105 protein-coding genes and 2 pseudogenes are annotated in these 104,617 nt (G+C 69.0%); 58 read left to right on the top strand and 49 right to left on the bottom strand.

Going from position 1 to position 104,617, the window contains the following annotated elements:
- Positions 1–265 precede the first annotated feature (265 nt).
- Positions 266–763: an Lrp/AsnC family transcriptional regulator gene (locus tag AC3EGR_RS20885; RefSeq protein ID WP_488548450.1), complete on the bottom strand. Its 498-nt coding sequence runs from the start codon at positions 761–763 to the stop codon at positions 266–268.
- A gap of 129 nt (positions 764–892) precedes the next feature.
- Here AC3EGR_RS20885 and glmS point away from each other — a divergent pair, with 129 nt between their 5' ends.
- Positions 893–2,737: a glutamine--fructose-6-phosphate transaminase (isomerizing) gene (gene glmS, locus AC3EGR_RS20890; protein WP_488548551.1), complete on the top strand. Its 1,845-nt coding sequence runs from the start codon at positions 893–895 to the stop codon at positions 2,735–2,737.
- A gap of 351 nt (positions 2,738–3,088) precedes the next feature.
- Here the strand turns inward: glmS and AC3EGR_RS20895 are convergent, their stop codons facing one another.
- From AC3EGR_RS20895 to AC3EGR_RS20910, 4 genes are all read right to left on the bottom strand, one after another.
- Positions 3,089–4,213 (bottom strand): cation:proton antiporter, encoded by a 1,125-nt coding sequence (locus AC3EGR_RS20895; protein ID WP_488548451.1) that lies wholly within the window; start codon positions 4,211–4,213, stop codon positions 3,089–3,091.
- Entirely contained in the window at positions 4,210–5,091 is an 882-nt protein-coding gene (locus AC3EGR_RS20900) for a DUF3014 domain-containing protein (RefSeq protein WP_488548452.1), read from the bottom strand. The genes AC3EGR_RS20895 and AC3EGR_RS20900 overlap by 4 nt, the downstream gene beginning before the upstream one ends.
- 80 nt (positions 5,092–5,171) lie before the next feature.
- Positions 5,172–5,789, bottom strand: a complete 618-nt coding sequence (locus tag AC3EGR_RS20905) for a response regulator transcription factor (protein ID WP_488548453.1) — start codon at positions 5,787–5,789, stop codon at positions 5,172–5,174.
- Positions 5,779–7,410: an ATP-binding protein gene (locus AC3EGR_RS20910; protein WP_488548454.1), complete on the bottom strand. Its 1,632-nt coding sequence runs from the start codon at positions 7,408–7,410 to the stop codon at positions 5,779–5,781. The genes AC3EGR_RS20905 and AC3EGR_RS20910 overlap by 11 nt, the downstream gene beginning before the upstream one ends.
- A 317-nt stretch (positions 7,411–7,727) precedes the next feature.
- Between AC3EGR_RS20910 and AC3EGR_RS20915 the strand changes: the two genes are divergently transcribed.
- Positions 7,728–8,741 (top strand): hypothetical protein, encoded by a 1,014-nt coding sequence (locus AC3EGR_RS20915; RefSeq protein ID WP_488548455.1) that lies wholly within the window; start codon positions 7,728–7,730, stop codon positions 8,739–8,741.
- Positions 8,742–8,925: 184 nt separating this feature from the next.
- A pseudogene (locus tag AC3EGR_RS20920) lies at positions 8,926–10,193 on the top strand (putative Na+/H+ antiporter).
- Between the two features lie 482 nt (positions 10,194–10,675).
- Here the strand turns inward: AC3EGR_RS20920 and AC3EGR_RS20925 are convergent.
- On the bottom strand, positions 10,676–11,344 hold the full coding sequence (locus tag AC3EGR_RS20925; protein ID WP_488548456.1) for a Crp/Fnr family transcriptional regulator: 669 nt from the start codon (positions 11,342–11,344) through the stop codon (positions 10,676–10,678).
- Between the two features lie 22 nt (positions 11,345–11,366).
- Between AC3EGR_RS20925 and AC3EGR_RS20930 the strand changes: the two are divergent.
- Positions 11,367–12,051, top strand: a pseudogene (locus AC3EGR_RS20930) (SDR family NAD(P)-dependent oxidoreductase).
- Positions 12,052–12,098: 47 nt separating this feature from the next.
- Here the strand turns inward: AC3EGR_RS20930 and AC3EGR_RS20935 are convergent.
- Positions 12,099–12,398, bottom strand: coding sequence for a polyhydroxyalkanoic acid system family protein (locus AC3EGR_RS20935; RefSeq protein ID WP_488548457.1), 300 nt, complete (start codon positions 12,396–12,398; stop codon positions 12,099–12,101).
- Positions 12,399–12,704: 306 nt separating this feature from the next.
- Here AC3EGR_RS20935 and AC3EGR_RS20940 point away from each other — a divergent pair, with 306 nt between their 5' ends.
- A complete protein-coding gene (locus AC3EGR_RS20940; protein WP_488548458.1) occupies positions 12,705–13,871 on the top strand; it encodes a mandelate racemase/muconate lactonizing enzyme family protein in 1,167 nt (388 codons plus the stop codon).
- A 44-nt stretch (positions 13,872–13,915) separates the two neighbouring features.
- Here AC3EGR_RS20940 and AC3EGR_RS20945 read toward each other — a convergent pair whose 3' ends face one another.
- The 6 genes from AC3EGR_RS20945 to AC3EGR_RS20970 all read right to left on the bottom strand — a co-directional run bounded on the left by AC3EGR_RS20945 (position 13,916) and on the right by AC3EGR_RS20970 (position 19,641).
- Positions 13,916–14,851, bottom strand: coding sequence for a LysR substrate-binding domain-containing protein (locus tag AC3EGR_RS20945; protein WP_488548459.1), 936 nt, complete (start codon positions 14,849–14,851; stop codon positions 13,916–13,918).
- 177 nt (positions 14,852–15,028) lie between these two features.
- A complete protein-coding gene (locus AC3EGR_RS20950) occupies positions 15,029–15,490 on the bottom strand; it encodes a fused DSP-PTPase phosphatase/NAD kinase-like protein (RefSeq protein ID WP_488548460.1) in 462 nt (153 codons plus the stop codon).
- 31 nt (positions 15,491–15,521) lie between these two features.
- The gene (locus AC3EGR_RS20955) at positions 15,522–16,832 is read right to left on the bottom strand and encodes a ferritin-like domain-containing protein (RefSeq protein ID WP_488548461.1); all 1,311 of its coding nucleotides are present in this window, start codon (positions 16,830–16,832) and stop codon (positions 15,522–15,524) included.
- 388 nt (positions 16,833–17,220) lie between these two features.
- A complete protein-coding gene (locus tag AC3EGR_RS20960; protein ID WP_488548462.1) occupies positions 17,221–18,063 on the bottom strand; it encodes a citryl-CoA lyase in 843 nt (280 codons plus the stop codon).
- A 52-nt stretch (positions 18,064–18,115) separates the two neighbouring features.
- On the bottom strand, positions 18,116–18,808 hold the full coding sequence (locus AC3EGR_RS20965) for a hypothetical protein (RefSeq protein ID WP_488548463.1): 693 nt from the start codon (positions 18,806–18,808) through the stop codon (positions 18,116–18,118).
- 17 nt (positions 18,809–18,825) lie between these two features.
- A complete protein-coding gene (locus AC3EGR_RS20970; RefSeq protein WP_488548464.1) occupies positions 18,826–19,641 on the bottom strand; it encodes an IclR family transcriptional regulator in 816 nt (271 codons plus the stop codon).
- An 82-nt stretch (positions 19,642–19,723) separates the two neighbouring features.
- Here AC3EGR_RS20970 and AC3EGR_RS20975 point away from each other — a divergent pair, with 82 nt between their 5' ends.
- Together AC3EGR_RS20975 and AC3EGR_RS20980 are read left to right on the top strand one after the other, a co-directional pair.
- Complete coding sequence (locus AC3EGR_RS20975; RefSeq protein WP_488548465.1) at positions 19,724–20,734, top strand: TRAP transporter substrate-binding protein; 1,011 nt, start codon at positions 19,724–19,726, stop codon at positions 20,732–20,734.
- A gap of 17 nt (positions 20,735–20,751) precedes the next feature.
- Positions 20,752–21,192, top strand: coding sequence for a type II 3-dehydroquinate dehydratase (locus AC3EGR_RS20980; protein ID WP_488548466.1), 441 nt, complete (start codon positions 20,752–20,754; stop codon positions 21,190–21,192).
- A 1-nt stretch (position 21,193) separates the two neighbouring features.
- Here AC3EGR_RS20980 and AC3EGR_RS20985 read toward each other — a convergent pair whose 3' ends face one another.
- The 6 genes from AC3EGR_RS20985 to hppD are packed head-to-tail and all read right to left on the bottom strand — an operon-like array spanning position 21,194 to position 25,993.
- Positions 21,194–21,889 carry an SDR family oxidoreductase gene (locus AC3EGR_RS20985; protein WP_488548467.1) on the bottom strand — a complete coding sequence of 232 codons (696 nt, stop codon included), beginning with the start codon at positions 21,887–21,889 and terminating at the stop codon, positions 21,194–21,196.
- Positions 21,886–22,785 carry a phenylalanine 4-monooxygenase gene (gene phhA, locus AC3EGR_RS20990; RefSeq protein WP_488548468.1) on the bottom strand — a complete coding sequence of 300 codons (900 nt, stop codon included), beginning with the start codon at positions 22,783–22,785 and terminating at the stop codon, positions 21,886–21,888. Before phhA ends, AC3EGR_RS20985 begins: the two co-directional genes overlap by 4 nt.
- Before the next feature lie 16 nt (positions 22,786–22,801).
- Positions 22,802–23,110 (bottom strand): 4a-hydroxytetrahydrobiopterin dehydratase, encoded by a 309-nt coding sequence (locus tag AC3EGR_RS20995; RefSeq protein WP_488548469.1) that lies wholly within the window; start codon positions 23,108–23,110, stop codon positions 22,802–22,804.
- Complete coding sequence (gene fahA, locus AC3EGR_RS21000) at positions 23,107–24,363, bottom strand: fumarylacetoacetase (protein ID WP_488548470.1); 1,257 nt, start codon at positions 24,361–24,363, stop codon at positions 23,107–23,109. Before fahA ends, AC3EGR_RS20995 begins: the two co-directional genes overlap by 4 nt.
- Complete coding sequence (locus AC3EGR_RS21005) at positions 24,360–24,902, bottom strand: VOC family protein (protein ID WP_488548471.1); 543 nt, start codon at positions 24,900–24,902, stop codon at positions 24,360–24,362. The genes fahA and AC3EGR_RS21005 overlap by 4 nt, the downstream gene beginning before the upstream one ends.
- Positions 24,902–25,993, bottom strand: a complete 1,092-nt coding sequence (hppD, locus tag AC3EGR_RS21010; protein ID WP_488548472.1) for a 4-hydroxyphenylpyruvate dioxygenase — start codon at positions 25,991–25,993, stop codon at positions 24,902–24,904. Before hppD ends, AC3EGR_RS21005 begins: the two co-directional genes overlap by 1 nt.
- Before the next feature lie 118 nt (positions 25,994–26,111).
- On the opposite strand from hppD, the gene AC3EGR_RS21015 reads away from it, so the two are divergent.
- Entirely contained in the window at positions 26,112–26,591 is a 480-nt protein-coding gene (locus tag AC3EGR_RS21015) for an Lrp/AsnC family transcriptional regulator (protein ID WP_488548473.1), read from the top strand.
- A gap of 12 nt (positions 26,592–26,603) precedes the next feature.
- Here AC3EGR_RS21015 and AC3EGR_RS21020 read toward each other — a convergent pair whose 3' ends face one another.
- Positions 26,604–27,077, bottom strand: a complete 474-nt coding sequence (locus AC3EGR_RS21020; RefSeq protein WP_488548474.1) for an Lrp/AsnC family transcriptional regulator — start codon at positions 27,075–27,077, stop codon at positions 26,604–26,606.
- A gap of 262 nt (positions 27,078–27,339) precedes the next feature.
- On the opposite strand from AC3EGR_RS21020, the gene AC3EGR_RS21025 reads away from it, so the two are divergent.
- From AC3EGR_RS21025 to AC3EGR_RS21040, 4 genes are read left to right on the top strand one after another with little or no spacing between them, the layout of a single operon-like run.
- On the top strand, positions 27,340–28,257 hold the full coding sequence (locus AC3EGR_RS21025) for an ABC transporter substrate-binding protein (protein ID WP_488548552.1): 918 nt from the start codon (positions 27,340–27,342) through the stop codon (positions 28,255–28,257).
- Between the two features lie 14 nt (positions 28,258–28,271).
- Positions 28,272–29,201 carry an ABC transporter permease gene (locus AC3EGR_RS21030; RefSeq protein WP_488548475.1) on the top strand — a complete coding sequence of 310 codons (930 nt, stop codon included), beginning with the start codon at positions 28,272–28,274 and terminating at the stop codon, positions 29,199–29,201.
- On the top strand, positions 29,201–29,995 hold the full coding sequence (locus AC3EGR_RS21035; RefSeq protein WP_488548476.1) for an ABC transporter ATP-binding protein: 795 nt from the start codon (positions 29,201–29,203) through the stop codon (positions 29,993–29,995). Before AC3EGR_RS21030 ends, AC3EGR_RS21035 begins: the two co-directional genes overlap by 1 nt.
- A 37-nt stretch (positions 29,996–30,032) precedes the next feature.
- Positions 30,033–31,259, top strand: coding sequence for a Glu/Leu/Phe/Val dehydrogenase dimerization domain-containing protein (locus tag AC3EGR_RS21040; RefSeq protein WP_488548477.1), 1,227 nt, complete (start codon positions 30,033–30,035; stop codon positions 31,257–31,259).
- A 52-nt stretch (positions 31,260–31,311) separates the two neighbouring features.
- Here AC3EGR_RS21040 and AC3EGR_RS21045 read toward each other — a convergent pair whose 3' ends face one another.
- Positions 31,312–32,235, bottom strand: coding sequence for a LysR substrate-binding domain-containing protein (locus AC3EGR_RS21045; RefSeq protein WP_488548478.1), 924 nt, complete (start codon positions 32,233–32,235; stop codon positions 31,312–31,314).
- Positions 32,236–32,306: 71 nt separating this feature from the next.
- Between AC3EGR_RS21045 and argH the strand changes: the two genes are divergently transcribed.
- The 8 genes from argH to AC3EGR_RS21085 all read left to right on the top strand — a co-directional run bounded on the left by argH (position 32,307) and on the right by AC3EGR_RS21085 (position 40,211).
- A complete protein-coding gene (gene argH / locus AC3EGR_RS21050) occupies positions 32,307–33,812 on the top strand; it encodes an argininosuccinate lyase (protein WP_488548479.1) in 1,506 nt (501 codons plus the stop codon).
- 29 nt (positions 33,813–33,841) lie between these two features.
- Entirely contained in the window at positions 33,842–34,807 is a 966-nt protein-coding gene (locus AC3EGR_RS21055) for a Bug family tripartite tricarboxylate transporter substrate binding protein (protein WP_488548480.1), read from the top strand.
- Positions 34,808–34,952: 145 nt separating this feature from the next.
- The gene (locus AC3EGR_RS21060) at positions 34,953–35,501 is read left to right on the top strand and encodes a hemerythrin domain-containing protein (RefSeq protein ID WP_488548481.1); all 549 of its coding nucleotides are present in this window, start codon (positions 34,953–34,955) and stop codon (positions 35,499–35,501) included.
- A 130-nt stretch (positions 35,502–35,631) separates the two neighbouring features.
- Positions 35,632–35,772: a hypothetical protein gene (locus tag AC3EGR_RS21065; RefSeq protein WP_488548482.1), complete on the top strand. Its 141-nt coding sequence runs from the start codon at positions 35,632–35,634 to the stop codon at positions 35,770–35,772.
- 350 nt (positions 35,773–36,122) lie between these two features.
- Complete coding sequence (locus AC3EGR_RS21070; RefSeq protein WP_488548483.1) at positions 36,123–37,049, top strand: ice-binding family protein; 927 nt, start codon at positions 36,123–36,125, stop codon at positions 37,047–37,049.
- 32 nt (positions 37,050–37,081) lie between these two features.
- Complete coding sequence (locus tag AC3EGR_RS21075) at positions 37,082–38,245, top strand: outer membrane beta-barrel protein (protein WP_488548484.1); 1,164 nt, start codon at positions 37,082–37,084, stop codon at positions 38,243–38,245.
- 107 nt (positions 38,246–38,352) lie between these two features.
- Positions 38,353–39,168 carry a glucose 1-dehydrogenase gene (locus tag AC3EGR_RS21080; RefSeq protein WP_488548485.1) on the top strand — a complete coding sequence of 272 codons (816 nt, stop codon included), beginning with the start codon at positions 38,353–38,355 and terminating at the stop codon, positions 39,166–39,168.
- 8 nt (positions 39,169–39,176) lie between these two features.
- Complete coding sequence (locus AC3EGR_RS21085; protein WP_488548486.1) at positions 39,177–40,211, top strand: L-idonate 5-dehydrogenase; 1,035 nt, start codon at positions 39,177–39,179, stop codon at positions 40,209–40,211.
- Between the two features lie 36 nt (positions 40,212–40,247).
- On the opposite strand, the gene AC3EGR_RS21090 is transcribed toward AC3EGR_RS21085, so the two are convergent.
- Entirely contained in the window at positions 40,248–41,624 is a 1,377-nt protein-coding gene (locus tag AC3EGR_RS21090; RefSeq protein WP_488548487.1) for a tetratricopeptide repeat protein, read from the bottom strand.
- Between the two features lie 184 nt (positions 41,625–41,808).
- Here AC3EGR_RS21090 and AC3EGR_RS21095 point away from each other — a divergent pair, with 184 nt between their 5' ends.
- Positions 41,809–42,537, top strand: coding sequence for an alpha/beta fold hydrolase (locus AC3EGR_RS21095; protein ID WP_488548488.1), 729 nt, complete (start codon positions 41,809–41,811; stop codon positions 42,535–42,537).
- A 30-nt stretch (positions 42,538–42,567) separates the two neighbouring features.
- The gene (locus tag AC3EGR_RS21100) at positions 42,568–43,362 is read left to right on the top strand and encodes a class I SAM-dependent methyltransferase (protein ID WP_488548489.1); all 795 of its coding nucleotides are present in this window, start codon (positions 42,568–42,570) and stop codon (positions 43,360–43,362) included.
- 7 nt (positions 43,363–43,369) lie between these two features.
- Here the strand turns inward: AC3EGR_RS21100 and AC3EGR_RS21105 are convergent, their stop codons facing one another.
- Positions 43,370–43,645 carry a GIY-YIG nuclease family protein gene (locus tag AC3EGR_RS21105; RefSeq protein WP_488548490.1) on the bottom strand — a complete coding sequence of 92 codons (276 nt, stop codon included), beginning with the start codon at positions 43,643–43,645 and terminating at the stop codon, positions 43,370–43,372.
- 25 nt (positions 43,646–43,670) lie between these two features.
- Entirely contained in the window at positions 43,671–44,039 is a 369-nt protein-coding gene (locus tag AC3EGR_RS21110; RefSeq protein WP_488548491.1) for a hypothetical protein, read from the bottom strand.
- 124 nt (positions 44,040–44,163) lie between these two features.
- Here AC3EGR_RS21110 and AC3EGR_RS21115 point away from each other — a divergent pair, with 124 nt between their 5' ends.
- Positions 44,164–44,880, top strand: coding sequence for an AzlC family ABC transporter permease (locus tag AC3EGR_RS21115; protein ID WP_488548492.1), 717 nt, complete (start codon positions 44,164–44,166; stop codon positions 44,878–44,880).
- An 11-nt stretch (positions 44,881–44,891) separates the two neighbouring features.
- On the top strand, positions 44,892–45,221 hold the full coding sequence (locus tag AC3EGR_RS21120) for an AzlD domain-containing protein (RefSeq protein WP_488548493.1): 330 nt from the start codon (positions 44,892–44,894) through the stop codon (positions 45,219–45,221).
- A 61-nt stretch (positions 45,222–45,282) separates the two neighbouring features.
- On the opposite strand, the gene AC3EGR_RS21125 is transcribed toward AC3EGR_RS21120, so the two are convergent.
- The 4 genes from AC3EGR_RS21125 to AC3EGR_RS21140 form a co-directional block, all read right to left on the bottom strand.
- A complete protein-coding gene (locus AC3EGR_RS21125; RefSeq protein ID WP_488548494.1) occupies positions 45,283–45,735 on the bottom strand; it encodes an RcnB family protein in 453 nt (150 codons plus the stop codon).
- Between the two features lie 139 nt (positions 45,736–45,874).
- The gene (locus tag AC3EGR_RS21130) at positions 45,875–46,237 is read right to left on the bottom strand and encodes a hypothetical protein (protein WP_488548495.1); all 363 of its coding nucleotides are present in this window, start codon (positions 46,235–46,237) and stop codon (positions 45,875–45,877) included.
- Between the two features lie 62 nt (positions 46,238–46,299).
- Positions 46,300–47,106: an N-acyl homoserine lactonase family protein gene (locus AC3EGR_RS21135; RefSeq protein WP_488548496.1), complete on the bottom strand. Its 807-nt coding sequence runs from the start codon at positions 47,104–47,106 to the stop codon at positions 46,300–46,302.
- 82 nt (positions 47,107–47,188) lie between these two features.
- The gene (locus AC3EGR_RS21140) at positions 47,189–47,644 is read right to left on the bottom strand and encodes a hypothetical protein (RefSeq protein ID WP_488548497.1); all 456 of its coding nucleotides are present in this window, start codon (positions 47,642–47,644) and stop codon (positions 47,189–47,191) included.
- 21 nt (positions 47,645–47,665) lie between these two features.
- Here AC3EGR_RS21140 and AC3EGR_RS21145 point away from each other — a divergent pair, with 21 nt between their 5' ends.
- Positions 47,666–48,379, top strand: coding sequence for an SOS response-associated peptidase (locus tag AC3EGR_RS21145; RefSeq protein ID WP_488548498.1), 714 nt, complete (start codon positions 47,666–47,668; stop codon positions 48,377–48,379).
- Positions 48,380–48,383: 4 nt separating this feature from the next.
- On the opposite strand, the gene AC3EGR_RS21150 is transcribed toward AC3EGR_RS21145, so the two are convergent.
- Positions 48,384–49,280, bottom strand: coding sequence for a LysR substrate-binding domain-containing protein (locus AC3EGR_RS21150; RefSeq protein WP_488548499.1), 897 nt, complete (start codon positions 49,278–49,280; stop codon positions 48,384–48,386).
- 52 nt (positions 49,281–49,332) lie between these two features.
- On the opposite strand from AC3EGR_RS21150, the gene AC3EGR_RS21155 reads away from it, so the two are divergent.
- Positions 49,333–49,662: a hypothetical protein gene (locus AC3EGR_RS21155; RefSeq protein ID WP_488548500.1), complete on the top strand. Its 330-nt coding sequence runs from the start codon at positions 49,333–49,335 to the stop codon at positions 49,660–49,662.
- A 3-nt stretch (positions 49,663–49,665) separates the two neighbouring features.
- Here the strand turns inward: AC3EGR_RS21155 and AC3EGR_RS21160 are convergent, their stop codons facing one another.
- On the bottom strand, positions 49,666–50,616 hold the full coding sequence (locus AC3EGR_RS21160) for a LysR family transcriptional regulator (protein WP_488548501.1): 951 nt from the start codon (positions 50,614–50,616) through the stop codon (positions 49,666–49,668).
- Between the two features lie 93 nt (positions 50,617–50,709).
- Between AC3EGR_RS21160 and AC3EGR_RS21165 the strand changes: the two genes are divergently transcribed.
- From AC3EGR_RS21165 to AC3EGR_RS21180, 4 genes are all read left to right on the top strand, one after another.
- The gene (locus AC3EGR_RS21165; protein ID WP_488548502.1) at positions 50,710–51,678 is read left to right on the top strand and encodes a Bug family tripartite tricarboxylate transporter substrate binding protein; all 969 of its coding nucleotides are present in this window, start codon (positions 50,710–50,712) and stop codon (positions 51,676–51,678) included.
- A gap of 1 nt (position 51,679) precedes the next feature.
- Positions 51,680–52,714: a 4-hydroxythreonine-4-phosphate dehydrogenase PdxA gene (locus tag AC3EGR_RS21170; RefSeq protein ID WP_488548503.1), complete on the top strand. Its 1,035-nt coding sequence runs from the start codon at positions 51,680–51,682 to the stop codon at positions 52,712–52,714.
- Between the two features lie 64 nt (positions 52,715–52,778).
- Positions 52,779–53,975: an L-rhamnonate dehydratase gene (locus AC3EGR_RS21175; protein WP_488548504.1), complete on the top strand. Its 1,197-nt coding sequence runs from the start codon at positions 52,779–52,781 to the stop codon at positions 53,973–53,975.
- A 2-nt stretch (positions 53,976–53,977) separates the two neighbouring features.
- Positions 53,978–54,898 carry a dihydrodipicolinate synthase family protein gene (locus AC3EGR_RS21180; RefSeq protein WP_488548505.1) on the top strand — a complete coding sequence of 307 codons (921 nt, stop codon included), beginning with the start codon at positions 53,978–53,980 and terminating at the stop codon, positions 54,896–54,898.
- Positions 54,899–54,904: 6 nt separating this feature from the next.
- Here the strand turns inward: AC3EGR_RS21180 and AC3EGR_RS21185 are convergent, their stop codons facing one another.
- Positions 54,905–56,137 carry an MFS transporter gene (locus tag AC3EGR_RS21185; RefSeq protein WP_488548506.1) on the bottom strand — a complete coding sequence of 411 codons (1,233 nt, stop codon included), beginning with the start codon at positions 56,135–56,137 and terminating at the stop codon, positions 54,905–54,907.
- A 196-nt stretch (positions 56,138–56,333) separates the two neighbouring features.
- Between AC3EGR_RS21185 and AC3EGR_RS21190 the strand changes: the two genes are divergently transcribed.
- Entirely contained in the window at positions 56,334–56,894 is a 561-nt protein-coding gene (locus tag AC3EGR_RS21190) for an RBBP9/YdeN family alpha/beta hydrolase (RefSeq protein ID WP_488548507.1), read from the top strand.
- Between the two features lie 21 nt (positions 56,895–56,915).
- On the opposite strand, the gene AC3EGR_RS21195 is transcribed toward AC3EGR_RS21190, so the two are convergent.
- From AC3EGR_RS21195 to AC3EGR_RS21210, 4 genes are all read right to left on the bottom strand, one after another.
- A complete protein-coding gene (locus AC3EGR_RS21195; protein WP_488548508.1) occupies positions 56,916–57,569 on the bottom strand; it encodes a hypothetical protein in 654 nt (217 codons plus the stop codon).
- 13 nt (positions 57,570–57,582) lie between these two features.
- Positions 57,583–58,788 (bottom strand): MFS transporter, encoded by a 1,206-nt coding sequence (locus AC3EGR_RS21200; protein WP_488548509.1) that lies wholly within the window; start codon positions 58,786–58,788, stop codon positions 57,583–57,585.
- An 89-nt stretch (positions 58,789–58,877) separates the two neighbouring features.
- Positions 58,878–59,552 carry a phosphoribosyltransferase gene (locus AC3EGR_RS21205; RefSeq protein WP_488548510.1) on the bottom strand — a complete coding sequence of 225 codons (675 nt, stop codon included), beginning with the start codon at positions 59,550–59,552 and terminating at the stop codon, positions 58,878–58,880.
- 110 nt (positions 59,553–59,662) lie between these two features.
- Positions 59,663–60,571 (bottom strand): LysR family transcriptional regulator, encoded by a 909-nt coding sequence (locus tag AC3EGR_RS21210; RefSeq protein WP_488548511.1) that lies wholly within the window; start codon positions 60,569–60,571, stop codon positions 59,663–59,665.
- Positions 60,572–60,656: 85 nt separating this feature from the next.
- Here AC3EGR_RS21210 and AC3EGR_RS21215 point away from each other — a divergent pair, with 85 nt between their 5' ends.
- The 5 genes from AC3EGR_RS21215 to galK all read left to right on the top strand — a co-directional run bounded on the left by AC3EGR_RS21215 (position 60,657) and on the right by galK (position 67,418).
- On the top strand, positions 60,657–61,637 hold the full coding sequence (locus tag AC3EGR_RS21215; RefSeq protein ID WP_488548512.1) for a Bug family tripartite tricarboxylate transporter substrate binding protein: 981 nt from the start codon (positions 60,657–60,659) through the stop codon (positions 61,635–61,637).
- Positions 61,634–63,307: an FAD-dependent oxidoreductase gene (locus tag AC3EGR_RS21220; RefSeq protein ID WP_488548513.1), complete on the top strand. Its 1,674-nt coding sequence runs from the start codon at positions 61,634–61,636 to the stop codon at positions 63,305–63,307. The genes AC3EGR_RS21215 and AC3EGR_RS21220 overlap by 4 nt, the downstream gene beginning before the upstream one ends.
- A gap of 177 nt (positions 63,308–63,484) precedes the next feature.
- Positions 63,485–65,278 carry a glycoside hydrolase family 2 protein gene (locus tag AC3EGR_RS21225; RefSeq protein ID WP_488548514.1) on the top strand — a complete coding sequence of 598 codons (1,794 nt, stop codon included), beginning with the start codon at positions 63,485–63,487 and terminating at the stop codon, positions 65,276–65,278.
- On the top strand, positions 65,278–66,363 hold the full coding sequence (gene galT, locus AC3EGR_RS21230; protein ID WP_488548515.1) for a galactose-1-phosphate uridylyltransferase: 1,086 nt from the start codon (positions 65,278–65,280) through the stop codon (positions 66,361–66,363). Before AC3EGR_RS21225 ends, galT begins: the two co-directional genes overlap by 1 nt.
- The gene (gene galK, locus AC3EGR_RS21235; RefSeq protein WP_488548516.1) at positions 66,360–67,418 is read left to right on the top strand and encodes a galactokinase; all 1,059 of its coding nucleotides are present in this window, start codon (positions 66,360–66,362) and stop codon (positions 67,416–67,418) included. The genes galT and galK overlap by 4 nt, the downstream gene beginning before the upstream one ends.
- 13 nt (positions 67,419–67,431) lie before the next feature.
- On the opposite strand, the gene galE is transcribed toward galK, so the two are convergent.
- The 4 genes from galE to AC3EGR_RS21255 all read right to left on the bottom strand — a co-directional run bounded on the left by galE (position 67,432) and on the right by AC3EGR_RS21255 (position 73,094).
- Positions 67,432–68,433, bottom strand: a complete 1,002-nt coding sequence (galE, locus tag AC3EGR_RS21240; protein ID WP_488548517.1) for a UDP-glucose 4-epimerase GalE — start codon at positions 68,431–68,433, stop codon at positions 67,432–67,434.
- Complete coding sequence (locus AC3EGR_RS21245; RefSeq protein ID WP_488548518.1) at positions 68,430–70,604, bottom strand: family 1 glycosylhydrolase; 2,175 nt, start codon at positions 70,602–70,604, stop codon at positions 68,430–68,432. Before AC3EGR_RS21245 ends, galE begins: the two co-directional genes overlap by 4 nt.
- Entirely contained in the window at positions 70,604–71,785 is a 1,182-nt protein-coding gene (gene glf, locus AC3EGR_RS21250) for a UDP-galactopyranose mutase (protein ID WP_488548553.1), read from the bottom strand. Before glf ends, AC3EGR_RS21245 begins: the two co-directional genes overlap by 1 nt.
- 112 nt (positions 71,786–71,897) lie before the next feature.
- Positions 71,898–73,094, bottom strand: coding sequence for a glycosyltransferase (locus tag AC3EGR_RS21255; protein WP_488548519.1), 1,197 nt, complete (start codon positions 73,092–73,094; stop codon positions 71,898–71,900).
- Positions 73,095–73,335: 241 nt separating this feature from the next.
- Here AC3EGR_RS21255 and AC3EGR_RS21260 point away from each other — a divergent pair, with 241 nt between their 5' ends.
- The 6 genes from AC3EGR_RS21260 (at position 73,336) to AC3EGR_RS21285 (ending at position 78,143) form a co-directional block, all read left to right on the top strand.
- Positions 73,336–74,310, top strand: coding sequence for an aldose 1-epimerase (locus AC3EGR_RS21260; protein WP_488548520.1), 975 nt, complete (start codon positions 73,336–73,338; stop codon positions 74,308–74,310).
- 155 nt (positions 74,311–74,465) lie between these two features.
- On the top strand, positions 74,466–74,639 hold the full coding sequence (locus tag AC3EGR_RS21265; RefSeq protein WP_488548521.1) for a hypothetical protein: 174 nt from the start codon (positions 74,466–74,468) through the stop codon (positions 74,637–74,639).
- 128 nt (positions 74,640–74,767) lie between these two features.
- The gene (locus AC3EGR_RS21270; protein WP_488548522.1) at positions 74,768–75,490 is read left to right on the top strand and encodes a hypothetical protein; all 723 of its coding nucleotides are present in this window, start codon (positions 74,768–74,770) and stop codon (positions 75,488–75,490) included.
- Positions 75,491–75,589: 99 nt separating this feature from the next.
- Positions 75,590–76,696 (top strand): S-(hydroxymethyl)glutathione dehydrogenase/class III alcohol dehydrogenase, encoded by a 1,107-nt coding sequence (locus tag AC3EGR_RS21275; protein ID WP_488548523.1) that lies wholly within the window; start codon positions 75,590–75,592, stop codon positions 76,694–76,696.
- A gap of 1 nt (position 76,697) precedes the next feature.
- On the top strand, positions 76,698–77,543 hold the full coding sequence (gene fghA, locus AC3EGR_RS21280) for an S-formylglutathione hydrolase (protein WP_488548524.1): 846 nt from the start codon (positions 76,698–76,700) through the stop codon (positions 77,541–77,543).
- An 87-nt stretch (positions 77,544–77,630) separates the two neighbouring features.
- Entirely contained in the window at positions 77,631–78,143 is a 513-nt protein-coding gene (locus tag AC3EGR_RS21285) for a tetratricopeptide repeat protein (RefSeq protein ID WP_488548525.1), read from the top strand.
- 9 nt (positions 78,144–78,152) lie between these two features.
- Here AC3EGR_RS21285 and AC3EGR_RS21290 read toward each other — a convergent pair whose 3' ends face one another.
- Positions 78,153–78,737, bottom strand: a complete 585-nt coding sequence (locus AC3EGR_RS21290) for a lipid-binding SYLF domain-containing protein (RefSeq protein WP_488548526.1) — start codon at positions 78,735–78,737, stop codon at positions 78,153–78,155.
- 94 nt (positions 78,738–78,831) lie between these two features.
- On the opposite strand from AC3EGR_RS21290, the gene AC3EGR_RS21295 reads away from it, so the two are divergent.
- Positions 78,832–79,494, top strand: a complete 663-nt coding sequence (locus AC3EGR_RS21295; RefSeq protein WP_488548527.1) for a hypothetical protein — start codon at positions 78,832–78,834, stop codon at positions 79,492–79,494.
- Here AC3EGR_RS21295 and ligD read toward each other — a convergent pair.
- Entirely contained in the window at positions 79,491–82,070 is a 2,580-nt protein-coding gene (ligD, locus tag AC3EGR_RS21300) for a DNA ligase D (protein WP_488548528.1), read from the bottom strand. The two genes, AC3EGR_RS21295 and ligD, sit on opposite strands and share 4 nt — an antisense overlap.
- 85 nt (positions 82,071–82,155) lie before the next feature.
- Positions 82,156–83,217: a ferritin-like domain-containing protein gene (locus tag AC3EGR_RS21305; RefSeq protein ID WP_488548529.1), complete on the bottom strand. Its 1,062-nt coding sequence runs from the start codon at positions 83,215–83,217 to the stop codon at positions 82,156–82,158.
- A 213-nt stretch (positions 83,218–83,430) separates the two neighbouring features.
- On the opposite strand from AC3EGR_RS21305, the gene AC3EGR_RS21310 reads away from it, so the two are divergent.
- From AC3EGR_RS21310 to AC3EGR_RS21325, 4 genes are all read left to right on the top strand, one after another.
- Positions 83,431–83,919, top strand: coding sequence for a hypothetical protein (locus AC3EGR_RS21310; RefSeq protein WP_488548530.1), 489 nt, complete (start codon positions 83,431–83,433; stop codon positions 83,917–83,919).
- Positions 83,916–84,764 carry a hypothetical protein gene (locus AC3EGR_RS21315; protein ID WP_488548531.1) on the top strand — a complete coding sequence of 283 codons (849 nt, stop codon included), beginning with the start codon at positions 83,916–83,918 and terminating at the stop codon, positions 84,762–84,764. Before AC3EGR_RS21310 ends, AC3EGR_RS21315 begins: the two co-directional genes overlap by 4 nt.
- A 221-nt stretch (positions 84,765–84,985) precedes the next feature.
- On the top strand, positions 84,986–85,123 hold the full coding sequence (locus AC3EGR_RS21320) for a hypothetical protein (protein WP_488548532.1): 138 nt from the start codon (positions 84,986–84,988) through the stop codon (positions 85,121–85,123).
- Positions 85,124–85,125: 2 nt separating this feature from the next.
- Positions 85,126–86,313 carry an ATP-binding protein gene (locus AC3EGR_RS21325; protein WP_488548533.1) on the top strand — a complete coding sequence of 396 codons (1,188 nt, stop codon included), beginning with the start codon at positions 85,126–85,128 and terminating at the stop codon, positions 86,311–86,313.
- A 165-nt stretch (positions 86,314–86,478) separates the two neighbouring features.
- Here AC3EGR_RS21325 and metK read toward each other — a convergent pair whose 3' ends face one another.
- Positions 86,479–87,660, bottom strand: coding sequence for a methionine adenosyltransferase (gene metK / locus AC3EGR_RS21330; RefSeq protein WP_488548534.1), 1,182 nt, complete (start codon positions 87,658–87,660; stop codon positions 86,479–86,481).
- 133 nt (positions 87,661–87,793) lie between these two features.
- Here metK and AC3EGR_RS21335 point away from each other — a divergent pair, with 133 nt between their 5' ends.
- Positions 87,794–88,618 carry a lysophospholipid acyltransferase family protein gene (locus AC3EGR_RS21335; protein ID WP_488548535.1) on the top strand — a complete coding sequence of 275 codons (825 nt, stop codon included), beginning with the start codon at positions 87,794–87,796 and terminating at the stop codon, positions 88,616–88,618.
- Complete coding sequence (locus AC3EGR_RS21340) at positions 88,615–89,481, top strand: LpxL/LpxP family acyltransferase (RefSeq protein WP_488548536.1); 867 nt, start codon at positions 88,615–88,617, stop codon at positions 89,479–89,481. Before AC3EGR_RS21335 ends, AC3EGR_RS21340 begins: the two co-directional genes overlap by 4 nt.
- Positions 89,482–89,521: 40 nt before the next feature.
- Here the strand turns inward: AC3EGR_RS21340 and AC3EGR_RS21345 are convergent, their stop codons facing one another.
- Positions 89,522–90,418: an alpha/beta fold hydrolase gene (locus AC3EGR_RS21345; protein WP_488548537.1), complete on the bottom strand. Its 897-nt coding sequence runs from the start codon at positions 90,416–90,418 to the stop codon at positions 89,522–89,524.
- A 58-nt stretch (positions 90,419–90,476) separates the two neighbouring features.
- A complete protein-coding gene (yihA, locus tag AC3EGR_RS21350; protein ID WP_488548538.1) occupies positions 90,477–91,139 on the bottom strand; it encodes a ribosome biogenesis GTP-binding protein YihA/YsxC in 663 nt (220 codons plus the stop codon).
- Positions 91,140–91,346: 207 nt separating this feature from the next.
- On the opposite strand from yihA, the gene AC3EGR_RS21355 reads away from it, so the two are divergent.
- From AC3EGR_RS21355 to msrP, 4 genes are all read left to right on the top strand, one after another.
- Entirely contained in the window at positions 91,347–91,991 is a 645-nt protein-coding gene (locus AC3EGR_RS21355) for a c-type cytochrome (RefSeq protein WP_488548554.1), read from the top strand.
- A gap of 92 nt (positions 91,992–92,083) precedes the next feature.
- Positions 92,084–94,195, top strand: a complete 2,112-nt coding sequence (locus AC3EGR_RS21360; protein ID WP_488548539.1) for a cytochrome c biogenesis protein ResB — start codon at positions 92,084–92,086, stop codon at positions 94,193–94,195.
- On the top strand, positions 94,192–95,514 hold the full coding sequence (ccsB, locus tag AC3EGR_RS21365) for a c-type cytochrome biogenesis protein CcsB (protein ID WP_488548540.1): 1,323 nt from the start codon (positions 94,192–94,194) through the stop codon (positions 95,512–95,514). The genes AC3EGR_RS21360 and ccsB overlap by 4 nt, the downstream gene beginning before the upstream one ends.
- A 68-nt stretch (positions 95,515–95,582) precedes the next feature.
- Positions 95,583–96,581: a protein-methionine-sulfoxide reductase catalytic subunit MsrP gene (gene msrP, locus AC3EGR_RS21370; RefSeq protein WP_488548541.1), complete on the top strand. Its 999-nt coding sequence runs from the start codon at positions 95,583–95,585 to the stop codon at positions 96,579–96,581.
- On the opposite strand, the gene AC3EGR_RS21375 is transcribed toward msrP, so the two are convergent.
- Positions 96,575–96,994 carry a hypothetical protein gene (locus AC3EGR_RS21375; RefSeq protein WP_488548542.1) on the bottom strand — a complete coding sequence of 140 codons (420 nt, stop codon included), beginning with the start codon at positions 96,992–96,994 and terminating at the stop codon, positions 96,575–96,577. The two genes, msrP and AC3EGR_RS21375, sit on opposite strands and share 7 nt — an antisense overlap.
- A gap of 245 nt (positions 96,995–97,239) precedes the next feature.
- On the opposite strand from AC3EGR_RS21375, the gene AC3EGR_RS21380 reads away from it, so the two are divergent.
- On the top strand, positions 97,240–97,524 hold the full coding sequence (locus AC3EGR_RS21380) for a WGxxGxxG family protein (protein ID WP_488548543.1): 285 nt from the start codon (positions 97,240–97,242) through the stop codon (positions 97,522–97,524).
- 91 nt (positions 97,525–97,615) lie between these two features.
- The gene (msrQ, locus tag AC3EGR_RS21385; RefSeq protein ID WP_488548544.1) at positions 97,616–98,269 is read left to right on the top strand and encodes a protein-methionine-sulfoxide reductase heme-binding subunit MsrQ; all 654 of its coding nucleotides are present in this window, start codon (positions 97,616–97,618) and stop codon (positions 98,267–98,269) included.
- On the opposite strand, the gene lysA is transcribed toward msrQ, so the two are convergent.
- Both lysA and lptM read right to left on the bottom strand, forming a co-directional pair.
- Positions 98,266–99,543, bottom strand: coding sequence for a diaminopimelate decarboxylase (lysA, locus tag AC3EGR_RS21390; protein ID WP_488548545.1), 1,278 nt, complete (start codon positions 99,541–99,543; stop codon positions 98,266–98,268). The two genes, msrQ and lysA, sit on opposite strands and share 4 nt — an antisense overlap.
- Positions 99,543–99,797, bottom strand: a complete 255-nt coding sequence (gene lptM, locus AC3EGR_RS21395; RefSeq protein ID WP_488548546.1) for an LPS translocon maturation chaperone LptM — start codon at positions 99,795–99,797, stop codon at positions 99,543–99,545. The genes lysA and lptM overlap by 1 nt, the downstream gene beginning before the upstream one ends.
- A 12-nt stretch (positions 99,798–99,809) precedes the next feature.
- Between lptM and cyaY the strand changes: the two genes are divergently transcribed.
- Positions 99,810–100,142: an iron donor protein CyaY gene (gene cyaY / locus AC3EGR_RS21400; protein WP_488548547.1), complete on the top strand. Its 333-nt coding sequence runs from the start codon at positions 99,810–99,812 to the stop codon at positions 100,140–100,142.
- On the opposite strand, the gene AC3EGR_RS21405 is transcribed toward cyaY, so the two are convergent.
- Positions 100,139–102,592: a penicillin-binding protein 1A gene (locus AC3EGR_RS21405; RefSeq protein WP_488548548.1), complete on the bottom strand. Its 2,454-nt coding sequence runs from the start codon at positions 102,590–102,592 to the stop codon at positions 100,139–100,141. The genes cyaY and AC3EGR_RS21405 overlap by 4 nt on opposite strands.
- Positions 102,593–102,874: 282 nt before the next feature.
- On the opposite strand from AC3EGR_RS21405, the gene AC3EGR_RS21410 reads away from it, so the two are divergent.
- On the top strand, positions 102,875–103,954 hold the full coding sequence (locus tag AC3EGR_RS21410; RefSeq protein ID WP_488548549.1) for a pilus assembly protein PilM: 1,080 nt from the start codon (positions 102,875–102,877) through the stop codon (positions 103,952–103,954).
- Positions 103,951–104,617, top strand: a 667-nt coding sequence (locus AC3EGR_RS21415) for a PilN domain-containing protein (RefSeq protein ID WP_488548550.1), incomplete at its 3' end; no start/stop codon positions are given. The genes AC3EGR_RS21410 and AC3EGR_RS21415, both read left to right, overlap by 4 nt.

The following is a 104,617-nucleotide window of genomic DNA, read 5'->3' on the forward strand; positions in this document are numbered from 1 at the left end:
ATCCATGTCTGATCCACCTTGTGAATACGGGCTCCGGCAATGCCGGGCAGAAAGATACTGTCCGATCTTTGGGACAGGACAGGAGAAAGGAGCGAGTGCCGCTTGATCTACAGCTCAGGCTCAGGTCCAAAGGGTGGCGACGGCGTACACCCGCTCCGCTCGGCTCTCGCCGAACTCTGGAAATTCAATCATGAACAATACAAGGGTGGCGCGGCGCCAGCCGCGGAAGGTGAGCGCCTGCGAACCCCACCGAAACCACGCAGCCCTACACCCCCCGCCCCCGCACCGGCACCCTCGGCCGGAACTTCGCCCGCTTCACCGAAAAGAACGCCTTCACGTTGCGCACGTTCGCGTCACTGGTGAACAGGCGCTGCGCCAGCGCAAGGTACTCCTGCATGTCGCGCGCATGCACGATGAGGATGAAATCAGGCCCCGGCGAGACGCGGTAGCACTGCTGCACCGCGTCGTCGGCGACCACCCGCTGCTCGAACGCCTCCTGCGCTTCGTTGCCCTGGCGGTCCAGCGAGACTTCCACCACCGCCTCCATGCCATGGCCCAGCGTCGCGGCCATGCGTTCGGGGTTCAGGATCGCCATCTCGCGCTCGATCAGGCCCGCGTCCCACAGCCGCTTCACGCGCCGCAGGCAGGTCGCCGGGGAGGTGTGCACGCGGCCGGCCAGGTCCTGGTTGCTGAGGGCGCTGTCGTCCTGCAGCTGGGCCAGGAGGGCGAGGTCCGTGGAATCAAGTTCCGATATTTCTTCCATGTCGGAATTTTATTGCAGCGGTTCCTTCCGGTGAAATGAAAATCCGCATTCATTGATATTTAGCAAGCATATTCCATGTCGCCAAGCCTACAGTGGCTGCATCCCAGCCATCCATCAAGGCGCTCCACCATGTGCGGCATCGTCGGCGCGGTCTCCACCCGCAATATCGTCCCCATCCTCGTCCAGGGCCTGCAGCGCCTGGAATACCGCGGCTACGACTCCTGCGGCGTCGCCGTCTACGCCGATGGCCTGAAGCGCGCGCGCAGCACGGCCCGCGTCGCCGAGCTGATGGAGCAGGTGGACAGCGAGAAGATCCAGGGCGGCACGGGCATCGCCCACACCCGCTGGGCCACCCACGGCGCGCCGGCCGTGCACAACGCGCACCCCCACTTCAGCCATGGGCCCGGAGAGGCCGCGCCGTCCGCACCCGGCCGCATCGCCGTCGTGCACAACGGGATCATCGAGAACCACGAGGAGCTGCGCGCGGCGCTGCAGGCCAAGGGCTACCGCTTCACCAGCCAGACCGACACCGAGGTCATCGCGCACCTGGTGGACAGCCTGTATGAGGGCGACCTGTTCGAGGCGGTGAAGACCGCGACCAGGCAGCTGCACGGCGCGTATGCGATCGCCGTGTTCTGCAAGGACGAGCCGCACCGCGTGGTCGGCTCGCGCGAAGGCTCGCCGCTCGTGCTCGGCGTGGGCAAGGAGGAGAACTTCCTGGCCAGCGACGCGATGGCGCTCGCCGGTGTCACCGACCAGATCGTGTACCTGGAAGAAGGCGACATCGTCGACCTGCAACTGGGGCGCTACTGGATCGTCGACCGCAACCACAAGCCGGTGCAGCGACCGGTGAAGACCGTGCAGGCGCACAGCGGGGCGGCCGAACTGGGCCCGTACCGCCACTACATGCAGAAGGAGATCTTCGAGCAGCCGCGCGCGATCGGCGACACGCTGCAGGGCGTGGAGACCATCACCCCAGAGCTGTTCGGCGACGGCGCCTACCGCGTCTTCAAGGAAGTGGACTCGGTGCTGATCCTCGCCTGCGGCACCAGCTACTACAGCGGCTGCACGGCCAAGTACTGGCTGGAGTCGATCGCGAAGATCCCGACCCAGGTCGAGATCGCCAGCGAATACCGCTACCGCGAAAGCGTGCCCAACCCGAAGACGCTGGTGGTGACCATCAGCCAGTCCGGCGAAACCGCGGACACGCTGGCGGCGCTCAAGCACGCGCGCTCCCTCGGCATGGAGAACACGCTGACCGTGTGCAACGTGTCCACGTCCGCGATGGTGCGCGAATGCAAGCTGGCCTACATCACGCGCGCCGGCGTGGAAATCGGGGTGGCGTCGACCAAGGCGTTCACGACGCAGCTCGCGGGCCTGTTCCTGCTGACGCTGGCCCTGGCCCAGGTGCGCGGCCAGCTCACCGAGACGCAGGAGGCGCAGCACCTGAAGGACATGCGCCACCTGCCCACCGCGCTGCAGGCCGTCCTGGCGCTGGAGCCGCAAGTGATCTCCTGGGCCGAGGACTTCGCCAACAAGGAGAACGCGCTGTTCCTGGGCCGCGGCATGCACTACCCCATCGCGCTGGAAGGCGCGTTGAAGCTCAAGGAGATCAGCTACATCCACGCCGAGGCCTACCCGGCCGGCGAGCTGAAGCACGGTCCGCTCGCCCTGGTCACCAGCGAGATGCCCGTGGTCACCGTGGCGCCGAACGATGCGCTGCTGGAGAAGCTGAAGTCCAACATGCAGGAAGTGCGCGCGCGCGGCGGCGTTCTCTACGTGCTGGCCGACGCGGATTCCAGGATCGAGAGCAGCGAAGGCGTGCACGTGATCCGCATGCCGGAGCACTACGGCACGCTCAGCCCCCTGCTGCACGTCGTGCCGCTGCAGCTGCTGGCGTACCACACGGCGCTGGCGCGGGGCACCGATGTCGACAAGCCGCGGAACCTGGCCAAGAGCGTGACGGTGGAGTAGGGGACGTCAGGAGGTGAGGCGCGCTGACGGGCGGGAATAAGGTCCGTCGATTGGAATTAACTCTGTCTGGAATTGCTGCGCTGCAGCAGGGCTTGTTACAAGGCTGCAGGCATCCTTTCGCGGCCAGCACGGCAAAAAAAAACGCGCTCTCCGGGGGGAGAGCGCGTTTTGCATTTCGGGTGCGCTGCGGTCTGTGAGACCCCGTTCGAATCAGGTCAGCTATCGACGAACCGGATTCGCATTGGCGAGAAGGTGAGAACGGCGGCGGCGATGCCGCCACGGGTCGGCGTTTTCAGGCGATTCAACTGAAGCTCGTCGGAGGACCAGAAAAATCGGTCCCCAGACGTCCTCTCAGATCGATCCAGGATCGACGATCTCGTTGCAGCGAGGGGGTCGAGTACCCCTGAACTTCTGCTTCGACCGAGTTTTCACACAGCCTGGACCCACAGCGGACGTGCACCAGCGAACTGTCGGAGCGCGGCGCGGCGGTCGAACCCCGGCGCAGGCACCAATGCGACGGTCGGCTGAGCTGGCGGCTTTCCGGAGAAAAATTGGGCGTCGCATGTCGATTTGGAAGGCCTCTGGTCGTCGTTCGGATAGAGCCCGGCGATCCGTGGCCGCGACGTAGGTAAAGAGGAAGACCACCAGGAGGTCGCCCAACGCGCCGAAGTTCCTCTGCGTCTGGTTCAGCGTCACGCGGCGGTGGCGCGCGAGAAGTCCGAATGCGAGGGTCGCGACCAGCGGTGAAAACCGCAGCACGTGCGTGAGCCCCACCAGCAGTACCACGGCCAGCGCAAAGGCAAGGGTCGCGTCGGTGCTGGTCCGGCCGGTGATGCGCAGGATGACCGGCATGCCGGTCCCGAACGCGGCGCCGAGTCCGGCGGACACGAGGAGCACCACCACGCTGTTGGACAGCGCCTTGAGCACGTCTCCGGAGGTGTCGAACGTCCAGAAGCCCACGATGAACTTGAAGGCGAGCAGCGCACAGAGGCAATTGAAGGCCGTCAGGTGCAGTGCGCGCTCGGTCACCTGGCCGGCGCTGCGCAGCTCGTTCACCACCCGCGTGAGGGAGGCGGGCGACGTGGCTGCGGTCATGGACGCCATCAGCGCCGCGCTGATCGGCGCCGCGCCGAAGTCCCGGCACAGCGCGTACACGGCGAGGGACGTGAGCGCGACGTCCAGCACACCGGTCGCAGCCAGCCAGGGATTGATGCGGAACCAGCGCAGGTTGATACGGTAGCCGAACTCGAACAGCAGCAGGCCGAAGGCGATGCTGGCCACGAGGGAACTGCCGGGCGTGACCCCGATGCCCGATGGGCCGGGAATCGCCCGGCCGAAGGCGAACCCCACCACGGCGTAGATCGTCACGCGCGGAATCCGCCAGCGCTGGGCGAGTTCGCCGGCGAGCCAAGCCAGCGCGATCACGACCGGCCAGGCCAGCTCGCTCACTGGCGGCAAGGTGTCCCACATCGTCATTTCGCCCCAGTCACCGGGGTCGTGAGCTCCTTGCGCAACTCCGCGAGCTTGGACTTCAGCCGCCGCTGGTTGACGGGACCGACGCGAACAAGGATCTTCTGGCCGGCGCTGAGCGCTTCCAGCTCGGGATCCACGAACTGGTAGCGGACCCAGGGCTGCAGCGACGGGACCGGGCCCCTGATCTCCAGCAGCTGGACGCGCGGGCTCTCCGGCGTATCGGGCGTGGCGAGGAGGAGGTCGATCACCTCCACCACGCGATCATTGAGGTGGCGCTCGCCAAAACCGAGATCACGGTAGGTCTGCTGCAGCAGGGGGTACATGCGGCGGTACAGGCGCCCGGCCGCGGGGACGTCGATCGTGCCGGCCAGCAACACCAGGGGGGTGTAGCGCGCGGCGTTTTCGGGCGCAATGACGGTTCCTTCCACGCGCTCCTCCACGAGGAAGCGCCCCGGCGTGGGCAGCACCGGCCAGATGCCCGACGGTGAGTGTTCGCGCGCAAGGCTGTCCACCGTAGCCGTGAACCGGCGCGGGAAGTCCTCCGTCTGCAGGAAGGTCGCGGCGGCTTTGGTGCCGAGCAGCCCTGCGAGGGCGGCAGGGATTTCCTCGCGCTGCAGGGGATGGTCTTCGGCCGCGACGGGGTGTTGCACCGGCGCGCTGGCTGCGGTCCGTGCCGGCACGGGCAGCTCGCGCGGCGGCTCTTCCGGGCGCGTGGCGGCCACCGGCGGCGGCGGCTGCCCGACGGGGGTGGACCGCAGCCAAATGGCGGCGACCGTCACGAGGATCAAGATGGCGATCACCAACACGATGGTGATCGTGCGGTCGGGTCGGGCCTGGGGAGCGTCGTCGCGCTCGACCCTCATGTCGCCCTCGGGAATCATCCGGCTGACTGTATCAGCCACACGCTGACGGCCGACTGCGGCAGACCCCGGTTGCGCGGGTGACCCCGTACGGGCGTGCCCTACGCGGGCGGGCGGCCCTGGTCAGCCTGCGCGATGCGAACCAGCTCCGCCAGGTTGCGCGCGCCCACCTTGGTCATGACGCGCGACTTGTGGACTTCCACGGTGCGCGGGCTGATCCCCAACTTCTCCCCGATGCTGCGGTTGTCCATGCCGTCGATGACCAGCGCCATCACCTCGCGCTCACGCGACGACAACGTGGTCGACACGGGTCGCGTGCCGATCGCCTCCCGGTCTTCGGGCAGGCCGCGCATGGCACGTTCCACGGAATCCAGCAGCTGGTCATGGTCGAACGGCTTCTCCAGGAAATCCACGGCATGGAACTTGAAAGCCTGGCGCGCCGCGGCGACGTCAGCGTGCGCCGTGATCACAATCACGGGCAGGCGCGACGGATGCTGGGAGAGCACCTCCTGCATCTCCAGCCCGGACATGCCACCCATGCGGATGTCGGCGATCACCACCCCGCGCCATCCAGGCTCGATCGCCCGCAGGAAGTCTTCGGCGCAGGCGAAGATGGCTGTCGGACGGCCGTGCAGGCTGAACAGCAGCGCCAGCGCATCGCGCACGGAAGGATCGTCGTCGACGATGAAGACGGTTTGCCGATGTAACTCAGTCGTCATGGACGGCTCCTGTGCCGATCGGCAGGGTGAAGTGGAAGGTTCCTTGCGCTCCGGCTTCGGCCCACAGCCGGCCGCCATGGGCTTCGACGATTGCGCGGCTGATCGCCAAGCCGATGCCCATGCCGCCGGGCTTCGAGGAGGCCGGCGTTTCGAAGATATTCTGCGCCTGCTCGCGCGTGAGGCCCCCGCCGCTGTCCAGGAGCGTGACGAGCACTTCATCGCCCTGCTGCTGCACGTGCAGATCGACATGCCTTGGCGCCTCCTGTGGACGCCGCGGGTCCGACGCCGCTTCGATGGCGTTCGCCAGGAGGTTGCGCAGCACCACTGCGATCTGCACACGGTCGACCCAGATGGCGGGAATGGCTTCGTGATCCATCAGAGTCAGCCGCACGCGAAGTTCCTGGGCCCGTGGCGCCTGCGAAGCGACGGCCTCGGTCAGTAGATCGGGCAGCTGCGTGATCTGCAGCTCGGTCGAGCGTTCGCGGAAGAAGCGTCGCAGCCGATTGACGACCTCCCCGGCCCGCGCGGCTTCGGCTGCCAGCTTGTCCGCGACATCGAGCATGTCGCGGGCGTCGGGAACCTGCGCTTCCCACCGGCGCGCCAGGATCTGCGAGGCGCGAGCATAGGTTGCCATCGCCGTGAGCGGCTGGTTCAATTCGTGCGCCAGGGCCGCGGCCATGTCGCCGGCAGCTGCAAGCCGCAACGATGCTCGCAGTGCTTCTTCGGCAGCCTGCCTTTCGTCCACGATCGCTCCCAGCAGTACGCCCACGCTGGTCAGCGCCGCGACGAGCAGCTGGAATTCAAAGACCGTCAGAGGCAGGTATTGCCCGCTCTGCACGGCCAGGATCAGCAGTCCCTGGACGAGCGCCGCCGCCCACACGGCGCCGACCGCGCCGAAGCGGGTGGACGCCCAGACAACAGGTACGAACAGCAGGTAGAAGAACTTGAACTGTTCCTGTGGCGCCCGCTGGAACACGCCGAGGATCGCCACACCGATGACGATGGCGATCAACCATGATTCGTAGGACCTGAGCATCGACCTGGTGAGCGTCCGGTGCCTGGTGCTGGAGAGTACGAGCAGCAGGGGCAGCGTGACGATCAGGCCGACCCCGTCGCCGATCGACGCCCGATGAAGGACAGCGGGCATCCGTTCCAGCGAAATGATCCCCATCGCCCAGAGCGCACCTGCCCGCAGGATGGACGCGATCAGTGCGCCGGCGCCGGCAAGTGCAAGGAACAGGAGCGCAGTTCGTCGGCCGATCACCTGCAGGTCCGCGCGCAGCCAGCGTCGCATGCCCGCCGCGACCAAGCCGTAGCCCGCGGTCAAGACCCCGGTGGTGACCACCAATGCGGCGAAGGGCATGCGCCCGGAACCGACATACGCTTCCCCGCAGGCAACGGCCCCCCACACGACGGGCCACGCCCCCGGATGCACGATGAGCAAGGCGACGGCCAGCGCTGCGTGGGGATTCCATGGCGTGATGTTCAGGCCGCGCATCGGATACACGAAGCTGATCCACGCAAGGGCCACGTAGCCCACGAAGAAGAGTACGGTCCTTGGCAGGGCCGCGTTGTCCCAGTCCGATGCCGCCGTGACGGCAGGTGTTTGCACGCCCGACATGGCGCCATTGTGGCCTGCCTGGGAGTGCGGGCGAACCGTTCCGCACCAAGAAAACACCCCGCAGCCGCGGGGTGAAGGATGAGCAAGTCCCAACGGGGAAATCCCGCTTGGTGCTGTCACTATAGGGCGGGAGGGCGGCAGCCCGGAGTCTTTCGACGCGCAGCACGGGTTCCTCCGTACGGGCCGACCCCCGCGCGCGGAGCGGTGCCCGTCGTCCCGGAACTGCATTTTCACGAATGAATCCCAGGAGGGTGGGAGCATCGAGCGCTACGCGGACTGGCAAGGAGAACCTGAGAGACCTTCTCACGGGCGCCTGCGTGGCCGGGATCTGCGCGGCGCTGGTGTGGCAGTTCTACCCGGGTTTCTGGAAAACGCCGCCTCGTGCCGCCTACGAGGTCGCCCTGGAGCGCCGGCAAGCGCTCCAGGAGGCGCAGCAGCAGGCAGCCCGTGCGACGCAGGCAGCGGTGCAGCCCGTGGCCGCGCCGGCGCGCTGCGACCTCGAGCCATTGATTCCGCCTGGCAACCCGCAGGACGGGCATGCATTGCTGGAGCATCCGTTTCCCGGCGGCTCGCGCGCCAAGGCCAAGGCGTTCCTGCGGAAGGCGCAAGCCGCGGCTACGATAGGCCGGCTGCGCGATGCGGAGGTAGCCTTGCTGGCGGCCTGTCGCGAGTACGACGCCGCTTCGGCGAAGCCGACGGTTCCCCTCGCGCGTGTTCTGGGCATGCTGGGCGACCGCTACGCCGCCGCAGCCGGGGCGGAGAGCGCGACGATGCTGCGCGAGCAGCTCATGGCGCGGGCGCGACACGTCCTGAGCCTGAGTGCCCAGGCTTATGCGGGTGCGCTCGGGCCGGACGCTTCGAGAAGCCGGCAGGCGCGACGGCGCCTGGCAACGCTGGACGAGGACCTCATCGGTGCCGTCGACGTTCCGCAGCCAAAGTCGGATCGGCTGCACGATGACGCAGCCGCGGCCGAGCCGAGAGCGATGGGGAGGGCCCGGAATGCGCCGGCGGCCCGGGTGGCGTCCGCCAGCAGCGGCCGCATGGCCTTGCAGCCGGTCAAGCAGCAGTCCCTGCGCGACGACCCGGGCTTGCAGCGGCCGGCCCCGGAGCCGGAGCCCAAGCGCGCCGCCGTGGAGTCTCAGCCCGAACTGGGGCAACTCGCGTCCGATCTCGCGCGACTGCAGGCACAGGCGGGAGCCGTTAGTGACGACCCGGTGGGATTCAGGCGGCGTGCCGAGGTCGCGCAGGCAGAGCGCGAACGATGTCGGGATGCCGACTGCCTGCGCGACTGGTACGCAAAGCGGCGCCGGGAGTTGTTGACGGAGTTCTGAAGCCTCCGGACGTCGCCGTTGCCGTGCGGCGGCACGGCGGTCTTGCTCGCCCGCCACGTTCCAGGGCGTTTACACTGCGCCTTGGGTGCTTGGGTGCTTGGGTGCTTGGGTGCTTGGGTGCTTGGGAGCTTGGTCTTGAGCAGGTGACGCGAAGGTCGGGCCGCCTCGCGGCCTTGACTCGTCCATGGATCAAAACTTCCCGCCCTTCCTGTTGCACCTGGCCGCGGCGCTTTTCGGCATCGCCCTGCTGCATACCTTCAGCACCAAGCAGTTCGAGAGGCTCGCGAATCGCTTTCCACGTCACGCGGGCTTGTTCCACCTGCTCGGTGAGGTGGAGGTTGTTTTCGGCTTCTGGGCCATTGTCCTGGTGTTGTGCCTGGCGGCTCTTGGGAGCGGAAAGCTTGCCTTGGGGTATGCGGAGTCGCGCCAATACACGGAACCCTCTTCGTCTTTGTGGTGATGGTTGTCGCTGCTTCACGTCCCATCCTGTCCGGCGTCATGCGACTCACGACGCTGCTGGTGCGGTTCCTTCCCGTACCGCCGGGATTGGCAAGCGCCTGGCTCGGGTTGGCCGCGATTCCCCTGCTTGGCTCGTTGGTCACCGAGCCCGCTGCGATGACCATTGCGGCCCTGATGCTTGCTCCGCAGATCTTCCGCTCCAGCCTGCCCGAGCCGCCCAAATATTTCGCGCTGGGGGTGCTGTTCGTGAACATCTCGATCGGAGGAACGCTCACGTCGTTCGCGGCCCCGCCCGTGCTGATGGTCGCCGGAACCTGGGGTTGGACCTCCGGCTTCATGGCCCAGACCTTCGGCTGGAAAGCCGCGGTGGCCGTGCTGGTCAACGCCACCCTCGCGGTCCTCGTCTTGCGTCGCTGCCTGACTACGGACGATTCGGCGCCGACGCCTGAGGCGCGCGCGGATGTGCCGTGGCTGATGATCGTCATCCACCTGGCTTTCCTGGTGAGCGTAGTGCTCCTTGCTCACCACCCGGTCGCTTTCCTCGGCTTGTTCCTGATGTTCCTGGGGTTCACGATGGCGTACGAGCGCCACCAGGATCCACTCATCATCAAGGAGGCACTGCTGGTCGCGTTCTTCCTGGCGGGTCTCGTCGTACTCGGTGGCCTGCAGCGGTGGTGGCTGCAGCCGATCGTTTCGGGCATGTCACCCGAAGCCCTCTTTTTCGGAGCCGCTGCATTGACGGCGATCACGGATAACGCGGCGCTGACCTACCTCGGCTCCTTGATTGAGGGCATTCCGGACGAAGCGAAGTACACACTGGTGGCCGGAGCTGTCACGGGTGGAGGCCTCACGGTCATTGCCAATGCCCCCAACCCGGCGGGCGTGGCCCTGCTGAAGCGAGGATTCGCGGATGAATCCATTGGAGCCCTTGGCTTGTTTCTTGGTGCGTTGGTTCCCACGGCCATTGCGGGGGCGGCGTTCCTGCTTTTCTGAGCGCTTGGCCACTCGGCCGGTTGAGGACTGCAAGTCGCACCCAGGCACCGGGTCCATGCCAGCGCACCTGCGCAGTCCTTGATGCGTGCTCAGGCGAGTGATTCGCTTCTAAGGCTGGCCAGTTCGTGGAAGGTGGCGGCAGGGCTTCCTGCTTTTGCTCGTTCTTGGCCACGGCTGCTACGGTCGTCTTCTGCCGTCTCGTGCGCAGTGGCACCCTTGCGCTGCGCAAAGCACCCAGCTCCTGTGATCGGCGGATTGTTGATCCGTCCCTTTACCACGGAGCACGTGCGCAGAGGGGAAGGGCTGCTATGGGTCGGTCGATTCCTGCCGCCGCGTGCGCCGGCCGCTAGCGAGGCCCTTTCACCCGGGTGTCTGTAGGTGAGTCCGACAGGCGTTTTCGGAAAAAGCGTTCGAGCCCCCGCCCCTTCGAGTCACGCTGAATGCGTGGCGAGCAGTTCGGCGCACGGATGCCATCGAACGCGTCAATCGACAAGCTTTCGCAGTCCGACGGGATCCAGGACGCGCATGGTCCCGTAGTCGATTGCCAGCACCTTTTCGTCGCAGAGCTGCTTCAGCGCCATGTTGCAGCTCTGGCGTGACACGCCGGCGATGTTCGCCACTTCCTCTTGCGAGATGCGGAGTTCCGTGAACGTGGACCGCGAGGCTGCAGGCTGGAACAGTCCAACCACGGCGCGGATGACACGGGCGTGTGCGTCCGTCGCCCGGTTCGCATAGCTGTTGCCCATGAACCAGTGCAGGCGTTCGCTGAGGAGCCGCATGATGTAGCGGCTGAAAGCGAACTCGTCCTTCAAGAGTTCGAAGAAGACGTCTGCCGGCAGCATGAGCACGCGGCTAGGCCTCAAGGCCATGGCGTCGACCGAGAAGGGCGCTTCGCGAAGGAGTGTGGCCTCGCCGAACCACCCTCCCGCGGCCAGGCCTGCGGACGTGACGGCGCGTCCATCGGCGCTCACCGACGACAGCTTGATCAGGCCCTCCAGCACGCCGCACCAGGCATGCGGTCGGTCGCCCTGGTGCGAAAGCGCCTGCCCGCCTGCAATCGCCACCTCGCGCGAAGTCTGCTGCACCAGCACCTGGGCGCTTTCGGAAAGCAGCCTGAACCAGGAGGCCCTTGTGGCCGACACCGGCTTCACCTCCGCCTCCTACCACGGCGATGTGGCGGACGCCAGGACCGGCACCGGCGCGCGCTACCTGGCACTCGAGCGGTTTGGGCGAGCCACGGTCCTCGTGAATGTGGCCGGCCTGTCAGACGTGGCTCCCGGAGCCGGCATTGATTGCATCGACCTCGAGCGCTGGCAGCGTGTGCTCGCGGTCAATCTTACCGGCCCTTTCCTCATGGCCAAGGCGTTGCTGCCAGGCATGCAGGAAGCCGGGCAGGGTCGTCAATGTCTCGTCCATGGCTGGCAGGCTGTACAGCCTGAACGGGACCGCGGCGTACACCAGCAGCAAGACAGGGCTGCTCGGCCTGACCCGGCACCTCGCGACCTTCGTGGAGCCCCTGATCCGGGTCACTTTGGAGGTCCACCGCGGGAAGGGCGAGCGCATCCGTCCGCGCAGCCACGGCCTTCTCCGTGTCGCCATCCTGTCGACGGACACGTTCGATGCGGCGCTGCTGGATGTGGCCACGATCCGCTTCGGCAGGACGGGAACGGAGGCAGTGGCCGTCGACGCCAGGCTGCACGATGTCAACCACGACCGCCGCGCCGATCTCGTCCTGCAGTTCCGGATTCCAGACACCGGTATCCGGTGCGGGGACACGAGCGTCTCGATCAGCGGCAAGACAGTCAGCGGCGAGACGATTCTCGGCTCGGATCATGTTCAGACGGTGGGGTGCAGGTAGCCTGCTCGTTCCGAACGCTTCGGTGCGGTATCCGTCATGACGGCACTTCACCTCAGCAACAGTTGCCCCGCCTTGTGAAGTCGCCCCTTCAGGCCGGCGGCAATCAATCCGAGCATGCCGGGCAGGTTGATCTCCATGGTGACCGCGTCGTCGAGAACAGTGACAGCTCCGGTTGCCGTCTGTCCCATCGCACAAACACTGAAGTCCAGCCGATCGCCTTCCCAGCGTTGGCTGCAGGTGCCGGCGCTCCCGGGGATTCCCTCAATGATCTGCGAGAAACCCTTTTCGATGCGCTGACGCGCCTCCGCGCGTGGCAGCTGGTGCGGGATGCTGATGGTGATCGCCATGTGCCGGGCATGCGCGCAGAGACCGCGCGTGCAGTGCCGTGAATTAGTTCTGGTCCGGTCAGCTTGCGCGACGAGCAGGGGCGCGTGCAGTCGCGTAAAGGCAATGTGCGTGTCACTCCCGGCCTCGTTATGCGTAAGCCGTTTCTGGCACCCCGAGTGCTGCTGCCGAGCATCTCAGCGCATGCGCGCGCACCCGCAACTCACCTGCGGTTCGTCCAGCGCATCAAAGCAGCCAAAACGAGCATTGGCCGGAACGGGGGGAAACGTCGAACATCCGGGCCTTCCCAACGCTCACCGGCCCGCACCATGAAGATCGTCGAAATCCGCGAAAAGACCATCCCGATCAGCTCGTCCATCCGGAACGCCTACATCGACTTCAGCAAGATGAACCTCAGCCTCGTGGCCGTCGTCACCGACGTGGTCCGCAACGGCAAGCCGGTGATCGGCTATGGGTTCAACTCCAACGGCCGCTACGGCCAGGGCAGCATGATGCGCGAGCGGTTCATCCCCCGCATCCTGGAAGCCGACCCCGCCTCGCTGGTGGACGCCACCGGCGACAACCTGGATCCGCACAAGATCTGGGCCACGATGTTCAAGAACGAGAAGCCGGGCGGCCACGGAGAGCGCTCGGTGGCCATCGGCACCATGGACATGGCCATCTGGGACGCGGTGGCCAAGATCGAAGGCAAGCCGCTGTTCCAGCTGCTGGCCGACCGCTATGGCGACGGCAAGCCCGACCGCAAGATCTTCGTCTACGCCGCCGGCGGCTACTACTACCCCGGCCAGGACTACCGCAAGCTGCAGGACGAGATGCGCAGCTACATCGACCGCGGCTACACGGTGGTGAAGAAGAAGATCGGCGGCGGGTCGCTGGACGAGGACCTGCGCCGCATCGACGCGATCATGGAGGTGCTGCAGGACGGCCAGAAGCTATGCGTGGATGCCAACGGCCGCTTCGACCTGGACACCGCGATCGCCTACGCCAAGGCGCTGTCCCAGTACGACCTGTTCTGGTACGAAGAGCCGGGCGACCCGCTGGACTTCGAGCTGCAGGCCACGCTGCGCAACTACTACAAGAATCCGATGGCCACGGGCGAGAACCTGTTCTCCATGCAGGATGCGCGCAACCTGATCCGCTACGGCGGCATGCGCCCGGACCGCGACTGGCTGCAGTTCGACTGCGCCCTGAGCTACGGCCTGGTGGAGTACCTGCGCACGCTGGAGATGCTCAAGGAGCACGGCTGGTCCGCCAGCCGCTGCATCCCGCACGGCGGCCACCAGATGTCGCTGAACATCGCGGCCGGCCTGGGCCTGGGCGGCAACGAGTCGTACCCGGACCTGTTCCAGCCCTTTGGCGGCTTCCCCGACGGCGTGAAGGTGGAAAACAGCTACGTCACGTTGCCCGACCTGCCCGGCATCGGCTTCGAAGGCAAGGCCGACCTGTTCCGCGAGATGAAGGCGCTCGCGGGCTGACGCAGGCACCCGAGCGAGAAGGAGACCGGCGAGTTCGCCTGCGGCTAGCGCGATTGGTCGTCCTGCGCGGTCGTCGGCCTGGCGGCCGCCTGCCAGAAGGCTTCGGCAGCGCGGCCGACCCCTCCCTGCTCCCTGTACAGCCGGATGGCGAGGTCGATGTTCCAGCGGGCCGGCGCCGCGGCAACCAGGCGCCCCGCACCCAAGTCGTCCTCGATGAGGGTTCGCGGCAGCCACGCGATGCCGCGCCCGTCGAGCGCCATCGACCGCAGAACCGACGCGAGGTGTGCGGTGAAGACGGCCTGGTGCGGGATCTCCTCCAGCTTGCGGCCGAGGACTGCGCGAACAATCCTTCCCATGCCTGACGCCTCCGTGTACTCGAGAACGGGGACGGCCTGCTTCGGCGCCGTGCGTTCCAGTCGATGCAGCGGCTGGCCGGTTTCGTCGGGCTTCGACACCGGCAGCAGTTGATCGGTGCCGATCTGCGTCGAACGATAGAGCTCCGATTCGAGCGACCCGTGCATTCTCGGATGGGCATGCGCCAGGACGAAGTGAACCTTCCGTTCCTGCATCTGGGCTTCGCAGCGCGCAAGGACGTCCGACGTCAGTTCGACAGGACCGAGCGTGAGCACGGATTCGAGGCTGCGAAGCCAGCGCGGAAGGAAGGTGAAGGACAGGGCGTGCGTGCTGGCGATGCGCAGGGTCACGGAACTCGCCTCCGCGACCTGCTGGGCCTCCCCGGGCAGGCGCGCCGCTCGCGCGACCAACTCCTCGGCGATGCCCTTGAACCAGACGCCGACCTCCGTCAACTGGGCGGGCTGCGTCGTGCGGTCCACCAGCGGCGTGCCGATCCATTCTTCCAGCGCCCGGATGCGGCGGCTGAATGCAGGCTGCGAGCTATGCCGATCCTCCGCGGCCCGGGAAAAGTTGCCGGTGCCGGCCAGGGACAGGAAGTCTTCGAGCCAGACGAAATTGAAGTTCATGCTTGGGTCGTGCAGCGCATCTTGGACGCCAGAACGAGCGGAAAGACCCATCCGATCAGCTCGCCGATCCGCATCGCCTGCATCGACTTTAGCAAGAGGAACCCTGGCATCGGCTTCGAAGCCAAGGCCGACCGGTGGCGCGAGATGAAGCTGCTCGCGGGCTGGGCGTCCGCCCTCTCAGGGGATGCGCCAGCCAAGCTTCTCGAAGCTGCGAAGAACCTCTTGCGAGTTCATGGCCCACGCCGCGTCGACGTTCGCGCTCATGCTGACGCGGGCGACGGCGTCGGCCAGGGGGACGCCTTTGGCGATCCAGTAGACGGCGCCCATGAAGGCGGAACGCGCCACGCCGTCCTTGCAGAAGACCAGGCTCTTGGTCGCCTTGCCCACCGCGCCGGCCAGTGCCGCGAACTCGCAGGCCTGCACCAGCGTGGGCGCGGCGGCCCGGTGGTCGATCGGAATCGTGTACAGCATCCAGCCGCTGCGGGCGGCCGACTGCGCATCGTAATTGGGACGCTGGTGGCTGGTGTCCAGCAATGACACGGCGACGCCGAAGCCTTCGGCGCGCAGTGCGGAGAGGTCAGCGTCGCTGGGATTGCTCCCGGCCAGCACGGTCGCTTCGTCGATCCACCATCTGCGCATCGAGGGGCTGCTTCCGGCTGGCATCGCGGCCTCAGGAGGCGGTGCCCCGGGGCCGGGTATGGGCGGCGCGCTTGTCGTTCAAGGCGCTGAGCATCACCTGGCCCAGTCCGACCGGGTAGTCGTCGGGGAGCCGGTCCTTCAGCCTGGCCGCCAGCCGGTCGGTTTCGCGCACCATGCATGACAGGAACTCGATGCGCCCCAGGCCGGAAGGGCAGGGGCCATAGCCGGTGACCAGCGGGTCGAAGGGAACCCCGGCGCCGAGCTTGGGCAGGTGCCGCGCCAGCGACAGGAACGGCCCCAGCATCTGGATCCTGGCCAGCGCCACGTAGTCGTCGGCGTCCTCGCTGTACGACGCATCGGCCAGCAGCAGGATCAGCCAGTAGTGCAGGTCCGCGAGCCACGCCAGGCCCAGGGCCTCCGGGTTCTTGATCAGGTTCTGCTCGCCGATGAAGGCCGTCGGATTGACCGGCAAGGGATACGACGGATAGGCGGCGTCGTTCGTGGCGCGGCTCCATGCATCGTCCCGCCCCTTGAAGCCGTCGTGCGTGGCCATGAAGACGCGCCGGAAGAACTGGAAATGCCCCTCCTCCCCTTCGACCTTGATCTTCTCGAGCTTCGCGATCCATGGCGTGAGCCTGGCTTCCGTCCCGGGGGTGGCCGCGATGTACTCGCGCAGGGTGTGCAGGATCGCGTCGTAGAGGCTGCCCACGTGGTTGGGCCGGGCATGGGCGCCGAGCGCGCGGTCGAGCCTGGCCAGGAAGCGGCGGTCGGCATCGCTCGCGCGCCCGGGGTCGAGGCTGCCCGTGGCCGCTTCGCAGTACACGTACTTCGCGACGCTTGCCTCCGTGAGCGGTTCGAGATTGAACTCGAAGGGGTACACCTCCGGTTCGAAGGGGAAGCCCTGGCGCACCAGGTTCGGGCCGGCGCCTAGCGCGATCAGCAGGTGGTTGACGTCCCGCAGGTGCTGCATCTCCATCGCCGAGACGCCGAGCAGGTCGTTCGAGCCTGGCAGGCCGGACCCGACGATGCCGGCGTAGTGCGGCTTCACCGAAAACGCCCCGTACAGGTACTGCACCATCAGCGCGTGCTCGATCTCCGTGGCCTGCCGCAACAGGCGGATCAGCTCGATGTAGGGCTCGGCGAATTCCCGCACGATGTGGCTGCGGCCGGTGTTCGCGGGCGCGTTGTCGTAGATCTCGCCGGGCTGGTGCGCGCGCGCATCGCGAGGCAAGGCGAAGTACGCCGCGGGGATGGCGACCCCCTGTGCCGCGAGCATCTGCAGAAAGGTCCGCCGCTGCGAGGGATCGTTGCCGCTGTCGAGGGTTCTTACTTGTGCGCGCATGACGCCCCTCCCTCGCCGGTGTGGATCGCTCGCCGGGCGCCACGGACCTGCCGGTGACGAACCGTGGGCGGCGTATGGGGCGGCATCGCCGAAGCCACCGACGCTGGGCGCGAAAGACGCCCGCTTCCCTCATGCCCTCTACACATGATCACCTCCGTCGCGAACCGGGTACTGCGCCTGGGTACTGCGTCTGGCCAGCGATGAAGCTCTTGCCGGCACCCGATGAATAGCACACCGAAGTGGTTTATTCAAGATGAAATCGGATCGACAAAGCGTGACAGCGATGGCGATGACATCTCGGTGTGATGGCGAGCCGGACCGTTACAGCAACGGACAGGTTTTGTCTGGCGATGCGTTTCGTACGCGCTCGTCAGTAGCGCTCGGGCCGCTATGACCGGGCCGGTACGGAACGCTCCGCCGGGCCGTCGTAGGTCGGGAGGTGTTGCCGCGGCATCGGCCCCTTGTTGCGGCCGCCCTGCTGCGTCTGTTCCCACGCGTGCGCCAGGATGCCCACGGAACGCGAGAGGCAGAACAGGCCGCGGGCGAGCGGCGCAGGAAAGCCGAGCTCGGCGTAGATCACCGCCGTGGCGCCATCGATGTTCATGGGGATGCGCCGGCCGCCCTTGCGCGCGGCGAGTTCGGCTTCCACGCCTCGGGCGATGCGGGCGAAACGGCCCGACACCTCCCCTGCCTGGGACGCTTCGTCCACGAGTTCCAGCAGGCGCGGCGCACGCGGGTCGACCGGATGGAAACGATGACCGAAACCGGAGACGAACTTGCCATGGTGCGCGATGGCTTCGTCGAGCCCCGCACGTACGGCCTCTTCGAACGGCGTTCCGCCGTCCATGCGCCTGGCCACGGACTCGTAAAGCTCCACCGCCTGTTCGCCCGCGCCGCCATGCACGTCACCGAGGACGTTCACCGCCGAAGCCATGGCGTTGTTCAGGCCGACGCCGCAAGTGGCTGCCATGCGCGCGATCGCGATGCTGGGGGCCTGCGGACCGTGGTCGACGGCTGCCATGAGCGCCGCATCCAGCAGCGAAGCCTGGGGATCGGTGGGCAGTTCCCCCCGGGTCATGAGCCAGATCATGTGCGGCAGGCTCACCCGGCCGATCAGCTGCTCGATCGGATAGCCGCGGTAGCGGATCACTCCGGGCGACATGTCGATGATCGAGGTGCGCCACCAATCGCGCACGCCCTGTTCGACGCTCGCGTCCCGTTCGCTGCTCATACTGCTTTCTCCTCTTTCAGGCTGTACATCGCACGTGGCGTGCCAGGATGCGTCAGCGGCCCGGCCCGTTCTCGTCGCGGCTCATCGAGAGCGACAGGCTGTACCAGCCGGCGATCGCACCTGGCGCGGCGCCGAGCGCCTCGAGGGCGCCGGGCGCAAGGGTCTCCTGACCCAACGCCTTCAGCACCTCGAGCTCATAGCCGCACACGACGAAGATCCAGTCCGCGCTGCGGTCGAGGTTGCCCCGGATCTTCTGTTCCGTCGTCGTCGCGATGGCAGGCGTCTCGGTGCGCAGCAGGTGCGCTCCGGCGAGGCCGGCCTGCAGCGGCAGTTCCGCAACCCGCGATTGCAGTGCGGCTTGCAGGCGCTGCGCCTCGCCTTCGCGTGGAGACAGCCGCAGCGTCATCGCATGCCGCGCGACCCCCGTGCCATGGGTATGCAGCACACGCGTCTGGCTGCGCACCATGTTCCGGTGGTGCGGCATCAGGCGCGTGGACCAGGGCGTGGGCGCGTTCAGGCGCGCCAGGTACTCGGGCGAGCTGAGCGCCGCGTGCTCCTGCAGTTCGTAGAGGATGAAGAAGCCTTCGCCCCCGTCCGCAGCGGCCCACCGCGTGGCGCGCAGGAAGCCGGGCAGGGCCAGCCGCTCCGGAAAGTGTTCGTGCGAATGCCAGTGCTCGAACTCCGCGCGCATCTCCGGCGCGATATCCCACCACATGGCGAGCGCGGCGCCACCCAATACTGCCATCGTCGTTCTCCTTCTGTTCAGGGCACGGCCACCGCGCGGCTGCGGAACAGCGGCGAGCTGGTGGCGGCTATCGCGAGTTCGCCGGCGGCCTGCACGAGCGCCGGACCGAGTTCCTGCATGCGCGCGGAGGTGAGGCGTTGCAGGGGCCCCGCGATGGTGATCACCCCCACCGTCTCGCCACCACGCCTTGCCACCGGCGCCGCCATCGCGCTCATGCCCGGTGCATACATTTCCACCATCATGCTGAAGCCGCGCTTGCGGTCTTCTTCCAGCACCTTCATCAGCGCCTTGAAAGTCGTGGGTGCCTTCGGGCCGTACTCACGTGGGGAACCGAGGCCCTGGCGGGCAACGAGTTCCGTTGCCCGCTCCTCGCTCAGCGTCATCAGCCAGGCATGGCCGCCGGCGCTGCAGGACAGGCGCACGTCGATGCCCATGTCGGGGTCGTAGCGCAGGCCGGCCCGGGCGCCTTGCGCCTTCGCGACAAAGGTGAGCCGGTCACCGTCGACCAGCGCCAGGCGCACCAGTTCACCGGAGACCTCCGCCAGGCGGTCGATGATGGGCTGCGCAACGTCCACGATGCCCGCTCCAGCCAGGAAGCTCAGGCCGAGCGCGGGCAGGCGCGTGGTGAGCGTGTAGTCGCCCATTGCGCGCACCTGGCGCACGTAGCCGCAGCGGGCGAGGTCCGCCAGCAGCCGATGGCAGGCGCTGCGCGGCACGTTGACTTCGGCTGCCAGCTCCGCGAGCGGCAGGCCCTCGGGCTGCGCAGCGAGGGTCTCCAGGATGCGCAGCGTGCGATCGACGGTGCCACTGGGAGCCGCTTCGGAGTTCGTCATGTGAAAAGGGATTCCGGTGTGGAACGCTGTTTTGCCTGCTTCCCTATCATGCCCCACTTCCATGACATCGCAGGAGACACGCGTGCAACCCATCACTCGCCGAGGCCTCGCCGCCCTTGCCTTCCTCCTTGCCGCCGCGGGCGCCGGCGCCCAGGACATCCAGGAACGCACCATCAAGTTCGGCCATCTGAACAACCCGGGTCACCCGACCAGCCTGGGCGTGAAGAAGTTCGCCGAGATCGTTGCCGCCAAGAGTGGCGGCAAGATCAAGGTGCAGGAGTTCCCCTCGTCCCAGCTGGGCAACGAGCTGCAGCAGCAGGCGGCGCTGCAGGGCGGGGTGCAGGAAATGCTGGTGGCCTCCACGACGTCGCTGAACGGCATCGTCAAGGAGTTCGGCCTGCTGGACTTCCCCTTCCTGTTCGCCAACGAGCGGCAGGCGGATGCCATGGTCGACGGACCGCTCGGCAAGGCGCTCACCGCGAAGCTGCCGGAAAAGGGCGTGGTCGTGCTGGGCTTCTTCGACCTGGGCTTTCGCAACGTCACGAACAGCAAGCACCCGGTCACCAAGGGGTCCGACCTGGAAGGCCTGAAGCTGCGCGTGATCCCCAACCCGGTGTTCCTGGAAACCTTCAAGACCTTCAAGGCCAACCCCGTGCCGATGGCGTTCGCCGAGTTGTACGGCGCGCTCGAGAGCAAGGCCGTGGACGGCCAGGAGAACCCGTTCGCGGTGATCGAGTCGAGCAAGTTCTACGAGGTGCAGAAGTACGTGAGCGGGACCAACCACGTCTATGCCACCAACCCCGTGCAGATCAGCAAGCGTTTCTGGGACAAGCTGTCGCCGGTGGAACAGAAGCTGATCCAGGAGGCCGCCATCGAGGCGCAGAACTGGCAGCGCACGACCAGCCGCGCGGTTTCGGCCAAGGCGCTGGGCGAGCTGAAGGCCAAGGGCATGATCTACAACGACATCGCCCCCGCTGAACTGGCCCGCATGCGCGCGGAAGTGCGCCCGGTCTACGACAAGTTCTCCTCGGCTTATGACCCGGCCATCGTGAACCTCTTCAAGTCCGAGCTGGAACGGGTGTCCAAGCTCTGATGCAGATCGGCGGTCCCTTGAAAATCCTTGTCCTGCATGGGCCGAACCTGAACCTGTTCGGCCGCCGCGAGCCGCACATCTACGGCCACACCACCCTGGCGCAGATCGATGACCAGCTCGCCACGCTTGCCACGGAGCTCGGCGTGGCGCTGGAGACGATCCAGTCCAACCACGAGGGAGCGTTGATCGACTTCCTGCACCGCCACATCGACGCGGCGCAGGGCGCCCTCGTCAACCCGGCCGGGCTTACCCAGCACGGGGTGCCGCTGCACGACGCGATCAAGGCCATGCCCTTCCCCGTGATCGAGGTGCACATGTCCAACATCGCGGCGCGCGAGAGCTGGCGCACGCACTCCATCATCTCGCCGGCGGTGAAGGGCACCATCCAGGGCCTGGGGCGCCACTCCTACCTGATGGGCCTGCGCGCGCTGGTCGCCCTGGCACAGGAGGCGCAGTAGCCTAGATCCGGCCCGTGACCGGAATCGCCGCGCCGTGGATCGCGCGCGCGGCATCGGAGCCGAGGAAGACGATCACTTCGGCCAGTGCTTCCGGTGCGACCCAGCGGGTCGCATCGGCATCCGGCATCGCAGAGCGGTTGTCCGGGGTGTCGAGGATGGAGGGCAGCACGCAGTTGACGTTGATGCCCTGGTCCTTCAGTTCGGCGGACATGGCTTCGGTCAGGCGCAGCAGCGCGCTCTTGGCCGCGCAGTAGGCCCCCATGTGCGCCGCGCCGCGCGCTGCCGCCGCCGCGCCCACCGTCACGATCCTGCCGCTGCCGCGCTCGCACATGCCCGGGACCACGGCGTGCGCCACATGCACCAGCGTGCGCGCGTTGAGGTCCATGAGGAAATCCCAGCTCGCCGTGGAGGTCTCGTGCACGGCTTCGCCCATGCGGAAGCCGCCGGCGATGTGGCAGCACACGTCGATCTGGCCGAAGCGCGCCACGGCTTCCTGCACGCCGGCCTGCACCTGTGCGCGATCGAGCAGGTCCAGGGGCAGCAGCAGGGCTTCGCCCGCACTGCCGAAAGCCTGTTGCAGCAGGTCCGCTTGGCGATCGACGAGGATGAGGCGCGCTCCCTGCTGGCGAAAGGCGGCGGCGACCGCGCGACCGAGGTGGCCGGCGGCACCCGTGACGAGGACCGTCCGGGAGATCATGCCGGCGCTCCTTCGCGCTTCGTCGCGTGGTAGCGGCCCGTTCCGCGCGTGATCACGCTGTCGCTGGACAGGACGTCGCCCGGTTCGAACTCCTGCGCGCCGGCGACGCGCTCGTACAGCGGCGCGAAGTCGATGTGCGCCAGGCGCAGCAAGTCGTCCAGGTGCTCCAGCACGAAGTAGGTTTCCTGGAAGTCGTCGATGCGATAGCGGGTGCGCATGACGCGCTCCAGCTCGAAGCCCAGCCGGTTGGGCGAGGCATCCTCGACCGAGAACACGGTCTCCGTGGCCGAGGACGCGATGCCCGCGCCGTAGATCCGCAGGCCGTCCGACTGCTTCACCAGCCCGAACTCCACGGTGTACCAGTAGACGCGCGCGAGCTTCTCCAGCACCCCGAGGCGCCTGGCGCGCAGCCCGCCTTCCCCGTAGGCCTGGATGTAGTCGGCGATCACCGGGTTCATCAGCATGGGGACGTGCCCGAACACGTCGTGAAAGACGTCCGGCTCTTCCAGGTAGTCCAGCTCGTGCGGCTTGCGGATGAAGTGGCCGGCGGGGAAGCGCCGGTGGGCCAGGTGCTCGAAGAACACGTCGTCGGGCACCAGTCCTGGCACAGCGACCACCTGCCAGCCCGTGCGCTTCATGAGGATCTCGGAGAGCTGCTCGAAGTCCGGGATCTGCCCGGGGCCGATCGGCAGGTCTTTCATGCCTCGCACGAACTCGTCGCAGGCGCGTCCCGGCAGCAGCTTGCTTTGCCGCTCGAAGAGCGTCTTCCACACCGCGTGCTCCTGCGGCGTGTACTTCTCCCAGCCCTGCGGAATCGTCCAGTCGGGGCGCTCCGGCGTCCGCCCGGACCCGGCGGCCAGGCTGTGCGTGACGGTTTCCTTGAGTTGGTTCAGCATGAGAAGGCTCCGGTACTCAGTGCGTCTGCGTTGCAAGTGCGGCGGCGATGCGGTCCATCAGCAGCGCCATGGCGACGTCGTTGGCGGAGACCCCGCCGACGTCGTGGGTGGTGAGGGTCACGGCCACCCGGTTGTAGACGTTGAACCATTCCGGGTGGTGGTTGCGCTTCTCGGCGTGCACCGCCACCTGGCCCATGAAGCCGAAGGCCTGGGCGAAGTCGTGGAAGACGAATTCGCGGGTGAGCGTGCCGCCCCGTTCGGCGCCGAACTTCCACTGCGGCAGCGTCGCCAGCTGCGAATCGATCTCGTGCGATGCGAGCTTCATGCGATGACGGTGCCGCGGCACTCTCCGAAGCCGATGCGGCGCAAACCGGCGCGCTCGCAGTGCCCGCGCAGCACGATGGTGTCGCCGTCCTGCAGGTAAGTGCGGGTCTCCCCGTTCGACAGCGTCAGCGGCTGCTTGCCGCCCACGGTCAGTTCCAGCAGGGAGCCCGCCTGGTCGGGCCGCGGACCCGACAGCGTGCCCGAGCCGAACAGGTCCCCGGCCTGCAGGGCGCAGCCGTTCACCGTGTGGTGCGCCACGAGTTGCGCGATCGTCCAGTACGCCGCTTCGGCGAAGTTCGAGCGGCTGATCGTGTCGCCTGCGTGCCCGGCCGCGGCCATGCGCGCCGTCTGCAGGATCACTTCGAGCTGGATGTCGAACGCGCCGCGCGCCTTGTTGTCCGCCGAGTCCAGGTAGGGCAAGGGCTGCGGATCGCCCTCGGGCCGCACCAGCGGCTTGCGGTACGGCTCCAGCGCCTCCAGCGTCACCATCCACGGAGAAATCGTGCTGCAGAAGTTCTTCGACAGGAAGGGGCCCAGCGGCTGGTACTCCCAGGCCTGGAGGTCGCGCGCGCTCCAGTCGTTGAACAGGGTGACGCCGAACACGTGGCTCTCGGCATCGGCCATGGAGATGGCTGCGCCCATGGCGTTGGGCCGGCCGATCACGATGCCCAGTTCCAGCTCAATGTCCAGGCGCGCGCTGGGGTTCACCGCCGGCTGCGCTGCATCCGGCGCCTTGGTCTGGCCGACCGGCCGGCGGAAGCTCGTGCCGCTCGCGACGATGGTGGAGGCGCGGCCGTGGTAACCGATCGGCACCCACTTGTAGTTGGGCAGCAGCGGACTGTCCGGGCGGAACTGCTTGCCGATCGCGGTGGCGTGGTGGATGCCGACGTAGAAATCGGTGTAGTCGCGGATGTCGCAGGGCACGCCCAGCGTCACCTCGGACTGCGGGACGAGCGCGGCCTCGAAGGCCGCCCGCTGCGCGCTGCCGCGCCGCAGCCCTTGCGAGATCCGCTCGCGCAGTGCCTGCCGGTCCTGGGGCTGCGCCTGGATCAGGTGGTTCATGTCCGCGGCGTCCGTCAGTCCCGCGCGGCGCAAGTCCAGCACCTGGTCGCCGATCGCCACGCCGATGCACCAGGCGGTGTCGCCCTGGCGCCGGAAGCGCCCGAAGGGCAGGTTCTGGATCGGGAAGTCGTTGTCCGCGAGGTTGGCGGACGCGACCCAGCTTTCCAGGGCGGGATCGTTGCAGTCGTTCATTGCTCGAACTCGCGCCGGTGCAGGAAGGCCGCGTGCTTGGGCGCCCGCTTCGTCTTGGACCACTCCTCGAGCATGTCCCACTTCACCGCGCCCAGGCGCTTGTTCAGCGCCTCTTCCTCGGGGTCCGGGCAGGCCAGTTCCAGCCGGTGGCCGTTCGGGTCGAAGAAGTAGATCGAGTGGAAGGCGCCGTGGTCGGTGACGCCCAGCACGTCGACGCCGTTGCCTTCCAGTTTTTCCTTGAAGGCCAGCAGTGTCGCGCGGTCCTTCACGCGGAAGGCGATGTGCTGCACCCAGGCGGGCGTGTTCGGATCGCGGCCCATCTCCGGCTGCGTGGGCAGCTCGAAGAAGGCCAGCACGTTGCCCATGCCGGCGTCGAGGAAGATGTGCATGTACGGATCCGGCGCCTTGGTCGACGGCACCTGGTCCTCGGCGATCGCCAGCACGAAGTCCATGTCCAGGTTCTTCTGGTACCAGAGCACGGTTTCCTTCGCGTCCTTGCAGCGGTAGGCGACGTGGTGGATGCGGTCGATCTTGGGCATCACGCAGTCTCCTTGTCTTCCACCTGCAGCACGCCGCGGCGGATCTGGTCGCGCTCGAGCGACTCGAACAGCGCCTTGAAGTTGCCGTTGCCGAAGCCGTCGTCGCCCTTGCGCTGGATGAACTCGAAGAACACCGGCCCCAGCAGCGTCTCGCTGAAGATCTGCAGCAGCAGCCGCGGCTGCCCCGTGCTCGTGTCGCCATCGAGCAGGATGCCGCGCGCCTGCAGCTCGCCCACCGGCTGGCCGTGGCCAGGCAGGCGCTCTTGCAGCATCTCGTAGTAGATGTCGTTGGGCGCCGTCATCAGCGGCACGCCCGCCATCTGCAGGGCGTCGACCGTCTCGATCAGGTTGTCCGAGGCGAGGGCCACGTGCTGGATGCCCTCGCCGCTGAACTTCATCAGGAATTCCTCGATCTGACCCGAGGTCTTGCCGGCCTCCTCGTTCAGCGGGATGCGGATCATGCCGTCGGGTGCCGACATCGCCTTGGAGGTGAGGCCCGTGTACTCGCCCTTGATGTCGAAGTACTTGATCTCGCGGAAGCCGAACAGGCGCTCGTAGAACGCGGCCCAGTGCGCCATGCGGCCGCGGTAGACGTTGTGCGTGAGGTGGTCGATGACCTTCAGGCCGTGCCCCCTGGGATGGCGCTCCCCGCCCGGCAGCCATTCGAAGTCGATGTCGTAGATGGACTTGCCGTCCTCGAAGCGGTCGATCAGGTACAGCGGTGCGCCGCCGATGCCCTTGATCGCGGGCAGGCGCAGCTCCATGGGCCCGGTGGGGATCTCCACCGGCTGCGCGCCCAGCGCCAGCGCGCGCTCGTAGGCCTTGTGCGAATCACGCACGCGAAAGGCCAGCGCGCAGGCGGACGGACCGTGTTCCGCGGCGAAGTAGCCGGCGAAGCTTTTCGGCTCACGGTTGACGATGAAGTTGATGTCGCCCTGCCGGTACAGCAGCACGTCCTTGGAGCGGTGCTTCGCGACCAGGGAGAAACCCATCTTCTCGAACAGGGGCTCGAGCACGTCGGGCACGGGCGAGGCGAATTCGACGAACTCGAATCCGCACAGGCCCATGGGGTTGTCGAAGAGGTCGGGCATGTCTTGGCTCCAGGCAGGAAAGTCGGTAGGGGGACTTTAGGCCTGGCCGGCCGCAGGGTTCGTGCGAACTGCGGCCCGAATCGGTCGTTCCGAACATGATTCGTGCAAGAATCAGGAAATGGACGATCCGATCGATCTGGATGCCCTGGATCGGCGCATCCTTGTTGCCCTGCAGTCCAATGGGCGCCTCTCCTATGAGGAATTGGGGGGCAAGGTGGGCCTGTCGGCCTCGGCCACCCTGCGCCGCGTCAAGCGCCTGGAGGAGGCCGGCGTGATCGCCGGCTATGTCGCCCTCGTGCGTGCGCGGCGCGTCGGCCTGGGCCTGACCGCGTACATCAACGTGCGCATGGCCAAGCAGAGCGACGGCGACAAGCGCAACCCCATGGACCTGTTCTCCGCCGCCGTGGAGACCTGGCCGGAGGTGGTGGAGTGCGTCTCCCTCACCGGGGACATGGACTACCTGCTGAAGGTGCTGGTGGCGGACATGGACCACTACACGCGCTTCGTCATGGACACGCTGCTCAAGCACCCCAGCGTGCAGGATTGCCGCACGAGCTTCGTCATGCGGCCGTTCAAGTCCAACGTCAGCCTCGTCTGAGCTCGCGCGGCCTCAGCCGGGCAAGGGCAGCGAGCTGGTGCACTTGAACTCGTCGAGGCAGACGATGGAGCGCACGCCGTCGACGCCCGGCATGCGCATCACCTTGTCGATCAACAGGTTCGACAGTCCCTTCAGGTCGCGGGCGATGACCTTGACCACGAAGTCGTAGTCGCCGGTGATGGCATAGCACTCCAGCACCTCCGGCATCTTCATCACCAGACCGGTGAACTTCGACAGGTCGCGGATGTGGCCCTTCTCCATCGACACCAGGATGAAGGCCACGACGTTCAGGTCCAGCCGCGCGGGCGCCAGGCGCGTCTCGTAGCGCGCGATCAGGCCGGTCTCCTCCAGGCGCCGGTGGCGGCGATGGCATTGCGCGGGTGACAGGCCGGCGGCCGCGGCGAGCTCCAGGTTCGATGCGCGGCCGTTCTCCTGCAGGAAGGCCAGGATTTTCCGGTCGACGCGGTCGATGTCGATGACTTGCAAGTTCGTCTCCTCATTCCAGCAGAAGACGCAATGATATTTCCTGACCTAGGGTTCGCCCTGACGCCGGATGAAAGCCGATTTTTCACGCCAAAGTTCACACTTCTGCCCCAGGAAAGCGGCTCCTTGACGCAGGTCAAACAGATCTCCCCTCGGAGACCGCCATTCCAGCGCAACCGTGCCGACCATTTCCCACAAGGACCCCAACGTGCAACATTCTTTCCTGCGTTCCTCCCTGGCCCTCATCGCCGCCTCGGCCACTGCCATGGCTGCCACGCCCGCCTGCGCCGCCGAAAAGTCGGTGGCGGTCACCGCGATCGTCGAGCACCAGGCCCTCGATGCCGTGCGTGACGGCGTCCGGGACGAACTCAAGGCCGCCGGTTTCGAGGTCGGCAAGAACCTCAAGTTCGAATACCAGTCCGCCCAGGGCAACAACGGCACGGCCGCCCAGATCGCCCGCAAGTTCGCCGGCGCGCGGCCCGACGTGATCGTCGCCATCGCCACGCCCTCGGCGCAGGCCGTGGTCGCCGCGAGCAAGGACATCCCGGTCGTCTACAGCGCGGTCACGGACCCCGTCGCGGCCAAGCTGGTCAAGACCTGGGATGCGTCCGGCACCAACGTCACCGGCGTCTCCGACCTCTCGCCGCTGGACAAGCACCTGGCCCTCATCAAGCGCGTCGTCCCCAACGGCAAGCGCGTGGGCGTGATCTACAGCCCGGGCGAAGCGAATTCGGTGGCCATCGTCGATGCCCTGAAGAAGGCGGTGCCGGCGGCCGGTCTCACGCTGGTGGAAGCCGCCGCGGCGCGCACCGTGGACGTGGCCAGCGCCGCGCAGAGCCTGGTGGGCAAGGTCGACGTGATCTATGCGCCCACCGACAACAACGTGATGTCCGCCTTCGAGGGCATCGTCAAGGTGGCGCAGCAGGCGAAGATCCCCGTGGTCGCGGCGGACACCGACGGCGTCAAGCGCGGCGCCGTGGCGGCGCTGGGCCTGAACTACTACGACATCGGCCACCAGACCGGCAAGATCGTGGTGCGCATCCTCAAGGGCGAGGCCCCCGGCACCATCGCCTCGCAGACCAGCAGCACCTTCGAACTGCACGTGAACCCGGCCGCCGCGCTCAAGCAGGGCGTGACGCTGCCCGAGGAACTGGTCGGCTCGGCCAAGGTCGTGGTGAAGTAAGGGGCCGGACCGCCATGTCGCTCATCGCTTCGCTGGGCGCCATCGAGATCGGCCTCATCTTCGGGCTGGTCGCGCTGGGCGTCTACCTCTCCTTCCGGATCATCAACTTTCCCGACCTCACGGTCGACGGCAGCTTCCCCCTGGGCGGCGCCGTGGCCGCGGCACTGATCGTCGCGGGCTGGAACCCCTTCGCCGCGACGGCTGCGGCGGTCGTGGCCGGCGCGCTGGCCGGCTGGCTCACGGCCTGGCTGAACGTGCGGCTGCGCATCATGCAGCTGCTCGCGAGCATCCTGGTGATGATCGCGCTGTACTCGGTCAACCTCCGCATCATGGGCAAGCCGAACGTGGCGCTGATCAACGACGCGACGGTGTTCAGCCTGCTGCAGTTCGGCGGCATGCCCGAACACTGGCTCAAGCCGCTGGTGCTGCTGGCGGTGGTGGTCGCCGCAAAGATCGGGATCGACCTGTTCTTCGCCTCGGAAACGGGCCTGGCGATGCGCGCCACCGGCGGCAACCCGCGCATGGCACGGGCACAGGGCATCTCCACGGACCGGCTGACGATCGCCGGACTGGCGCTGTCCAACGGCCTGGTCGCGCTGGCCGGCGCGCTGTTCGTGCAGTCGCAAGGCGGCGCGGACATCTCCATGGGCATAGGCACCATCGTCGTCGGCCTGGCCGCGGTGATCATCGGCGAGACCATCCTGCCGGCGCGCAGCCTGGTCGTCACGACCCTGGCCTGCGTGCTCGGCGCCGTGCTGTACCGCTTCTTCATCGCGCTGGCGCTCAACAGCGACTTCATCGGCCTGCAGGCCCAGGACCTGAACCTGGTCACCGCGGTGCTGGTCGCCTTCGCGCTGCTCGTTCCCAGCTACAAGCGCAAGCTGGCCGGCCTGTTGCCCGGCGCGCGCACCAATCCCGCCGTCATCGTGAAGGAGGCCAGGTAATGCTGCGCGCCAAAGGCCTGGAAATCACCTTCAACCCCGCAACGCCGATCGAGAACCGCGTGCTGCGCGGGCTGGACCTGCACATCCCCACGGGGCAGTTCGTCACGGTCATCGGCTCCAACGGTGCCGGCAAGTCGACCTTCCTGAATGCCATCAGCGGCGACCTGATGGTCGACCGCGGCAGCATCCAGATCGACGACGCGGATGTCACCCGCCGCTCGGCCTGGCAGCGCTCCGACCTGGTCGCGCGCGTCTTCCAGGACCCGATGGCGGGCACCTGCGAGGCGCTGACCATCGAGGAGAACATGGCGCTGGCCTGGAAGCGCGGCGCGCGCCGCGGCCTGGGCTTCTCGCTCACGCGCAGCCTGCGCGAGGTGTTCCGCGACAAGCTCCGCATCCTGGGCCTCAACCTGGAAAACCGGCTCGCGGACCGCATGGGCCTGCTCTCCGGCGGCCAGCGCCAGGCCGTGAGCCTGGTGATGGCCTCGCTGCAGCCCTCGCGCATCCTGCTGCTGGACGAGCACACCGCGGCGCTGGACCCGAAGACGGCGGCCTTCGTGCTGGAACTCACGGCGAAGATCGTCGAGGCCGGCAAGCTGACGGCCATGATGGTCACGCACAGCATGCGCCAGGCGCTGGACTACGGCACGCGCACCGTGATGCTGCACGAGGGCCGCGTGATCCTCGACGTCAAGGGCCGCGAGCGCGCCGGCATGGACGTGCCCGACCTGCTGCACATGTTCGAGAAGACCCGCGGCGAGAAGCTGGACGACGACAAGCTGCTGCTCGCCTGAAGACACCACCGAATCCCCCGCATACCGAAAGACCGAGATGAAAGAACTGCTGCACCGCTTCGAGACCAAGGCCCCCGAGATCGTCTTCGAATGGCACGACGCCGAGACGCCCGCCAGGGGCTGGGTCGTCATCAACTCCCTGCGCGGCGGCGCCGCCGGCGGCGGCACGCGCATGCGCCCCGGCCTGGACCGCCGCGAGGTGGAGTCCCTGGCCAAGACCATGGAGGTGAAGTTCAGCGTGTCCGGCCCCGCCATCGGCGGCGCCAAGTCCGGCATCGACTTCGACCCCGCGGACCCGCGCAAGGGCGAGGTGCTCAAGCGCTGGTACAAGGCCGTGACGCCGCTGCTCAAGACCTACTACGGCACCGGCGGCGACCTCAACATCGACGAGGTGCACGAGGTGATCCCGATCACCGAGAGCTATGGGCTGTGGCATCCGCAGGAGGGCGTGGTCAACGGCCACTTCGTGCCCAGCGACAGCGAGCGCATCCAGAAGGTGGGGCAGCTGCGCATGGGCGTGGCCAAGGTGGTGGAGGACCCCCGCTACACGCCCGAGCCGTCCCGCAAGTACCTGGTCGCCGACCTGATCACGGGCTGGGGCGTGGCCGAATCGGTGCTGCACTACTACCGGCTCTATGGCGGCGCGGTCGCCGGCAAGCGCGTGGTCGTGCAGGGCTGGGGGAACGTCGGCTCGACCGCCGCCTACTACCTGGCACAGGCCGGTGCGCGCGTGGTCGGCATCATCGACCGCGAAGGCGGGCTGCTCAGGCCCGAGGGCTTCAGCTTCGAGGAGCTGCGCGCGCTGTTCCTGCAGAAGAAGGGCAACCAGCTCTCGGCCAAGGGGATGCTGTCCTTCGAGGAGATCAACCGCCGCGTCTGGAGCGTGGGTGCCGACATCTTCCTGCCCTGCGCCGGCTCGCGCCTGGTGACGCGCCAGCAGGTGGAGCAGCTGGTCGCGGGCGGGCTGGAAGTCGTGTCCAGCGGTGCCAACGTGCCTTTCGCCGATGCCGAGATCTTCTACGGTCCGATCTACGAGAACGCGGATTCCCGCGTCGCGGTGATCCCGGACTTCATCGCCAACTGCGGCATGGCGCGCGCCTTCGCCTTCCTGATGGCAGGCAACGCCGAGATCTCGGACGAAGCGATCTTCGGTGACGTCTCGGCCACCGTGGCTGCTGCGCTGGAGCGCTGCCACGCCCGGTCGACGGCGACCACCGGCATCGCGCGCGTGGCCTTCGAGAATGCGTTGACCCAGCTCGTCTGACGGGTCGAGGCGGCAGCGGCGCCGGTGCGTCGCTTCCGTCTGCCGCACGAAGCTAGCGCGCGCGCTTGCCCGGGGCAGGCGGCGCGAACACCTCGCGCACGCACCGCATGAACTCCTGCGCCATCGCCTGCTCCAGCCGGTGGGCGGCGCGCACCCAGTAACAACGGAAGTCCACCGCGGGCGCAAACGGCAAGGCGACCACGTTGGGCAGCGGCAGGCAGCGCAACACCATCGGGTTGACTACGCTCACGCCCAGGCCCATGCTGACCATGGTGCAGATGGTCGCGGCGTAAGGCGTCTCAAGGTTCATGCGGCGACGGTCCGGGTGGAAGGCGGCATCGATCTGCGCGCGCGCGAGGTCGCTGGCTCCCAGCGAGATGAAGGATTCGCCATCCAGGTCCGCGGCCTGCACGCGGCGCTTCTTCGCCAGTCGGTGGCCGGATGGCACGATGCACAGGCCGTTTTCCCGGTGCAGCAATTCCATCGCGAGCTCCGGCATGTCCGGCACGAAGGAGGCCAGGCCGAAGTCGCACTGGCCCGCGGCGGCCCACTTGCAGACCGTGGCCGAGTCGCTGGTGTGCACCTTGATCACGACGTCCGGGCAGCGCTGGCGGAACAGCCGGATGGCTGCGGGCAGCACGCCAAGCGACAGGGCGGCGGAAGCGCCGATTCGCAGGCCGCCGGAGCCCTGCGCGCGAATCGCCGCGGCGGCGTCCTCGATGGCGCCCAGGCCGGCAAAGGAACGCTGCACTTCGTCGTAGAGCGCCTCCGCCTCGGGCGTGGGCACCAGCCGCAGGCCGACGCGCTGGAACAGGCGAAAGCCCGAGTGCTTCTGCAGCCGCGCGATTAGCCGGCTCACGTTCGGCTGCGAAGTGTGCAGGGCGGCGGCCGACAGCGTCATGGACCGCGTCAGCATGACGGAACGGAAGGCTTCGATCTCGCGGAAATCCATGCGGCTCAGGACGGTGCCCTGCATATCAAATCCGAATGCAGGTCCGGTAACTAATGATTTGACCGCATTGTGGGCCGTTTCCATACTGCCCCGCGATGGAATCCAAAGTCAGTCGACGCCTGTCCGAAGCGACGGCCCCCGAAGTCTGCGAACACGTGTACGGCCCGCGGCTCGCCCGCGATTTCCCCGCGGTGTTCACGCATCTGTCCGATGTCAATCAGGCGCACCTGGTGATGCTGGCGCGCGCCGGCCTGTTGCCGGCCGCGGATGGCGCGACGCTCGCCGCCGCCTTGCTGCGCATGGAGGAGGAGGGCGCGGCGGCCGTCCCGCTGGACCCGGCGATCGAAGACGCCTATTTCAACTATGAGGCGCACCTGATGCGCAGCGCCGGCGCGCACGTGGGCGGCTGCCTGCACGTAGCGCGCAGCCGCAACGACATCCTGTCCACCATGGATCGCATGCGTGCGCGCCTGGTGGTGCTGGACCTGCTGGACGCCGGCAGGGAGGCCTGCGCCGCCGCGCTGGCGAACGCGCAGCGCTACGCCGAGGTCGTGATGCCCGGCTACACCCACCTGCAGCCGGCCCAGCCCATCACGTATGGCTACTGGCTGCTGGGCGTGGCGGAAACGCTGGCGCGCGACCTCGACCGGCTGCAGGCGGCGCAAGCCGTGCTCGCGCGTTGCCCGCTGGGCGCCGGCGCGCTGGCCGGGACGTCCTTCCCCATCCTGTCGCAGGATGCGGCGCAACTGCTTGGTTTCGCCGGCGCCGCGCCGCATGCGCTGGACGCGGTGGCCTCGCGCGACTACGCGCTGGAGCTGATGTCGGCCTTCGCGATCGCCGCGGTCGGCGCGAGCCGCGTGGCGCAGGACTTCTACGTGTGGTGCACCCACGAGTTCGGCCTGGTGGACTTCCCCGACAGTGTCGCGGGCACCTCCAGCATCATGCCGCAGAAGAAGAACCCGATCGTGCTGGAGTCGCTCAAGGGCAAGGCCGGCCAGCTCACGGGCCTGCTGGCCGGCGCGCTGGCCACCGTGAAGGGCGTCAACTTCACCCACACCGGCGACGGCAACCGCGAGACCATGCGCGGCTTCTACGAGTCCGCCGAGGAAACGCTGCGCATCTACAAGCTGTTGGGGCTGGTGCTGCGCACCGCGACGCCCAATGCGCAAGCGATGCTGGAGCGGGCCCGCAACGACTTCTGCACGGCCACCGACCTGGCCGACGCGCTGGTGCGCGAGCGCGGACTGTCCTTCCGCGAGGCCCACCACGTGGTTGGCGCGGTGGTGCGCGCCGCCATGGACGCGAAGCGGCCGGCGCACGAGATCACCTCCGCGATGGTCGACGCCGCTTGCGAGGCGCAGATCGGCCGCGCAGTGAACCTGGGCGACGAGGCCGTGCGCCGTAGCCTCGACCCGGCCATCACGACCTTCGAGCGCACCCAGGGCGGCGGCCCCGCGCCGCAGGTGGTGCATGCCCGCGTGCGCGAGTTGCAGCGGCAACTGGCCCGCGTGCAGGACCTGGTGCAGACCCGCCGCGGCGAACTGCACGCCGCGCGCGCGATGCTCAAGTCGCAAGTGCGCGCCCTCGCCGAGGCCCGTTGAACCCGTATGCTTACCCGAAAGGAAGTTCCGTGAAGTTGTTCAGGATGTTCGCCCTGGCCGTGCTCGTCGCCGGCTCCGTTCCCGCCATCGCCGATGACATGCCGCCCGGACCCGTGCGCCTGCTGGTCGGCTTCGCCCCGGGTGGCGCCAACGATGCCATCGCGCGCCTGATCAGCACGCCCCTGCAGGCGCAGACGAAGACCACCGTCGTGGTGGAGAACAAGCCGGGCGCCGGCAGCAACGTGGCCGCCGCCGAAATGGCGCGGGCCACACCGAACGGCCAAGTGCTGCTGCTCGGTTCCACGGGCGGGCAGACCATCGCGCCGGCGATCTACAGCAAGCTGCCCTTCGACGCGGCCAAGGACATCCAGCCGGTGACCTTGATCTCGCGTTCGGCACTGGCCATCGTGGTCAACGACGGGCTGCCGGTGAAGAACGTGGCCGACCTGATCGCCTACGCGAAGCAGAACCCGGGCAAGCTGAACTACAGCACCGGCGGCAACGGCACCGGCGCGCACCTGGGCACCGAGTACTTCAAGAACATGGCTGGCGTCAGCATGACGCACATCCCGTACAAGGGCGACGCGCCGGCGCTGCAGGACGTGATGGCGGGCCTGGCACAGGTCAACTTCGCCGGCCTCCCGGCCGCGATCGCGGCGACCGCCAGCGGCAAGGTGCGCATCATCGCGGTCACCAGCCCCAACCGCGTGCCGCAGCTGCCCAACGTGCCGACCGTCATCGAGTCTGGACTGAAGGACTACGTCGTGCTGACGTGGTACGGCGTGTTCACCACCGGCGGCACGCCGGCACCCGTGGTCAAGCGGCTCGCCGCGGAGATCGGCCAGGTGGTCAGGCAGCCGGCCGTGACCGACGCGATCGTCAAGCTGGGCATGGAGCCGGCCCCGTCCACGCCGGAGGAATTCGCCAAGGTCTTCCAGGGCGACATGGAACGCTGGGGCAAGATGGTGCGCACCCTGGGTATCAAGGCGGACTGAGGCCGGGCGCCGGATCTCCGGCGTGCTTCACCCGCGACGAGGATCCCATGAAGTTGCCCGCAGTGCTCCCACTTGCGTCAGCTCAATGTTCTGCGGCGACGCTGCGCCATCATGGCTCCATCCTTCAACCGGAACGGAGCAGGTCATGGTCAATCCCGTCGATGCCTGGCACCAGGAGCACGTGTATTTCAACCACCTGCTCGCCATGCTGCAGAAGCAGATGGACGCCTTTCACTGCGGGCAAGCGCCCAACTACCAGCTGATGCTCGATGCGATCCGCTACCTGCACGAGTTCGCCGACAAGTACCACCATCCGCGCGAGGACGAGGCGTTCCGGCGGCTGTTGCGGCACTGCCCGGACCGTGACCTGCCGATTGCGCGGCTGATCCAGGAACACCGGGTCATCGCGCACGCCGGCGAGGCCCTGCGCGAGCTGCTGGAGAGCGCCAGCGCCGATGCGATGGTCGAGCGCGCCGAGCTCGAGATGGCCGCGGCGACCTACCTCGTCTACTACGGCAACCACATCGCCCGGGAAGAAGAGGATGTCCTCCCGCGCGCAGCGCGCTTCCTCACGCCGGAGGACTGGAGCGCGGTGAAGAATGCCGTGCCGCCGGCGCCGGATCCCTTGTTCGTCGACGTGCCCGAGCCGCGCTTCCACGAGCTGCGCCGGCGTATCGCCGCGCAGATGGCTTGAGCGGGCGCAGGGTCGCATCGACGGTAACGGAAGCACCGTCCTCGCTACCTCGCGCACAGCGGCGTAACAGTCTGCGTTGCCCGTCACGCGGGTGCAGAATTCCGCGCCTGTGGATGCGGAGGACCAACCCATGCGACGTGCAGAGGACGGCGACGGACTTGTGGCGCTGCTGGAGAACGAGATCCGGCAGCGGAATCGCGCGTTCTGGGTCTGCGCCGCCATGGCGGCGCTGTGCGCACTGCTGTTCGGATACTTCATCCTGCAGGGCTGATCAATGCCTGCGTGAGTTCCTTGGGCTGACGGCGTCCGATCGCCGGCCGGCCTCGCGCTCGTGGCCAGGGCGCCCTAGCGCCTGGATGCGGCGCCTGTACTGACCCCCGCGCCCTGGCCCTTTCAGTCAGCGCGCCCGCCGTCTCCTCGCGCGCGCGTTCAGCGCTCGCTCGCAAATCCCACGATCTGCTCGTTTCGTGTTCGCCACGCAACACCGTGCGGTAGCGGACAGACCGCGCCGCATGGCAGCCCTACCGTGGGCCCTGCCTGGATGCCGCACGCAGACGGCGGCGCAGGCATCCGCCTCTGGTCCGCACCCCGGGTCGGGGAGAGCTTTACTCCAAGGATTTCATGAAACTTCGTACTTCTCGCAGCACGCGCGCCTGCGCGGCTGCCCTTCTCCTGTGTTCCGTCGTCGCCTGCGGCGGCGGTGGCGGCGGACGCGACCCCGTGCTCGGCTTCGATGGCACGGGGACGCCCGGTGCAACCCCCGGCACGGCCGGCATACCCGGCGTGGTCACGCTGCCGGTGCCACCCGCGTTGGGCGCGGCCGCGCCCTTCGGCGTCTTCGGCGGCTCGGCGGGCATCACCAACCAGGGCATCAATACCGTCATCAACGGGCAGATCGGCACCACCGGCGCTTCCACGCTGGTGACCGGTTTCCATGACGCGACGCCGAACTGCACCTACACCGAGACCCCGCTCAACGTGGGCAACGTCACGGGCGGGATCTTCACCGCGGCGCCTCCGCCCACGGTCGGTTGCCCGACCGAAGGAACGGCGGCCACGTTCGCCACGGCCACGCAGGCCCGCGCCGATGCGCTCGCGGTTTACAACACGCTGGTGGCCACGCCCCGCGGTGCTGACGCAGGCGCGGGCAACCTGGCGAACCTCACGCTCACGAAGGGAACGTACACCGCCGCCGGCGGAACTTTCCGGATCCAGGGCGGCAACCTGACGCTGGACGCGCAGGGTGACCCCAACGCGACCTGGCTGTTCCAGATGGCCACCTCGCTCACCGTCGGCGGTCCGGGAGCCACGGCTCCGGTGAGCGTGATCCTCACCAACGGCGCACAGGCGAAGAACGTGTTCTGGCAGGTCGGCAGCGCCGCCACCATCAACGCGGCGGGCGGCGGGACGATGGTCGGCACCATCATTGCGCAGTCCGGGGCGGCGATCTCCACCGCGGGCAACGTAGCCCCGGTCACCATCAACGGCCGCGTCCTGTCGCTCGGCGCCTCGGTCACGATGGTCAACACCGTGGTGAACGTTCCTTGATCCGCGTCGCCAACTCCAACAAAAGCAGATCCATGACCTTCATGAGAACACCGGCCCTGCTGGGCGCCACCGCGCTGGCCTTCTTCAGCGCATCTGCCGCCCTGGCGCAGGACGCCGGCTGGTACGTCGGCGGCAGCATCGGCCGTGCGCGCGCCACCATCGACGACGCGAGAATCACCACCGGGCTGGGCGGCCAGGGCCTGGGCACCAGCTCGATCGAAGACCGTGACGGCGACACCGGCTACAAGCTGTTCGGCGGCTACCAGATCAATCGCTACTTCGGCGTGGAGGCCGGCTACTTCGACCTCGGGAACTTTGGCTACACGGCCCAGACCACGCCGGCAGGCAGCCTGACCGGCGACATGCGCGTGAAGGGCTGGAACGCCGACCTGGTGGGGACGCTGCCCCTCATGGGCCGGTTGTCCGCGCTGGGCCGGGTGGGGGTCACGTCGGTGAGGGCCGAAGACCGCTTCAGTGCCACCGGCGCCGCCCGCGTGCCCTATGCGAATGCGACGCCCAGCCAGCGCTCCACGAATGTCAAGTTCGGCCTGGGCCTGGCCTACGCGTTCACCGACTCCCTCGCACTGCGCGTGGAAGGAGAGCGCTACCGCCTGAAGGATGCGGTGGGCAACCGCGGCGACGTGGACATGCTCTCGGTCGGCTTGGTGTACCGCTTCGGTGGCTCACCGGCCCCGGCGCGCGCGGCCGTTGCGGCCCCGGCGCCGGCCCCGGCCCCGGCGCAATACGTCGCGGCGCCCGCGGCACCGGCTCCTGTTGTCGTGCCGGCAGCACCGCAGCCCGTGCCCGTGGTCGTCAAGCGGGTCAGCCTCTCGGCCGATTCGCTCTTCGACTTCGACCAGTCCGCCATCAAGCCGGCGGGCCGGCAATCGCTGGACAAGCTGGCGGCGGATCTGCGGGGCGTCGACTTCGCCTCCGTGCAGGTGACGGGACACACGGACCGCCTGGGCTCCGCCCGGTACAACGAGGCCCTGTCGTCACGCCGTGCTGCGGCCGTGGGCGAGTACCTGGTGCGCTCCGGCGGCGTGCCTGCGCAGAAGATCGTGGCCCAGGGCGCCGGCCCGTCCAGCCCGGTGACGCGCGCCGCCGATTGCCGCGGATCGGCCCAGACGCAAGCCTTGATCGCCTGCCTCGCGCCGGACCGGCGCGTCGAAGTCGAGATCCACGGCACCCGCTGATCCCGTCCGGCCGGGGGCTTGCAGAGCCCTCGGCCGGCGACTGCAGCTCCGCCGCGCCCGGTCGCGGCGGAACTCCCTGTTGCCGCCCGGCGGGATGCCGTGGTCGAATGGCTGGAGATCGCATCCGCGTTCCCCAACAGGAGTGCTGCTTGAAATCCGTCCTCGATCGCTTCAATCTCGCCGGCCGCACCGCGCTGGTGACCGGTTCCAGTTCCGGCATCGGCTTTGCGCTGGCCGGGGGCCTGGCAGGCGCCGGCGCCAGCGTGATCCTCAACGCCCGCAACGAAGAAAAGCTCAAGCAGGCAGCGGCCCGCCTGCGCGCGGATGGCGCCAGCGTGCATGCCGTGCCTTTCGACGTGACCGACGGCGCCGCGGTCGCGGAGGCCGTGGCCCGGATCGAGCGCGACGTCGGCCCGATCGACATCCTCGTGAACAACGCCGGCATGCAGCGGCGCGCGCCGCTGGAGGAGTTCCCCGAAGCGGAATGGCACACGCTGATGAAGACCAACGTCGACAGCGTGTTCCTGGTGGGGCAGGCCGTGGCCCGCTGCATGATCCCGCGGCGGCGCGGCAAGATCATCAACATCTGCTCCGTGCAGAGCGAGCTCGGACGTCCCAACATCGCGCCGTACACGGCCAGCAAGGGCGCGGTGAAGATGCTGACCAAGGGCATGGCCATCGACTGGGGCCAGCACGGCATCCAGGTCAACGGCCTGGGGCCCGGCTACTTCAAGACCGAGTTGACCGAAGCGCTGGTGAACAACGCGGAGTTCAGCGCTTGGCTGGTCGGACGCACGCCGTCGCGGCGCTGGGGCGACGTCGAGGACCTGGTGGGAGCCGCCGTGTTCCTGGCCAGCGACGCTTCCAGCTTCGTCAACGGCCACATCCTGTACGTGGATGGCGGCGTCACCGCCACCCTCTGAGAACCACCATGGAAGCACTCGTCATCCACGCTCCCGGCGACCTGCGGGTCGAGGACATCCCGACGCCCGACACGCTGCCGCACCAGTTGCTGGTGCGGGTGCGCTGCGGCGGCATCTGCGGCTCGGACCTGCACTACTACCAGCACGGCGGCTTCGGCACGGTGCGCATCCAGGAGCCGATGGTGCTGGGGCACGAAGTGGCCGGCGTCGTCGAGGCGGCGGGGCGGTCCGTCGTCGGCTTCGCAGCGGGCGACCGCGTCGCGGTCAGTCCCAGCCGGCCCTGCGGGCTGTGCCGCTATTGCCAGCAAGGGCTGCAGAACCACTGCCTGGACATGCGCTACTACGGCAGTGCGATGCGCATGCCGCACGTGCAGGGCGCCTTCCGCCAGCAGATCGTCATCGAGACCAGCCAGGCCTACAAGCTGGCCGACCGCGTCAGCGATGCCGAAGGTGCCTTGGCCGAACCGCTGTCGGTGGCGCTGCATGCGGTGCGCCGCGCCGGTTCGCTGGTGGGCAAGCGCGTGCTGGTGACCGGCTGTGGCCCGATCGGCGCGCTGGTCGTGGTCGCCGCCCGGCGGGCAGGTGCCACGCACATCGCGGTGACCGACGTGGCCGCCGCCCCGCTGCGCAGCGCCCTGAAGGTGGGTGCGGACGAAGCGATCAACGTGGCCGAGGAGCCCCAGGGGCTGGCGCGCCACGAGGCCGACAAGGGCAGCTTCGACGTGCTGTTCGAAGCCAGCGGCAACGAGCGCGCGCTGCGCGGCGCCTTCGGAGCCTTGCGGCCGCGCGGCATCATCGTGCAGGTCGGCCTGGGTGGCGAGCTCACGCTGCCGATCAACACCATCGTCGCCAAGGAGTTCGACCTGCGCGGCGCCTTCCGCTTCCACGAGGAATTCGCCATGGCGGTGGAGCTGCTGAACAAGGGGCTGGTCGACGTGAAGCCCTTGATCTCCGCGACCCTGCCGTATCGCGACGCCGGCCGCGCCTTCGCGCTGGCGGCCGACCGCTCGCAGGCGATGAAGGTGGTGCTGGACTTCGATTGAAGGCCAACACGGGGTGCGCCGATTCGGCGGCCGGCTTCACGCCGCAGCCCGTCGCTCCCAGAACGCCGTCAGCGCCGTGTGCTGCTTGGCCGGATAGCGCTCGGCCAGGATGTGCGAGGCGAGCGCGTGCTGGCCGGCGCGCACCGCCGCATCCAGCAGCGTGAGCGTCACGATGTCCCGCTGCGCGTGGCTGCCGCCGAACAGGTGGGCGCCATCGCGCACGCGCAGGAGGCCCTCGGTCGCTTCGGCCCAGTTGCCGCGTGCGTAGGCCATCAGGGCGCGCGCGAGCGGCAGGCCGACCTTGCGTGCCATCTGTTCGTTGCTGCCGCCGCTGCCCCAGGCGGCATCGGCCATGACGTCCAGCAGGCCCTCCGCGGCAGCGTTGGCGCCGGGGTCCGGCTCGGCGCCCAGGCACGAGAGCAGCGCATGCACGTCGTTGAAGGCGTAGAAGCCCGCCGCCGGCAGCTCCGTGCGCCAGGTCTGGCGCAGCGCGCTGAAACGGGAGGCCACGTCCACGCCCAGCAGCTTCAGGCGCCAGAGGATCGCGGCGCGGTCCACGCGCTGCAAGGCCAACTCGGCCACGCCGGCCAGGTGCTTGTCATACACGGCCAGCGCCGACTGCGTGTCCATGTCCTCCAGGTGGAACAGGGCCGCGTGGAACCAGTTGTGGAAGGAGAAGCCGTTGTCCACGGCCCAGTCGGTCTCGCGGCTCGCCAGCCACTGCGCCCCGGCGCGGTGGCGGCCCTGCATCTCGAAGACGTGCGTCACCGCATGGATCGCCCAGGGATCGCGCGGATTCATCGCGACCGCGGCGCGGCCGGTGTCTTCCGCTTCCGCGTAGTGGCTGGATTCCTCCAGGCCGAAGGCCGCCATGCCCAGCACGTAGCCGTAGAAGGGCAGGTCCGGGCTCCAGCGCGGCAGCACGCGCTGCGGCCGGCGCTTCAGGTTCAGGGCGTCGCCGCGGTAGAAATCGAACAGGTGCGCCAGCAGCAGGGCGGCGATGTCGCGCGGCCACTGCACCAGGATGGATTCCCACAGCTCGCACGCACGGTGCCACTCGCCGTCGGCCGCAGCCTGGGCGGCGGCCATGTGCGCGAGCTCGCGCTGGTTCGCCGTCGCGTCCAGCAGCGTCGCGCTCGCCAGTGACGCGCGCGCCAGTTGCGTTGCTTCGAACTCGCCGGCCGACAGCAGCAGTGCCGCCTTCATCGTGTGGGGATGCGCCCACCCGGGATCGGCCGCCACGGCGCGATCGATGGCGGCGAGCGGATCGCCGAAATAGGACAACATGCTTTCCAGCGCCTGCTCGAGGTGCGCGAGCGCAGCACCTGAGCTCGTGCTGGTCGGGCAGTCGCGCGCGTCGCTGCGCATGGTGCTGCGGGTGGATAGGGCGTGATCCTCGATGAAATAGGCCATGGGTTCCTCCGTGTGCGCTGATCCCGGGGCCGAATGTGCAGGGCGGGTGTATCGAGCGTGTGTCATCGGCCGCTGGCTGCGTATCCGTCGTGTATCCGCAGGCAGGCGCCACGGCCGGGCTGGCCGCTTTACTCCTGCGGAGCGCGGACGCAAGATGCTTGCCCCGGAAAGCAAGGAGACAAGCATGACCAATTTCGTCCTCGTGCACGGCGCCTGGCATGGCGGCTGGTGCTACCGCGACACCGCCGCCGCGCTGCGCGCCGCGGGTCACACCGTCTTCACGCCCACGCACACCGGCGTCGGCGAGCGTGCCCACCAGCGCGCCGAGAACATCACGCTGGAGACGCACATCCGCGATGTCTGCGGCTGCCTCGAAGCCGAGGAATTGTCCGAGGTCGTGCTGTGCGGCCACTCCTACGGCGGCATGGTCATCACCGGCGTCGCCGACCGCATGCCCGAGCGCGTGAAGGCGCTGGTGTACCTGGACGCGTTCGTGCCGCAGCACGGCCAGTCGCTCAACGCGCTGCTGCCGCTCGCCCTCGGGCCGGAGGTCGCGGCCAACTTCCTGGGCGCGTTCCGCGGCGCGGCGCTGGAAGACAACTCGGGGCTGATGAACCCGATCCCCGCGGAGATGTTCAACGTCAGCGCCGGCAACCGCGCCTGGGTCGACCGGCGCTGCGTGCCGCAGGCTCTGGCCACCTTCGAGTCGCCCATCCTGCTGCACGGAGGCGGCGCCAGCGTGCAGAAGCGCGTGTACATCCTCGCCGACGGTTGGGACCCGAGTCCCTTCCGCTACTTCGCCGCCCGTTGCGAAGGGCAGCCGGGCTGGCGCGTGCTGAAGCTGCCATGCGGCCACGACGTGATGGTCGACATGCCCCGGGAGCTGGCGGCGGAGTTGCTGCGGCTGGCGTGAGCGGGTGAAGATCCAGCGCGTGAGACTGCCATGCCCCCGCAAGCTTCCGACAACTGGCAGGTCGGCGCACCCTACGAGCGCTATGTGGGTCGCTGGAGCCGGCTCGTCGCTCCGGCGTTCGTGGAATGGCTGGACGTACCGCCGGGCAAGCGCTGGCTGGACGTGGGCTGCGGGACGGGAGCCTTGTGCGCGGCCATCCTCGCGCAGGGCGAGCCGGCGGCACTGACCGGCGTCGAACCTTCCGAAGGCTTCCTGGAGGTCGCGCGCCGCACGCTGCCCGACCGGGTGGAACTGCGCCAGGGAAGCGCGGCCGCCCTTCCCATGCCCGATGCTTCGGTCGACGTCGTCGTCTCGGGCCTGGTGCTGAATTTCCTCCCCGACCTGCCGGCGGCCTTGCGTGAAGCGCGCAGGGTGTCCGACACGGGAGGATTGTTCGGGGCGTACGTCTGGGACTACGGCGCGCGGATGCAATTCATGCGCCACTTCTGGGACGCGGCCGTGGCGCTCGATCCCGCGGCAGGGCCGCTGGACGAGGGCCGGCGCTTCCCGCTTTGCCGGCCGGAGGCCCTGCGAGCCGCCCTGGAGGCGGCGGGCTTCGGCAAGGTGCAGTCCACGGGCATCGAGGTCGATACGCGTTTCGACAGCTTCGAGGACTTCTGGGAACCCTTCCTGGGCGGCCAGGGCCCGGCGCCCGCCTACGTCATGTCGCTGGCGGAAGGGGCCAGGGAGGGCTTGCGGCAGGCGCTGCGCGAGCGCCTGCCCACCGCGGCGGACGGGACCATTTCACTCGTCGCGCGGGCGTGGGGCGTGCGCGGCAGCGTGTGAGCCAAGCTCAGGCGGCGCCGAAGAAGGCGAGCTTGTCGGCGCGCGGCAGTGCCTTCAGTTGCAGCTCCGCGCGCAAGGCGTCGCCCTTGCTCGCATATTCGCGCGCCGCGAGCACGCGCAAGGGAGATCGCGCCCGCGTGAAGCGGGCACCGCGCCCGAACACATGCTGGAAGAAGCGCTGCTCGACGTCGAGCGCGATGCCCGCGTAGTACACGCCACCTTCGCATTCCAGCAGATAGAGCCAATAGGCGGGTGAGGACGCGTCCGGCCGGGGTCTTGCCATCGCGGCATTGTCGCAGCGCGCGCCTTCAGTTCTCCACCACCCTCGCTTCCTCCAGGCACTGCTGCTCCGCCCGCGCGCGCGCTTCGTTCAGCAGCCGCGCGCGATCGTCCGGGAGCGTGCAGTCGGGAGAGTCGTCGACGAGCTCGAGGCCGGAGCCGCCCTGGTCCGCGAGCACCTTGCACGCGCTGGCCCAGTAGACGTCGTGGACGATGGCGACGTTTTCGCGGCACCACTCGAAGCGCTCGCGGGCGACGCTGCCCTGGGCAGGCAGCCACTGGGGCACGACGGCGGGAAGCGCCGCGCGCTGCGGCCGGTCGATCCACCAGGCGCAGAGCACGACCACGCCCACCAGCAGGATTGCCGTCGCGGTGTCGCCGTGGCCACGGATTCGCATGCTCGCCTGCAGTGCTCGTCCACCGGGCCATTGTAAGTTTTCCATCCGGCGCGGGGTGGCGCCGTGGTGGACAATGGCCGCGACCATGAGCGGAGGATCGGATCTGACATCCCGCACCCTGCGGATGCGGCGCAGGGCCCTCGCCACCGTGCGCCGGCCGCTGTTTCGCGAAGGCGTGCGCGACTGCGTGCCGCTGGCCGTCGGCATCTCGGCCTGGGGGCTGGTCGCCGGCGCCGCGATGGCCAAGAGCGGCATGGGCATTCCGCTGGCCATCCTGATGTCCGTCCTGGTCTCGGCCGGGACCTCGCAGGTGGCGGCGCTGCCCCTGATCGCGAGCGACGCGCCCATCTGGGTGGTCTGCGCGACGGTGGCCTGCGTCAACCTGCGCTTCCTGGTGTTCAGCTACCAGTACCGGCCGTACTTCGCCCACCTGCCGCGCGGCCGCCGCGTGGTCCTGAGCTACTTCATGGGCGACACCATCTTCGCCATGTTCCTGCGCCGCTTTCCCGAGGCGCGGCGCGCGCCGGGACAGATCGACTATTTCTGGGGCGCCGGCCTCGTCAACTACGGCTGCTGGCAGGTCGCGGTGATCACCGGCATCGTCGGCGGCAACGCGATCCCGCCGCAGTGGGGCATAGGCTTCGCGGGGACGATGGCACTGCTGGCGCTGGCCTGCAGCCAGTTGCGCAGCCGCTCCACCTGGGTCGCCGCGGCGGTGGCCGCGTGCGCCGCGGTCGCTGCCTATGGGCTGCCCCTGCGCCTGAACATCGTCGTCGCCATCGCCGCGGCGGTGACGGTCGGCATCCTCGCGCAGCACGCGCGTGCCGACGCGCCGCGCTGAAGCACGTTGCCATGAGCCCGTTCGAGATCTTCCTCACCATCCTCGGCATGGGCGCGGTCACGCTCCTGTGCCGCGCCTTCTTCCTGTTGCCGGAGGACGAACTGCCGATGCCGCGCTGGCTGCGCGAAGGGCTGCGCTATGCGCCCGTCGCCGCGCTGGCGGCCGTCGTCGCGCCGGAGATCGTGATGACGCAAGGGCACCTGATCCACACCTGGCGCGACGCGCGCATCTTCGGCGCCATCGCGGGCCTGGCCTTCTACGTCCGCAAGCCGGACCTGTTCGGCACCATCGTGTGCGGCACCGGGGTGATGCTGCTGCTGCGCTTCGGGCTGGGCTGGTAGCCCGCTCGCATGCAAGAAAAAGGCGGGGAGGTCCCCGCCGTTTGCTGCCTGTGCACCGGCCTCAGGAGCCGATGATCAGGTTGGTGATCACGCCGGTGGCGATGGCCGCCAGCACGTAGTCGGGGCCGACCTGCACCCAGTGGTAGCCGCGCGGGGGCGCCGACAGGTGATGGCCGCGCCAGTTGGACACGACGTACTGGTCGTGGCGCAGTTCCGGCGGCAGCCGGTGCCCGCGGCGGAACTCCTGGCTGCGCGCGTTGTAGTAGTGGCGCGCCTCGCGGCGGTCCTGCTGCGCCTCGCGCAGCTCACGCTGGCTTTGCCGCAGGTCCTGCCGCGCCTCCCGTGCCTCGCGGGGCGTGTCGGCCCGGCGCAGGTCGCGTTGCGCCTCGTGCATGTCCTGGCGTGCTTCGCGCGCATCCTGCTGCGCGCGGTGGACGGCGGGCTGCGCGAAGGACAGCGAGCTCAGGCCGAGGGAGGCGATGGCGAGGCCGGCGACGATGGTTCTCGATTTCATGTGTTGTGTACTCCTGGTTCGGGAGTCCATGCTCGCCGCGCGCGGCAAAGCGCAGGCGAAGGGCCTGTACAGAGTTGCAAGACACTGTGTCGGCAAGCGCGTTGCGCGGCCGGGTCCTACGCGATCGCGGGCAGGAGGCTCACCTTCCCGTGCCCCGCCGCGTGACCGCCAGCAGGTGGAGGGCCGCACGGCGCAAGGCATTCGTCGCGTAGACGTGGTCGGCGTGCAGCAGGGCCAGGGCCTGCGTGCGGCCGGCGGCGGAGCCGAGGATGCGGCGCGACAGTTCGGTGCGCGTGATCAGGAACTCGGCCAGCGCCACGCGCACGCGGGGAAGGTTCTCCGCGCAGCGCTGCACGCGGTCCACCACATCGGCGAGCGCCACGGCGGGTTCGATGCTCCACCCGCCGGCGCGCAGGTCGTCCAGCAGGCGCTGGTAGGTCTCGAGGTCCGCGGCGAGTTGTTCGGCGAGCAGTTCGGTGAGGGCGGCGTTGTCGTGGGCCATGGCTTTCTCCGACGTGGCTGCGGCTGGTCGACCCGGCGCCCCCCGCGCGGGAACCCGCGCGGCTACCTGGCCGCGGCGGGGAACGCCGGCAGCTTGCCGACGTCGCGCGGGTCGTGCTGGATGATGACCGTCGCCTTCAGGTTCTTCTGCAGCTGCTTGATCCGTTCGAGCGAGGCAATCGTCTGCGCCCGGTCGTAGTTGAAGCCCGGGACGCCGTTGTTGTCGTAGTTCTCGTGGAAGTGCGCGGCGTCGCCCACGAGGATGACCGGGCCCTTGTCCTTCAGCCGCACCAGCAGCGCCTGGTGGCCGGGCGTGTGGCCCGGCGTGCGCAGGATGACCACGGTGCCGTCGCCGAACACGTCCTTGTCCGCGGCCTGCGGTTCCACCTTGCCGCCGCCGCTGGTCCAGTGGCTGAACCCGGCGACGTTGGCGCCCGTCATCGGCGGCGTCGCCGTCAGTGCCGCCCATTCGCGCTCGCCGATCAGGAGCGTCGCGCCGGGCACGGTGCCGAGCTGGCCGGTGTGGTCCGCATGGAAGTGGCTGATGCCGACGAACTTCACCTGCTCGGGGCGCACCTTCATCTGCGTCAGCTGCTCGCCGAGCGACACCGTCGGCGCGCTGGGGTTCGAGCCGGGCAGGTAGCCCGTGTCCCAGACCATGTAGTCGTCGCCGTGCTTGACCACGTAGCAGCTGAAGGTGAAGGGCACGCGCGGGTCGGTGTAGGCGAAGGTGTCGCTGAAGCGGCGCTGGTCGTTGAAACCATTGCCGCAGTCCAGGCGCGTGAGCGTCACTTCGGGCGCCGGCTGGGCCGACGCCGGAACGGCGGTAATGGCACTTGCGATCATGATGGCGAGAAAGAGCCGGCGCATGTTTGTCTCCTTGTTGCGGCCTGTACTGGATGGCGGCGGGAGTGTGCCTCAAGCCCGGCGTTTGCGGTAGGGGAGCGCGCCCTCAGAGCACCCGCGGCAGGCTTGCGCAGATCACCGCCAGCTGTGCGACGTTCATGCACATGCCAAGCACATGCAGCCGGCGGAACTGGCGGATGCCGGCCGCATCCGTCGCCGTCATCGTGGCGCGCAGCCGGTCCATGCGCGAGAGGACGAAGCGGCGGCTGCAGAGGGCCACGAGGCCGACCGCTGCCATGCCGGCGGTGGTGGCCGGCCGCAGCGCGAGGCCGTGCGCCAGCGTGCCCGCCCCGGCGACGACCATCACGGCCTTGTAGTACACGTCGAACAGGCCGCGGATGAAGCGCGCGTCCAGGGGCGTGTCGTGCTTGAGGATCATGAGCGGCAGCGAGCCGAGCATGAAGAAGCCCATCCACACCAGCAGGAGGACGAGGGTCGCGAAGGGCGCGATGGTGGTGAGCACGGGCGGTCCGGCGAGGTCCTGCGGATATCGTAGCGCCATGGCCGGGTCGATAATCGTCGCGTGTGCAGCAACTACCAACCCGTCACGCGCAAGGACAGGCTCCTGAGCTTCTTCGGCGTGGAGCGGGAGCGCGACGACGAAACGGTGGACACCTGGCCGACCGGCCTGGCCCCCTTCATCCGGCTGGCGGAGCCGGGCTCCGGCCACCGGCGCGTGGTGCACGACGGCATCTTCGGCCTGCTTCCCGCCTTCGCCAAGGAGCTGGCCTTCGGTCGCCGCACGTACAACGCCCGCAGTGAAACGGTGCACCAGCTGCCCAGCTTCCGCGACAGCTGGCGCAAGGGCTTGCGCTGCATCATCCCGGCGGAGGTGATCTACGAGCCCTTCTACGCGCACGACGCGGCGAAGGCGCAGCGCTGGGCGATCTACCAGCCCGGGGCCCTGCCCATGGGCATCGCGGGCATCTACACCAAGTGGCGGCACCCCGACGGGCACGAGCTCTTCTCCTTCGCGATGCTCACCGTCAATGCCGACGACCACGTGTTCTACCAGCGCTTCCACCGCCCCGGCGACGAGAAGCGCATGCCGATCCTGCTGGCGCCGGCGGACTACGACGCCTGGCTCGCCTGCCCGGTGGCCGAGGCGCCCAGGTATTTCCGCCAGTGGACCGGGGAACTGCTGGCCGAGGCGGCCCCGTTGCCGCCGCGCGCACCGCAATCCAGCAGCGTGCGCACCAGCCGCCCGCAGCCACCGGAGCAGGACCCCCTGTTCTAGGCTTTCAGCCTTTGGTCGTGCCCTCGCGCCGCGCCAGTTCCCAGAACGCGCGTCCTGCGGGCGAGAGCCGGGCGGAATCCAGGCATGCGATGGCAACGCGGCGCGCGACGCGGGGCGTGATCGGCCGGAACGCCAGGCCGGGCCGCGGTTCCGGCACGGTCAGCGAGGCGAGCACGGAAACCCCGTTGCCGTGGGCCACGAATTCCAGGATGGAGGCGATCTGGAACAGTTCGTGGGCCACTTTCGGGCGGACACCGGCGCGTTCGAACATGCGCATCACCATGTCCTGCGAACCCGCCTGGGTGAGGATGAGCGGGTATTCGGCCAGTTCACGCACGGTGACGGTGGGCCGTGCGGCCAGCGGGTGGTTCTCGGGCAGGATCGCCATGAGTTCGTCCGTCGCCAGCGCCTGCGTGTCCAGGGTGGGCTGGGGCAGGCGCACGACACCGATCTCCACCCGGCGCTCGACCAGGTCCCGCTCGATGTCGGCGTCCGCCCGTTCGGTGACGTGGACTTCGACACCGGGGTAGCGGCGGCGGAACTTCTCGAGCAGGGGCGGCAACAGGCGCAAGGACGTGCTGGGGCCGATCGACCCGATGCGCAACAGGCCCGTGTGCACCCCCCGCGAAGCCGCGGCGACCGACTGCACCTGCTGCAGGGAGGCGAAGACATCCCTGGCATGGGCCAGCGCCAGCTCCCCCGCGTGCGTGAGGGTGACGCCGGCCGCCATGCGGTCCACCACCTCGCAGCCGAGACCGGTCTCCAGCGCGCGCAGCGCGTGGCTGGTGGCCGACGCGCTCATGCCGATCTTGGTGCCGGCGGCGGCGATGCTGGAGGACCCCGGCAGCGCGAGCAGCAGCTCCAGTTGCCGGAGGGTGGGGAGACCCGGGCCTTGCCGCATTGAAACCGGATTCAATTGAAAGTGAAGGTCATTGAATCCTAGACTTGGGGCCATGAACACGCAAGCACAAGTCCGGACCCTGGTGGCCGGCCAGGCGCTGCAACTTCCCCGCAAGGCGGCACAGCTCGTCCTCGCGGAGGGCGAGTTGCTGGTGCAGGAGCCCGCCAGCTGGCTCGCCGACACGGTCGTCCTTTCCGCCCCGGTTCGCATCGTGGCGCCGGCTGTCGTCGCCGTCGTGCCCATGGGCTCCATCCGCGCGCTGCGCACGTCGAAAGTCGTGCTCCGGCAGGCGGAGCCGTTCTTCTCCGCAGCGCGGCTGCTCGCATCGGCCGGCCGCTTGCGCGACCTGCTGCCGCGCTGGACCGCGGTGCGGAGCGCCTAGCCCTCAGCGCGCCTCCGAGTCCTGCTGCGCATGCAGCAGCTCCACGAAGCGCTGGGCCGTCGCGCTCAGCGGCCGGTCGCGCGGCACGAGGGTGCCGTACGACTCCAGCGCGTGCCGGAAGCGGTAGCCGATCACTGCCAGCATGCCGGCCTGCGCATGCACCTTCGCCACCGCCATCGGGATCACGCCCAGCATCTCGGAGGAGCGCACCAGGTTGATGGTGGTGAGGATGGAGCCCGTCTCGATCAGGCCGCGCGGGATCTCGGCGTCCTGCTGGCGGAACTCGCGCTCGATCAGGTCGCGCATCGGGCTGCCGGCGGGCTGCAGGATCCAGGGGTAGGCGAGCAGGCCCGCGAAATCCACGCTGCGCCGCCTGGCCAGGGGATGGCCCGTCCCGGCGATCACGGCCAGCGTCTCGTCCTCCACCGGCTTGAAGCGGCAGGGCACGCCGGGCACTGCCGCGCGCCGGCCCACCACCACCTCCAGCACGCCTTCGCGCAGCTGCGCCAGCAGCCGGTCGCTGGTGTCGACCGCGATCTCCAGGGACAGCAGCGGGAACTCCGACTTCAGTTGCAGCAGCGCCCGCGTCAGGCGTCCCGGCGACGCCGCCATGATGCTGCCCACCGCCAGCCGGCCGCCGCCGCCCAGGCGCAGGCCCTCCAGTTCCTGGTTGAGGGCCTCCATGCTGCCGCGGATGCTGCGGAAGTAGCCGGTCACCCGCTCGCCGGCCGCGTTGCGCTTGAGGCCACGGCCCACGCGCTCGAACAGGCGCTGTCCCAGCGCGCTCTCCAGCTCGTTCAACATCTTGGTGGCCGCCGGCTGCGTGAGGCCGAGCCGCTCGGCGGCGGCGCTGAGCGTGCCCAGTTCGTCGACGGCGAGCAGCAGCGCCACCTGCCGCATGCGCAGGCGGTTCATCAGTTGCGGGGTGGTCTGCTGGCGGTCGATGGAACCCATTGCCGGAGGTTATGTTTCGATGAAGTTCTTTCAGTTTACGGGAATGGATCCGGGCCCTAGCATGCGCAGCATTCGAGACCAGGAGACAAGACGATGAAACGACGCCTGTTGTTGGCCGCATCCACCCTCGCGCTGTGCGCGGGACAGGCCGCATGGGCCCAGGGCACCGACTGGCCGGCGCGGCCGCTGCGCCTGCTGGTGGGTTCCGCCCCCGGCGGCGGCACCGACGCGATGGCACGCGCCGTCGCCGACCGGCTCGGCCCGGCGCTCAAGCAGCCGGTCGTGGTCGACAACCGTCCCGGCGCCTCCAACACGCTGGCCGCCGACCTCACGGCCAAGTCCACCGACGGCTACACGATGGTGATGGGCGTTTCCACCGCCCACGCCATCGCGCCCTACCTGCTGAAGCTGAACTACGACAACAACAAGGACCTGGTGCCCGTGGTCTTCGTCGGCTCGGTGCCCAACGTGCTGGTCGTGGGCAACGGCCTGGGCGTCAACAACGTGGCGGAACTGGTCGCCATGGCGAAGGGGAAGCCGGGCCAGATGAACTACGCCTCCAGCGGCTCCGGCAGCACGCAGCACATCGCCGCGGAGCTGTTCAAGGAAGCGACGGGCACCTTCCTCACGCACATCCCGTACAAGGGCAGCGGCCCGGCGTTGATGGACCTGATTTCCGGCCAGGTGCAACTGAGCTTCGACACGCTCGCCTCCGTGCTGCCGCAGATCCAGGCCGGCAAGGTCAAGCCGCTGGCCGTGACCAGCGCGACGCGCAACGCCAGCCTTCCGAACGTGCCCACCCTGGCCGAAGCGGGGGTCAAGGGCGTGGAGATGGGCGCCTGGTACGGCATCTACATGCCGGCCTCCACGCCCAGAGCCGTCCAGGAGAAGGTGCACGACGAGGTCAACAAGGCCCTGGCCCTGCCCGAGACGCGCAAGCGCCTGGAGGCGATCGGCGGCGACATCAACCCGATGACGCAGGCCCAGTTCATCGCGTACCACAATGCCGAGAACAAGCGTTACGCTGACCTCATCCAACGCCGCGGCATCAAGCCGGATTGACATGAACACTTCAGACAAACCCGTCGTCGCCGTCACGCTCGGCGATCCCGCCGGCATCGGCCCCGAACTGGTCGCCAGGCTGCTGGCCAGACCCGAGACGACGGCTTCGGCCAACGTGGTGCTGGTGGGCGACCCCTGGTTGTGGGCCGACGGCCAGAAGGTCGCCGGCCTGGAGGTCGCGACCGATCGCGTCGCCAGCCTGGCCGAAGTGCGCGGCCGCGCGGACACGACGCGTCCCGCCTTCCTGCCGGTGCAGACCGTGGACGCGGCGCAGGTGGTGCGTGCGCGCTCTGACGCCGCCGGCGGCCGCTCGGTGCTGCAGGTGCTGAACCTGTGCATGGACGCGGCCAAGGGCCACGCCATCGACGCCATCTGCTTCGCGCCGCTGAACAAGTACGCGATGAAGCTCGGCGGCCTGAAGCACGAGGACGAACTGCACCACTTCGCCGAGTACCTGGGCGTGACCGGTTACTTCTGCGAGTTCAACACCCTCGACGGCCTGTGGACCTCGCGCATCTCCTCGCACGTGCCGCTGGCGGATGTGCCCAAGTACGTGACGAAGCAGCGCGTCGTCGAGGGCGCGCGGCTGATCCATCGCTCCCTGCAGGCCGCCGGCGTGGCGAAGCCGCGCGTGGCCGTCGCCGGCCTGAACCCGCACAACGGCGAAGGCGGCACCTGCGGCCGCCAGGAGATCGACGAGATCGCGCCGGCGGTGCAGCAACTGAACGAGGAAGGCCTGTCGGTGGCCGGCCCCTTCGCCGCCGACACCATCTTCCTGCGCGCCCGCGAAGGCGAACTGGATGCGATCGTCACCATGTACCACGACCAGGGCCAGATCGCGCTCAAGCTGCTGGGCTTCTCGCGCGGCGTGACGGTGCAAGGCGGTTTGCCGGTTCCCATCGCCACGCCGGCGCACGGCACCGCCTACGACATCGCGGGCCAGGGCAAGGCGGACGTCACCGCGACCTTCAACGCATTCCAGATCGCCACCCGGATGGCGGCAGCGTCGCTTCGCGCCGCCCGCGCCGGGGCGTGATGTGCCCGCCCCTTCCCGACCCCTCCCCGCGCGGGGAGGGGACGTCCACCAACAGGAGCCTCTCGTGAAAATCAAGTCCGTCCGTGCCCGCGTCTTCGAATGGAAGGGCAAGACCGTCCCGCCGCAGGGCAACTTCTGCTCCAACGCGATCGACCTGCTGTACGACAACCGCAAGGGCCAGAGCGCGTCCGGCAAGGACACGATGAACACCTTCCGCTTCCACAGCTGGACGGTCGTGGAGGTGGAGACCGACGACGGCATCGTCGGCCTGGGCAACGTGGCGCTCGCGCCCAGGATCGCCAAGGCGATCATCGACGAGTACCTGGCGCCGATGATGATCGGGCAGGACCCCTGGGACTACGAGTACCTGAACCAGCGCATGTACCGCGCCACGCATGCCTGGGGCCGCAAGGGCGTGGGCATGGCGGCGATCTCCGCCGTCGACATCGCCATCTGGGACATCCTGGGCAAGTCGGTGAACAAGCCGGTGTTCAAGCTGCTGGGCGGCCGCACCAAGGAAAAGATTCCCTGCTACTACAGCAAGCTCTATCGCACCGACCTCAAGGACATGCAGGCCGAGGCGCAGACCTTCCTGAAGCAGGGCTTCCGCGCCTTCAAGATGCGCTTCGGCTACGGCCCGCAGCACGGGCAGCAGGGGGTGGTGGAGAACCTGAAGTCGGTCGAAGCGGTCCGCGAGGTGATCGGCTACGACAACGACCTCATGCTCGAGTGCTACATGGGCTGGAACGTGGAGTACGCCAGGCGCATGCTGCCCAAGCTGGAGAAGTTCCAGCCCCGCTGGCTGGAGGAACCCGTCATCGCCGACGACATCGACGGCTACGCGGAGCTGAACCGGCTGACGTCCATCCCGATCTCGGGCGGCGAGCACGAGTTCTCTCTGTACGGCTTCAAGCAGCTGCTGGAACGCAAGGCCGTGTCGGTGGTGCAGTACGACACCAACCGCGTGGGCGGCATCACCATGGCGCACAAGATCAACGCGCTGTGCGAGTCCTACTCGGTGCCGGTGATCCCGCATGCGGGCCAGATGCACAACTACCACCTCACCATGAGCAGCCTGAACTGCCCCATGAGCGAGTACTTCCCGATGTTCGACGTGGAAGTGGGCAACGAGCTGTTCTATTACATCTTCTCGGGCGAGCCGGTCGCCGAGAACGGCTTCCTGCAGCTCGATGACAACAAGCCGGGGCTGGGCCTGGAGCTGCGCACCGACTACCTGTCGCAGTTCAACATCATCGAGTGAACATGCCCCAAGCGCGCTACCGCGGCCTGTTCCCGGTCGTTCCCACCACGTTCACCGAAAGCGGCGAGCTGGACCTGGCCAGCCAGAAGCGCTGCGTCGATTTCATGATCGAGGCTGGCTCCGACGGCCTGGCGATCCTGGCGAACTTCTCCGAGCAGTTCCTGCTGGCGGACGAGGAGCGCGAGGTGCTCACCCGCACGATCCTGGAGCACGTCGCCGGCCGCGTGCCGGTGATCGTCACGACCACCCACTCCAGCACCCGGGTTTGCGCCGGGCGCTCGCGCCGCGCGCAGGAGATGGGCGCCGCGATGGTGATGGTGATGCCGCCCTACCACGGCGCGACCTTCCGCGTGCCCGAGCAGCAGGTCCACGCGTTCTACGCGGGCCTGTCGGATGCGGTGGACATCCCCATCATGGTCCAGGACGCGCCGGCGGCGGGAACGCCGATGTCGGCGGAGTTCCTGGCGCGCATGGCGCGCGAGATCGAGCACGTGGCGTACTTCAAGATCGAGACCGCGGGGGCGGCCGCCAAGCTGCGCGAGCTGATCCGCCTGGGCGGCGACGCGATCGAAGGTCCGTGGGATGGAGAAGAGGCGATCACGCTGCTGCCGGACCTGGAGGCGGGCGCGACCGGCTCCATGACCGGCGGCGGCTTCCCGGACGGCATCCGCCAGATCCTCGACCCGTGGTTTGCGGGCAAGCGCGAGGAGGCGCTCGCCGCCTACGAACGCTGGCTGCCGCTGATCAACCTGGAGAACCGGCAGTGCGGCTTCCTCGCGGCCAAGGCGCTGATGAAGGAAGGCGGCATCATCGCTTGCGAGGCGCCGCGCAGTCCGTGGCCGCCGCTGCATCCGGCGAGCCGCGCGCAGTTGATCGACGCCGCGCGCCGGCGCGACGCGCTGGCCCTGCGCTGGGCGCGCTGAGCGGGCTCAGGCCGCCGGACGGCCTGCCCGCAGCGCCAGCCAGAACACGCCCAGCCCCGCGAGCGCCAGCAGCGCGCCGACCCAGCCGGTGGACGTCCAGCCGAGGCCGGCGCTGATCGCCACGCCACCGAGCCACGCACCCAGTGCGTTGGCCATGTTGAAGGCCGAGTGGTTCAGTGCCGCCGCGAGCGTCTGCGCGTCGCCCGCGACGTCCATCAGCCGGATCTGCAAGGCCGGCCCGATGGCGACGATGGTGCCGAGGAAGAAGGTGCCGATCGCCGCGCTGGCGACGTGTTCCGCCGCGAACACGAAGCCGCCCAGCACGACGATCGCCCACACCAGCAGGCCACCGATCGTCCGCATCAGGGAGCGGTCCGCCAGGCGTGCGCCCACCAGGTTGCCCGCCACCATGCCGGTTCCGAACAGCGCCAGCACCAGCGGCACTTGCGCCAGCGGCAGCCCGGCCACCTCCATCAGCGTCGGCTTGATGTAGCTGAACACGGCGAACATGCCGCCGAAGCCGATCGCGCCTATGCCCAGCGTGAGCCACACGTGCTTGTTGCGCAGCGCCTGCAGCTCGCGCCAGGCGCCGGCGCCGGGTTCGGGCGGGATGTGCGGCACGCCGTAGCGCACCAGCACGGCCGCGAGCGCGGCGATCGCCCCCACCAGCACGAAGGCGGCGCGCCAGCCGAAGTGCTGGCCCAGCCAGGAGGCGATCGGCACGCCCACCAGCGTAGCGCCCGTGAGTCCCAGCATGACGAGTCCTACCGCACTGGCACGCCGGCCCGGCGGCGCCAGCGAGGCCGCGACGAGCGCCGCGACGCCGAAGTAGGTGCCGTGCGGCAGGCCGGACAGGAAGCGCAGCAGGTTCAGCGAGAGATAGCCGGGGGCCAGGGCCGAGCCGATGTTGGCCACCGCATAGAAGGCCATCAGCGCGACGAGCAGGGCGCGCCGTCCCCAGCCCGCGGCCAGCACGGCGAGCGCGGGTGCGCCCAGCACCACGCCGAGCGCATAGGCGCTGATCACGTGGCCGGCCTGCGGGATGGTGGCGCCGATGTCGCGGGCGACCTCCGGCAGCAGGCCCATGATCACGAACTCGCCGGTGCCGATGGAGAAGCCGCCGACCCCCAGCGCGATAACGGCATGCAGGAAGCGGGTATCGCGCGAGGAAGAAGAGGCGAGGGCCGTGCCGCTGGCAAGCGAGGGGCCTTGCTCCGGCTGGAGCCTGGGTGCTGTCATTCGTTGTGCTTGGAGTGCGCCGCGACGGCGGCCTGGACCCTGGAGCAAGTCCGGGGCCAGCCACCTTAACACCGGCCGTGCATCCTTGCGGTGCGCGGGGTCTCGCCCCCAGCGCGGTCCGGTTCTGAGCTTCTGCCCATAAGTTCGGGCAAAGATGTTCGTTGGGAAAGCGCGGACCGCTGCACACAATGGGCCGATGCAACATTCGACGCGGCCGTTGATCGTGCCGGGCTGGCGGGATTCGGGACCGCAGCACTGGCAGACGCTGTGGCAGGCCCGGCTCGCGGGCGCATTGCGCGTGGTGCAGGACGACTGGATGCATCCGACGCGCGAAGCCTGGGTGGCCGCCATTGCGCGCTGCGTGCTCGAGGCGCCGGAGCCGGTCGTCATCGTGGCGCACAGCCTGGGCTGCATCGCCACCGCGCACCTGCCGCCGCAAGCGGCGCGGCGGGTGCGCGCGGCGCTGCTGGTCGCGCCCGCGGATCCCGAGCGGCGCGCGCTTCTCAACGACTTCGCGCCGGTGCCCCACCAGCGCCTGCCTTACCGCAGCATCGTGGTGGCGAGCACGGACGATCCGTACTGCCCCTCGCGCCGCGCCGGTGCCTATGCACGCGCATGGGGCAGCGAATTCGTCCGCTTGCCCGACGCGGGCCACATCAACGTGGAATCCGGCCACGGGGAGTGGCCCCTGGGTTTCGCGCTGCTGCAGTCACTGCTTGCGCGCACGGAACAAGCCTCCTCCCAGGTCGCTGCCTGAGGACGAGCCGCGCCTCGCCGGCTAGTCGCGCGCGGAAAGCAGCGCCTTGGCGGCCTCGATGCGCAGGTGCATGTCCACCCCGGGGTCGCGCATCACCGACAGCAGGAAGCTGCGCGGATCGTCCGCTCCAGCGCCGGTGGCTGCGCGTGCCTCCGGTACCGGCGCTGCCGCCGGTGCCGTGAGCTCGCGCATCGCACGTTCGAAGTCGCGTGCCTCGATGCCGGCCGCCTTGGCCAGCACGTCCGCCTGCGCATCGGCGCCGGGTGGATGGTCGAGCCAGCGTTCGTCCGCGAACAAGGGCGCCAGGTCCGGCGCCACGAACGCCGACCAGCGCTCCGCGTCGACCTGGCTGGGCGGAATCGCCTCGGGCTGCTGCAGCCGGACGCCTTGCGGCGGCACGCCGTGCAGGTAGCGCACGCGCAGCGCCTCGAGGAAGGCCTGGGCGCGTTCGGGGGGCACGCCCTCGGCCAGGGAGAACCAGAGCTGGTAGCCATCGCTGCCGGACACCGCGATGGCCGGGGCCGGGAGCCCCAGGTCCGCCTGCACCCCTTGCCACACGCGCGCGACCTCCGGCCAGCCCGCGGGGCGCAGCAACTGCAGCACCAGCGCGCGCAGGCGGCCGGCCGCATCGGGCGGCGGGTAGAGGCGTTGCAGTTCGGTGGCGAGGCGGTCCATGTCGGTGTCGAATTTACCGCTTCGCGCGCGCCACGCCGCGCCAGAGCACGGCCGCGCAGAGCGCGAGCGGCAGCGCCAGCGCGAGGAAGCTCGCGCGGTAGCTGCCGAAGGCGGCCGAGACGCTGCCGAAAAGCGGCGGGCCCAGCACGTTGCCCAGGAAGGTGATCGCCAGGGTGCCGCCGGTGGCCATCCCGGCGCGGCCCTCCGGCGCCTGCCGTGCCACCTCGGCGAGATAGACGCCGTTCCAGCCGATCGCCGAGGCGCCGAAGACGAACAGCACGAGCACCACGATCGGGTGCGCCACGGTCTGCTGCAGCATCGCGGTCGCGAGCGCGGCCAGGGTCATGAGCGTCCCCAGCGAGGCCAGCATGCGCCGCGCGCCGAACCAGCGGTCGGAGGCGTAGCCCCACCAGACGCGCCCGAACACCCCGCCCAGCTGCGAGGTGGCGAGCACCGCGCCTGCGGCGACGAGGCCATAGGCGAGGTCGTTGGTGAGGAAGGTGACGAGGTAGGTGGTCAGCGACAGCTGCGCGACCGAGAACACGAACGAGCAGCCCGCCAGCATGCGCAGCGCCGGCTCGGCGAGCACCATGTGCACCGGCTCGAGGATGTTGCCCAGGCCGAGCCGCCGCGCCGGGTCCCGGTCCGCGTCGAAACCGGCGCGCAGCGACTGCGCCACCAGTGCGCACAACACGCAGGCCGCCGCGACGGCAAGCAGCGCCGGCTGCCAGCCCGCGAGCAACTGCAGGCTCGGAACGATGGCGCCGGCCAGGGCGCCGCCCAGCGGCACGCCCGTCTGCTTGATCGAGAACACGACGGCCATGCGGTGCGCCGGCGTCGTGCGCGCCAGCAGATGCGAACTCGCCGGCGTGATCGGCCCGTAGCCGAAGCCCACCAGCACGGCGCCGACGGCGATCGCGGCCACCGAGGGCAGGGCGCACAGCGCCAGCCCCGCCGCGCACAGCACCAGGCAGCCCTGGCTCACGCGGATGCTGCCCCAGCGGCCGACCACGGCGCCGGAGGCGAGGCTGGCCAGGATGGAGGCGAGGTACGCCACGGCGACGTACAGCCCGATGTAGGTGGCGGAGATGCCCACGGCCTCGGCGACGCGCGGCGCCATCACGGGCAGCGTCAGGAGCGCCATGGCGGTCATGGACTGGATCGCCAGGGTGATGGCAAGGGGCGCCCAGCCGTTGGCGTCGGGGCTGCGTAGCGTCACCGATGCAACGGCGCGAAGGCGTGGTGGGGCAAGGTGGACGGAAGTCTAATCTCCCGGCCGGAGTGACCGGCGACCCCGGACGCGTTCCTTCACATGACGAGGTGGCGCCGCGCCTGGAACAGCAGTTCCCGCACCTCCTCGTCGGAGGTCTGCGGGAACTGCGCATACCAGAAGCCCACGGCGCGGAAGGGTTCCGGCGTGCGCAGGCAGACGACGTCGTCGGCCAGTGCGCGCAGGGCATCGCAGGTGTCCGCGGCACCGACCGGCACGGCGACGGTGATGTGGACGGCGGCCAGCTGCCGCACTGCCTGCACCGCCGCGCGCATCGTCGCGCCGGTCGCGAGGCCGTCGTCCACGAGGATCACCTCGTGCCGGGCGATCTCGCACATCGGCCGCTCCTGCCGGTAGGCCTCTTCCCGCCGGGCGAGCTCGCCCTGCTCGCGTGCCACGATCAGCGCGACCTCGTCCTGGTGCACGCCGCCGAGGAAGCCGTGCGCCTCCTCGTTCATGATGCGCACGCCGCCGCTGGCGATGGCGCCGATCGCGAATTCCGGCTGGCGCGGGTGGCCGATCTTGCGCACCAGCAGCAGGTCCAGCGGCGCGTCCAGCAGCAGGGCGACTTCGTAGCCGACCGGCACGCCGCCGCGTGGCAGGGCCAGCACCAGCGGATCGCTCCAGTCGCGCCGCGTCAGGAGCTCCTCGCCCAGCGCGCGGCCCGCGGCGCTGCGGTCGTGGAATCCCAGGTTCGGGGCATGGCGTGGCATCGTTCAGCTCCTCGGCCGCGCGGTGCCGGCCCTTGCCTGCATTGAGCACCTCCCGGGCGCCCATGCGCAAGAGGGGCCCGGCCACTGTCGTGTAGGAACTGGCCGCCCGGCTATTCGCTGAGCTCTGCCTCGATCACCTCGGTCAGCGCCTGGGCCGCCGGCGACAGCGAACGGCCGCGCTTGGTCACCAGCGAGATGTCCCGCGACACCACCGGCGCATGCAGCTTGCGCACCAGCAAGCCGGTGCGCCCGGAGCGCAGCGCGTAGGCCGAGGGCATGACCGCGCCGCCCAGGCCGCAGTCCACCATCCACAGCGCGGTGGCCAGGAAGGTCACGTCGTTGACGACGTCCAGTTGCACGCCGGCCTGCGCCGCCGCGCCGTCGATCAGCGGGCGGATGCCGTAGCCGGGGCGCACCGTGATCACGGGGTGGCCCGCGAGGTCGGCCCAGCGCAGTTGCCGTTTCGCGGCCAGGGCGTGGTCCTTGCGGCACACGAAGGCCAGCGTGTCGCCCAGCAGCTTGCGCGTGTCCACGTCGGCCGCCGCGCGCTCGGGCGAACCCAAGCCCAGGTCCACGTGCTCGCCGACCACGCGCGAGACGAACTGCTCGGGCGAGCAGTCGTCCACCAGCACGCGGATGCCGGGATGCAGCCTCGCGAAGCGCCGCACCACCGGCGGCAGCAGGATCTCGCCCAGCGTCGGCGTGACGGCGATCGACACGCGGCCGCGCCGCAGCGCCCCCAGGTCGCGCAACCCGGCGCCCAGCGAATCCACGTCGCGCAGGATGCGCTCGGCCACGGCGATCGCCTCGGTGGCGGCCGCCGTCGCCTGCAGCGAGCGGGTTGTGCGGTCGAACAGGCGCGTGCCCAGGCCGTCTTCCAGTTGCCGGATCAGCACGCTCACGGCGGATTGCGTGATCGACAGCTGCTCCGCCGCGGCGCTGAGCTTGCGCAGGTGGTACACGGCGCGGAAGGCGCGCAGCTGGCGCAGGCTCGGCGTGAACGCGGACGCGGTACTCATGAAGAAACATCATAAGTGCTTCGGAATTTTTCGATTTACGAATGAATGAAGCTGGCGTCCAATGCGGCGACAAGGAGACAACCCCATGCGACAACTCGCCCGCGCGCTCGCCGCGCTGGTGGCGGCCGGCTTCGCCGCCGCTGTTCCGGCGCAAGCCCAGACCGACTACCCGAGGCAACCGATCCGCACGGTGGTCACGTTCCCGCCGGGCGGCAGCGCCGATGCCGTGGTGCGCATGCTGGTGCCGCGCCTGAACGAGAAGCTGGGCCAGCAGGTGGTGGTGGACAACCGGCCCGGTGCCGGCGGCAACATCGGCCTGTCGATCGTGGCCAAGGCACCCCCCGATGGCTACACCATCGGCGTCGGCGCGGCCGGCGCGCTGTCGGCCAACAGCAGCCTCTACGAGAAGATGCCCTTCGACCCGATCAAGGACTTCAAGCCGGTGAGCATGCTGGCGGCGATTCCCTTCGTGATCATCGGCAATCCCTCGACGCCGGCCCGGACGCAGAAGGAACTGCTCGCGCTGGCCAGGGCGCAACCGGGCAAGCTGGCGATCGCGCACGGCGGCAACGGCACGGCCATGCACCTGTCGGCGGCGCTGTTCGCGCAGATGGCGGACGTGAAGCTGGTGGAAGTGCCGTACAAGGGCTCCGGCCCGGCGGCCCTGGACGTGCTGGCCGGCAACGTGCCGCTGGCGGTGGTGGACCTGCCCTCGGCCCTGCAGCACATCAAGGCGGGCAAGCTGGTGGCGTACGCCGTGACCAGCCCGCAGCGCCTGCCGCAACTGCCGGACGTGCCCACGGTCGCCGAAGCGGGCCTTCCCGGCTATGACTCGACCGGCTGGTTCGGCGTCGTGGCGCCCGCCGGCACGCCGCAGGCGGTCGTGAACCGCCTGAACGCGGAGATCACGGCGGCCCTGAACGACGAACACATCAAGGCGAGCATGCGCAACCTGGGCGTGGAGCCCGCGCCCACCAAGCCGGAAGCCTTCGAGGCCTACATCCATTCGGAGACGCAGAAGTGGGCCAAGGTGATCCGCACCGCCAACATCAGGATCGACCAATGAGCCTGCCGGACATCGCCGCCGACGTGCTGGTGGTCGGCGCCGGCCCCGTCGGCCTGACGCTGGCCATGGACCTGCAGTCGCGCGGCGTGAAGGTCGCGGTGGCGGAGGTGCGCCGCTATGCGGAGCCGCCCAACGTGAAGTGCAACCACGTGTCCGCCCGGACCATGGAGCGCTTCCGCCGGCTGGGCGTCGCGCAGAAGCTGCGCAGCGCGGGCCTGCCCGAGGACTATCCCAACGACGTCGTGTTCCGCACCAGCGTCTGCGGCAGTGAGCTGACGCGCATTCCCATCCCCGGCCGCGGCGAGCGCTACACCTCGAAAGAAGGGCCGGACACCTGGTGGCCCACGCCCGAGCCGCCGCACCGCATCAACCAGCTGTTCCTCGAGCCCATCCTGCTGGAACACACGGCGGCTCTGCCCGGCGTGACCCTCCTGAACCGCACGCAGGTCACCGGCTTCGCGCAGGAGCGCGAGGGCGTGGTCGCCACCGCGCTGGACCTCGACAGCGGGCAGGAGCGCCGCATCCGCGCGCGCTACCTGGTGGGCTGCGACGGCGGCAGTTCCACGGTGCGCAAGGCGATCGGCGCCAGGCTCGAAGGCACGCCCGTGATCCAGCGCGTGCAGTCGACCTACATCCGCGCGCCCCGCCTGCGCGCGATGATCCCCGGCAAGCCCGCGTGGTCGTATTACTCGGTGAACCCGCGGCGCTGCGGCACCGTCTTTGCCATCGATGGCCACGAGACCTGGCTGGTGCACAACCACCTGAACCCCGACGAGCCCGATTTCGACGCGATCGACCGCGACTGGTCGATCCGCCAGATCCTCGGCGTGGGCGAGGACTTCCAGTACGAGATCATCAGCAAGGAAGACTGGGTCGGACGCCGGCTGGTGGCGGACCGCTTCCGCGACCGCAACGTGTTCCTGGCCGGCGACGCCGCGCACCTGTGGGTGCCGTATGCGGGCTACGGCATGAACGCCGGCATCGCCGATGCACTGAACCTGTCCTGGCTGCTCGCCGCGCGCGTGCAGGGCTGGGCCGAGGAATCCATCCTGGACGCCTACGAGGCGGAGCGCCAGCCGATCACCATGCAGGTGTCCAACTTCGCGATGGACCATGCGGCCAAGATGATCAAGGCGCGCCGCGCGGTGCCCGCGAACATCGAGGCGGACGACGCGGAGGGCGCCCGCGCGCGCCAGGAGATCGGCCGCGAAGCCTACGAGCTGAACGTGCAGCAGTTCTGCTGCGCAGGGCTGAACTTCGGCTACTTCTACAGCGGCTCGCCCATCATCTCCGGCGACGGCGAGGAGCCGCCCGCGTACACCATGGGTGGCTTCACGCCCTCCACGGTGCCGGGCTGCCGGGCACCGCATTTCTGGCTGGCCGACGGGCGCTCGCTCTACGACGCCTTCGGGCAGGGCTACACCTTGCTGCGCTTCGATCCGGAACTGGACGTGCAGCCGCTGGTGGCCGCAGCGCAGGCGCGCAGGCTGCCGCTCACGGTGCTCGACGTGCAAGGCGTGCCTGCCCCCGACGGCTACCGCCACCCGCTGGTGCTGTGCCGCGACGACCAGCACGTGGCCTGGCGCGGCGATGCGCTCCCGCGCGAAGCCATGGAACTGGTGGACCTCCTGCGCGGCGCATCCGTGCAGGCGCTGCGCAAAGCAGCCTGAGGCCGCGGCGCGACCTTGCCGGACAGCGATTTCAGCTGCTCCGGGCCTGCGCAAGGGGGTCGCGCCCCTGAAGCGCGCCGTTGCCGAGCTTGCGCGGTTTTTCCTACTCGGGAACTTGTCCGACAAGGCGCAACGCCGCCTCGGGCAAAGCTTTACGGTTCCCTGGAGAAGAAGACTTTGCAGCAAGCTTTGCAACACGGCTACCCGCGACCTCAACTGCAGCGCGCCGACTGGCTGTCCCTCAACGGCACCTGGCGCTTCCGCTTCGATGACGAAGCCTGTCTCGGCTGTCCTGCCGACGTGGACGATTGGCCGCTGGAGATCGCCGTTCCCTTCCCGCCCGAGTCGAGTGCCAGCGGCATCGGCGACCGGGGCTTCCACAAGGCGTGCTGGTACGAGCGCGAGTTCGAGCTGGCGCCCGGTCCCGAGCGCGTGATCCTGCATTTCGGCGCCGTCGACTACGAGGCCCGCGTCTGGGTCAACGGCCAGCTGGTGGCCACCCACGAAGGCGGCCACACCCCGTTCCAGGCCGACATCACCGAGGTGCTGGAGCCCGGCGGCCGGCAGCGACTGACCGTGCGGGCCGAGGACGACCCGCACGACCTGAGCAAGCCACGCGGCAAGCAGGACTGGCAGCGCGAGCCGCACTCCATCTGGTACCCGCGCACGACCGGCATCTGGCAGACCGTGTGGATCGAACGCGTCGCCGCCACCCACATCGCCAAGATCCGCTGGACACCGCGCCTGGAAGGATTCGCGCTCGGGCTGGAAGCGCACATCGAGGGCGACACCGGCGACGACACCTCGCTGGAGCTCGAGCTGCGGCACGGCGAGCGCCTGCTCGCCAAGGACCGCTACCGCGTCGTCGACGGCGAGGTGGATCGCTACGTGGTGCTGTCGGACCCGGGCATCGACGATTTCCGCAACGAGCTGCTGTGGAGTCCGGAGCGGCCCACGCTGCTGGACGCGACGCTGCGCCTGTGGCGCGGCGGGCAGATGATCGACGAGGTGCGCTCGTACACCGCCTTGCGCTCGGCCAACGTGCTGCGCGACCGCTTCATGCTCAACGGCCGGCCCTACGTGCTGCGCATGGTCCTGGACCAGGGCTACTGGCCGGAGACGCTGCTGGCGCCGCCCAGCGACGACGCGCTGCGGCGCGACGTGGAGCTCGCCAAGGCCATGGGCTTCAACGGCGTGCGCAAGCACCAGAAGGTCGAGGATCCGCGCTACCTGTACTGGGCCGACAAGCTGGGCCTGCTCGTGTGGGGCGAGATGCCCTCGGCCTACCGCTTCACGCGCAAGGCCATCAAGCGCACCGTGCGCGAGTGGACCGAAGTCCTCGAGCGCGACTACAGCCACCCTTGCCTGATCGTGTGGGTGCCGTTCAACGAGTCCTGGGGCGTGCCCGAACTGCCCGCGGTGCAGGCGCACCGGCATGCGGTGGAGGCGCTGTACCACCTGACGCGCACGCTGGACCAGACGCGCGCCGTGATCGGCAACGACGGCTGGGAGTCCTCGGCCACGGACATCATCGGCATCCACGACTACGACTCCAACCTGGAGCACATGCGGCAGCGCTACGGGCCCGAGGTCGAGACGGAGAAGCTGTTCGATCGCCGACGTCCGGGCGGGCGCGTGCTCACGCTGGACGGCTATCCGCACCGCGGCCAGCCGATCGTGCTGACGGAGTTCGGCGGCATCTCCTTCCAGGCCAGGACGGAGGAGGGCGTGCAGAAGATCTGGGGCTACACCGAGGTGCGCGACGAGGAGACCTTCGCGCGGCTGTACGAGCAGCTGCTGGAGACGGTCATCAACACGGCCTTGTTCAGCGGCTTCTGCTACACGCAGTTCGCGGACACCTTCCAGGAGGCCAACGGCCTGCTCTACGCCGACCGCACGCCCAAGATCCCCCTGGAGCGCATCCGCAAGGCGACCTCCAGGTCGCGCACCTTCATTCCCGGGGCGGCGTGATGGACCGCGTCGAGCTCACCAAGCCGGACGGCCGGCGCATGACCTTGTACGCGCGCGCGGCGCTGCCGCCCGGGCTGCAGGCGCCGAGTCCCTTCCCGGAGCCGCTGCGCGGCGGCGCCCACCTGCGCTGGCATCCGCTGCGCGGCGAGTGGGTGACCTACGCGGCGCATCGCCAGGACCGCACCTTCCTGCCGCCGCCCGAGTACAACCCGCTGGCACCCACGACGGACCCGGCCCATCCCACCGAGGTGCCTGCCGGGCCCTGGGACGTCGCCGTGTTCGAGAACCGCTTTCCCTCGCTGGGGGGCAACGTGCTGCCGCCGCCCGAACTCATCGTCCCGAGCGCACCGGCCGAGGGACGGTGCGAGGTCGTGGTGTTCACCCAGGACCGCGAGGCCTCGCTCGGTGCGCTCCCGCTGTCGCACGTCGAGCTCCTGCTGCAGGTCTGGGGCGACCGGACGGCACGGCTCGGCGCGGAGCCCGCGATCCAGTACGTGCTGCCCTTCGAGAACCGCGGCGCCGAAGTGGGCGTCACGCTGCACCATCCGCACGGGCAGATCTACGCCTACCCGGTGGTGCCGCCGGTGCCGGCACGCATGCAGCAGGTCGCGCTGGAACACCATGCGAAGCACGGCCGCGCGCTGCTGGAAATGCACATCGAGGCGGAACGGCGCGAGGGTGTGCGCATGCTCTACGAGGGGCCGCATGCCGTGGCCTTCGTGCCGGTGTGCGCGCGCTACCCGTACGAGGTCTGGATCGCGCCGGTGCGCGCGGTCGAAGGCTTCGCGCAGCTGACGGACGCGGTGCGGGCCGACCTCGCACGGGCGTTGAAGACGGTGCTGCTGAAGTTCGACGGGTTGTGGCAGCGGCCCTTTCCCTACCTCATGGCCTGGTACCAGGCGCCGACCGATGGCGCCCCGCACCCCGAGTCGCACCTGCACGCGCAGCTGTGGCCGCCGTACCGCACGCGCGACCGGCTCAAGTACCTGGCCGGCACCGAACTGGCTGCGGGATTCTTCGCGATGGACGCGCTGCCCGAGGAGAAGGCGCGCGAGCTGCAGCAGGTGCAGGTGGAGGTCGCATGAGCCAGGCCGCCATGTCCTCCGGCGAACCCGACGCCGTCGCCGATGCGCCCGGCCGCGTCAACCTGCTCGGGGAACACACCGACTACAACGGCGGCTTCGTGCTGCCGGTGGCCATCGCCCAGCGCACCCGCGTCGCGATGCGCCGCAACGGCAGCGACGCGTTCGCCCTGCATGCGGCCGAACTGGGCGAGACCGTGCGCTTTTCCTTCGATGCCCCGCCCGAGGCGCATTTCGCCAGCTACGTGTACGGCTGCCTGGCGCTGGCGCGCTCCGAACGCGCGGACGTGCCTGGCCTGGACATCGAGGTGCGTTCCGAGGTACCGATGGGCGTGGGCCTCTCGTCCAGTGCGGCGCTCGAAGTGGCGACGCTGCGCTGCCTGCGCGAGCTGCTGCAGCTGCCTTTCGACGACGTGCGGATCGCGCAGCTGGCGCAGCGCGCCGAGATCGAGTTCGCCGGCGTGCGCTGCGGCATCATGGACCAGATGGCGTCCAGCCTGGCGGCGACCGACCGCGCGCTGCTGATCGACACCCGTTCGCTGGAGCGCCGCGACGTTCCGCTGCCGGCCGGCACCGCGGTGCTGGTCCTGGACTCCGGCGTGCCGCGCACGCTCGCGGGCAGCGGCTACAACCAGCGGCGGGCGGAATGCGAGGAGGCTGCGCGCCTGCTCGGAGTCGCCACGCTGCGCGAAGTCGAGGAGCTGGCACGGCTGGACGGCCTGCCCGACGTGCCGCGCCGGCGGGCGCGCCACGTGCTCACCGAGAATGCGCGCGTGCTGCAGGCCGCCCAGGGCGCCGACGCCGCCACCTTCGGGCAGCTGATGAACGCCTCGCATGCCAGCCTGCGCGACGACTACGAGGTCTCCACGCCTGAACTGGACCTGCTGGTGCGCCTGCTGCAGGAGCACCCGCGCGTGTTCGGCGCCCGCCTGACCGGCGCCGGCTTCGGCGGCGCCTGCGTGGCGCTGTGCGAAGCGGCAGCGGTCGACGCGGTCGCGCAACCGGTGCTGGCCGCCTATGCGGCGGCCGGGCATACGGGGCGGCAGCTGGTGCCCTGAAGCGTGCGCGGCATCAGCCGCGCTGCGCCATGGCCTTCTGCTCCCACCGCCAGGCGTGGGCGATGATGGTCTCGATGTCCGCGTACTGCGGCACCCAGGCGAGTTCGGCACGTGCCCGGCTGGCATCGGCCACCAGCACCGGTGGGTCGCCTTCGCGCGGCGGGTCGTCGCGCAGGGGAATCGGATGCCCGGTCACCTTGCGCGCCGCGGCGATCACTTCGTTGACCGAGTGGCCGTTGCCGTTGCCCAGGTTGTAGACCGTGGTCGCCGCGCCCCCGGCCAGCTGGCGCAGGGCCAGCAGGTGCGCCGTGCAGAGGTCCTGCACGTGGATGTAGTCGCGCACGCAGGAGCCGTCCGGCGTGGCGAAGGTGGAACCGAAGCGCGAGATGAACGGGCGCCGGCCCGAGGCGACCTGCAGCACCAGCGGGATCAGGTGCGTCTCCGGCTCGTGGCGCTCGCCGAGCGTGCCGTCCGGGTGCGCCCCCGCCGCATTGAAGTAGCGCAGGGTGATCGAGCGCAGGCCGTAGGCGCGGCTGTAGTCGGCCAGCGCCTTCTCGACCGCCAGCTTGCTGTTGCCGTAGGGGTTGATGGGCTGCTGCGGGTGCTGCTCCGTGATCGGCACTTGCACCGGGTTGCCGTACACGGCGGCCGTGGAGGAGAAGATGAACTGGCGCACCTCGCATTCCAGCATCGTGTCCAGCAGGCCCAGCGTCTGCAGCAGGTTGTTCTGCCAGTACTTCGCCGGCGCCGTCATCGACTCGCCGACCAGGCTGGCGGCGGCGAAGTGCATCACGCACTGCGGCCGGAACTCGCGCAGCAGCGCGCCCATGAAGGCGCGGTCGCCGATCTCGCCGCGGCGCAGGGGCGCATCGCCCACGGCGTCCGCATGGCCGGTGGCCAGGTTGTCGACCACCACCGGCTGGTAACCGCTTTCCAGCAGCATGCGGACCATGTGGGAGCCGATGTAGCCGGCACCGCCGGCCACGATGACCGCGGGCTGGGCGGCACCGCTCATGCGCGCGTGCCTCGCGCCTGCTCGGACTCGGCCAGCGCCGCGCAGTCCGACACGAAGCGCTTGAGCCCGTCGTCGAGCGCCGGCATCAGGATGCCGCGTTCGCTGGCCAGCGCGGAATACCTCGGCCGCGGCGCCGCCTGGCCGAGGCTCGCGCCCGGCACCGGCTGCACCAGGCGCGTGTCCAGCCGCGCCGCCTCCGCCGCCATGCAGGCAAGCGCGGACCAGGTGACGGCGCCGCGGTTGGCCAGGTGCCACATGCCGCGCTCCTCGTCCACCAGCAGGTCGAGGCAGGCGCTCACCAGGTCGGGCACGTAGGTGGGCGAGACCCACTGGTCGGAGGCCGCCACCCAGGGCTCGCCGCGCCGCATCGCCTCCAGGGCGTTGGTGACGAAGTTGTAGCGGTCCCAGGGGCCGAAGAAGGCCGCCGTGCGCACCACCAGGCTGTCGGGCTGCAGCGCCAGCATCAGGCGCTCCGCCTCGCACTTGGCGCGTCCATAGGCGTTGAGCGGCTGCGTCGCGTCGCTCTCCAGGTAAGGCACGTCCTTGCACCCGTCGAAGACCAGGTCGCTGGAGAAGCCGAGGAGGCGCACGCCGTGCGCCGCGCAGGCCTGCGCCAGCACCTGCGGACCCAGCACGTTCTCGCGCCACTGCCGCGGGTCGTGTTCGGCGTCGTCCACGCGCACGAAGCCCGCCGTGTTGATGACGGCCCAGGGCTGCCAGCGCTCCAGTGCCGCCGCCACCGAGGCCGCGTCGGCCACGTCCATGTCCGCACGGCGCACGAGGTGGTGCGGCAGCCCGCGCATGGCGCACACGCGCGCGAAGGCCTGGCCCAGCGTGCCCGTCGCGCCGGTGATCAGCAGGGGACGGCCGCTGACCGGCCGGTCCAGCACGGGGCCGTGCGCGGGATGGCGCAGGCGCTCACGCCGCTCCCACCAGCCGGGGCTGTCCAGCGCGGGATGGCTGGGCGTCTCGCCGGCGGCCAGCTGCGTGGCCAGGCGCGCGAGCGCGGTGCGCCGCGGCGGCGTGCTGCGCACGTCCCACAGGCCCGGCTCGTAATGTCCCTCGTCGCGGGTGACCAGGCTGTTCCAGTCGAAGCTGCCGAAGGCCGCCCAGCAGGTCACGGCGCGGATGTCGTGCCCCTGCACCCGGAGTTCGCCGGCCGCGCTCCAGGCCTGGTGCAGCCAGCGCATCTGTTCCTCGCGCGAGCAGCCCAGGTGCACTTCCGTGATCGCGACCGGCAGGCCGTAGCGCTCGCTCGTCTCGCGCAGGCGGACGGCGAAGCCGCCGATGCCGGCGCCGCACACGCGCACGGCCTCCACGTCCGCGTAGCGGTCCCGCCCGTTGCCGCCCACGGCATGGGCGGGATAGAGTTCCGTTCGCCCGTCGAGGTGCCGCTCGCTGGTGAGGTAGCTGTTGATGCCGACGATGTCGGGAGGACAGGGCTGCGCCCGCAGGTCCTCCAGCTCCTGCTCGGTCGCGCCGGACCCGCGCAGATAGGGCCACAGCGGGTGGTCGGCATCGACGCGACCCGCGAGCAGGTCGAAGCAGAGCCAGCGCCGCTGGTTCTCGAAGTCGGCCTGGTACTCCAGCCCCGGGCTGCTGGTGCTGAACCCGAGGTCCTCGGTCTGCACCAGCTGCGCACCGGGGTGCACGGCGCGGATCGCGCGCATCGCCAGCACGGTCCCGCGCACCTGGTTCAGGAGCGCGCGCACGAAGCTCGCGTCATCGCGCCGGTGCGGGTACCACAGGCCGTACAGGCCGCTGAAGCGTGCCGTCGTGAGCGGCTCGTTGACGGGCGTCCACGCGTCGATTTCCGGGTAGTGCCGCGCCACCGCGGCCGCGTAGTCGGCCAGCAGTTCGGGGAAGGCCGGATCCAGCAGGTCGGTCCACGCGGGGCCGCTGCCATGGTGCAGGAGGCCCGCGATGGGCTTCACGCCCAGCTCGCGCAGCCGCGCGATGCGCTCGTCGCTCCACTGCCAGTCGTGGCTGCCGCGCTCGCGCTCCGTGCGCTCCCACACGATCGGGAAGCGCATGCGGGTGATGCCCAGGCCGGCCAGGCGGTCGAGGTCGTCCAGCCGCTCGGCAAAGCCGCTTTGCGGCAGCTGGTCCTTGAATCGGTCGCCGACCCGGTTGAGCGTGCACTCCGGCCCGGCCCACAGCTCCAGCGGCATCAGGCGGCCACACCCGGGACGCTGACCGCTTCCGCCGCGTGGATGCTCCGGTCGGCGGCCTCGTGGGCGGCGTGCAGCTTGCGGAAGGCGGCCAGCGCCTGGCCGACCACCTGGTCCATGTTGTAGTAGCGGTAGGTGGCGAGGCGTCCGACGAAGGTCACGTCGGGCGTGTTTTCCGCCTCCGCCTCGTAGCGCCTGTACAGCTCCGCGTTCTCGGGCCGCGGCACGGGGTAGTAGGGATCGCCTTCGGCGCAGGGGTACTCGTACACCACCGAGGTCGTCGGGTGCTCCTGGCCGGTGATGTGCTTGAACTCGCTGATGCGCGTGTAGCCGTACTCGTTGGGGTAGTTGACCGTGCCGACCTGCTGGAACTGCTCCTTGGGCACGTTGACGTGCTCGAAGCGCAGGCTGCGGTACGGCAGCTTGCCGTACTTGTAGTGGAAGAACGCGTCCACTGGCCCGGTGTAGATCATGTGCTGCCAGGGCACCAGGTCCACGATCTCGCGGTAGTCGGTGTTGAGCATGACCTTGATGTTGGGGTGGGCCAGCATCTTCTCGAACATGCGCGTGTAGCCGTGCAGCGGGATGGCCTGGAAGCGGTCGTTGAAGTAGCGGTCGTCGCGGTTGGTGCGGGTGGGCACCCGCGCGGTGACGCTGGCGTCCAGCTCGGACGGATCCAGCCCCCACTGCTTGCGGGTGTAGCCCCGGAAGAACTTGTTGTACAGCTCGCGGCCGACCTTGCTGACCACCACATCCTCGGAGGTCTTGACCTGCTCGCACTTCTCCGCCACCGATTCGAAGAATTTCTCCAGCTCAAAGGAGGTCAGGCTCAGGCCGTACAGCTTGTTGATGGTGTCCAGGTTGATGGGCAGCGGCACGAGCTGGCCGTCCACGCTCGCCAGCACGCGGTGCTGGTAGGGGCGCCACTGCGTGAACCGGGAGAGGTACTCGAAGATGTCTTCCGAGTTGGTGTGGAAGATGTGCGGCCCGTAAGGGTGCACGAGCACGCCGGCGTCGTCGTAGCGGTCGTAGGCATTGCCGCCGATGTGCGGGCGCTTGTCGACGATGAGGACGCGCCGGCCCAGCACGTTGGCGAGACGCTCGGCGAGCACGCTGCCGGCAAAGCCGGCGCCGACGATCAGGTAGTCGAAGCCGCGGCCCGCGGTGGCGGCGCCGGGCATGCCGGTGGCGCCGGCGGCGCGCTGTTCTTCCTGGCGGATCTTGTCCATGGGGTACTGCTCTCCTGCTTTGTGCGATCGGCGGGGCGGACGACGTCCGCCGCGCCGGAAAAAATCAGCGCGCGCCGGCCCCGGAAGACTGGTTGGCGCCCGACGAGGACCTGGCGCGTGCCAGTTCCGCGGCGATGCTGGGCACCGCAGGCAGTTCGTCGGCCTCGCGGGCCGCCTCGGCCTGGGCGATCAGCTTGGCCATCTGGGCGGCCGTGCGGTCCCAGGAGGTGCGCGCGAGGATCGCGGCGAACTCCCGCTGCATCGCGCGCTTTTCGGCTTCCCCGCGCTGCAGGATCGCGTCGCAGGCCTGCACGAAGCCCTCGGCATCGGCCTGGATCGGGACGACGTGGCCGTAGGGCTCCACGACGTCGCGGATCGCGGTGCTCACCATCGGCCGCCCGCACGCCATGTATTCGAGCGTCTTGGTGGGGCTGATGAAGCGGGTGGACTCGTTGAGCGCGAACGGCAGCAGGCACACGTCCCAGCCGTTGATGAAGGCCGGCAGGTCCTGGTAGCCCTGCTGGCCCAGCCAGTGGATGTTGGGGCGCTGCGGCACGCTGGCCGGGTCGATCTTCACGATCGGGCCGACCATGACGATCTGCCAGTCGGGGCGGCGCTCGGCGATGCCGGCGATCAGGTCGAGGTCGATACGCTCGTCAATGACGCCGCAATAACCCAGGCGCGGGCGCGCGATGGCCTGCTGCAGCGGGTGGTCGATGGCCTGCGCACGGAAGTGCTGGGCGTCCACGCTGCTCGGAAAGCAATGCACGTTGTGGTGGCGATCGCGCTTGGCGTTGTACAGGCTGCGGCCGCCGGTGAACACCACGTCGGCCGTGCGGAACAGGGCGGTCTCCTGGTCGACCAGGTCCCTGGGCGCGCCACGGAACAGCGACAGTTCGTCCATGCTGTCGTAGATCACGCCGGACGGCTTGAGGCAGTCCGCCAGCGGCAGGGCCATGGGGGTGTAGAACCAGATCCAATAGTCGTCGATGCCGCGCAGGTGCATGTTCTCGACGATGAGACGCTGGAGCACCTGCTTGTGCTCGGCGTGGAAACCGTGGGCGGCGGCGCGCACGTGCGGCCGCCAGACCTCGACGCCGGGCGCCGCGTCGATGAACTCGATGAAGTCGTCGGCCGCACCGGGCATGGGTTCCTCGATGAAGATCACCGGCCACTGCCGGGCCAACCGCGACATGACGTGTTGCGGACGTTGGTAGACGAAGTTCCAGCGAAGGTGCGAAAAGACGACGAGTGTGTTCATGTGGGACATTTTCGAAAAAGAAAGCGCGACCATGCGGCGGTCGCTCAGGCAAATAGGTCCAGTCCTACGCAAGAGGTCGCGTGGCGCTGGCAAGGACTGGCGCGTCGGAGGAAACGAAGCAGAGCCGTAGGCTCCGTTCCTGCGCGGCGCGGGAATGCGCCTACGCCGCGTGACTCGGGCCCTGACAGCCGCCACGCATCCACACGCAGCACGATGCGCGCTCTTGCTGGAAAGGATTCCCATGGAAGTTGGGCAAGGCACTGCCGCCCCCGCCACCCTCGTGCGACCCGCCCTGTTGCCGCTGTCCGCCGGAGAGTTGCAGGTGGTGCTGGCACCCGAAGTGGGCGGCTCGATCGCCGCATTCACCCGCCGCTGGCGCGAGGGCTCGCGCTTGCGCGAGTTGCACTGGCTGCGGCCGGCCAGCGCCATTGGGCTCGCCGCGCGCAATCCGCTGGACATGGCGAGCTTTCCGCTGCTGCCCTTTTGCAACCGCATCCGCGACGGCCAGGCGTCCTTCGCGGGGCGCGAGATCCGCATGCCTCGCAACCATCCCGGCGACGATGCCGGCCATCCCCTGCATGGCCTGGCCTGGCTGCTGCCCTGGCAGGTGGAGTCGGCCACGCCGACGCAGGCGGTGCTTGGCCTGCGCGCGGCGGCGGACACGGCGTGGCCCTGGAGCTTCTCGGCCCGCCAGCACTTCGCGCTGGACCCGCGCGCGCTGTCCGTCACCATCGAGGTGCGCAACGAGGACACGGCTGCCATGCCGGTGGGCCTGGGCCACCACCCTTACTTCCCGCACCATCCGGGCACCCGCCTGCGCAGCCCGGCGCAAGCCATGTGGCGGACCGATGCGCAGGTGATGCCGGTGCAGCTCGATGCCGGTGGGCCGGTGCCCGCCTTGCGTGAAGGCGTCGAGCTGTCGCGGCTGGATCTCGACAACAACTTCACCGGCTGGGAGCACCGCGCGCGCATCGACTGGCCTGCGGATCCGCACGGGCCGCGGCGCAGCCTCACGCTGCAGGCGCAGGCGCCGCTGGACTACTTCGTCCTGTATTGCCCGCGCGGGCTGGATTCCTTCTGCGCGGAGCCGGTGAGCCAGTGCACGGACTGGCTCAATCTGCTGCCGCAGCACGGGCGCGATGCGCTGGGCGGCGCCGTCCTCGCGCCCGGCGAGAGCCTCGCCGCGAGCTTCACCTTGCGGCCGGAGTGGGCCTGAGCCGAGGCGAGGGTCGGCACGCGCCTCACGCTGGATGCGGACTCCCGCATCGACATGGGACGGCGCCGGGCCGCCTGAAACACGGACAACGGAGTGTTGCTGGCGTATCGGCCCAGGCTCAACCGTCGCACAATGCGGCTCCAAGGAGGAGCGCAATGGCCAAGGACGCCGACAAGCAACCCGCGGCGCGCGGCAGCCGGCGCTTCATCAGCCAGTTCGCCGAACTGGAATTCAGTCCCAAGCGACGCCATCGCGGCGGCCGCCTGCTGATCCTGGTCCTCCTGCTCGCCGCCCTGGCGCTCGCCTTGTACGACGCCCTGCACGGGTAAACCCGCTGTCGGCACGCTCGCCGATGCCAACTCCTGCACATCGGGTGCGGTCGCGGCGCGGCCGGCGTTGACGTCGAGCTTACAGATTGCAAAACATTGCGCATCTTCGTTTCCTGGACGTGCGCACCATGCGATTCCCGAACCCACCCGCGCGCCGCACGGCCGCAGCCTGTGCGGCCCTGCTGGCCGCGCTTGCCGTCGCTTCCTGCGGCGGCGGTGACCCGTACACGGGCCTGTGGCAAGGCACGCTGGAGGGCAACCGGTCGGCCAGCGCGATCGTCCTCGGCGACGGCACCTACTACCTCCAGTACGCGGCAACGGCCGCCGCACCCGGCGGATTGATCCGCGGCACCGGCGACTTCCACGGTGCGACCTTCACGTCCAAGGATGGGGTGGACTACCACTTCGCCTACCCGCTCCAGCGTCCCACGGGCGCCGCCATCAGCGGCAAGGTGGGCGGACACCAGACCGTCAGCGGCAAGGTGAACGCCTCACCTTTCAGCCTCAGCTACGTCAAGCCTTTCGACCCGGACGGCCGGCTCGCGGACCTCGCCGGCACCTACCCGGGCGTGGTGACCTTCTCGCTCGGCCTGCGCCAGACCACCTTCGACGTGACCGGCGACGGCAAGCTGACGACCGTGCTGAACGGCTGCACCATCACGGGCCAGGCGGTGCCGCGCAATGACGACGCCTTCGACCTGACCATCCAGTTCGCCGGCTACCCCTGCGTGTTTCCGGGCGCGGTGTTCCAGGGCGCCGCGATCTACAGCCACGAGCTGCAGCAGCTCGATGCCGCGGTGGTGAACGGAACCTACGGCCAGGCCATCACGTTCACCGCCAGCAAGAGGTAGGCGCGCCAGCGCGGCCGCCGGCGCCGCGCGGCCGCGTTGCGCGCCCCCCGCGGGCGCCGAAAACTGCGAAGCTTCGCCTTCCCCTGGAAGGACGAAGACATGAAGACACGCGCCGCCGTCGCCTGGCAGGCAGGCCAGCCGCTCGCCATCGAAGAACTCGACCTCGAAGGCCCGCGGGCCGGCGAAGTGCTGGTGGAGGTGAAAGCCACCGGCATCTGCCACACCGACTACTACACGCTCTCGGGCGCCGATCCCGAAGGGCTCTTCCCCGCCGTGCTCGGCCACGAAGGCGCCGGCGTTGTGCTCGAGGTGGGCGCCGGCGTGCGTTCGCTGCAGCCCGGCGACCACGTGATCCCGCTGTACACGCCCGAATGCCGGCAGTGCAAGTTCTGCCTCTCGCGCAAGACCAACCTGTGCCAGGCGATCCGCACCACCCAGGGCAAGGGGCTGATGCCCGACGGCAGCTCGCGCTTCTCCCTCAAGGGCAAGCCCATCCTGCACTACATGGGCACCTCCACCTTCGCCAACCACATCGTCGCGCCCGAGATCGCGCTGGCGAAGATCCGCAGCGACGCGCCCTTCGACAAGGTCTGCTACATCGGCTGCGGCGTCACCACCGGCATAGGCGCGGTGATCTACACGGCCAAGGTGGAGGCGGGCGCCAACGTGGTCGTGTTCGGCCTGGGCGGCATCGGCCTGAACGTGATCCAGGGCGCGCGCATGGTGGGCGCGGACAGGATCATCGGCGTGGACCTCAATCCGGCGCGCGAGGCGATGGCGCGCAAGTTCGGCATGACGCACTTCGTGAACCCGAAGGAACAGCCGAACGTCGTCGATGCGATCGTGCAGCTCACCGACGGCGGTGCCGACTACAGCTTCGAGTGCATCGGCAACACGGCCACCATGCGCCAGGCGCTGGAATGCTGCCACAAGGGCTGGGGCCAGAGCGTCATCATCGGCGTCGCCGAAGCGGGCAAGGAGATCGCCACGCGGCCCTTCCAGCTGGTGACCGGGCGCGTCTGGAAGGGCTCGGCCTTCGGCGGCGCGCGTGGGCGCACCGACGTGCCGAAGATCGTCGACTGGTACATGGAGGGCAAGATCAACATCGACGACCTGATCACGCACCACCTGGCGCTGGAAGACATCAACAAGGGCTTCGAGCTGATGAAGAGCGGCGAGTCGATCCGCTCCGTCGTGGTGTACTGAGATGCATGGCATCACGACGCTGGAGGAGCACCGCTGCCACGGCGGCGTGCAGGGCTTCTACGAGCATGCCTCCCGCAGCGTGGGCTTGCCGATGCGCTTCGGCGTCTTCGTCCCGCCACGCTCCGGCACGGGCACGCTGCCCGTCCTCTACTGCCTGGCGGGGCTGACCTGCAACGAGCAGACCTTCGCGATCAAGGCCGGCGCGCAGCAGCACGCGGCCGCGCACGGCCTGGTGCTGGTCACCCCCGACACCAGCCCGCGCGGCACCGGCATCGCGCAAGCGGATGCGGACTGGGACTTCGGCACGGGGGCGGGCTTCTATCTCGATGCGACGCGCGAACCGTATGCGGCCCGCTGGCGCATGGAAAGCTGGCTGCTGCAGGAATTGCCGCAGCTGCTGGCCCAGGGCTTCCCGGTGCGGCAGGACCGCGTCGGCGTGCTGGGCCATTCCATGGGCGGCCACGGCGCCCTCACGCTCGCGCTGCGGCATCCGGAGCGCTTCCGGAGCGTGTCCGCCTTCGCGCCGATCTGCGCGCCCAGCGAGGTGCCCTGGGGGCAGAAGGCCTTCCGCGGCTACCTGGGCGAGGACGAGCAGGCCTGGGCGAAGCACGACGCCGTGCGGCTGATCGCCGCCGGCGCGCGGGTGCCACCGCTGCTGGTGGACCAGGGGCTGGAGGACCAGTTCCTTGCCACCCAGCTCAGGCCCGAGCGGCTGGAGCAGGCCTGCGCCGCTGCCGGGCAGCCGCTGGAACTGCGACGGCACGCGGGCTACGACCACGGCTACTTCTTCATCCAGAGCTTCATCGCGGACCACCTCGCGCACCACGCCGCGGCGCTGAAGGCCTAGGGCCGGGCGCGGCCCGAGGCAGGCTTGTCCCCGGCGTCCGCCGGGACTAAGCTCCCCGGCCGAGGGGCGCTGCAACGAGGAGCTGGCATGAAGCATTCCCTGAGCGCGCTCATTGGCATGGCCGCCCTGGCCGCGGCAGCCGCGGCCCTGGCCGCCGGTGGCAGCGGCGGTGGCGGAGGTGGGGGTGGCGGCGCTTCCGAGGAAAGCGCTGCGCGCAACCGCGACCCGGACTACGCTGCCGGCCTGGCCGCCGTGAAGGCGAAGGACTGGCAGCAGGTGATCGCCCGCATGGGCGTCTACACGCAGCGCAAGCCGGACGACGCCAACGGCTGGAACGAGCTCGGCCACGCCTACCGGCAGACGGGCCAGATGCCGCCCGCCTTCGAGGCCTACAACAAGGCCTTGCAAATCGACCCCAAGCACCGCGGCGCCCACGAATACCTGGGCGAGGCCTACCTGCAGGTGGGCGATCTCGCGCGCGCGGAGCAGGAGCTCAAGGTGCTCGATCGCCTGTGCTTCCTGCCCTGCGAGGAATACAGCGACCTCAAGAAGAGCGTCGAGAGCTACCGCAAGGGCAAGCAGGCAAGCGCGGGGTCCTGAGGCGCCCCCTCATTGCTGCAGGGCGCTGTCCACGGTGTACACCGTGCCGCCCCAGCTCGCCTGCACGGCCATGCCGGATTCCGGCACCTGGTAGATGTCGATCGAGGGATTGAAGGACCGCACCATGCCGTCGGTGCCGGTGCTCACCGACGCGCCTACGTCAGCGCCGGCACCGCCGGCGGCCATGAACTGTTCCATCGCGCTCTTGGACTTGAACACGAACACCTGGTAGACCTTCTGCTTGCCCACGCCGGGGCCGGTGCCGGCGCGCGAGCTGCTCATGAAGGTCGGCTTCCTGGTCGCGTTGTCGAACAGGACGCCCTTGCCCTTCTGGCCGACGAACAGCAGGGCGTAGATGGAGTCCACCTCGAACACCGCGTAGCCCACGGCCTTCTCGACGCTGGCCTGCGCCTCCGGCTGGATCTTGTAGAGCTTCTGCAGGCCGTTTTCCGCGAGCTGCAGGCGCGCCTGGCGTTCGCTCTCGCGCGCTTCGGCGCTCGGCTGCGCGTCCTGTGCCAGGGCAGGGGGCGCCACCGCGCCACAGGCAGCGGCGGCGAGGGCGGCCGCGAACAATGTTTGGGGAATGCCTTGCATGCCGCGCTCCTGCTGCGAAAGACCGCCAGCATTCCGGTGCGGGCCGGGCCCGGCCATTGGACCTAGGTCCCAGCTCCCTGCTATAACGGGCGCGATGCCTTCGCCCACTGCTGCCGCGCCCGTCCCGCCCGAAGTGGAAGCCGCTCGCTACGCGCTGCTGCGGCGCCTGGCGCCGTCGATGCGCCACCACCTCGTCGTCAACCTGCAGCCCATCGGGATGATCTACGAGGTCATGGACCGGCGCCTGCGCGCCGCGACGCCGGACATCGCGCATCTGCAGGACAGCGCCGGCAAGATCAACACCTTCGCGAAGGCGGCCCTGGCCTCCTGCATCGACGTGGTCGGCTGGATCGCGCCGGACGAGGCGGTCGCCACCGACGTGACCGAAGCGGTGCGCGAGTGCTCCGCCCTGCTCGCGACGAGCCTGAGCTTTCGCGGCTACGCCTTGCGCAACGAGATCGGCCCGGTGCCGGGCAAGGTCCGCCGCTCGGCGATCCGGCAGCTGCTGACGGCCACGCTGCTGCACTGCACCGACCACCAGCCGGCGCCCGCCGAGCTGGTGCTGGGCGCCGCGGCGGAGGGCAAGGACATCGTGCTCTCGGTGCTCGTGCGACCCACGCAGGACGACAAGGGCATCGCCGCCGACGCCGGCTACCGCAAGATCGCGTGGAGCGATCTCGCCGCGCTCGCCGGCGCCGAGGGCGTGCAGCTCGAGCGCCAGGGCGCCGTGGTGCTGCTGCGCCTTCCGCCCGCCTAGGGGCGGGCGAACCCCAGCTTGTCCATGGCCGCTTCCAGCAGGGCGCGGCTTTTCTCGTAGTCGGCCCAGGGTGCGTTGCCCTCGTCCAGCCGTTGGTGCGCGGTGGCGACGGTCCAGTGGGCGCCGCCCTTGAGCGCCGCCAGCTCGTCCCAGCGCACCGGCACCGAGATGCCCAGCCCCGGGCGCGCCCGCGCGGACCACGCGCACACCGTGGTCGCGCCGTAGCCGTTGCGCAGGTAGTCGATGAAGATGCGGCCGACCCGGTTCTTCGCCCCGCTCTTGGCGACGAAGCGATCGGGCAGGGTGCGCGACAGGTGCTGCACCACCGCCTGCGAGAAGTCCTTGACCGTGTCCCAGTCCAGGCGCGGCTTCAGCGGCACCACCAGGTGCAGGCCCTTGCCGCCACTGGTCTTGAGGAAGCAGGGCAGCTGCAGCTCGTCGAGCATGGTGCGCACCAGCGTGGCGGCTTCCTGGATCTGCGCCCAGGTGACGCCTTCGCCCGGGTCGATGTCGAAGGTCATGCGGTCGGGGCGGTCGATGGTCTTCACCACCCCGTTCCAGGTGTGCACCTCCACCACGTTCATCTGCGCCGCGGACAGGAGGCCCTCCGCCGTCGCCATCTTCACCATCGGCGGGTGGCCGGGAAAGATGTCCGGGTCGAGCGGCTCGACCCCCGCCATCTTGTAGCGGTCCAGGTGCTTCTGGAAGAACAGCTGCCCTTCGACGCCGTCGGGCGCCCGCACCATCGCGATGGGGCGGTCCTCCAGGTGCGGCATCATCAGCGGCGCCACGAGTGCGTAGTAGCGCACCAGTTGCATCTTGGTGATGCCGCTTTGCGCGTCGACGATGCGGTCGGGGTTGCTGATGCGCAAGGTCGAGGGCAAAGGCGTGCTGGCCGCCGGCGCGGCGGCGGGCGCCGTGGCAGCGGCCTTGTTCGCGACGGCGCGCTTGGGCCTGGCGGCGGGCTGGTCGGGCGGCGGTTCGTGCAGCACCGGCTCCTCGCCCACCGCGTCGGCCGGCTTGTCGGTGCGCAGGCCGTGGAAGACGGAGTGCCGGATCTTGCCGTCGCGCGTCCATTCGCCGAAGGACACTTCGCACACCAGCTCGGGCTTCACCCAGTGCGCATCGCGCGGCAGGCCGGTGCCGGCGTCGAAGGACTTGCGCGGCGCGGCCAGCGCATCGAGGCGCTTGCGCAGGTCGCGCAAGGTCTGTTCGTTGAAGCCGGTTCCGACGTTGCCCGCGTAGCGCAGCTTGCCGTCGTCCCCGTGCACCCCCAGCAGCAGCGAGCCGACGCCCGTGCGCGAACCCTTGGGGTCGGTCCAGCCGCCGATCACGAACTCCTGGCGCAGCTTGCACTTGAGCTTGATCCAGTCGCTGGAGCGGCGGCCCACGTAGGCGGAGTCGCGCCGCTTGGCGATCACGCCTTCGAGGCCCAGGCGGCAGGCGGAGTCGAGCATCTCCTGCGGTGCAACGTCGAACACCGCGCTGAAGCGCACGTTGGGGTGGGGCTTGCGTTCGCAGATGCGCTGCAGCACCGCCCGCCGCTCGGTGAGCGGCACGTCGCGCAGGTCGTAGCCGGCGCAGAACGGCAGGTCGAACAGGTAGTAGACGATCTGCTCGGTGCGCTTGCTGTCGAACGCACCCTGTAGCGCCTGGAAGTCCGCCGGCGTGTCCTTGCCCGGCATGATGATCTCGCCGTCGTACCAGCCGTCCGGAAGCTCCATGGCGCGCAAGGCCTTCACCAGGCCGGGCAGGCGCGAGGTCCAGTCGTTGCCGTTGCGCGTGACCAGCAGCACCTCGCCGCCCTCGACGCGGGCGAGCATGCGGTAGCCGTCGAACTTGATCTCGAACACCCAGTCTTCAGGACGCGCCGGCGACTCGTCGACGAGTACGGCCAGTTCGGGCTGCAAGGTGTCGGGCAGCTTCTCGCGACGCGCACCTTCGGGTGGGCCGGAGCCGGCGGGCGCCGCGGCGGCCTGCGCCGTGGCCGTGCCCGGGGTGGCGAGCGCTTCGGGGCGGTCGGCCAGCGACTGCACCGAGTCGGGCATCTCGTCGACCAGGCTGAACTCGCTGGCGGGGCGCGCGAACGCGTCACGCTCCTTGATCAGCAGCCAGGGGTCCTTGCCGCGGTTGTCGCGGCCCTTCATGCGCACGAGCGTCCAGTGGCCGTGCATCTTGTGTCCGCGCAGTTCGAACTTGAGCTTGCCGTCGCGCCAGCCCTTGTGCGGGTCTTCCAGCGGGATCCAGGTGCCCTTGTCCCAGATGATCACCTTGCCCGCGCCGTAGTTGCCGGGCGGGATGGTGCCTTCGAAGCGGTTGTAGGCGATGGGATGGTCCTCGGTGGGCATCGCCATGCGCTTGTCGTTCGGGTCGTAGCTGGGGCCCTTGGGAACGGCCCAGCTCTTCATGGTGCCTTCCAGCTCCAGCCGGAAGTCGTAGTGCAGCCGGGTGGCCCAGTGCTTCTGGATCACGAAGCTGCGCGCGCCCTCGTTCGCCTCGCCGCCCTCGGCGGGTTCTGGCGTCGCGTCGAAGTTGCGCTTGTCGCGGTAGGTCTTGAGGGCGGTCTTGTCGGCCATCTCGCGTCGGGGTTGAGGGTGGGGCAAACAGCGGCTAGCGTAAGGCGAATCCACGCCCGCCGCTGTCGGCCCGACGCTCAACGCGTCAGGTGGCGCGGAACTGGTCGCGCAGCATCTTCACCTGGTCGTGGTTGCGCTGCACGCCCTGGTACTGGCGCTCCACCACCTGGCGCACGTCGGCCGGGAGGTTCTTCTGCAGGGCCTTCGTGTAGCGCGCCTTGGCGTTGTCCTCGCCGCGCTCGGCTTCCTCCAGCACCGCCTTGTCGTCGTAGGTGGTCAGCTTGGACTTGATCGACACCCAGCCACGGTGCATGGCGCCCATCGCGCTGCCGCCGTCCTCGGTCTGCGAGCCGTAGCGGCGCAGGCACTCGTTGAGCTCCTGGGCCCCGCGGCGGCAGTCGTCGGCGCGCTGCAGGAAGGTGGACTTGAGGTCCTCGCGCTTGGCCTGCTCGGCGCACTCGCGGAAGCCGTACTCGCCGTCCTTGCAGCACTCGACCAGGTCCTTGAGCACGTCGGCCACGTCGCCGCGGTCACCGTCGTTGTTGCCGGCCTGCTGCATCGCACCCACGGCAGCGCCGGAGCCGCCCGCGCCGGTGCCGCCGACGTTGGCCATCATGCCGTTGGCGCCGCCGCTGGCCGCCATGTTGGTGCTGCTCGGGGCGTAGCTGCGGTATTGCTCGTCGGCGCGCTTCCACGCGGCCTGCGACGCGGGGCTGGCACGCTGCCAGTCCAGCGAGGAGGAGCCGCGCGAGCCGGTCTCCCATTCGGAAGCGAGGCGGGGCTCGGCCGTGTCCCAGGAGTCCTGGTAACGCTCGCGACCGGACAGGCCGAGGCGGTAGGCGGGGCTGTAGTCGTCGAAGCTGCGGCCCTTCTCGTAGTACGGCTGCTTGTCGTAGTTCTCGCGCCAGAAGGCTTCTTCCGCCGTGGGGTTCACGGCTTCGCCGGCGGCCTTGCCGGCGAGCCCGCCGACCACGGCACCGACCACGCCGCCGACAGCGGCGCCGATCGGGCCGGCCACTGCGCCGGCAGCCGCGCCGGCCACTGCGCCGCCCGCCGCGCCGAGGCCCGTGCCGATCGGGTGCGCACCCGGTTCGTCGGTGATGGGATCGCGGTTCAGGTCGCGTTCTTCGCGTTCTTCAGCAGCCATGTCAGCTCCTTATGTGTTCGAGGGAAAGGTTCCCTCTCATCTTGGGACGCTGGCCCATCCGGCGTGTGCGCCAAACCCCGGCATCGCCTGTAGGAATCGTCGTGCGCGGGCGCGCGAGGCGCCGGCGGCTGAGCGCACGCACAGCCATTTGCAACGCCGTCCTACACTCGCGCCGCGAATGCTGCATCAGGCTGTGCCCAACGGGTGATGCCCATGAAATATTCGCTGCGCAAAACGCCTTCCCACCTGCACCTCACGTACAAGTACGGGGAGTCGAACGGCGGCCTGCTCGGACGCAACCTGGTGCTGGAGGTTGTCGACGACAACCTGCTGACGCTGGAAGTGGACCTGTCCGCGAACCTGCTGGCGCGCAACAAGCAGTCGCCCTGGTACCTGGACGCGGTGAGCCTGTCGACCAACTACCACAAGCTCAAGTCGCTGCAGTGCCCGGACAACCTGGTGCGCACCCGGCTGATCCGCGCCTGGGAGGGTGTCGAGAATCCCAGGCTGCGCCTGCGGCTGGTGCTCCAGCCGCGCGGCAAGTATGTGTACGAGGTGGCGCCCCATTCGCTGTTCATGGGCGGCATCCAGCTCGACGTCCAGGCCTTCCTGGAGGAGGAGTCGGAGACCACCGGAACCGGCACCGAACCAGCCGAGGCTTCGCACATCGAGGAAGCCGACCCCCACAGGAAACACGCATGAAGCCCACCATCGGATTCGCACGCTGGATGACCGGCGTCGGCGCCGCCTGCCTCCTGGCCCTGGGCTGCGCCGCTGCGCACGCCGATGCCGGCGGCCTGCGAGGCCGCTACACCGAGCTGAAGCCGCAACTGGCAAACAACTCGTACGGCAAGCAGCTTTACATCGATTCGGCCGAAGGCAACAACGCCTTGCAGGGCGACGTGTACGCGGTACTGGACCACCCGTTCGACCAGGTGAAGGAGGCGCTGCAGGACCCGAACGCCTGGTGCGACATCATGCTGCTGCCCTTCAATACCAAGGGCTGCCGTGCCAGCGGCAATGCGCTCACGCTGCGCATCGGCCGCAAGGCGAACTCGCCGATCGACCAGACCTACCCGATCGCGTTCGCGTTCAATCCGGGCGCGGCCGGCAGCGACTACCTGTCGACGCGCCTGAACGCGGGGCAGGGCCCGTTCGGCACGCGCGACTACCGCGTGAACGTGGAGGCAGTGCCGCTGGACGGCGGCAAGACCTTCATGCACATGAACTATGCGTATGCCTACGGCGGCGCCGGCAAGTTCGCGATGCAGGCGTACCTCGCGACCGCGGGCGCCAACAAGGCGGGCTTCACGGCCGACGGCCTGCGCGGTGCGGTGGAGCGCAACGCGATGCGCTACTACCTGGCCATCGACGCCTACCTGGACACGATGAACGCGCCCCAGGCCGAGCGCGTGGACAAGCGCATCAACCAGTGGTTCAGCGCCACGGAACGCTATCCCCGCCAGCTGCACGAGATGGACCGCGCGAGCTACCTGTCCCTGAAGCGGCAGGACTACGACCGCCAGCAGACGGCCAGCGTGCAGTAACGCGGGACGTCGCCACTCGAAAAGCAGGAAGCGCGAGCTCCCTGTCCGTGTTCGTGCGGCCGGCAGGCATGCCCCGCGGGAAAAACGTTGGCGCCGCTGCACGCTTTTCTTCCTGCAACCGCAGTAGGATGGGACGGCCGCTGCATGCGTTCACGCCGACCCGGCCCCGCGCGTGCGAAGGCACAAAACAGATGCACCGTCCCTGGGAGAAACACCTCCGATTGGCCGTCGTCCTCCTGGCGGTCGCCTTTGCCGTCGCTGAATTCTGGAACGTCATGGCCGGATCCGCGATCGTCGCGGTCGCGGTTTTCGTGGCGCTGCGTCCCTTGTTTCGCAGGCAACCCGGCGCGAACGAATAACCATGAACATCTGTGTGTACATCGAGGAAAACGTCGGCACCCTCGTCGAGGCCTGGGTCAAGTTCGCCCAGGCGAGGCTGCCGCCGTCGCACGCCTTCACGCACGCGGAACTGGCGGACCACGCGCGGATTCTCCTGCTCGCGATCGCGACCGACGTCGCGCGACCGCAAGGCTCGCAGGCCACCCACGACAAGTCCGAGGGAAAAAAGCCGGACAACGCTCCCGAGATCACGCGCATCGCGCGGGAGCACGCCGCCCAGCGCTTCCAGCAAGGCTTCTCGCTGGACCACCTGGTGTCGGAGTTCCGGGCGCTGCGCGCCTCCGTCATCCGCACGTGGACCAACCAGTTTCAACAGGCGGACCGCGAGACCCTGGACGAACTCACGCGCTTCGGCGAGAGCATGGACCAGGCGCTCTCCGAGTCGACTTCGTTCTACTCGAAGAAGGTCGACGAGTCGCGCAATCTGCTGCTGGGCGTGCTGGGACACGACCTGCGCACGCCGCTGGGTGTGGTCCACATGAGCGCGCACTACCTGCTGCGGGCCGACACCCTCACCGGTGCGCAGACGAAATCCGTGGCGCGCATCCTCACCGCCGCGGAGCGGATGAAGCGCATGGTCAGGGACATTCTCGATTTCACGCAGACGGCGTTCGGCGTGGCGCTGCCCATCACGCCGGCCCCGGCGGATTTCGCCGAGGTCACGCAGAACATCGTGAGCGAAGTCGCCACGCTGCATCCCGACAGCACGATCGTCCTGACCTGCGAGGGTGACCTGGCCGGCCGCTGGGATGCGGCGCGCGTGGGCCAGATGCTGGCCAACCTCATCGCCAATGCCGTCCAGCACGGGGCTGCGCAGCGCCCGGTCTACGTCGTCGTGAAAGGCGAAGGCGCCGGCGTGAGTGTGCAGGTCCACAACGAAGGCGCGCCGATCTCTGCGGAGTCGAGGGAAAACCTGTTCTCTCCGCTGCGCCAGCCATCGATGACCGAAGCGGAGCGGCGCACGGGATCGTCCGGTCTGGGCCTGGGCCTGTACATCACGAAGGAGATCGCCACGGCCCACGGCGGCTCCGTCGAAGTCACGTCCAACGACGACGGCACGACGTTCTGCGTCCGTTTGCCTCGCACGCCGCCGCTGTCCGTGGACAGGAGGGCGAGAAACGCCGACGCCGACGCGCGATCGCCGGCTTGACGGTTGCGGGCGGCGTCGTCTGCGTTGATGAAAAAAGGCGGCACCGACGCCGCCTTGGTCTTCCTGGTGCCTCAGGCCGCCCGCTGCACGCAGCGCGGCAAGCCTGTGTGGCCACGTCACATCGCTGCCCGCAAAGCGCAGGACGGGGTTACGCCCCTGCCGGCCTCATTTGAGGCCGGCCGCTGCACGCAGCGCCTGCGCCTTGTCCGTGCGCTCCCAGGTGAATTCGGGCTCTTCGCGGCCGAAGTGGCCGTAGGCCGCGGTCTTCGAGTAGATCGGGCGCAGCAGGTCCAGCATCTGGATGATGCCCTTGGGACGCAGGTCGAAGTGGTCGTGCACCAGCGAGGCGATCCGGTCGTCCGGGATGACGCCCGTGCCTTCGGTGTAGACGGTCACGTTCATCGGCTTGGCGACGCCGATGGCGTAGGCGACCTGGATCTGGCACTGCTTGGCCAGGCCGGCCGCGACGATGTTCTTGGCGACATAGCGTGCCGCGTAGGCCGCGGAACGGTCCACCTTGGACGGGTCCTTGCCGGAGAAGGCACCGCCGCCGTGCGGGCAGGCGCCGCCGTACGTGTCGACGATGATCTTGCGGCCGGTCAGGCCGCAGTCGCCCTGCGGGCCACCGATGACGAAGCGGCCGGTCGGGTTGATCAGGTAGCGGGTTTCCTTCAGCCACTCCTTGGGCAGCACCGGCTTGATGATCTCCTCGATCACCGCCTCGACGAAGGAGGCCTTCATGTGCTTGCCGTCGCTCTGCTCGGGGCTGTGCTGGCTGGACAGCACCACGGTGTCGATGCTGTGCGGCTTGCCGTCGACGTAGCGCATCGTCACCTGCGACTTCGCATCGGGGCGCAGGAAGGGCAGGCGGCCGTCCTTGCGCAGCTGCGCCTGCCGCTCCACCAGCCGGTGCGCGTAGTAGATCGGCGCCGGCATCAGCACGGGCGTCTCGTCGCAGGCGTAGCCGAACATCAGGCCCTGGTCACCGGCGCCGGTGTTCAGGTGGTCGTCGGAGGCGTGGTCCACGCCCTGGGCGATGTCGTTCGACTGCTTGTCGTACGCCACCAGCACCGCGCAGCCCTTGTAGTCGATGCCGTACTCGGTGTTGTCGTAGCCGATGCGCTTGATCGTGTCGCGCGCGACCTGGATGTAGTCGACGTGCGCGTTGGTGGTGATCTCGCCGGCGAGCACCACCAGGCCGGTGTTGGCCAGGGTCTCGGCCGCGACGCGGCTGCGGGGGTCCTGCGTGAAGATCGCGTCGAGGATCGCGTCGGAGACCTGGTCCGCGAGCTTGTCGGGGTGGCCTTCCGAGACCGACTCGGACGTGAAAAGGAAATCGTTCGCCATTGAATACACTCCGTTGGTTTGCTTGCAGAGGGCGTTGCCTTCTGCCGGAGCTTGGGCGAACGCTTTAGCAGAATTCTTTAACGTCGCCCTGCAAGTAGTTCCATAACTCGGCGACCCCCAAATTCTAACGCGCGTGAAACGCCTCTTCCAACTGCTGTCCGGGTGGCCCTTGCCGCTGCTGCACCTTGCCGGCACGGCCGTCGGCTGGCTGGCCTTCCTGCTGTCGCCTACCTACCGCCGCCGTTTTCTCGCCAACCTGGCTCAGGCGGGCTACCGCTTCGCGCAGGTGCGTGGCGCCGTGGCCGAAGCGGGCAAGCTGGTGATGGAGATCCCGCGCCTGTGGTTCGGCAAACCCGCGGCCGTGCGCTGGGACGGCTCGGACCTCATCGTGCGCCTGCGTGCACAAGGGCGCGGCATCGTGTTCCTCACGCCACACCTGGGCTGCTTCGAGGTCACGGCGCAGGCGTATGCAGCGCGCTTCGGCCGCATCACGGTGCTGTACCGGCCGGCGCGCAAGGCCTGGTTGCGGGACCTCGTCGCCACCTCGCGCGTGCGGCCCGACATGGCGGCCGTGCCCACCACGCTGGCCGGCGTGCGGCAGATGCTGCGTGCGCTCAAGGCCGGCGAGGCGGTGGGACTGCTGCCGGACCAGGTGCCGCCGCAAGGTCTGGGCGTGTGGGCGCCGTTCTTCGGCAAGGACGCCTACACCATGACCTTGCCGGCGCGGCTCGCACGCCAGGCCGGCGCGGCGGTGCTGCTCGCCTGGGGCGAGCGCCTGCCGCGCGGGCGGGGCTACACCGTGCACCTGCGCGCCTGGGAAGGCGAGCTCGCGGAGGATCCCCTCCAGGCGGCGAAGCAGGTGAATGCGGCCATGGAAGGCCTGGTGCGCGACGGCCCGCGGCAATACCTCTGGGGCTACGCGCGCTACAAGCAGCCACGCGAGGAGCCGGCCGCATGATGAGCCGCCTGGGCATCCTCTTCATGCGCGCGATCGCGCCGCTGCCGCTCGCGTGGATCCGCGCCTTCGGCCACGGGGTCGGACTGCTGCTCTACGCGCTGGTCGCTTCGCGCCGCAAGGTGGTCGACGTGAACCTGCGCCTGTGCTTTCCGCACTGGAGCGAGGCCGAGCGCAGGCGCGTCGCACGCGAAGTCTTCGTGCACGTGGCGCAGGCCTGGTTCGACCGGGCCTGGCTCTGGCATGGCCGTCCCGAGGTGATCCGGCGCCGGATCGCGCTGACCGGTGCGGTGCACGAACTGGAGGGGCAGCAGGCGACGATCCTGTTCTGCCCCCATTTCGTCGGCCTGGACGCGGGCGTGACGGCGATGGGGCAGCAGGTGCCCAGGCGCTTCGTGGGCATCTACACGCGCCAGAGCGACCCGGTGATCGATGCCTGGGTGCTCAAGGGCCGCTTCCGTTTCGGCGACGCGCGGCCCATGAGCCGGTCCGAAGGCGTGCGGGACATCATTGCCGCCCTGCGCGAGGGCGGCGTGCTGTACCTGCTGCCGGACATGAATTTCGGGGCCGAGGATTCCATCTTCGTGCCCTTCTACGGCGTGCCGGCCGCCACCATCCCTTCGCTGTCGCGCTTCGCCCGCCTGGGCCGCGCGAAGGTGGTGCCGCTGATCACGCGGCTGACGTCCACGGGCTACGAAGTGCGGGTGCTGGACGCCTGGGCCGATTTCCCCACGCGCGACGCGGTAGCGGACACCGCGCTGATGAACCTGCGGCTGCAGTCCTGGATCGACGAGATGCCGTCCCAGTACTACTGGGTGCACAAGCGCTTCAAGACGCGGCCGCCCGGAGAGCCGCCGGTGTATTGAGTCCGCGGCGAATGCGGCCCGGGGCCGACCGCCGTGCCCCTCAGCGCAGGAACGCCGCCAGCCGCTCCATCACCAGCTGCGGCTGCTCGTGCACGATCCAGTGCGACGCATCGGGCACCTTTTCCAGCGTGAGCTGCGGGATGTACTCCTCCAGCCCGTCGACCAGCTCCGGCAGCAGCGCCGTGTCCCGCAGCCCCCACAGCACCAGCGTGGGGACAGCGATGGTGAGCATCTCGCGCGGCAGCGTGATGGCCGACGCCCCCGGCTCGCCGTCGCGCGGCGGCCGCAGCGGCGAGGCGCGGTACCAGTTCAGGCCGCCGCCCAGGCTGGCGTCCCAGACCGCGCGATAGCGGGCTTTCACCTCCTCGGTCAGCCAGGGAGCGGGGCCCGCGTGCGTGAAGAACGCCAGCAGGCGCCGGTAGCCGTCCTCGCGCAGCAAAGCCTCCGCGTCCGGGCGGACCAGGAAGTTCATGTACGCACTGGCCTCGCGCTGGGCCTGGCTTTCCTTCAGGGCCCGCAGGAAGGTGCCCGGGTGCGGCGAGTTGATGATCGCCAGCCTCTGGATGCGCCGCGGCAGCTGGTTGGCGAAGTTCCAGCCGACCGCACCGCCCCAGTCGTGCGCGACCAGGCACGCAAGCGGCGCGCCTTCGCTTTCGACGTCCGCCAGCGCGGCGAGGTCCTGCACCAGGTGCTTGGCCCGGTACAGCGACACGTCGGCCGGCTGGGAGGACTGCTCGTAGCCGCGCAGGTTGGGCGCGACGCAGCGGTAGCCGCCGTTGGCCGGCTGCGCGAAATGTTCCAGCAGCGCGTCCCAGATGAAGGCGGCCTCCGGGAAGCCATGCAGGAACAGCAGCACCGGGCGGCCGCGCTCGCCGGCGGCGCGGCAACTCAGGGTGATGCCGTGGGGGAGGGCCTGCTGCCAGGTCTGGATCGCCATCGGGAAACCTCCGTGCTGTGCATTCCGGCGCGCGCGCCTTGTGCCCGCCAGTCGGCGTTCAGGACGGTTCCGGGTCCGCCGGTTCCGGCTGCGGGTGCGTCCAGTTCCACAGGAGGAGCGAAGCTTCCTCCACGCCTTGCCGCTTGAGGGCGGAGAACAGTTTCACCTCGCCGCCGCCGGTCTGCAGTCGCGCGATGGACAGCGCCTTGTTCTGCTCGGACCGGTTCAGCTTGTCGGCCTTGGTCAGGAGCACGAGGAACTTCAGGCCTTCCTCCACGCGCGGGCGGATGACCTCCAGCAGGATCTCGTCCAGCTCGGTGAGGCCGTGGCGCGGATCGACCAGCATGACCACGCCGGTGAGGTTCTCGCGCGTGACCAGGTAGTTGGCCATCACCTGCTGCCAGCGGGCCTTGTCCGCCTTGGGCACGGCGGCGTAGCCGTAGCCGGGGAGGTCGGCCAGCACCGCGTCGGTCACGCCCTGCTTGCCCAGGGAGAACAGGTTGATGGCCTGGGTGCGGCCCGGGGTCTTGGAGGCGAAGGCCAGGCGCTTTTGCTGCGTCAGCACGTTGATGCTGGTGGACTTGCCCGCATTGGAGCGGCCGACGAAGGCGATTTCGGGCACTTCCAGCGCAGGCAGGTGCTCCAGCCGGGGCGCGGTGGTGAGGAAGCGGGCAGTGTGCAGCCAGGCAACAGCCTGCAGTGCCGCGGGGGAAGTGCTCATGGGGAAGGGGAGAGGGCGAGGAGCGGCATTGTAGAATCCTCGGGTTTTGCGCCCCATAAACAAAGAAACGTGATCAAGACGCCTGCTCTCCTGCTGTTGGCCGCCGTACTGGCCGCGTCCGCGCTGCCGAACTGGGCCCAGCAGCCCGCCGCCAGCGCCCCGGAATCCGCCGCCAGTGCCGCCGCTCCCGGTGCCTCCGGGCTGACGGTGGCGCCGCCGCAGGCGTCGAGCTCCGCGCCGGCTCCGGGCGCCGCCGCTGCGACGCCCGCCGCGCCCGGTCCCAATGCGGTCGAAGCCACGGCGGCGCCGGTCAAGGCCGACCCGGCTGCGGGCGACGCCAAGTTCGCCACCGTGTGCGTGGCCTGCCACGGCGTCGGCGGCAACTCCGGCACCCCCGCGAACCCCAAGCTGTCGCAGCAGCACCCGGACTACATCGTCAAGCAGCTGCAGGAGTTCAAGGCCGGCAAGCGCCAGAACCCGATCATGCAGGGTTTCGCGGCGCAGCTGACCGACCAGGACATGAAGAACATCGGCGCCTACCTGGGCACGCAGAAGTCCAAGCCGGGCTTCGCCAAGGACAAGGAGCTGGTGTCGCTGGGCGAGAAGATCTACCGCGGCGGCCTGCAGAACCGCCAGCTGCCGGCCTGCGCCGGCTGCCACAGCCCCAACGGTGCCGGCATCCCGGCCCAGTACCCGCGCCTGTCCGGCCAGCACGCCGACTACACTGCCAGCCAGCTGGTGGCGTTCCGCGACGGCATCCGCAAGAACAGCCCGCAGATGGCGCAGATCGCCACCAAGCTCAACGACCGCGAGATCCGCGCCGTGTCGGACTACATTGCCGGCTTGCGTTGATTGAGGCCTGCTGTTGAACTAAAAGCTCACCAGCGAGACCAAGAACGGGCGGGTGCCTCGCGAGGGCTCCCGCCTTTTTCGTTTTGGAACCGATGACGACCCTCACCGCCGAGCCCCAGACCGCGCGCGACCCGGAACGCTCGCGCCCGCTGGTCGAGCTCCTTTCGTCGATGCGCTTCGCGATCGCCCTGCTGACGGTGATCTGCATCGCGTCGGTGATCGGCACCGTGCTCAAGCAGCACGAGCCCTCGTCCAACTACGTGAACCAGTTCGGACCGTTCTGGGCCGAGCTGTTCCTGGCGATCCGGCTGAACACCGTCTACAGCGCCTGGTGGTTCCTGCTGATCCTGGCCTTCCTGGTGGTGAGCACCTCCCTGTGCATCGCCCGCAACGCCCCCAAGATCCTGGTGGACCTGCGCACGGTCAAGGAGAACATCCGCGAAAGCGCGCTGCTGGCGTTCCACCACCGCGCCGAAGGGCCGCTGGCGCAGGCGCCCGAGGCGGAGGCGCATCGCATCGGTTCCGCGCTCGCCAAGGCGGGCTGGAAGGTCAAGCTGCAGCAGCGGGGCGAGGGCTGGATGGTGGCGGCGCGCACGGGCGGCCTGAACAAGGTGGGCTACCTTTGTGCGCACAGCGCCATCGTGCTGGTGTGCCTGGGCGGCCTGCTCGATGGCGACCTGATCGTGCGCGCCCAGATGTGGCTGGGGGGCAAGGAGCCGTATCGCGGCGGCGGGCTGATCTCGCAGGTGCCGGCGCAACACCGGCTGGCGACGAACAACCCCACCTACCGCGCCAACCTGATGGTGGCCGAGGGCACCCAGTCGTCCACCGCGATCCTCAGCCAGTCCGACGGCATCCTGCTGCAGGAGCTGCCGTTCTCGATCGAGCTGAAGAAGTTCGTGGTGGAACACTATTCCACCGGCATGCCCAAGCTGTTCGCGAGCGACATCGTGATCCACGACCGCGAGACCGGGCAGGCCATCCCGGCGCGCGTGGAAGTGAACCACCCGGTGTCGCACCGGGGCGTGGAGATCTACCAGTCCAGTTTCGACGACGGGGGCTCCAGCGTGACGCTCAAGGCCGTGCCCCTGGACGGCAGCAACCGCAGCTTCGAGGTGCAGGGCACCATCGGGGGTTCCACCGAGCTCACGCGGGGCAGCTCCGCGCAGGCGCAGAAGATGACGCTGGAATACACCGGCCTGCGCGTGATGAACGTGGAGAACCTGGCCGGCAATTCCGACAGCGGTGCCGACGTGCGCAAGGTGGACCTGGGTGCGTCGCTGGACGCGCGGCTGGGTGCCGCCAACAAGACCAAGGACAAGAAGGCGCTGCGCAACGTCGGCCCGAGCATCACCTACAAGTTGCGCGACGCGGCCGGCCAGGCGCGCGAATTCCACAACTACATGCTGCCCGTGGACCTGGGCGAAGGCGTGCCGGTCTACCTGCTGGGCATGCGCGAGACGCCGGCGGAGAACTTCCGCTACATGCGCGTGCCCACCGACGAGGCCGGCGGCATGGAAGGCTTCCTGCGCCTGCGTGCCGCGCTGGGCGATGCAGCCCTGCGCGAGAAGGCGGTGCGCAAGTACGCGGGCGAAGCGACCGACCCTTCGCGGCCGGAACTGGCGCAGCAGCTGTTCGCCTCCACGGCGCGGGCGCTGGCGCTCTTCGCCGGAGCGGAAACGGCGCCGGGCAAGGCCCCGGGCGGCCTGCAGGCGATTTCGGAATTCATCGACGCCAACGTGCCCGCGGCCGAGCGGCCGCGCGCGGGCGAGGTGCTGGTGCGCATCCTCAACGGCGCGCTGTTCGAGCTGGCCCAGCTGAGCCGGCAGCAGGCGGGCCTGGCGCCCATGCCGGCCGACGAGCGCACGCAGGCCTTCCTCACGCAGTCGGTGCTGGCCCTGAGCGACGCCTACGCCTATCCGGCGCCCATGGCCTTCGAGCTCAAGGACTTCAAGCAGGTGCAGGCGAGCGTGTTCCAGGTGACCCGTTCCCCCGGTCACTACATCGTCTATCTGGGCTGCGCCTTGCTGATCCTGGGCGTTTTTGCCATGCTCTATGTGCGCGAGCGGCGCCTGTGGGTGTGGCTCAGTCCCGCGGCAAGCGGCGCGCGGGCCCGCATGGCCCTCTCCAGCAATCGCAAGCTGCTGGACGTGGACCGCGAATTCGAACGGCTGCGAGACCGGCTCCTGGGAGACAAGCGATGACTACCGCCACGACGACGACCCTCACGCTGGACGAGGGCTTTTTCTCGCGCCGCAGCTGGTTCGACTGGCTGTTCGCGCTGGTGGTGGTCGCGGGAGGCGTCTACGCCTTCGGCAAGTACCAGGCGTACATGGACGTGTACGAAAAAGGAATCCTGTTCGCGGCCATGCCGGCCGGCATCTGGCTGGGCTGGTTCTGGAAGCCGCTGCGCACGCTGATGCTGGTGGTGGCGGGCTGCGCGCTGCTGGCCATCGCCTCCTACCAGGGCGAGCTCGCGCGTGCCGAGAGCGTGTTCTGGCTCAAGTACTTCCTCTCCAGCCAGTCCGCGATCCTCTGGATGGCGGTGCTGCTGGTCATGAGCACCGTGTTCTACTGGATCGGCATGTTCTCGCGCGGCCAGGCCTCCGCCATGGAGGCGATCGGCTCGCGCCTGGCGTGGGTGGCCGTGGGCATGGCGCTGATCGGGACCATGGTGCGCTGGTACGAGAGCTACCTCATAGGCGCGGACATCGGCCACATCCCGGTGAGCAACCTCTACGAGGTGTTCGTCCTCTTCTGCTGGATGACCACCGCCTTCTACCTGTACTTCGAGCAGCAGTACGGCACCCGCGCCGTCGGCGCCTTCGTGATGCTGGTGGTGAGCGCCGCGGTCGGCTTCCTGCTCTGGTACTCGTTCGCGCGCGAGGCCCACGAGATCCAGCCGCTGGTGCCGGCCCTCAAGAGCTGGTGGATGAAGCTGCACGTGCCGGCCAACTTCATCGGCTACGGCACTTTCTCGCTGGCGGCGATGGTGGCCTTCGCCTACCTCGTCAAGCAGCATGCGGGCGAGACGCACTGGGCCAGGCTGGCGCCCTTGTTCCTGCTGGGCGTGGGGCTCACGGTGCTGCCGATGGTGTTCCGCCGCAACGTCGAAGGGAGCCTCAATTACTGGCTGATGTACTTCGGCGTCTCCACCCTGATCGTCGGCGGCATCCTGTTCGGCCGGCGCCGCATCGCCGAGCGCCTTCCCTCGCTGGAGGTGCTGGACGACGTCATGTACAAGTCCATCGCGGTGGGCTTCGCTTTCTTCACCATCGCCACGGTGCTGGGCGCGTTGTGGGCGGCCGAGGCCTGGGGCGGCTACTGGAGCTGGGACCCGAAGGAGACCTGGGCGCTGATCGTCTGGCTGAACTACGCCGCCTGGCTGCACATGCGCCTGATGAAGGGGCTGCGCGGCAACGTGTCCGCCTGGTGGGCGCTGGTCGGCCTCGCGGTCACCACCTTCGCCTTCCTCGGCGTGAACATGTTCCTGTCCGGCCTGCACAGCTACGGCGAACTCTAGGTTCCTGCATCCAGCGGCCGCCGTGCTGCGTACAGGCGAGTAGGCAAAGCTTCAACCAGGGAGACTCCATGCTGATCCGAACCGGCCGCGACGGCTTCACGCACCCGATCACGAGCGAGATCACGCCGCGCACGGTCTACGAGGACCGCCGCACGATGCTCAAGTGGATGGCCACCGGTGCCGCCGGCGCCGCGCTCGCCACCTGGGCGCAGCGGGAGGCGCTCGCCCAGCAGGTCCAGCGGCCTGGCAAGCTCGCCGCCCTGGCGGGCGTGCGCTCCACCGTCCCGGGCGCGGTCACCATGGAGAAGCTCACCGAGTACAAGGACGCGACCAGCTACAACAACTACTACGAGTTCGGCACCGACAAGGCCGATCCGGCACAGAACGCGCACACGCTCAAGACGCGCCCCTGGGTCGTGGAAGTCGAAGGCCTGGTGAAGAAGCCGGCGAAGTTCGGGATCGACGACCTGCTCAAGCTCGCACCGATGGAGGAGCGCATCTACCGCCTGCGCTGCGTCGAAGGCTGGTCGATGGTGATCCCGTGGGTGGGCTATCCGCTGGCGAAACTGGTCGAGAAGGCCGAGCCCCTGGGCAATGCGAAGTTCGTCGAGTTCCTCACGCTCGCGGATCCCAAGACCATGCCTTTCGTGGGCTCGCGCGTGCTGGACTGGCCGTACGCCGAAGGCCTGCGCATGGACGAAGCCATGAACCCGCTCACGCTTCTTGCCTTCGGCATGTACGGCGAGGTGCTCCCCAACCAGAACGGCGCGCCGGTGCGCCTCGTGGTGCCCTGGAAGTACGGCTTCAAGAGCGCCAAGAGCATCGTCAAGATCCGCTTCTCCGAGCAGATGCCGCGCACGGCCTGGAACAAGGCGGCCGCCAACGAGTACGGCTTCTACTCGAACGTGAACCCGAACGTCGACCACCCGCGCTGGTCGCAGGCGACCGAGCGGCGCATCGGCGAGGACGGCCTCTTCGCCAAGAAGCGCAAGACCCTGATGTTCAACGGCTACGAGCAGCAGGTGGGGCAGCTCTACGCCGGCATGGACCTCAAGAAGAACTACTGAGGTTTGTCGCCGCTGCGTTCGCGCGCGGCCTCGGCTTCCGCTTCCTCGGCAAGCTCCCCCATGCGCAGGTGGTAGGTCGCGTACCAGAGCACGTATTCGGGGGTGCCGTTGTTGTACGGGTAGCGCACCTCCGCGGGGGCCGCGTTCCAGTCTCTCTGCGCCGCGCGCTCCGCGTGCGCGCGGATCGAGGCGGCATGCTCCGGCGTGATGCCGCCGGACAGCGGAAGGGGGGCGCTGCTCAGGGGCTGCGGGCTGCTGTCGTTCTTGCCGCGCGCGTAGGAGGCGTGGCGTGCGCGCCGTTTGGCCGCGCGTTGCCAGGCGTTGGCGAGGTAGCCCACGAGGACCACCAGTGCCAAGCCCCCCAGGATCCACATCCACGCGGTGCCGCTGATCATCGACGGGGAGTGGAACACAGCCCATCCGGCGGCGCTCTTCCGGCTGGAGCAAAGCCGTGACGAGGCGTAAGCGAACCGGGTCGGCCACCCCCGGACGCTGCCGATTTGTGAAGTCTTTCGTAGGACGGCCGACGGCGTTTCGGAATGTAGGACTGGCGAATGGCTGGCCCGGCCCTGGCGACGCCAACCAGCGGCGCCCACGACCCGGGGGACACGTCCCCCCCGCCATCATGGATTCATCGATTCCAAAGGAGTTACCTCCGATGAAGAAGCTTTCCCAACTCGCCGCCGTGATCGCCCTGGGCACCGCCTGTGCCATGCCCGTGATGGCGCAGGACACCTCGACCACCACCCAGTCCACCGCGACGCCTTCCACGTCCACGCAGACGATGGGCGCCGGCCCCGAGGCCACCGATACCCGTCCGGCCGACCACGACCGCGACATGGGCTGGATCGGCCTGCTGGGCCTCGCCGGATTGCTGGGTCTGCGCGGGCGCAAGCACCACGACGACCACATCGACGCGCGCCGCACCACGACCGCCCGCTGAGCACGGCAGCATGGATCTCCCGGGCCCGCTTCGGCGGGCCTTTTTTCGCCTGCGTATCATGGCCGCACCACCGCAAGGAGACTCCCCGACCATGACCCCGGCCCGCGCGCTGCTGCACCCCACGGCCAAGCCCGTCGTCTTCGTGCTGTCGCTGCTGCCCTTCGCGTGGCTCGTCTACGGCGCGGCGACCGACCAGCTCGGTGCGAACCCGGCCGAATACCTCGAGCGTTCCGTCGGTGACTGGACGCTGCGCTTCCTGTGCCTGACGCTGGCCGTGACGCCGGTGCGCGTCGTGGCCGGCCTGCCCACGCTGCAGCGCTTTCGCCGCATGCTGGGGCTGTTCACCTACTTCTACGCGTTCCTGCACTTCCTGACCTGGGCGTGGTTCGACCAGGGCTTCGAGGTGGCCGACATGGCCAAGGACATCGCCAAGCGGCCCTTCATCCTGGTCGGTTTCGCCGCCTTCGTGCTGCTCACCCCGCTGGCAATGACCTCCTTCAACCGGGCGGTGAAGGCCCTGGGTGCCAGGCGCTGGCAGGCGCTGCACCGGCTCGTCTACGTGATCGCCGGGCTGGCCATCCTGCATTTCTTCTGGATGCGGGCGGGCAAGAACAACTTCGCCGAGGTGGCGGTGTATGCCGCGATCCTCGCCGTCCTGCTGGGCTGGCGTGTGTGGCACGCCAGGAGCCGCAGGCTGGCGGCGGGCCCCGCCAGCCCTGCCGCCGCGCGCGGCGCCACGCGTTAAGGCAGCAGCTTTTCCCTGCGCACCTGGTCCGCGAAGTCCTCGCGCTCGCGGATCACGTGCACCCGTGCACCGTCCACCAGCACTTCGGCGGCGCGCCCGCGGGTGTTGTAATTGCTCGCCATGCTCATGCAGTAGGCGCCCGCGGAGAGCACGGCGAGCGTGTCGCCCGGCTGCACCGCGAGCTTGCGGTCGCGCCCGATCCAGTCGCCGCTCTCGCAGACCGGCCCGACGACGTCGTAGGCGACCGGCTTGGCGCCCGACGCCCGCAGGGGGACGATCTGGTGGAAGGCCTCGTACATGGCCGGCCGCGGCAGGTCGTTCATCGCCGCGTCGATGATGCAGAAGTTCTTCTGCTCGCCGGGCTTGAGGTACAGCACCTGCGTGAGGCAGACGCCCGCGTTGCCCACGAGCGAGCGCCCCGGCTCGATCAGCAGCTGCCGGTCGCCGTAGCCGCGCGCGTCCAGGCGCGCCAGCAGGCGCTGCCACAGCGCATCGGCCGCCGGGGGCTGCTCCGCGTTGTAGACGATGCCCAGGCCGCCGCCGAAATCGATGTGCGCGATCGGGATGCCGGCGGCCTCGATCGCCGCGACCAGGTCCAGCACGCGGTCGAGTGCATCGAGGTAAGGCGACACCTGCGTGATCTGCGAGCCGATGTGGCAGTCGATGCCGACCACCCGCAGCCCCGGCAGGGCGGCGGCACGCTGGTAGGCACGCAAGGCATCCTTGTGCGCGATGCCGAACTTGTTGCCCTTCAGGCCGGTGGAGATGTACGGGTGCGTCAGCGGGTTCACGTCCGGGTTCACGCGCAGGCTCACCGGCGCCGTCAGGCCCATCTCCACGGCGACGCCGCTCAGGACTTCCAGCTCCCCTTCGCTCTCGACGTTGAAGCAGTGGATGCCCGCTTCGAGGGCGCGGCGCATCTCGCGGCCGGTCTTGCCCACGCCCGAGAAGATGATGTCGGCGCCTTTCGCCCCGGCCGCCAGCACGCGCTCGAGCTCGCCGCCCGAGACGATGTCGAAGCCGCAGCCGGCGCGCGCGAAGACCTGCAGCACCGCCAGGGAGGAGTTGGCCTTGAGCGCGTAGCAGACCTTGGCCTTGCGGCCGGCGAAGCCGCGCTGGTAAGCCGCCAGCGCCGACAGCATCGACGCTTTGGAATACGCGAACAAGGGCGTGCCGTGGTCGCGGGCCAGGTCGGCCAGCGCCACTTCTTCGAGGAAGAGGGCGTCGCCCCGGTGGTGCAGATGCGGCGCGCCGGGGAGGAGGGCGGCCGTCATCAGTTGCGCACCGGGTTGACCACGCCCGTGGGCGGCAGGCTGGACGCTGCGGTGGACGGCACGACGGCCGTGCCGGATCCCGTCCGGTTCACGGGACTCAGTGTTTCCGGCAGCGTCGCGCGGCCTTCGGCTTGCGCGCCCGTGGACAGGAACAGGGGCCCTTTCTGCCCGCAGGCGGCAAGCAGGGCAAGGACACCTGCGGCGAACAAGCAGCGCCCGCGGGCGCTGACTAGAATTTGGAGTACACCGGACATGTGGAAATTGTAATGACCGACCTGGAGTACCTCGACCGCGCCGAAGCCCTGCTCGCGAGCGTCGAGGCGAGCTGCGACCGGATCAACGAGCGCACCGACGCGGACGTGGACAACCAGCGCGTGGGCGGCATGGTCACGCTCACCTTCGAGGACGGCAGCCAGATCATCGTGAACCTGCAAAAGCCGCTGCAGGAGGTGTGGATGGCCGCCCGCTCGGGCGGCTACCACTACAAATGGGATGGCCGCGGCTGGCGCGACACCAAGCAGGGCAGCGAGTTCTTCGCGGACCTGAGCCGCTACGCGAGCGAGCAGGCCCACCTGCCGCTCACCTTCGCGGCTGGCTAGTTCCTGAACAGGTCCAGGATGCTGCGGCGCTCGTCGGCGGGCGCCGGGGCCACCGGCGGCATGCCGCCCGAGTTCTGCATGCTGCGGTCCCCCGCGACGCCGGGAGCCTGCTCGCCGGAGGAGCCGCCGGGCGCCGCGCGTGTGGGCGTGTCGCCGCCGGACAGCCCGAGGCTGGCCACGCCGTTGCCGCGCGCGTATTCCTCGTAATACCACTCGCCGCCGACGTTCACCAGCCCTTCGGGCGCGGCCGGCTCCATCACCGGCACGCCCTTGAGCGCGGTCTCCATGTAGTTCACCCACACCGGCAGGCTCAGGCCGCCGCCGGTCTCGCGGTCGCCCAGCGACCGCGGCGTGTCGTATCCCATCCAGACGATGGCCACCAGCGTCGGGTGGAAGCCGTTGAACCAGGTGTCGATGGAGTCGTTGGTGGTGCCGGTCTTGCCGTACAGGTCCGGCCGCTTGAGGTCGCGCTGGGTGCGCGCCGCGGTGCCGGAGCGGGCCACTTCCTGCAGCAGGCGGTCCATGACGAAGGCGTTGCGTGCATCGATGGCGCGCACCGACTCGTTGAGCAGCGGCGGCTGGCTCTCCACCAGGGGCTTGCCCTTCTGGTCCGTGATGCGCGTGATCAGCCAGGGGTTGATCCGGTAGCCGCCGTTGGCGAACACCGCATAGCCCAGGGCCATCTGCATGGGCGTGACCGAGCCGGCGCCCAGCGCCATGGTCAGGTAAGGCGGGTGCTTGTCCGCGTCGAAGCCGAAGCGGGTGATCCAGTCCTGCGCGTTCTGCGCGCCCACCGCCTGCAGGATGCGGATGGACACCATGTTCTTGGACTTGGCCAGCGCCGTGTGCAGCGGCATCGGGCCTTCGAACTTGCCGTCGTAGTTCTTCGGCTCCCAGGGCTGGCCGCCGGTGACGCCGGCGTCGAAGAACAGCGGGCTGTCGTTGACGATGGTGGTCGGGGAGAAGCCTTTTTCCAGGGCCGCGGAGTAGATGAAGGGCTTGAAGCCCGACCCCGGCTGGCGCCAGGCCTGGGTGACGTGGTTGAACTTGTTCTTGTTGAAGTCGAAGCCGCCGACCATGGCATGGATGGACCCGTCGCGCGGGTCCAGCGCGACGAAGGCGCCTTCGACCTCGGGAATCTGGGTGATCTCCCAGGTGTCCTTGGGCGTCTTCATCACGCGGATGATGGCGCCGCGGCGGATCTTGATCTTGGGCGTCGCCTTGTCGGACAGGCCGGAGCGGGCCGCTTCCAGGCCGGCGCCCACGATCTCGAAGCGGTCGCCGTTGCCGCGCACCGCCGTGATCTTCTTGGGGTTCACGTCTAGGACCACCGCGGCCAGCACGTCGCCGTTGTCCGGATGGTCCGACAGCGCGTCGTCGATCGCGTCGTCCAGTTCCTTGGGGTCGGCGGGCAGGTCCACGAAGCGCTCCGGGCCGCGGTAGATCTGGCGCTTCTCGTAATCCATGATGCCCTTGCGCAGGGCCTTATATGCCGCTTCCTGTTCGTTGCCCTTGACGGTGGTGTAGATGTTCAGGCCACGGGTGTAGGCCTCGTCACCGTATTGGGCATAGACCAGCTGGCGCACGGTTTCGGCCACGTACTCGCCGCGCACGGCCGTGGTCTGCAGGCCCGTGCGGACGTGCAGTTCCTGCTTCTTGGCCGCTTCGGCCTCCTCGGCCGTGATGAAACCGTTCTCCTCCATCCGTTCGATGATGTAAAGCTGCCTCGAACGCGCCCGGGACGGGTTGGTGACCGGATTGAAGGCCGACGGCGCCTTCGGCAGCCCGGCCAGCATGGCGGCTTCGGCGATGCTGATGTCCTTCAGGGGCTTGCCGAAATAGGTCTCGCAGGCCGCCGCGAACCCGTAGGCGCGGTTGCCCAGGAAGATCTGGTTCATGTAGATCTCGAGGATCTGGTCCTTCGTCAGCTGGTGTTCCAGCTTGAACGTCAGCAGCACCTCATAGAGCTTGCGGGTGAAGGTCTTCTCGGAGGACAGGTAGACGTTGCGCGCCACCTGCATGGTGATGGTGGAGGCGCCCTGGCTCTTCACCCGTCCCAGGTTGGCGATGGCCGCGCGAAGCATGCCCTTGTAGTCCACGCCGCTGTGCGAATAGAAGCGGGCGTCCTCGATGGCCAGCACCGCGTTCTTCATGACCGCCGGGATCTCGCCGATCGGCGTCAGGTTGCGCCGCTCCTCGCCGAATTCGGCCAGCAGCACGCCGTCGGAGGTGAACACGCGCATCGGCAGCTTGGGCCGGTAGTCGGCCAGCTCGCTGATGTCCGGCAGGTTCGGATAGGCCACCGCCAGCGCGACGCCGCCCACGGTGAGCCCGGCGAGCAGCAGTGCCAGGGCGACGCCGAAGGTCCACGCGAAGAACTTGGTGAGGAATCGCTGCCAGGCCGGACGGGGTGCGTGGCCGGGAGCGTCGGGAGAAGATTCGGAAGCCATAAAACTCCAACGGGCGCGCCGCGGTGCACGTCCATTATCCAGAAAACATCAGAGCCATCCCATCGGGCGGCGGTTCCGCGCCTGCTGTCGGAAGGCCTCCCGCGGCGGCTTGCGCAGGGCCATCGAACGCCCGCAGTATGGCATCGATGCTCGTCGGCTTTTGACAACGTGCCGATGGCAGCGCCGGGGGAAATTCCTTTGGCGACAAGGGTGTTACTGCTAGCATTGAAGTGGATTCTTAAGTTCGTTACGCCTCGATACGGGGCGTCGTAGGAGACGGGTTTGATCTCAATCGGCTCTCTGTTTGGCAGCAAGTCCGGGCCCATCCTCGGCCTGGACATCAGCTCCTCCAGCGTCAAGCTGGTCGAACTCAGTCTGGCCAAGAACGGTGGGTATGTCCTGGAACGGTGCGCCATCGAACCGCTGGAACGCGGCTGGATCACGGACGGCAACGTCGAGAAGTTCGACGAGGTGGCGGATGCCATGCGCCGGGTGGTGAAGAAAAGCGGCACGCGCACGCGCAACGTCGCGATGGCGCTGCCGGCATCGGCCGTGATCACCAAGAAGATCATCCTGCCCGGTGGCCTGTCCGACCAGGACCTGGAGGTCCAGGTCGAGAGCGAGGCCAACCAATACATTCCCTTCTCGCTCGACGAAGTGAGCCTGGACTTCTGTGTCGTGGGGCCCAGCCCGAATTCCACGGGCGACGTGGAGGTCCTGATCGCGGCGTCGCGCCGCGAGAAGGTGCAGGACCGGCAAGGCCTCGCCGAAGCGGCGGGCCTCAAGCCCGTGATCATCGACGTCGAATCCTATGCATCCCGCCTCGCCGCCGGCCGCCTGATCAGCAACCTGCCCGGCGAGGGCAAGGACCAGATGGTGGCGCTGTTCGAAGTCGGCGCGTCCACCACCAGCATGCAGGTGATCCGCAACGAGGAAGTCCTGTACGACCGTGACCAGGCCTTCGGCGGTGCCCAGCTCACGCAGCTGATCGTGCGCCAGTACGGCTTTTCCCCCGAAGAGGCGGAAAGCAAGAAGAGAAGCGGCGAACTGCCGGACGACTACGAGGCCGGCGTCCTGCGGCCGTTCGTGGACAGCATGGCGCAGGAAGTGGCCCGCGCGCTGCAGTTCTTCTTCACCAGCACCCCGCACAACCGGGTCGACGCCATCATGGTGGCCGGCGGCTCGGCGAGCCTGCCCGGGCTGAGCGAGGCCATCACGGCCCAGACATCGTTCCCCTGCGTCCTGGCGGATCCCTTCCAGGGCATGCAGTTCGGCGACGCGGTGCGCGAAAAGAAGGTCCGCCGCGAGGCCCCTTCCTATCTCACCTCGTGCGGCCTGGCCATGCGGAGGTTCATGCAGTGATCCTGATCAACCTGCTTCCGCACCGCGAAGCGGCACGCAAGCGCCGCCGCGAGATGTTCTATGCGGCGCTCGGCGCCTCCGCGTTCGGCGGCCTGGTGGTCGCCGGCGCGATCTGGCTGTGGTACAGCGCCCAGATCTCCAGCCAGCAGAACCGCAACCAGATCCTGTCCACCGAGATCAAGCGCCTGGACAACCAGATCAAGGACATCGCCTCGCTGCAGGAAGAGATCAACGCCCTGCGGGCACGCCAGCAGGCCGTCGAAGACCTGCAGGCCGACCGCAACATGCCGGTGCACCTGCTCAACGAACTGGTGCGCCTGTTGCCGGACGGGGTGTACCTGACCAGCATGCAGCAGAACGGGCAGACGGTGAACCTGGCCGGCGTCGCGCAGTCCAACGAGCGGGTCTCCGAGCTGCTGCGCAACCTGAGCACCAACAGCATCTGGCTCACGCGGCCGGAGCTGGCGGAGATCGTGGCCGGCAACGTGAACGTCGGCCGCGACCCGCGCCGCGTCGCCAACTTCCGCATGACCGTGCGCCTGGCGCGCGCCTCCGAGGCGCAGAAGGCTGCGGCCGCCGCTTCCGCGGCCACCGCCGCCAGCGCCGTCGTGCCGACCGCGGCCACGCCGGCCAGCGCGCCCGCCGCGCCGGTCGCTCCCCTCG

It is taken from the genome of Ramlibacter sp. G4-7, assembly GCF_057784995.1.

Excerpts from the sequence above, each read along its gene's own strand:
- AC3EGR_RS21260 (WP_488548520.1), top strand. The coding sequence starts at position 73,336 with ATGGAAGTTGGGCAAGGCACTGCCGCCCCCGCCACCCTCGTGCGACCC.
- ligD (WP_488548528.1), bottom strand. The coding sequence starts at position 82,070 with ATGGCCGACAAGACCGCCCTCAAGACCTACCGCGACAAGCGCAACTTC.
- AC3EGR_RS21180 (WP_488548505.1), top strand. The coding sequence starts at position 53,978 with ATGCCCCAAGCGCGCTACCGCGGCCTGTTCCCGGTCGTTCCCACCACG.
- AC3EGR_RS21195 (WP_488548508.1), bottom strand. The coding sequence starts at position 57,569 with ATGGACCGCCTCGCCACCGAACTGCAACGCCTCTACCCGCCGCCCGAT.
- AC3EGR_RS21270 (WP_488548522.1), top strand. The coding sequence starts at position 74,768 with ATGCGATTCCCGAACCCACCCGCGCGCCGCACGGCCGCAGCCTGTGCG.
- ccsB (WP_488548540.1), top strand. The coding sequence starts at position 94,192 with ATGACTACCGCCACGACGACGACCCTCACGCTGGACGAGGGCTTTTTC.
- AC3EGR_RS21105 (WP_488548490.1), bottom strand. The coding sequence starts at position 43,645 with ATGGCAAGACCCCGGCCGGACGCGTCCTCACCCGCCTATTGGCTCTAT.
- AC3EGR_RS21110 (WP_488548491.1), bottom strand. The coding sequence starts at position 44,039 with ATGCGAATCCGTGGCCACGGCGACACCGCGACGGCAATCCTGCTGGTG.
- AC3EGR_RS20935 (WP_488548457.1), bottom strand. The coding sequence starts at position 12,398 with ATGGCGATCACCATCAGCATCCCGCACCAGCTGCCACGCGCGGAGGCG.
- AC3EGR_RS21255 (WP_488548519.1), bottom strand. The coding sequence starts at position 73,094 with ATGAACACACTCGTCGTCTTTTCGCACCTTCGCTGGAACTTCGTCTAC.
- AC3EGR_RS21125 (WP_488548494.1), bottom strand. The coding sequence starts at position 45,735 with ATGAAATCGAGAACCATCGTCGCCGGCCTCGCCATCGCCTCCCTCGGC.
- AC3EGR_RS20965 (WP_488548463.1), bottom strand. The coding sequence starts at position 18,808 with ATGGCAGTATTGGGTGGCGCCGCGCTCGCCATGTGGTGGGATATCGCG.
- AC3EGR_RS21315 (WP_488548531.1), top strand. The coding sequence starts at position 83,916 with ATGAAGCCCACCATCGGATTCGCACGCTGGATGACCGGCGTCGGCGCC.
- AC3EGR_RS21075 (WP_488548484.1), top strand. The coding sequence starts at position 37,082 with ATGACCTTCATGAGAACACCGGCCCTGCTGGGCGCCACCGCGCTGGCC.
- AC3EGR_RS21100 (WP_488548489.1), top strand. The coding sequence starts at position 42,568 with ATGCCCCCGCAAGCTTCCGACAACTGGCAGGTCGGCGCACCCTACGAG.
- AC3EGR_RS21045 (WP_488548478.1), bottom strand. The coding sequence starts at position 32,235 with ATGCAGGGCACCGTCCTGAGCCGCATGGATTTCCGCGAGATCGAAGCC.
- AC3EGR_RS21210 (WP_488548511.1), bottom strand. The coding sequence starts at position 60,571 with ATGAGTACCGCGTCCGCGTTCACGCCGAGCCTGCGCCAGCTGCGCGCC.
- AC3EGR_RS21285 (WP_488548525.1), top strand. The coding sequence starts at position 77,631 with ATGAAGCATTCCCTGAGCGCGCTCATTGGCATGGCCGCCCTGGCCGCG.
- AC3EGR_RS21305 (WP_488548529.1), bottom strand. The coding sequence starts at position 83,217 with ATGGCTGCTGAAGAACGCGAAGAACGCGACCTGAACCGCGATCCCATC.
- AC3EGR_RS21160 (WP_488548501.1), bottom strand. The coding sequence starts at position 50,616 with ATGGGTTCCATCGACCGCCAGCAGACCACCCCGCAACTGATGAACCGC.
- AC3EGR_RS21205 (WP_488548510.1), bottom strand. The coding sequence starts at position 59,552 with ATGCCACGCCATGCCCCGAACCTGGGATTCCACGACCGCAGCGCCGCG.
- galE (WP_488548517.1), bottom strand. The coding sequence starts at position 68,433 with ATGAGCGGTGCCGCCCAGCCCGCGGTCATCGTGGCCGGCGGTGCCGGC.
- AC3EGR_RS20970 (WP_488548464.1), bottom strand. The coding sequence starts at position 19,641 with ATGACGAACTCCGAAGCGGCTCCCAGTGGCACCGTCGATCGCACGCTG.
- msrQ (WP_488548544.1), top strand. The coding sequence starts at position 97,616 with ATGACCCCGGCCCGCGCGCTGCTGCACCCCACGGCCAAGCCCGTCGTC.
- AC3EGR_RS21405 (WP_488548548.1), bottom strand. The coding sequence starts at position 102,592 with ATGGCTTCCGAATCTTCTCCCGACGCTCCCGGCCACGCACCCCGTCCG.
- AC3EGR_RS21030 (WP_488548475.1), top strand. The coding sequence starts at position 28,272 with ATGTCGCTCATCGCTTCGCTGGGCGCCATCGAGATCGGCCTCATCTTC.
- AC3EGR_RS21340 (WP_488548536.1), top strand. The coding sequence starts at position 88,615 with ATGATGAGCCGCCTGGGCATCCTCTTCATGCGCGCGATCGCGCCGCTG.
- phhA (WP_488548468.1), bottom strand. The coding sequence starts at position 22,785 with ATGCTGAACCAACTCAAGGAAACCGTCACGCACAGCCTGGCCGCCGGG.
- galT (WP_488548515.1), top strand. The coding sequence starts at position 65,278 with ATGGACCGCGTCGAGCTCACCAAGCCGGACGGCCGGCGCATGACCTTG.
- AC3EGR_RS21215 (WP_488548512.1), top strand. The coding sequence starts at position 60,657 with ATGCGACAACTCGCCCGCGCGCTCGCCGCGCTGGTGGCGGCCGGCTTC.
- AC3EGR_RS21085 (WP_488548486.1), top strand. The coding sequence starts at position 39,177 with ATGGAAGCACTCGTCATCCACGCTCCCGGCGACCTGCGGGTCGAGGAC.
- AC3EGR_RS20905 (WP_488548453.1), bottom strand. The coding sequence starts at position 5,789 with ATGACGACTGAGTTACATCGGCAAACCGTCTTCATCGTCGACGACGAT.
- AC3EGR_RS21115 (WP_488548492.1), top strand. The coding sequence starts at position 44,164 with ATGCGGCGCAGGGCCCTCGCCACCGTGCGCCGGCCGCTGTTTCGCGAA.
- AC3EGR_RS21265 (WP_488548521.1), top strand. The coding sequence starts at position 74,466 with ATGGCCAAGGACGCCGACAAGCAACCCGCGGCGCGCGGCAGCCGGCGC.
- AC3EGR_RS20945 (WP_488548459.1), bottom strand. The coding sequence starts at position 14,851 with ATGAACTTCAATTTCGTCTGGCTCGAAGACTTCCTGTCCCTGGCCGGC.
- AC3EGR_RS21380 (WP_488548543.1), top strand. The coding sequence starts at position 97,240 with ATGAAGAAGCTTTCCCAACTCGCCGCCGTGATCGCCCTGGGCACCGCC.
- yihA (WP_488548538.1), bottom strand. The coding sequence starts at position 91,139 with ATGAGCACTTCCCCCGCGGCACTGCAGGCTGTTGCCTGGCTGCACACT.
- AC3EGR_RS21140 (WP_488548497.1), bottom strand. The coding sequence starts at position 47,644 with ATGGCGCTACGATATCCGCAGGACCTCGCCGGACCGCCCGTGCTCACC.
- hppD (WP_488548472.1), bottom strand. The coding sequence starts at position 25,993 with ATGCCCGACCTCTTCGACAACCCCATGGGCCTGTGCGGATTCGAGTTC.
- AC3EGR_RS21325 (WP_488548533.1), top strand. The coding sequence starts at position 85,126 with ATGAACATCTGTGTGTACATCGAGGAAAACGTCGGCACCCTCGTCGAG.
- AC3EGR_RS21150 (WP_488548499.1), bottom strand. The coding sequence starts at position 49,280 with ATGCGGCAAGGCCCGGGTCTCCCCACCCTCCGGCAACTGGAGCTGCTG.
- AC3EGR_RS20940 (WP_488548458.1), top strand. The coding sequence starts at position 12,705 with ATGAAGATCGTCGAAATCCGCGAAAAGACCATCCCGATCAGCTCGTCC.
- AC3EGR_RS21095 (WP_488548488.1), top strand. The coding sequence starts at position 41,809 with ATGACCAATTTCGTCCTCGTGCACGGCGCCTGGCATGGCGGCTGGTGC.
- AC3EGR_RS20910 (WP_488548454.1), bottom strand. The coding sequence starts at position 7,410 with ATGTCGGGCGTGCAAACACCTGCCGTCACGGCGGCATCGGACTGGGAC.
- AC3EGR_RS20900 (WP_488548452.1), bottom strand. The coding sequence starts at position 5,091 with ATGATTCCCGAGGGCGACATGAGGGTCGAGCGCGACGACGCTCCCCAG.
- AC3EGR_RS21135 (WP_488548496.1), bottom strand. The coding sequence starts at position 47,106 with ATGCGCCGGCTCTTTCTCGCCATCATGATCGCAAGTGCCATTACCGCC.
- AC3EGR_RS21295 (WP_488548527.1), top strand. The coding sequence starts at position 78,832 with ATGCCTTCGCCCACTGCTGCCGCGCCCGTCCCGCCCGAAGTGGAAGCC.
- msrP (WP_488548541.1), top strand. The coding sequence starts at position 95,583 with ATGCTGATCCGAACCGGCCGCGACGGCTTCACGCACCCGATCACGAGC.
- AC3EGR_RS21190 (WP_488548507.1), top strand. The coding sequence starts at position 56,334 with ATGCAACATTCGACGCGGCCGTTGATCGTGCCGGGCTGGCGGGATTCG.
- AC3EGR_RS21220 (WP_488548513.1), top strand. The coding sequence starts at position 61,634 with ATGAGCCTGCCGGACATCGCCGCCGACGTGCTGGTGGTCGGCGCCGGC.
- cyaY (WP_488548547.1), top strand. The coding sequence starts at position 99,810 with ATGACCGACCTGGAGTACCTCGACCGCGCCGAAGCCCTGCTCGCGAGC.
- AC3EGR_RS21345 (WP_488548537.1), bottom strand. The coding sequence starts at position 90,418 with ATGGCGATCCAGACCTGGCAGCAGGCCCTCCCCCACGGCATCACCCTG.
- AC3EGR_RS21185 (WP_488548506.1), bottom strand. The coding sequence starts at position 56,137 with ATGACAGCACCCAGGCTCCAGCCGGAGCAAGGCCCCTCGCTTGCCAGC.
- AC3EGR_RS21090 (WP_488548487.1), bottom strand. The coding sequence starts at position 41,624 with ATGGCCTATTTCATCGAGGATCACGCCCTATCCACCCGCAGCACCATG.
- AC3EGR_RS20955 (WP_488548461.1), bottom strand. The coding sequence starts at position 16,832 with ATGCGCGCACAAGTAAGAACCCTCGACAGCGGCAACGATCCCTCGCAG.
- AC3EGR_RS21015 (WP_488548473.1), top strand. The coding sequence starts at position 26,112 with ATGGACGATCCGATCGATCTGGATGCCCTGGATCGGCGCATCCTTGTT.
- AC3EGR_RS21120 (WP_488548493.1), top strand. The coding sequence starts at position 44,892 with ATGAGCCCGTTCGAGATCTTCCTCACCATCCTCGGCATGGGCGCGGTC.
- galK (WP_488548516.1), top strand. The coding sequence starts at position 66,360 with ATGAGCCAGGCCGCCATGTCCTCCGGCGAACCCGACGCCGTCGCCGAT.
- metK (WP_488548534.1), bottom strand. The coding sequence starts at position 87,660 with ATGGCGAACGATTTCCTTTTCACGTCCGAGTCGGTCTCGGAAGGCCAC.
- argH (WP_488548479.1), top strand. The coding sequence starts at position 32,307 with ATGGAATCCAAAGTCAGTCGACGCCTGTCCGAAGCGACGGCCCCCGAA.
- AC3EGR_RS21165 (WP_488548502.1), top strand. The coding sequence starts at position 50,710 with ATGAAACGACGCCTGTTGTTGGCCGCATCCACCCTCGCGCTGTGCGCG.
- AC3EGR_RS20885 (WP_488548450.1), bottom strand. The coding sequence starts at position 763 with ATGGAAGAAATATCGGAACTTGATTCCACGGACCTCGCCCTCCTGGCC.
- AC3EGR_RS20995 (WP_488548469.1), bottom strand. The coding sequence starts at position 23,110 with ATGAAGCTCGCATCGCACGAGATCGATTCGCAGCTGGCGACGCTGCCG.
- AC3EGR_RS20960 (WP_488548462.1), bottom strand. The coding sequence starts at position 18,063 with ATGAGCAGCGAACGGGACGCGAGCGTCGAACAGGGCGTGCGCGATTGG.
- AC3EGR_RS21245 (WP_488548518.1), bottom strand. The coding sequence starts at position 70,604 with ATGCCGCTGGAGCTGTGGGCCGGGCCGGAGTGCACGCTCAACCGGGTC.
- fghA (WP_488548524.1), top strand. The coding sequence starts at position 76,698 with ATGCATGGCATCACGACGCTGGAGGAGCACCGCTGCCACGGCGGCGTG.
- AC3EGR_RS21275 (WP_488548523.1), top strand. The coding sequence starts at position 75,590 with ATGAAGACACGCGCCGCCGTCGCCTGGCAGGCAGGCCAGCCGCTCGCC.
- AC3EGR_RS21035 (WP_488548476.1), top strand. The coding sequence starts at position 29,201 with ATGCTGCGCGCCAAAGGCCTGGAAATCACCTTCAACCCCGCAACGCCG.
- AC3EGR_RS20895 (WP_488548451.1), bottom strand. The coding sequence starts at position 4,213 with ATGACGATGTGGGACACCTTGCCGCCAGTGAGCGAGCTGGCCTGGCCG.
- AC3EGR_RS21170 (WP_488548503.1), top strand. The coding sequence starts at position 51,680 with ATGAACACTTCAGACAAACCCGTCGTCGCCGTCACGCTCGGCGATCCC.
- AC3EGR_RS21065 (WP_488548482.1), top strand. The coding sequence starts at position 35,632 with ATGCGACGTGCAGAGGACGGCGACGGACTTGTGGCGCTGCTGGAGAAC.
- fahA (WP_488548470.1), bottom strand. The coding sequence starts at position 24,363 with ATGAACGACTGCAACGATCCCGCCCTGGAAAGCTGGGTCGCGTCCGCC.
- AC3EGR_RS21360 (WP_488548539.1), top strand. The coding sequence starts at position 92,084 with ATGACGACCCTCACCGCCGAGCCCCAGACCGCGCGCGACCCGGAACGC.
- AC3EGR_RS21005 (WP_488548471.1), bottom strand. The coding sequence starts at position 24,902 with ATGCCCAAGATCGACCGCATCCACCACGTCGCCTACCGCTGCAAGGAC.
- lysA (WP_488548545.1), bottom strand. The coding sequence starts at position 99,543 with ATGACGGCCGCCCTCCTCCCCGGCGCGCCGCATCTGCACCACCGGGGC.
- AC3EGR_RS21155 (WP_488548500.1), top strand. The coding sequence starts at position 49,333 with ATGAACACGCAAGCACAAGTCCGGACCCTGGTGGCCGGCCAGGCGCTG.
- AC3EGR_RS21060 (WP_488548481.1), top strand. The coding sequence starts at position 34,953 with ATGGTCAATCCCGTCGATGCCTGGCACCAGGAGCACGTGTATTTCAAC.
- AC3EGR_RS20950 (WP_488548460.1), bottom strand. The coding sequence starts at position 15,490 with ATGCGCAGATGGTGGATCGACGAAGCGACCGTGCTGGCCGGGAGCAAT.
- AC3EGR_RS20985 (WP_488548467.1), bottom strand. The coding sequence starts at position 21,889 with ATGATCTCCCGGACGGTCCTCGTCACGGGTGCCGCCGGCCACCTCGGT.
- glmS (WP_488548551.1), top strand. The coding sequence starts at position 893 with ATGTGCGGCATCGTCGGCGCGGTCTCCACCCGCAATATCGTCCCCATC.
- glf (WP_488548553.1), bottom strand. The coding sequence starts at position 71,785 with ATGCCCGGCGCCGCCACCGCGGGCCGCGGCTTCGACTACCTGATCGTC.
- AC3EGR_RS21070 (WP_488548483.1), top strand. The coding sequence starts at position 36,123 with ATGAAACTTCGTACTTCTCGCAGCACGCGCGCCTGCGCGGCTGCCCTT.
- lptM (WP_488548546.1), bottom strand. The coding sequence starts at position 99,797 with ATGTCCGGTGTACTCCAAATTCTAGTCAGCGCCCGCGGGCGCTGCTTG.
- AC3EGR_RS21025 (WP_488548552.1), top strand. The coding sequence starts at position 27,340 with ATGGCTGCCACGCCCGCCTGCGCCGCCGAAAAGTCGGTGGCGGTCACC.
- AC3EGR_RS21080 (WP_488548485.1), top strand. The coding sequence starts at position 38,353 with ATGGCTGGAGATCGCATCCGCGTTCCCCAACAGGAGTGCTGCTTGAAA.
- AC3EGR_RS21310 (WP_488548530.1), top strand. The coding sequence starts at position 83,431 with ATGAAATATTCGCTGCGCAAAACGCCTTCCCACCTGCACCTCACGTAC.
- AC3EGR_RS21290 (WP_488548526.1), bottom strand. The coding sequence starts at position 78,737 with ATGCAAGGCATTCCCCAAACATTGTTCGCGGCCGCCCTCGCCGCCGCT.
- AC3EGR_RS21040 (WP_488548477.1), top strand. The coding sequence starts at position 30,033 with ATGAAAGAACTGCTGCACCGCTTCGAGACCAAGGCCCCCGAGATCGTC.
- AC3EGR_RS21130 (WP_488548495.1), bottom strand. The coding sequence starts at position 46,237 with ATGGCCCACGACAACGCCGCCCTCACCGAACTGCTCGCCGAACAACTC.